This window comes from Drouetiella sp. (assembly GCF_059504425.1).
The window spans coordinates 1-115,343 of the sequence record NZ_JCACIN010000097.1 but is presented as its reverse complement, the minus strand read 5'-3'; the positions used below and the strand labels follow the sequence as shown (position 1 = coordinate 115,343).

Below are 115,343 nucleotides of genomic sequence, written 5' to 3'. Positions count from 1 at the left end.
TTGCAGTTCAAATTTTAAGCGTGGTACACCATCATGGGCGATTCAGGACTTGTGCCAGTAGGAATTGTGGGAGCTTCGGGCTACGGGGGCGTACAGTTGGTTCGTCTGCTGCAAGATCACCCCAATCTAGAGCTGGTGTATTTGGGCGGAGATAGTAGCGCTGGAAAACCGTATTCTGACCTCTACCCTCATCTGAGCCATAAGCCAGGACTGATGATTGAGGCGATCGATCTTGACCAAATTGCCGATCGCTGTCAGGCGGTTTTCCTATCCATGCCCAATGGTTTAGCTTGCGATATGGCTCCTAAGCTGCTGGCAAAGGGCTGCAAGGTATTGGATCTCTCTGCCGACTACCGCTTTACCGATTTGAACATTTACGAAGCCTGGTATGGCAAAGAACGCACCGATCGCGACATTGCTGAGACAGCGGTGTATGGCTTGCCGGAGCTATACCGCGATCGGATTGCCACAGCCCAGCTGATCGGCTGTGCCGGATGCCACTGCACCGCAAGTTTGCTGGCGTTGTCTCCCCTGCTGAAACAGGGCTTGATTATTCCAGAGAGCGCCATTATTGACTCTAAGACAGGCACTTCTGGCGGCGGACGCAAAGCTGCCGTCAATATGCTGCTGGCCGAAGCCGACCAGTCAGTGGGGGCTTACGGCGTGGCTCGTCACCGTCACACACCCGAAATTGAGCAGGTGTGCAGCGAATTGGCGGGACGTGAGGTGCTTGTCCAGTTCACACCCCATCTGATCCCTATGGTGCGCGGCATTCTCTCAACCGTTTACGCCACTCTCCGCGATCCCGGACTGGTGCGAGACGACTTGCTGACGATTTTCCAGGCATTTTATCGGGCTTCGCCTTGGGTGAAAATTTTGCCCAGCGGCGTGTATCCCCAAACCAAGTGGGTGACGGGTACTAACCTCTGTATGATTGGCATTGAGGTTGATCCCCGTACCGATCGCGTCATCGTCATGTCTGTCATTGACAACTTGATGAAGGGTCAGGCGAGTCAGGCAATTCAGTGTCTTAACATTATGATGGGCTGGGACGAAACCCTGGGTCTGCCGCAGCTAAGTTTTTATCCATAGATTCATGTTTGGAAAAGCTAGCTGACCGATCGCAGAGGCAGCTGCGCCACGTTATCCGATCGTCCCATCTGCTGAAGCTGATTCAAAAAAGCATAAACTGCGGGTGGGTGCTGAGCATCCGCCAACACCGCAACGCCAATCACTCGCTCTAGCGGATCGGGCAGAGTGCGGATTTGAATCCGGGGCGAAATCGGTTCGGCAGCTAGCCGCGACATGATGGTAAACCCTAAACCTTGTTCCACCATGCCTAAGATCGTCGAGTCTTCTCGCACTTCATAGGTGGGGCTAAGCGATCGCCGAAGTCGTGCATAGTAGTTATTAATAATCGCGCGGCAACAGTCGTTTTCGGTCGGCAAGATCAGCGGATAGGTTGCCAGATGATCCCAGGTAATTGGGTCATGGGCAATTGTCCAGTCGGGCGGCAGCAGCACTACATATTCGTCGCGGAGCAATTCCCAAGTCTCGAACTCAGGGGCAGTGGGCAGCAGGGTCAGACCCAGATCGATCTGTCCCGATCGCAGAGCAGCTTCAATTTGAACACAATGCTGAAAGTCGCGTAGAATGACCGCGATCGCTGGAAAGGCTTTTTGAAACTGCACCATGACTTTGGGCAGCAGATGGGTGGCAGCGCTGCGAAAGGCGGCAATGCGCACCTGTCCGCCCTGCAAGCTGCGAGTCGCTACCGCCTCTTTGCCCACATTGTCGATCGATCGCAAAATATCCTGGGCGTGAGTCACAATGCGTTCGCCTACAGGAGTTAAGGTTGCGCCATGTCGCCCTCTGGCAAACAGGACAACGCCTAGCTCTGTCTCTAAAGCCGCGATCGCGTGGCTGACCGCAGATTGGGACACATTCAGCAGCAGCGCCGCCTCGCTGAAGTTACCGCACTGCGCAGCAGCCGTCAGGGATCTAAGCTGGTGTAACTTGATGTTTTCGAGATTCATCGCTTCCCTCCGTAATGAGCTGACCCGATCGCCGCATCTCCCTTAGCGTATCCAAAAAGGCGTAGACTGCGGGTGGCTGGGCGGCGTTTGCCAGCGTCGCAACGCCAATAACTCGCTCTAGCGGCACGGGTAAAGGTCGCGTCTGTACGCCCGTCGGCAGCGGCTCTGCGGCAAGACGCGGCAGCATAGATATCCCCAACCCCTGCCGCACCATGCTGACGATCGTTGAGTCTTCTCGCACCTCATAGGCAGGCTTCAGGCTTTGCTCCAGACTGCCAAGATGCTGCTGAATTTGCGATCGGCAGGTGTCATCCTCCGGCGGCAAAATCAGCGGGTAGCGAGATATCTGTCCCCAAGTAGGCGCATCGGGCACTTTGTAGCGGGGCGGAAAAATCACAATATACTGATCCCGCAATAGCTCCCAGGATTCAAACTCTTCGCTGAGGGGGAGTAAGGTAATGCCGATGCCTACTCGCCCCTCGCGCAACTCCTGCTCAACCTGAGCACCGCCCGAAAACTCGTTGATGGTGAGGGCGATCGCCGGATAGCGCTGATGAAACTGGGCAATTACGCCGGGTAAAACATGGGTTGCTACGCTGCGAAAACAGGCTAATCTGACCTCTCCGCCTTCTAATCCCCTGACGATATTGGCTTCTTTGCCCATGCTTTTCAAGAGTTGCAGCATTTCTTGAGCGAGCTTGAGAATGCGCTCTCCTGCCGGGGTCAAGGTTGCGCCATGCCGTCCGCGCGAAAACAACGTGATGCCTAATTCCTCCTCTAGGGTGGCGATCGCATGACTAATTGCCGACTGAGATAAAGCCAAGCTCAGCGCCGCCTCACTAAAGTTGCCATACTCTGCGACCGCCACCAAAGCCCGCAACTGCGATAGTTTGATGCCTTCTAAGTTCATCGGTTTAGGGAGAAATGGGAGCTGAAGCGCAATCCAATTCACTAACATTGCCTTAGTTAATACCCTCATGATTGTGCCGCAGATAGCCGATTCACCCCAGCCTATTTGTATGAATTTTTTTCATAGAAGCGATGAACGTTACCTTTTGAAACTTATGGGTAAAGTTTCTATATTGAATAGGTGAACATTCAGTAAGCAGTTTTAGGTTCTAGTTTAGGTTTCAAAAACCAACCCCAAGCTTGAGTGAAATGATTATTTGAAATAAGAGTTTGTCTAGGCAATCACTTATTTCTAGTCATTAAGGCTCCCCTGATATTTAAGGGTGAAAAATGCTGAAGCATCTTAAATTTTAGGAGAAAAGACCATGAAGACCACATCGTATCTATCTAACAGCCCTTTCCAAACAGCTGGAAACTCTACATCCAATTCGGCTGGCGGCTCAGAGTCCGTAACATCAAAAATTGGAAATCTCATTGGCAACCTCTGGAACGCCATTACAGTTGTCAATGTTGACCCACAAATTCGTCAGGAATACGATCGCCAAGGCAATTTACAATGGCGCGTTTTCGACCCAATCACAGCCAAATCTCGATTCTTTGATTCTGAAGATGATGTGTGTGCTTGGTTGGAACAGCGTTACTATGCATAATTAGCACGATGTCTAGTTAAGGCATCGGAAAATGCAAGTTTAGAAAATCTATAAGCTGTTCTGAAGTTTGTTCAGACACAAAATTTCAATGCTCTTGTAGGGCATTGAAATTTTGCAGATCTATGCTAGTGGCTAACCTGACGGTGCTTATGTTGACGCAGATAGCCGATCAGTTGATCTAGAAGAAAGGGGGCAAAGCCCGATATAAGCTTTTATTGTGTGGTAGGTTTGATTCCTCACACCTTTCCGCTTTTTTGAGGTCAACCTTTGCCTCGCTCAGCTTTTAACCATTTTTGCCAGTCAGGGCGATCGCTCTTGGCGGAAACTTCCAGCCTTAGTCAAAGTCCATGACTGTGAGTAAAACCTGTGACTGAACAAAAATCTTCTACTCAGACTTTGGCGGCTCCGCCAGCGCAAACTTCGGCAATAGTGGCTCTGCTGGCTCTAGCTGTAATCTGGGGCTACAACTGGGTGGTGATGAAGCTGGGAGTTCAGTATGCTGCTCCGTTTGATTTTGCTGCTATGCGGGCTTTTTGGGGGGCGCTCAGCCTATTTCTAGTGATGATTGTGCTGCGCAAGCCCCTCAAGCCACCTGTTTTTGGGGCAACGCTGCTGCTGGGCGTTTTGCAGACGAGCGGCATGATTGGGCTGTCTACTTGGGCATTGGTGAGCGGCGGGGCAGGAAAAACCTCTATCCTCTGCTACACAATGCCCTTTTGGATTTTGCTGTTCGCCTGGGTGCTGCTGCGGGAGCGACTGCACAAAGCCCAATGGCTGCATGTGTCGCTAGCGCTGGTGGGTCTGATGCTGATTCTGCTGCCGCTTAATTTGACGGATGCTTCCTTTAGCAAAGGGCTAGCCGTTCTTGCCGGGATGAGTTGGGGCATGAGCGCGATCGTGGTCAAAAAAATTGCCCAAAATCACTCAGTAGATTTGCTCTCGCTGACGGCATGGCAAATGCTGTTAGGCAGCATTCCTCTAATTCTGGTGTCACTGCTGTTGCCCAGTCCTCCAGTGCAATGGACAGGCACTTTCATTGCGGCGCTACTCTACAACATTATTCCGGGAACGGCGATCGCCTATATGCTCTGGATGTTTGCCCTCAGACGCTTACCCGCTGGCGTTGCGGGATTGGGTACTTTAGCCAACCCGGTGATTGGCGTATTCGCGGCTGGGGTGCAGCTGGGCGAAGTGCCAGACTTGGCAGAGGCGATCGGCATGATCCTAATCGTCATTGCCCTAGGATTTAACGTACTGCATGCCATGAAGCCGCAGAGGGTTTTGCAGAGTTAACTGCGACCCGACTCCTCTCACCCCAGGCAACCCTTCTAGCCCTTGAAAAAAGAGGGTAGGGAAATCAGGCTCGTAGAAGCATGTAGTCCTATGTAATTGAGTTAGGACGGGTTATTTTTTGAGAGCCGCGCTCCGCGCGGCTCTCAAAAAATAACTCATTGGATCTAAGCGCGTAGCGCTATGTCCACGATTGTGTTTCAAAAAAATCAACAACACGTCTAGACCATCACCCCCATCTACTCCCTGAGCATCCTGATTGGTTAAGATCAAACTGCTCTGTTTTTAATGAGCTTTATTCCAAAAACAAGAGACAGAAACAATGCACAGCCAAGCACTGATGTTAATGTTTCGCTCAGTTTAGGTGATATAAACACCATGAATCCTTTATCTTTAATCAAAGCTGAAAAGCTGGAAACACAGAAAGGCATCAGAAAGAGTCTGAAGGTTTGCCAGCGATCGCCTTTTCCCGCACCGCCTGAAGATACGCTCAGTAGCAAACCTATGCCAATAACCACACTAATACCAACTGCATTAATCCACACCTTGGGTGAAGGATCAAAATGAAAATAAACCGTCACAAGGTACCAAATCAGATAGCACCAGAGAATTGCTTTGTCTAATTTGATTTCATAAAGATATTGGATTAACCCTTTCATAGGCTGCTAATAAATAACTAGGACTGGACAGCAGCATGATCTAATGAGATAAGCTGATACCCCGCACTGGCTGGCGACACCACTGAAATAAATACCAAAGGCTCATCCCCTGTGTTAGACACGCCATGCACACATCCGTTATGAGCAATGACGACATCTCCTGCGGCGATCGGTTTTGTAGTGCCCGCCATGTCCAGACAATAGTCTCCTTTGCCAGCCAAAATAGTCCAGGTATCTTGCCCCTGAGGATGAATGTGGGCAGGAATCGTCTGACCAGGCTGGATAGTCCAGGCAACAATAACGGCTTCTTGAGATTCTGTCACAACCGAGCGAATCGGTTCTCCGTCTGTGGGCTGCAAAAAATTAGCGCTATTGAAGATTCGAGTTGTGCTCATCTTTATCTAGCGATCGAGAGCCGCCTTCGAGAATTTCTCAGGGGTCATCTTCTCACTAATGACCCTAAAGATCTGTCTCACCGATGACTTTCCAGGTAGTCCTTAAGGGGTAAGGATTTTTTGTTGTGTGGGCAAAGCCCACACAACAAAAAATCCTTACCTAAATACCACTACCACTTTCCAACCCCCTGATGGTGACTCAATCTTCAGGATTTCTCTCGTAATTCGTCTAGCTTGGCGCGCACGGTTTGAATATCCTGCCACATCAGCCACTTAGGGCTACCCTTCTCGCGAGACTGATTGCGCAACAGGTATGCCGGATGAAACACGGGCATACAGAAGCGTCCTTCCCACTCAATCCATTCGCCCCTAATCTTAGTGATGCCTCGCTTGTCACCCACCAGACCCTTCACGGCAGAAGCCCCTGCCAGCAAGATAATCTTAGGATCGACCATGCGAATTTGCTCCAACAGATAAGGACGACAGGCATCCATTTCGGCAGGGGTCGGCGTGCGGTTTTCGGGCGGTCGGCACTTAACGATATTGGCGATCAGCACATCTGCTTCGGTAAGCTGTACCGACTCCAGAATTTTGTCTAAGAGCTGTCCCGATTTTCCGACGAAGGGCAGACCTTGCAAATCCTCATTTTCTCCAGGCCCCTCGCCCACAATCATGATCGGAGCCTGGACATTGCCTCGATAGACCACAGCATGGGTTCGCGTTGCGCCCAGCTCACAGCGATGACAGCGATCGCAATGCGCCTTAATTTCCTCCATGTTGGAGTAAGTGCCGGGTGGAATCGGGATCTTGACATTTGTAGGAATTAACTCAGGGTCAATGGCTCGATCTGAGGCAGTATCACCTACAGCAATGTCACCCAGGTTAAATAGATCAATTTGGTCGTCGCTAGCCATGGATCTCTTAATCGGTGGAGGAGGTAAGTCTGAAGTCTTGTACTGTGAGTCTTGCACTGGAAGGCTCGCACTATGAGGCTCGCACTATGAGGCTTGTATATTGAGGCTTGTATATTAAAGCATTCAACTCAATTCCATCCAACTGTCTTGAGAGAAAAATTAGGTGACGCTTTAGAAAAAATGTTTGCAAAATCAGCACTCTACTGATTTTGGCAATAAAAAACCGACAGATTTCTGTTAAGAGTCTGCCGGCAAGTCGTGTGTTCCCTGTTGATGACTCGGCTAGAGTTGAGTCTCCTACAGTATGCAGGTCGGGAACTATAGCGATCGCGATCTCAATCATTTAATTTCGTGATAGAGATCACAGTTTGTGGGAATAGAAGATAAATGGGGAACTTTAAGCTAATTTGCTCCCGCAAAATCTCTATACCCAAAGCTTAGGCTTTAGGGTTTAAGCCTCCAGCGCCGCAAATTTCGATCGAATTTCTTCTACCCGCTTGCGATTTACTCCCAAATCTGATTCGCCCAAACGAGATGCCGATCGCACCTGAAGGACACCTGCATCTGAGTCGAGATAAAACTCCACATCATCCACAAAGCCCATTAGCGCGCTGGTGAATTCGACATAGAGATAGTCATTGGTGGCGGCAACAATGTTAGTGCGCTCCATGCCTTCAATCACCGACTTGAGGTTTGATAGTGCCGTTCCAGAAGACTTATAGGCGATCGCCCCAATTTGATGCTCCGAATCAGACTCTGAAGCCTGACTGCTAACACAGTTAGGAGAGCTAGGACAGGGCGCTAGCTTCCCGGCAGTCACGCCCAAATTAGTCGGGCGTTTTCCTGAGAACGAAAAAAGTGATTTACTTCCCATAGCAGTTCCGACGATAGGTGCACTAGAAAAAGATTGAAGGGATGAGTTTAGAACGGGAGGGGCAGCGATCGCTGCTTCCAAGTTGAGCCAGCCTGTCAGGAGAAAAAACAGGGTAAAGAAAAAAGTCAATCCTGACTTGAACATGATCTCATCTCTGCGTTTGCAATACTGCTGGTCATGTCTACTCTATCGATATTTATAGCAACCGCCAAGGCGGTTAGAACGGGGACATTCAGGGTGGGGCGCGAAACGCCTCACCCTAAATGTCCTAGGACAACTGGTGACAGATATACTTAGCGTTGCGCTAATTTTAGGGATGATTTTTTGTGAGAAGGGTGCAGAGCGCCCTTCTCACAAAATTCACCTGCCGATCGAGCAATGCCGTTTATTTTACTTTAGGGCTGCTCTTACGCTTCTGTTGAGTGGAGGGTACTTGATGAACAGGAGGCTCTATCTGGATTTCTTGAAGCTGGCTCTCCTGCATTTCAGCTTCAGAGATTTCAGCTTCAGAGATTTCAGCTTCAGAGATTTCGGCTTCAGAGATTTCGGCTTTGAGTATCTTAACGATGGGCAAATTAGTGAGGGGCAAGTCAGGGATGGGCAAGCCAGTGAGATAGGGCTGAGGCAGCTTAGTCTCATGTAAGATCAGCCGATTGCCAGCCGGATCGTAGGCATACACCTCTCGACCGTGAGAAGAAGTGATGATATCGCCTGGAAGTAAATGATCGCCGGTCAGCCGAGTTTCAACGAAAGCTTGCTCCACGGAAGCGATCGCCTCCTCTAGCTGATCTACCTCAATACAGAGGCTAATGCTGCCCGCCTGCCCCTCAAACTCCGATCGGTGAACTGTGCTGGGTTTAAAGATGCCAAGTCGCAGACCTGGAAGCTGAAACTCTGCATAGACTTCGGGGATATGTCTGACAGGCTCTTGCCCAAAAAGCTGCCGATAAAACCGCATCAGAGTTTTGCCATCTGGATCAGCCAACGCCACAAACACAGTGCTGCACTGCAAAGCCATAATTACTTTATTAATAGCGAGACTTTATTGATAGCGAGCTAGTAGCGAGTGATTTTTATAACTCTCTCTATCAAGTAAGCGTAAGCGATTGGCAACTGATTAACGGCTGTCCTCAACACTTATCTTCTCACTCCTCGCTCCACTCCTCGCTCCCCATTCCCCACTCCCCACTCCCTAGATGTAACCATCACCTGACATTCCCCTACATTTCCTATCGACGCATCAAAAATTTGAACTAGAGTGGAGGATGAAGATTCGATCGCACTTAATAAATTTATTCGGTAAATTTGTTCGGTCTCATTGAATTTTTAGAGACAGAAATATAGCGTTTTCTAGAGTTAGGCAATGAAACTGGCAGCACGTTTGGGACAGGTCACACCGTCGGTTACGTTGGTTATTGATGCAAAAGCTAAAGCCATGAAGGCAGAAGGCATTGATGTCATTAGCTTCAGCGTTGGGGAGCCAGATTTTGAAACCCCAACCCACATTCGTACAGCGGCGGCGGCGGCTCTAGAGGGTGGCAAGACGCGCTATGGCGCAGTGGCGGGTGAACCCAAGCTACGAGAAGCGATCGCCCACAAGCTCCAGCGAGACAACCAGCTCATCTACCAGCCCGAAAACGTGGTGGTCACCAACGGCGGCAAGCAGTCGCTTTACAACGCCATCATGGCGCTGATTGATCCAGGCGATGAGGTGATTATTCCTTCGCCCTACTGGCTCAGCTACCCAGAAATGGTGAAGCTGGCGGGTGGAACGCCTATAGTTGTGCCCACGACGGCTGAGGCAGAGTTCAAGATCACGCCTGAGCAGCTCAAGCAAGCCATCACTCCCAGAACCAAGATTTTTATCTTCAACACACCCTCTAACCCCACAGGCATGGTGTACACACCTGACGAGGTGCGGGCTTTGGCTCAGGTCGTTGTAGATCATGACATCTGGGCGATTTCTGACGAGATCTACGAGAAGATTCTCTACGACGGAGCTACCCACCTCAGCATGGGTGCCGTCAGCCCTGAAGCCTTTGAGCGAACGATCGTCAGCAGCGGCTTTGCCAAAACCTACGCCATGACGGGCTGGCGCATTGGCTTTTTGGCGGCTCCTTTGCCCCTAATCAAAGCCGCGTCTACGATTCAGGGACACAGTACCTCAAACGTCTGCACCTTTGCTCAGTATGGGGCGATCGCCGCCTACGAAAACTCTCAAGACTGCGTTAAGGAAATGCTTGCCGCCTTCACCGAGCGGCGTAAAGTGATTTTGGCAGCGCTCAATAGCATCCCCGGATTGAGCTGCCCGACACCCAACGGTGCGTTCTACGTTCTGATGGACATCCGCAAGACAGGCATGAATTCTGTTGATTTTTGTAGTGCTTTGCTCGAAGAACAGCAGGTTGCCGGGATTCCGGGCCTTGCCTTTGGCACAGAGGGTTTCGTGCGCCTGTCCTACGCTACAAACATTGAAACCATTGAGCGCGGCATGGAGCGGATTGCCGCCTTTGTGAAATCGCACGGCTAACGTCAGGTATTACTCAGGCATTGGGAGTTGCGATCGCGCCACAATTTAGGAGGCAGTATGGCTCTCACCGCTCAAGACCTCAAAATATTCCAGGCTCAACATCCCGATCACCGATTGGAGCTAGTCAACGGAGAGATCATTGTCATGTCGCCCTGTGGCTACGAATCCGATGAAATTGCTCTAGAAATTGGTGCGCAGCTTCGCAACTGGGTACGTCCTCGGCGATGCGGACGAGTCACTGGATCGAGCGCTGGATTCGTCTTGCCTAACTCAGACACTCGCGCCCCTGACGTGTCATTTGTTCGGGCTGAGCGGATGCCCTACACCACTGAAGACTATGCCCAGCTCGTGCCCGATCTCATATTTGAGGTGCGTTCTAAAACCGATCGCCTTGATTCCCTCAGAGCTAAAATCCGGCAGTTTTTGGAACTCGGTACAACTGTAGGTGCGCTCGTAGACTATCAGACTCAGACGATCGAGGTCTGCCGCAGGAATGCCGAACCCATTACCTTGCATAATGGCGATCGCTTCACAGTCCCCGAACTGCTGCCGGGGTGGGAAATGGAAGTCTCTAGTATCTGGGCACCCGAATTTAATTGAACATCGACTGACCATTTGCCGCTAATTTCAGTAAACATAGAGTTTTAGTAGGCGCAATTTTAGCTGGGACTTCAGAGCAAAATCGCCCATCACGTTAGGACAATCTGTTGGAGCAGACGTATTTGTTAGAGACGCATTTATTTGAAGACATTGCGCGGACACAGGGTTTAGATGCCTCAGTGCTATCGCCGCAAACCTGGCCGTTTAGCCTGGATTGGCTGCCCCGATCGACCTACTTAGTTGGGGGCAACGTCCGGGATGCACTGCTGGGCAGACGGGCTGACTATTTAGACCTGGATTTCGTCATGCCCGAAGGGGCAGTGAAGGTCGCTAAAGCGATCGCGACTCACTATCAGGCAGGATTTGTGCTGCTGGATGCTGAGCGCCAGATCGCCCGCGTGGTGTTTGAGAAGGCCACCGTCGATTTTGCTCAGCAGGTGGGCGATAGTCTGGAAGAAGATCTGCATCGGCGCGACTTTACCGTGAATGCGATCGCCTACAGCCCTCACACCCAGGAGGTGCTCGATCCGCTGCAAGGGGCGATCGCGCTGCGGCAGCAGGTGATCCAGATGATTGCGCCCGAAAACCTCAAAGAAGATCCTTTGCGGTTGCTGCGGGCTTACCGACAGGCGGCTCAGCTTGGTTTTACGCTGGAGCCAAACACCCGCAAAACGATTCAACACCTAGCGACCCTGCTGCAAGAAATCGCTGCCGAGCGGGTTCAGGGCGAAATTGGCTATTTGCTCAGCACTGCTAAGGGGACTCCTTTTCTAGCCATGGCATGGCAAGACGGCTTGCTGAAGCACTGGTTTCCCCATGCGACCGCCATTGGCTTGCAGCAGCTAGGGCAAATTGACGAAGCGGCAGTGACGCTCTCCAAAACTTGGGGAGCTACGGGCTTGGAATTGTCGGGTTGGCTGCGAGATCAGCACAAGACTTCCGGCACGGGGCGAAGCTGGTTGAAAATTTCTAAGCTGAGCTGTCTAGTCAGCCCTGAGCCATCTAGGGCAGAGCAGGAGCTGTGGCGTTTAAAGTACAGCCGAGCTGAGATCCAGGCAGTATTGACTGCGATCCATTGGCTCCCCCAAATTTGCGCCGTTGAGGCAGAGCCTTTATCGCTGCGAGATCAGTACAATCTTTTTCGCGGCGTTGGCTCGGCATTCCCCGCTCTGGCAGCTCTGGCAATGGCATGGGGGACTTCTCTGGCGGCGATCGCCCCTCTGATCGAGCGATTCTTGCAGCCTGAAGATCCGGTGGCTCACCCGGCGGCTCCGCTGACGGGCAAAGATCTAATGACCCAGCTCAATCTACCGCCCGGACGACAAATTGGTCAGCTTCTAGAAGCCATTCAGTTGGCGAGAGCCGAGGGTGAGATTGAGACCCGTCAAGAGGCTCTAGAGTTGGCTATGACTTTAGTAAAGCCACGCTTGCCGAGCCAATAAAGCTGCACTCCTCACTACCGATCACTCTACCGCCTGCGCCAAATCACAGGATTAATTCAGGTTAAACATTATGATAAAATAGACGACCTGTGGGAAATTTTTGATGAAGACGTTGGCGACACTAGCTCATGTGCGTGACAACAGATTTTCATTGATCCAGTTTTTCTCTAACTAAATTAACAGACGTAAAGAGGTTCAGAATGGCTAAACGCCGCAACCAAAAGAAAGAAAAAGCGCTCCGTAACCAGGCTTATGCTCGCAAATTCCGCAAGCGCACGAACGTCGGTCGATTTGGCAAGCGGCGCTATGGCAGTGGTGGCAATGCCCAAGAAGACGAGAACAGCGACAACATGAGCCAAGATGGGGCTGAAGCCGCTGAGTAGTCTTGCTAGAGACTCAAAAGTAGAAATCTCGGTGTAGAAATCTGCGTATAGAAATGTAAAAAAGTCGATAGTGGTTTTACTATCGGCTTTTTTAGGTAGGGCTGTCGCCAGTTTGCTGAGGAAAGTTTGGGTGGGGCGAAGCGCCCCACCCAAACTTTCCTCAGCAAACTGCCTTGGCGGTCGCTATGTCTCCTTTTTTACACAAGAGACAAGGAGTTCAGCAGGTCTCCAAAACTCCCTGAGCGATCGCCTCCAAAAATCCCCTTCTCCTGTAGCAAAATTGCGGTCTGCTCTGCTGCCGTCCAGCCCGATTGCAGGGCACTTTCAAGCTGGTTGCCGCCGCACCAGTCGCCGCTACAAACTAAGGGCAGGGGCTGTTTTGTGCTGAGGCAAAAGTCGGCGATCGGCTGCGCCACAAATCCGTAGCGCCAGCGATGCACCTGCAAGTCTTCTGGGTGACTGAGCCAAGGCAGCAAATCTTGCCCCATCAGATCTTGTGCCGTCTTCAAAAGCTGCTGACCCACTGATTTTAGATCGGTTGATTCTAAGTGGCGATCGGCAAACTGGGCGCTGCTCTGAGCCACAATAACGGGCTTGGCGCTTTCAGGATGCTTGCTAGTTTCCAATCCTATCCAAGCTAGATCTGAAGTCTCGGAACCTGCAGCTTTCCAAGAAATATCTGCTAGCTTAACTTGCTGAGGCGCATAGGTAGCGATCGCTGTAATGCAGGGAGCAAACTCGACCGAGCGCACTGCCGCCAATAGATCGGGCATCTGATTGGCAAATGGCTCTAGCAGCGGCACGGCCTGGGGTGCGGGAATAGCCAGCACCAGGCTTTTGGCGATGGTGGTTTCGGTTAGAGCTGTTGCCCAATCCGCTGCTTCCAGGGTCAAAGCCCAAGTTTGTGCGGATGTAGGAGCGATCGCCTGAACCCGCTGACCTCGACAAATCTCTAGTCCGGTTGCCAAAAATTTGGCGATCGCCGTAATGCCGTCAGCCGCCACATAACGAGGATGGCGTTCGGATTCCTGGAGCTTACCGCCGTCTGCTGTATGAATGATGTCTGTCCACAGATGAATTACGCCTTGCTCAAACAGCTTCTGCACGAGAGCCTGAGAAAATATCCCCTGATCTTCTAGACAACGTAGCCCATGATCAGCCCAGGTGTCCTGCAATCGCCGAGTCGCGACTCGCCCCCCTAATCCGCGTGATTTCTCCAAAACAACTACCTGATATCCCCGATGCTGAAGGCGCTGAGCGCAGATCAGACCTGCCATTCCTGCGCCGACTACAGCCACGTCAAACATGGTTCTCCTCTGACTTTATCCACCTAAGATTTCTCACCCAAGATATTGCTTCACTCAGAACACCTTTGCACATTCTCTTGACACATTCAGTAGAATATTAGACATCGGGGCGTGAATATAACGCGGTGGAGGGATGTGCCTTGGAAGAGCTGAGAGTAGCGCTTGAGCTAGCAACAGATGACGAACTGCAAACGCTAACAGACATCTTGTTTCGCCGAAAATTCAATCCCCTGGACTATCTTTACACCCCTGAACCGATCGAAATTCAGAGTCAAGACCGTCAGGTGCAGATCGCCTCTATTGAAGAGCGATTTCGCTTTTTGGGCGCAGATGGCATGACCATTCTATTGGGTAAAACTCATCAAATTAGCTACAGACAAGTGCTAGTTCAGGTGTGTCGCTACCTAAGAATTCCCTACGCCTCCAGCTACTCGGCAGAAGATCTGGAAGCTGAAGTCTTTTTACATCTACTCAACCGAGCATGGCAGCAGTTACCCCTCAAAGAACAGAAAACTCTTGAGAATCAGCTTCAGCAGACCATTTCAGAATCTCATTTAGCGCAGCAAATGCCTGCTGCACCTCATAACGATCCGGTCAGCTTTTTGTTGAAGGGGGGTGGAGCTTTAGCGATGAGTTCGGTGATTCGTCCGCTCATACTACAGCTGGTTGCCCGTCAGTTTGCCCTCCATGCAGCCACCTATCAGGTTGCCAGACAGGCAGTTTTGCAGGGTGGTGCAACGGTTGCTACGCAGATTCAGAGTCAGGCAGCTTTACAGACTGCCAGCCGCGCCATGGCGACTAGCGCGGCACGCTATGGGGCAACTCGCAGCGTACTTGCCGTTTTGGGGCCCGCCATGTGGGTATGGTTTTTCACCGATTTAGGCTGGAGAGCGATCGCCACCAACTATGGGCGAGTTATTCCTGTGGTCTTCACCTTGGCTCAAATTCGCCTGACCCGCTCTGACTTAGAGTATTGTTTTGAGATAGCTTAGGACTGGGTCTAAAGAAACTTTGAGTCTGAGTATTTCTGGGAGAGATCGATGGCTGAAGGGGGGGCAGAGTCAACTTACAACTTGACCTACTACGACTTGCTAAGTTTGCACCCTTCTGCATCGGTGCAGCAAATCAGGCAGACCTACCGAGAGCTGAGTAAGCAGTACCATCCAGATACAACGAGCTTACCTGCCGCGATCGCCACCGCAAAATTTCAGCAGCTCAACGAAGCCTATGCGGCGCTGAGCAATCCTGAACGACGGCTTGCTTACGACTTGAAAATTGGCTACTCGCGCTACTCAGTGATTCAGCCGCCCAGGGATCTCAATCGTCCGTTCTCTGAATCTCTGCTTGAATCGCGCAAATATCGCTCCTCAGCCTACCTCGATCCCACCGATCGCCCGCTTTCTGCCGGGGAAATCTTCGCTCTATTTATTATGGCAGTCACCTTTTTGGGATGCATTGGGCTGGCGATCGGCATAGGCATTGCTAGGGGTGAGATTGCTCTGTAGATTCATGATTCCCTGCATGAGGGTTCAATGAGAGCACTCTCAGAATAGAGCAACCGCCAAGGCGGCTAGGTTTAGGACATTTTAGGGTGGGGCGCAAAGCGCCCCACCCTAAAATGTCCTAGGTAAACTGGCGACCGCCATAGCTGCTCAATTCACTGCCAAGCCTCGCTGAGCCTGACGATCGCGGATTACCTCCAGGCTGCCCAGCGGAATCGCATTAATTAACTGCCGAGTGTAAGCCTGCTGCGGTTCGCGGTAGATGCGCTCAGCCGTGCCAATTTCCTCGACCTTGCCCCGATTCATCACCATGATGCGATCGCTCATAAACTTGACGACACTCAAATCATGGGAAATAAAGATATAGGTCAGCTTAAACTCTTCTTGCAACTCCTTCAGCAGATTTAGCACCTGCGCCTGCACCGAGACATCTAGCGCCGACACCGACTCATCGCAAATAATAAACTTAGGATTCAGCGCCAATGCCCGTGCAATACAAACCCGCTGCCGCTGCCCCCCCGAAAATTCGTGAGGATAGCGATTGGCACAGGTTGCCTCCAGACCAACGCGTTCTAGCAGATAGGCGACCCGCTCTTGACGGTTGCGGCGGCTATTGCCCACGCCATGAATTTTCAGCGGCTCCATGACCGCAGCCCCAATCGACATACGCGGATCGAGCGAACTAAACGGATCTTGAAAGATAATCTGGATCTCGCGCCGAAAGCGATTCATTTGGGCAGTAGGAAGCTGAGCGACATCGACGTTATTAAACAGAATCTTGCCCGCAGAAGGTCTGATCAGCCGGATCAAGGTGCGTGCCAGCGTGGTTTTGCCACAGCCTGATTCTCCTACTAGCCCTAGGGTTTCGCCCGGAAACACCTGAAAGCTGACATCATTGACTGCCATTACATAGCGCTGCGTCTGCCCAAACACGCCGCGTACCGGATAGCGCACTTGCAAATGTTCAACCGACAGCAGTGGCGCCTGTTGCCCCAATTCCGTCAAGCGTTGAGACACCTCTTCTAAGCTAATTTCTGTACTAAAACGCATCACTTGCTCAGAATTCATCTGCCGTTCGCGGATCAATGGCTCGCCCGTTGGCGTATCTACAACCTCCATAAAGTCTGAGACAGTGGGCAGATATTTCATGCGATGTCCAGGCTGAGGGCGACAGGCTAGCAGACCTTTTGTGTAGGGGTGCTGTGGATTTGAGAAGATTTGCCACACCGAGCCATATTCAACAATTTTTCCCTGATACATTACCGCCACCGAGTCGGCAATTTCGGCAATGATGCCTAGGTCATGGGTAATGAACATGATCGACATGCCCCGGCGATCGCGCAGTTCTCGCAGCAGATCCAAGATGGTGGCTTGCACGGTCACGTCTAGCGCCGTCGTTGGCTCGTCGGCAATCAGCAGAGACGGATTGCAGGAGATCGCCATGGCAATCATCACCCGCTGAATCTGACCACCCGAAAGCTCGTGGGGATAGCGCTCTAAAATCGCTTGTTTCCGCTGGTTCACCCACTGCATAATTTGTTTTTCAGAGGGCGGCTCAGGGGTCAAATCAGATTTTGGTCGAGCAGACTCCTTACTCCAGGCTTCAAGGGCATCTTGCTGAAGCACCTGATCGCTAGGCAACAGCTTTACCTCTTGAAGCAGATTAATGGCTCGTCGCCGCGCCTCGGCCGGAGAAATATTGGGCTGGTGCTGCCGTAGAGCTTCGGTGAGCTGAAAGCCGCAGGTGTAAACCGGATTCAGCGAACTCAGTGGCTCTTGAAAAATCATAGAAACCTTGCCGCCCCGATATCGCTGCATTTGCAGCGACGAGAGCGATCGCAAGTCCACCGCTTCATCACCGCCATCCAGTCCGCGAAACCAGATTTCTCCCTCTGTCACCTTGCCGGGGGGATTGGGCACCAAACCCATGACCGCGAGCGAAGTTACCGACTTGCCCGATCCCGATTCGCCCACAATGCCTAACGTCTGTCCGCGCTGCACCTGAAACGAAATGCCATCCACGGCTGTGATGAAGCGATCGCCGCTCTGGAACTGTACCTGGAGGTTGCGAACATCAAGGATAGTGTCAGTCATGGAAAATCAAACAGCGAGTTTGAAACGAGTGTAACCTAGCAGATTAGATGGATTGTAGCAGTTGCCGAATCGAGCTGAGTTGAATTGACCCCTCTAGCCTGAGACTAAAGCATGGGCTGGAACATCCAAGTATCTAAATTTACGAATTTCGGGCGATCGCTTTAGTGCTTTTGCACCACATGGCACATGACAAATCTGCGTAGACCCTAGAAATATGTGCGAAATAAAAGGATGTTGTCACCACTTTCACTTAGATGCAAGCTTAAAATTCGTAAAATTTATACTCAAGAACCTTTGCGTATACTGAGTTAAGTGAAAATATGTAGCTCTTTGGGATAACCCCTCAGCAAAGTTCAATTAAAGTAAGCTTGTATTTTGATATTACTCCATGATATCCTTTTTGTGATATCCATCAGAGATATCAAGCAGGTGCCAGAAGTGCAATTTTAGAGTAGGCTCCTGAGCTTACAGGATTTGGACTTGTAGAGACTGGTCTTAGAGGTTCCACTATTTTTTGGAGTGGACAAATTTTTGCATCTCAGAATCCATGGTTCGGATGATCCATTTGCATTTGTGCAAGGGGTCTCAGTTCACGCTGTTTTAACCAAATTTTTCTACAGGATGGCTCCCAATTATGGAATTACTGCTTCTTGGTTTTGCTGCAATGTTTTGTGCTCCTCTCCTTGAAAAAGAGAAGCCCAAAGATTCACCTCCAAAATCTAACGATCGCGTCATCGTCGTGGTCATTGACTCGGATGGAAAGCCCAAAGCCGACAAATAGGCTCGACTTCAGAGCCATGAAGATTTGTTGACGAACAAGCCTTAGCGGTAGAATTATCATCGACCGCTACCCTCCTGATTTTATGAAAAGACGTGACCTGTTGATGGCTTCCTCTGGCATTGCTGCCGCGACTCTGCTCACCAGAGCAGAGGGTCAAGCGATCGCCGCTATGCCCACAACGCCCGGAGCAATGGTGACGCTGGCGGGTGATCTCAAAGGCTACTATGTTCACCCCAGCGGCACGGTTGCCCACCCAGCTGTAGTAGTAATCATGGAAGCCTTTGGGCTGAATGCCTACGTCAAGAGCGTATGCGATCGCCTCGCGCAAGCCGGATACGCTGCCCTCGCCCCTGACTTCTACTATGGCGATACGTTTGAGTACACGAACGTTTCTGCCGCAGTTGCCAAACTCAAAACCCTGAAGGACGACACCGTTATGACGGAGTTTGGCAAAGGGCTAGAGTTTTTGGCGAGTCGTATGGAAGTCAAGCCCGGTGCGGTCGGCACGATCGGCTTTTGCATGGGCGGGCGCTTTGTCTACTTGGCAAGCGCCACCCACGCCGACAAACTTAAGGCAGGTGTCTCCTTCTATGGCGGCGGCATTGCAGCAAATCCTGATCCGTTAGGACGTAAAGCGCTGCTTGATCTCACGCCTGCGATCCAGTCGCCCATCATGCTGATGTACGGCGCAAACGATCAGTCGATCGCCCCTGACGAACATGAGCGGATAGCGCTGTCGCTGTCTACAAATAAAAAGCGCTACGCCATTAACGTGTTTCCTGATGCAGACCACGGATTTTTTAGCGATCGCCGGGATAACTATAACTCTGCTGCTTCAGATGAAGCCTGGGCAATGACCCTGGCGTTTTTCCAGCGGCATTTGGCTTGAGCAGTGTGGCGGCTGATCGCGGATAATTGACCATCACATCAACCGCCACACTGTGCTACCAATCTACCTGGCGCTAATGGTGGAGGAAGTGCCCTATCTGTTCGATCGCTGATCCAAACCCAACCTCTGCCGTATGGACGCCCTTGCTGACCGCATGAACCGCAGATTTAAGATCTGCACCTGGGTCAATGTAGCCTAGCGTCTCCACTGTGGCACTGGGCAAGATTTCAGATGGTTGACCGGGTTGCGAATTCCAGCCAGTACTGCGAACTTTCAGCAGATCGCGGCAGGAGGCTGCAATTCCCCAAGCGACTGGAACAGCGACTAAAACGATTGGCAAAAGATGCATGGTTCACCCTCTAGCGTAAATTGCCCAAGCGACTTGCTTTCATTCTGGCTGTTCCGTTACTTTGATGCCAAGGGCTACAAGGGTCGGTAAACCCGGTAATTAATGCTAGGAAAAACATTATCGATCGCCTCGACTTTCTCTAGCCATCCCGAATCAATTTTCCCCTGCAAAATATCTTCCCAGAGCTTGTTGAACCGCTGAAGGTGCGATCGCGTCCGGCGCACGGCATAAGGAACCATAGTGCCCGTCCGCATGATAAACGCCCAGTCAGAAGATTGTGCCAGCAGCAGCTCACGGGCGGCTTGGTTGAGCGATCGCCACTCTAGCTCATCCACAGGTTCACGCTTGGCAAGCTCAATCATCCGCTCTGCTGCCTTGTGCAAATGCGGATAGATCCAGGAATTTGTCTCGTTGAGCCAATACTCATGGAAGCCTCGAAAGCCCCAACTCGACTGTGCCGGACGGCAAACCTGCTGCATCGGATGCTTTTGCAGATAATCTGCTAAGTGCGTCATCTCAAAAGTGCCTTGGTCAAACCAGGTTTTGCGGAACAGGTAGTCAATAAACCACGGGCCCTCGTACCACCAGTGACCAAACAGCTCCGCGTCGTAGGGCGAAACAATTAGCGGCGGACGCTGCATAATGTTGTGAAGATGCTCGACCTGCTGCACCCGATTTCGCATAAAGTCTTCAGCGTGCTCGGCAGCCTTCTCTTTTGCCCAGTAGGGATCATAAAGATTCTTTTCGCTTAGGCTCAGCCCTTTACCCGTAATTTTGTGGTATTTGATGCCCGTATTCTTGCGCTGTCCGTTAGGCATTACGTAAGGCTTGATGTACTCATACTCTGCATCCCAGCCCAGATCGCGGTAAAACTCACGGTATTCCGGTGCGCCGGGATATCCCACCTCTGACGACCACACCTGCTGCGAAGACTCCTGATCGCGCCCGAAGACAGCAACGCCGGTTTCGGTGAAGATGGGAGAATAGGTGCCAAATCGGGGACGAGGGCGGGCATATAGTACCCCATGACCATCCGTGAGAAAGTAGCGGATGCCTGCATCGGCGATTAAGCGCTCCACGCCATCATAGTAGGCGCATTCGGGCAGCCACATGCCTACAGGCGGACGACCAAAGTTTTCTTCATAGTGCTCACAGGCAACCTGGATTTGTGCCCAGACCGCCTGTGGGTACATTTTCATCAAGGGAAAGTATCCATGGGTAGCACCGCAGGTAATAATTTCCAGGTTGTTGCTGTCCTGAAATTGCTTGAAGGCTCCCACTAGATCTCGCTGATGGCGCTCCCAAGTTTGCCGAACCTTGCTAGACTCAGCAGCATAAAATTCTGCCAGATACCGGAGGTGCCCATTTTGAGCATTGTGATCAATTTCTCTCTCGGTTAGCTCCTGAAGCTGAGCTAAATAGCAATCGAACCGATCTTGAAGCAAAGGGTCGCGCAGCATGGACACCAGTGGGGGAGTCATGCTCATGGTTATCTTAAAGTCAACCCCGTCTTGCTTGAGTCCTTCAAAGACATGAAGCAAGGGGATATAGGTTTCTATAATTGCCTCGAACAGCCACTCCTCTTCCAGAACGTAATCACTTTCTGGATGTCTGACAAAGGGCAGATGGGCATGAAGAACGAGGGCAAGATAACCAATACTCATAAGAACGTAAGAAATAAGAGACTGAGCGAACGGTCGGACAAATCACTGAACAAACAGGAGAGGGATGTAAAACAAAGTATTAAAGAACTAATGGGCAAACTAGGTGTATCAGGCTGACCAATATCGAGCTAACCTATATCGAGCTAACTTGTATTAAGGTGACCTGCATTAAGGCGACCTACTTGAGCCGAGCTGACCTATATTAAGGACACCTAATATTAGAGGTACCTCTAATCAGACTAATCTGTATCGGGCTGATGATTAGGCTTAGACCAAAAGCTGCCGATGAACTGAACATTTGCGATCGCGATATTCACCCCTCTGATATCTACAAGCTAGATATCAATGATAAATATCAGATGCCTATCAGGGAGCTGACCTAAGCCAGCGCTAAAGGGGAGCAAAACAAGCCAATGCCAAGATTGTAGAGCAAAACAGTTGACGAGCTAAATAGAGTTATGACACAGCCACATATTTTAGAACTTGCCCGACAGGGAGATCCACAGGCGATCGCCGCTCTGATGAATCAATCGCTTCAGCCGCGCGGTATGACTGCCACCGTCGAGCGTCAGGATGACTTGCTGGAGGTTGTTCTGGAGGCAGAAAGGGTTCCTAGCCGCGAAGCGTTGACGGCATTTGTCCAGAAGGGGATTGCCAACCTAGGCGTTGAATCTGTTCGGCTGATTCGCATTGTGGGTCAGCAAACAGGGGCGACGCTGCCAGCATGGATGCAGGAGCTAGATTTGGCGATCGTTCCGACTCTACCCAATTCTGCCCTGCCTGATCCTGCCCTACCCGATTCTGCTCTACCCAATCTCCAGACTGCACCCTCTCTTGAGATGATGGAACCCACAGGGCAGGAGCCGCTAGATTTGGGGGCAGAGTCAGAGTCTTCAGCGCTCTCGTTCAACGAATCTACTGAAGAAAAGACGCTGCCAGAATCCTTACCCGATGCGCTAGATTTTGAAGCATTAAACTTTGAGGATCAGCTCAACTCCCAAGAGTTGCTCAGCGCCGATTCTCAACAACGGCACCTAGAAACTCAGCTTGAGAGCCTATGGGCGGAGCAATCTACCGCATCTTCGCAAGACTACGATCTCTCTCTAGATACTGACGAACCCATATCAGAAGAAGAATTTCAAGACTTATTTGCAGAAGATTTATCAAATTCGCAAAGTTTTTCTAGCGAGTTTTCGGGCAAAGATCTAACAATGGAGTCCGTCGATTCTGTCAATCAGGATCTGTTGGCTGATTCTGCTGACATTGACTCTCCTGACATAGACTCTGCCGACATGAACGACCTGTTTGGTGAACAGGATTTTGCTTTAGAACCCTCCTCTGATTCAACAGACTATTCCTTTGATCTGGGTGCTGATGATCTGGGCGCTGAGCCAGAACCCAGTCCTGTAAACAGCTCAGATCTTTTTCTGAATGATCCGCTAGATGATTCACTCAGTAATTCACTAGATGATTCATATGAGGCGATCGTAGAATTGCCCTCATTGAATCCAGAGCTAGGTGACGAGTCAGATGAGTTGGCTACAGATCTGTTTGCATCTTCGCCTAGCGTTGCGTCTGATATATCAACGCCTGACCTATTGATATCTGACATTTCAATATCTGATATCAATAGCTTTGACGAAAACGAAGTTGACGAAATAACGCTTTCAGAAGACTCATTAGAGGATTTGTTTAGCGAAGATGCAAGCGAAGATTCATCTGATTTTTCTGTAGGTGTGCCAGACGAGTCTGCGATCGATGCGGCAATTGTGGATCTATTCGCTGAGGAAGAGCCAGAGCCTCTATTTGGCGAGTCCCAATTTGGCGAGTCCCAATTTGGCGAGTCCCAATTTGGCGAATCTCAATTAGGCGAGTCCCAATTTGGCGAGTCTCAATTCGGCGAGTCCCAACTCGAAGATATCTTTGCAGAAACCGCTACACCAGAAACTTTCGCGGAAAGTCGTGAGAATGCTCTAGATTTACCTGAACCAGACCTACTTGAACTAGACCTGCTTGAACAAAATCTACCTGAACTAGATTTGCCTGAATCAGATCTACCTGAATTAGATCTACCTGAACAAGGGCTGCTTGAACAAGGGCTGCTTGAACTAGACCTGGAATTAGATTCAGAATTCTCTCCAGAATTGCCTCCAGAGGTGAGCCATCCTGGAGAGGGGGCAGATCGAACCCAGAGTGTTCCTAGCAATCTTTTTGCAGAAGAACTGCAAGGCTTGAACGAGGTGCCGATCGAGTATGTGTTTGGAGAGACAATTGAAGATCCGATCGAAAACCCGATCGCTCAAAATCCATCTGATTCGTCTGCCATAGAAGAGCTGAATGCAGATGCTCTAGATGTAGATGATCTGTTTGCTGAGCCTCTCCCGCAGCGAGACCTGCCCTTGCCTCTACTTGAAGAGCAGCTTGATAGCCTTTGGGCAGAACAGGAGGATTCTTCGTTTGAATTAGAAGAGGAGCCTCTTTTGTCGGACGAGCCTGCCAGCGGCACCTATGAGTTCGGTACGGTTGAACCCGGAACCGATGAACAGGCTGATTTCTTTGGACAGCCAGAAGAATCTTTAATATTTGGAGCGGAAAACGATTTTCTGCTGGAGCCAAGTGAGGATGCTTTAACCGATCGCTCCGACGAACTAGACCTGCTCAGCAACCCAAATGCCGTGCTTCTAGACCTACCTTCAGAGGACTTACCGCCTGAAGATCTATTTCCTGAAAACTTACTTGAGCCGATCGCGCCAGAAGATTTCTCTCTGGACTTATCAGATAACCCATTAGATGAACAGTCTGATTCGCTCTTTCAAGACCTTTCAGAGGATTCATCCGAAGAATTTTTCTTGGATGACACTGATTCTTTAGCAACTCTATCTCTGGATGACTTGGAGGAAGAGGTTAATACTTCTTCCGATCCTGTGGAATCCCTAGAGCAGGATGCCTTGATTGATGATGCGTTAATTGACAGCGCGATCGCCAGCCTACCCGCAGAATTCCTGGACGATTCCTTTAGCGAGCAATTTGAGAACCCACCGGAGACGCCCCTAGAGATTGAACCTTCAGCCGCTTCAGCAGATATTGATTTATCCGACTTCTCTGATTTCTCAGACAACTTGCCCGACGAGCCATTGGCAAGCTTAATCCACGAGACTTCATCTGAGGATTTGGGCATTGAGTTTTTAAGCGAAGATCCCTTAGACAATATCGATCTGGGAACTGATCCAGGACTAAACCCGCTGTCTCAAACGATTGAGTTGACCTCAGAGACATCACCAGATGCCGTTCCAGAAGACGCTGACCTGGATCTGCCCCTAGACTTTCTGGGCGATCGCACCACAAGCTCATCACTTCGTCATTTACCAGACGATGATTTGGACAATGATCTGGCGCTAGATGATAATTTCCTGAATCTGCCAGATGACTTGCTCGATTATTCAAACGACTCTTCCTTAGAAAACTTATTTCCTGAGGCATCTGAGCCGAGCGATCGTCAGGCTTCGTCTATGGAAGACTTGATGCCATCCCAGAGCGATGCGCCTGAAGATCTATTTCCAGAAGAAACGATCGACTTTCTGCAAGAAAGCGCTTTGACCGAAGCCAGTGAATTGCCTGCAGATCAGGCTGAAGAGTCCCTGACAGGTTTGCCTGATTGGGATGAAGAGATTGGCTCTATGCAGGGTTTTGATGATTTGAGCTTGGTAGAAGATGATCTAGCAGGACAGAACCTAGACTATGCCCTAGACAATGATCTAGATGAAGATATCGGCAATCTCTCTCTGGAACTTGATCCAGAAGTCTATAGCGATGAAGATACCAGCATTGCGGCAACGTTTGATCAGCCCTGGTCAGACCCGCTAGATGACGAAGCAGAGATGAGCCGAGAGACTCATAGCTCACCTGTTGCTGAAGTGGATTGGGATGTTTATGAGGATTCTCCTCAACAATCTTCTGAACTCTCTCAGGAACAGCTAGAAGCTCAGCTAGAGGAATTCGATCGCAACTCGGCTTCCTCTAACTACGGCACAAGCGATCGAGAGAGGGGCGACCAAAATGCCGAAAGCTATGCTGAAGGAAATGGTCAGGTAAACCGACCTACTTCTTCCACTCTGATCACACCTGACAGCAGCACCTCTTGGCTACTTACAGCCGCATTGGTGGGCGTAAGTGGTCTAGTTGCTGGGCTATTGGGTTATGTACTGTGGTCAAAATTGGCGGCTCCACCAACACCTCAGCCTTCTGTAGCCCCAGCGCCCGTCCAACCTTCCTCTGTATTGCCCTCTGCGCCCACTGCTGAGCCTTCTGTAGTGCCCTCTCCCCCCCCAGCGGAACCCGTAGTTCCGCCCTCTGAACCTCCAGTACCCTAAGGGATGAAAGACTGGGAGGCAGAAGAACACTGAATTTTTCTGTCTCCCCACTTTGTCATAAGTTGGGTAAGGCGATCGCAATGCTATGCTGCATTCTGGCAACAGGGTTCAGATCAAAACCCCATCTCTATGGCATCCTGTAGCCAATCCAAATAGGTCTGCTCTCGTCGTGTCATTAAGTCCAGCACGAGTCGGTGCAGCCTCTGGTCACGCGATGTTGCCGGATCATTCAAAGATGGAACGTCAACTGCTCCACACTCAGCTAGCCTGCCGCGTCGCGCTTCAAGCTCTTGCTCCAGTAAATGGACGATCGCCTCATTAGGCAACTGCGCGGCAAAATAAAGTTGCGCTAGCAGCGGCTCTCGCAAAATCGGCAAGGGCTGATGCGTTTGGAGCCACTGAATTAATTCTGCTTCACCTGTTTCTGTAATCTGAAAAACCTTGCGATTGGGGCGATCGTGCTGGATCTCAATGGTGCAGATCACCCAACCCTGCGCCTCCAGTTTATCCAACGTGCGATAAATCTGCGCCTGATCGGCCTGCCACAGATGGGAAATACACTGATTAAAGCATTCGGTTTTGAGATCGTAGCCTGTCCGCTGCTGCTGCTGGAGAAGACCAAGAATGATGTACGCGAGGGACATATAGCATGACGTAATTGAGTTAGGACGAGTTATTTTTTGAAAGCCCCGCGGAGCGGGGCTTTCAAAAAATAACTCATGGGATCTAAGCGCGTAGCGCCATAGACGGTTTACCGAACAAAAGGAGAGATAAGCTCTACCTCTGAGATTCATATCCTTCTATGCTACTATAGGATTAATCATATATAGGACAAAGCGACATAAAAAGATTTGTCCAATTTTAAGGAGAAGCATGACTGTGCAAACTCAAACGCTCCGAACCGTTGCCGGGATCATTAACAGTGTTGAGACGATCGAGGGAGCAGGATTTCTGGTGCGTCGTCCCTTCCCCAAAAGCAGCTTTTCAGAGTTTGATCCCTTCCTGCTTCTAGACGAACTCGGTCCTGTCAATTTGAAACCAGATCAAGCCAAAGGTGCGCCAGATCATCCGCATCGGGGCTTTGAAACGGTCAGCTACATCTTGGATGGACGGTTAGAACACAAGGACTCGGAAGGTCATGCTGGATTACTTAATCCCGGTGACGTGCAGTGGATGACCGCAGGGGCGGGAGTCATCCATTCCGAAATGCCGGAGGCAGAATTTATCCGCACGGGTGGAAAACTCCACGGCATTCAGCTCTGGGTTAATCTGCCCCAACAGGACAAAATGATGGCACCCCGCTACCAGGAAATTCCGTCAGCTCAAATTCCGGTAGCTCAAACCGAGAATGGTGCTGTAACCGTGCGGGTGATTGCAGGAGCAGCGCTGGGAGCAACGGCGGTGATTGAAACGCGCACGCCGATCGTCTATCTGCACTTCACGCTCCAGCCCGGTGCCACGATCGTTCAACCTGTGCCCAAAGAATACAATGCCTTCGCCTATGTGCTGGATGGCTCTGGTTTGTTTGGTGCCGAGCAAGAGCCAGGTGAGGATGGGCAGATGGTGATCTTTGCGCAGGATGGTAATGAAGTGACGATCGCCAATTCTGCTGAGGCTCAACACCCTCTCGACCTCTTATTAATCGCAGGTGTACCGCTCAATGAACCTGTAGTACGCTATGGCCCTTTTGTGATGAACACTGAAGCCGAAATTATTCAAGCGATCGACGACTACCGAAATGGAAGGATGGGACATATCCATGCTTAATACACTGCAACATCGGATTAATCAACATCAGCTCTTGAGTCAGCTCCGCCTGAAGCTGCTGCGTCTGCACAAGCTATTGCTAGACACAGAGCGAGTGACCTACGAGCAGGTGCGGGGGCAGGTTTCCAGGGGCGAACTGTTGCAACTCGTGATTAGTCACGATCAGTTTGCTTGGCTACACCCGCTCTCGGCACAGATTTTGCGCATTGATGAGCTGCTCCATGCAGATGAGCCGATTACGCCTGAGACGATCGCTGCTCTTGTTGTAGAGGTTCATACGCTGCTCACCCCAGAAGAGCTAGGAGCAGAGTTTGCGATGAAGTACGATGCCGCATTGCAACGCAATCCCGATGTGGTGCTGGCTCATGCTGATGTGGTGACGCTGCTAGCTGCTAAAGCCCAGCGATAAGGCAATTCTGCTCGTCCAGGTTAATTTAATCGGGACGAGCAGCTTCTGCAATGGACGAGAGCAAACCGCTTGAATCAGCAGAGCAGCGGCATTTGCAGAAGACGCAATCCTGCCAAAAGCATTCAATCTGCAAACTGCCTGACTGGATCGTCAAGGTTCACTACAAGTCTTCTGGATGAGGCGGAGTTGGAAAGGTAGGACCAGGTTCAAGAGTGTTGGAATTTGTATTGGCGGAACCCTGTAGCACTCCCGAATGAAGCGATCGATCGTGAGTAACGTCTTCACCACCTGCAATCTTGTTCAGATCTTGCTCACTCAGCGGTTCTTCATCAAGACCGTTATGGAGTGATTCATTGGGCTTATCTGAAGTAGACATTGGACTCCTCCTGTATAGGTTGAGGGCAATTGCATGGCACTCAAGTTAGGTTAAATCAGATTATTTGGATGCTGCTCTAACTATGATCGAAAAGCGATCGGCAAAACAGGCTTTCAAATAATTCTGCTAGCTACGTGACATTTATTTTTATAATACCAATTTAAGACCCAAACAGGGCGGATGATTTTCGAGAGCCGCGCTCTGCGCGGCTCTCGAAAATCATCCGTCGCCTCATCAAGTTGAATTGGTATAAGAATACTCGCCATCCAGCCATCCCGACCTAGCCATTCCCCAACAGTACTCCCCAACAGTATTCCCCAACAGTATCCACCTCTCAGCTCAACCCCAACTTTGACGGGTAAAATATTTGAACCGCCTGATCCTCATACAAAGTTTTGGCAGCATAAAGTTTTGGCGGCATAAAGTTTTGACGACACAATTCCAGAATAAGTATTTGGCACCTTAAAGCCTATGGTTTACGCGATCGATTTTGGCACAAGCAATACGGTAGTGGTACGGTGGAATCCAGTCATGCAGCAGGCGGAAACCCTAGCGCTGGGAAATCTCTCGATTAAAATGGGGAACAATCCGCCTCTGATTCCGAGCTTGCTGTACGTCGAGGATGCGCTGAAAGGTGAAGTGATTGCGGGTCAGAAGGTACGCGATCGAGGTCTCGATCTGAGTAATACTCCCCGCTTTTTCCGTAACGTCAAGCGCGGCATTGGTGCGGAAATTCAGGGCTTTTTACCAGAACTAGATGGACAGTCCGTAACGTTTGAACAGGCAGGGCAATGGTTCTTGAGAAGCGTGATTCAAGAGCTTCAGGCGCTTGATCCTAACCTCGATTCCCTGGTGTTTACGGTACCTGTAGATAGCTTTGAAGCCTATCGGCTGTGGCTGACGCAACTCTGTAAGTCTTTGCAGATTGAGCAGGTGCGGATGCTAGATGAGCCAACTGCTGCCGCATTGGGCTATGGATTAGAGCATCAGGGGACGCTGCTGGTTGTGGACTTTGGCGGCGGCACGCTGGATTTGTCGCTGGTGAAGCTGGAAAGCTCGGCCCAGGCAAGCCCTAAGCCTGTAGGATTTTTGCTAAAGTGGGGCAAAAAAATCCTGGAGGACTCGACCCAGCGACCGAAATTGGCGCGTGTGCTGGCAAAGGCAGGACAAAACTTGGGCGGAGCCGACATTGATAACTGGCTGGTCGATTATTTTGCCCAAACTCAGGGGCTAAAGGTGTCGCCGCTGACATTGCGCCTTGCCGAACGGCTGAAGGTGCAGCTTTCTCAACAGCCGCAAGCCACAGAGATCTATTTTAACGATGAAACCTTCGAGAGCTATGAGCTGCAATTAGACCGCGATCGCTTCACCGCCATCCTCCAGACTCATCAGTTTTTCGAGCGCCTCGATGAATCCATGACTCAGGTGTTGCAGCAAGCTCAGCGCCAAGGGCTGACAGCTGATGATATTGATGCGGTGCTGCTGGTGGGCGGCACCGCCCAAATTCCGGCAATCAAAACCTGGATTGAGCAATACTTCCCGACTGAAAAGATTCGATCGGATAAACCCTTTGAGGCGATCGCTCAGGGCGCACTGCAAATTAGTCAGGGTATAGAGGTAAAGGATTATCTCTACCACAGCTACGGCATTCGCTTTTGGGATCGGCGCAATAATTGCCATGCTTGGCATCCCATTATCCAACCAGGGCAGCCTTACCCGATGCTCAACCCGGTTGAGCTGAGACTGGGTGCCTCTATAGAAAATCAGCCTAAGATTGAGCTGGTGATGGGTGAACTAGGAACAGAGGGGGATACCACTGAGGTGTACTTTGAGGGCGATCGTTTAGTGACTAGAAAAACAGCAGGTAAAAAACCTGTGGCGAAATCGCTAAACGAACAAAACGAGGGACAAACGATCGCTCGACTTGACCCTCCAGGATTTCCAGGGAGCGATCGGGTAAAGGTCTTGTTTCGAGTTGATGAATCTCGTTTTCTAAGAATTACCGTCGAAGATATTTTAACTGCTCGAACGTTAATCGATAACTTCCCCGTGGTGCAGCTCAGTTAATCATGCGCTAGTCACGCACGACAACCGGAGTTCCCACTGATGCCCAGTTAAATAGCCACCGCGCATGATCAACGGCAACATTGACGCAGCCATGGCTGACCGGAGTGCCAAAGTTCCGATGCCAGTAGGCTCCATGGATCGCATAACCGCCATCATAGTACATCGTATAGGGGACATCAGGCACATCATAGTCATCGCCCTGCATCCGGGTGACGCGCAGCTTATCTTCGATCGCGAAGGTACCCGTTAGCGTCGGGTGTTTGTCGGTACCCGTAGAGACAATAACGGCATAGACGGGCACGTTACCTTCCCAGGCAACTAGGCGTTGAGTTGTCACATTAACTTCAATCCAACGATCGCCCGACTGCCGCAGACTAGCAATTTCCTGGGCTACACCCTGCGCCTGTACCGGAGGCGTAAGGCTGCTCACCCAAATCTCTGGCATTCCCAACGCCAAGCCCAGCACTGCTCCGCCACCCCAAAGGCTCAATTGATATAAGCGCTTACATACCTGACGATTCATGACTTCACCTAAAAACTTTTTGCTTAAAAACTTTTCGTCCGAAAAACAGTCGTGGTATTCCGGTATAGCGCTACGCGCTTAGACCCAATGAGTTATTTTTTGAGCGCGGCGCTCAAAAAATAACTCGTCTTAACTCAATTACGTAATGCCATAATGACTTTTGAGGACTACCCAAACACTGTGACTGTCTTAAGTTATTTGTGCCCAAAGTAGATAAGCCCGTAGCACAACGACAGGAAATTGTTCTACGCTTCACCCCAGATAGCTCTAGATATAGCAGCAACTACAGGCTGAGCGAAATGGGTTTCATACAATCAATTAGAAAGTAGAGTAAATCTTCATGATTAATGGAAATGGTGTATGGATACTCTAATCTGCTGTTCATCTGCCTAACGCTAAATCAAGCCGCTGCTGGGCAGTGTTTAGCGCCGCCTCTGGCGTACTTTTTTGTAAGAGAACCGATTCGATCGCCCGACCCAAGTTCTCAGAAACGCGATTGTAGCCGGGAAAGATGGGGCGCGATCGCCCATACTTTGCCTGTTGCAGAAAGACGTTTAGCACAGGCTGTTTGGCAATGAACTCCTGATAGGCAGGGCTTTGACGAGACTTGAGGTTGACGGGCAGGTAGCCTGTGCCCAGCGCCCACTCCGTCTGAAACGATTCGCTGAGGACATACTCGGCGAAGACTTGCGATGCCTGCTCTTCGGCGATCGTAGTTTTGAAGATAAACAAATTTTCTCCCCCGATGCTGGTCGCAGGTTTCATGCCTATGGGGATAGGCATGACGGCATAATCAATTCCTGTGTCCTGCAACTGTCCGAGCGTCCAAGGGCCTGTAATCTGCATGGCGACTTTGCCCGACAGGAAACCGTCTAGCTCGTAGCCCCGCTCAGGTTGGGAAAGAACAGCCGAACCTTCACTAATCAAATCTTGCCAGAGTTGCAGGGCAGCGATCGCCCCCGAATTGTCAAGCTGGACTTGAGTTGAGGCGTTCTGTAGGTCTTGCGCCACTAATTCGCCACCGCCGCTCCACATGAAGGGCAGCCAGGTGAATACCGTCCATTCCCCTTTGCCTAGGGGCAGCACTATTCCGTGCTGATTTTTTTCAGGAATCGTGAGCTTCTGGGCGACCCGTCGCAGATCATCCCAGGTTTTGGGAATCTCTGTCACTCCAGCGGCTTGAAATAGGCTAGGACGATAAAAAATGCCGACATTATTGACATCAAAGGGGATTGCCCAGGTGTGACCTTCCAGAGCGATCGCTTCCTGCAATGCCGGATCAATTTCAGCCTTCACGGGGCTGCGATCGAGCCAATCTTCCAGCGGCCGGATGGCATCAAGCTCCACAAGCTGTCCGGTGATCATGGGCGCATACCACAGCATATTGGGCGGCGCGTTGCCGACCACAGCCGAGAGAATCTTGGGTATCTGCTGGTCGCCTTGCCCAACGTAAAGCGATTCCACTTGAATTTGCGGATGAGCCTGGTTGAATCGATCCACCAATTTTTGCAGCACATCTCGATTGGGGGGCGGATTCACGCCGTGCCAGAGGGTGAGGTGAACTGTGTTGGGATCAGTAGGGTTGAGAGCTTTGCCCGAATCAGCCTGACAGGCTAAGAGTCCCAGGAGGCAGGCATTCAGAAAAATCACGAAGAAAACTTGCCTAAAGACTCCTAACTTTTTCACCATGTTGCCGTTAATTTAGACTCTGCTTTAACAGCATAATTGCAGCCAGCAGCAAGGAACGAATTCATTAGGCTAGAGCTAAATCCACCATTTTTTCTAGAGTCTGAAGCAGCATTTGCTCATTATAGGGCTTGGAGAAATAGGCATCTGCTCCCAGATTTTCGGCGATTTGACGGTGCTTGCGGCTGCTGCGAGAAGTTAGCATGGCAACCGGAATTTGACTAAAGGCAGGATCAGATTTGAACCGCGCTAAAAAGCCGTAGCCATCCAGTCGAGGCATTTCGATATCGCAAAAGACAGCCTGAATCTTCAGACCCGCCGTGAGCTTATCGATCGCATCCTGACCATCCTTGGCTTGAGCCACCTGATAGCCTGCTTTTTGCAGCGTCAGAGCCAAGAAACGGCGCACGTTAATGGAATCATCGATGATCAGCACCGTGGGTCTCCGTTCTGAGGCAGGTTGTAGCAGATTGCTGGCTTCAGCTTGCGCAGAAGACTCTGGGATCAGGTGCCGCTGATAGCTCGAAATCCAGTGCAACAGCTCTGAGGTACTGACCAACGGCACCACGCGACCATCTCCCAAAATCGTGCAGTTGGCGAAACCGGGCGGTAGAGGCAGTCCGCCTTCCACCTTGCGGATAGCGACCTCCTGCTCTCCCCAACAGCGATCGACCTGTAGCCCAATTTTACGATCGCCTTGTTGAACTACCAGCACGGTCGGGACGCTGATAGTCGTCGGCAACTCCATCTCGTCAAACTGACGAGGACGGTGAAACTTGAGCCATTGAGCAAGGTGAACAAGCTGCACAATCACGCCATTTTTAGAAAAGGCTTCACCGCTGGGCGTGTGCAAAATAGCTTCAGGCTGCAATACCAGCGTTTCTTCAATGACATCAATAGGGAAGGCAAGGGGCATCTGCTTGCATTCAGCCAATAAAACACGAGTGACCGACAGCGCAAAGGGAACCGAGAGCGTGAAAGTAGTGCCCACTCCCGGATGGGTGCTGACCGTGATGCTACCCTGAATTTGTTTCAGGCGATCGCGCACGACATCCATCCCCACGCCGCGTCCTGAAAGAGCGGTCACTTGGCTACTCGTGCTAAATCCGGGTTCAAAGATCAGAGAAACTAGCTCTTCATCGGTGGCGGTTGCCAGCAGGCTTTGGTCAAGACCCATCTGACCCGCACGAGATCGAATCTTATCCACGGCGATACCCTCGCCATCATCGCGAACGGTAATCACCATGCGATTTTTTTGCCGCACAGCGCGAATTTCTATTGTGCCTTTATCTGGCTTATTGCGTTTTTTCCGAATCTCAGGCATTTCGATTCCATGATCAAATGCATTCCGAATCAAGTGCATCAACGGTTCACTGAGAGATTCAAGAATATTGCGATCGACCAAGGTATTTTCGCCATAAGTTTGCAATTCTACGAGCTTGCCATACTGCAATGACATTTCTCGTACCGATCGGGGAAATCGATCGATGACATCTGAGAGGGGTCGCATCCGAATTTGGCTCAATTTTCTTTGCAACTGCTGCGCGGTTTTATTGAGTTCGCGCGCGGCCATATCCGTGTCTTCTAATGTTAAATCCAGGTCATTATTGGCTTCCTGAATCTGGACGATCGTTTCCATCACTTCTTGAGACAAGAGATGGGTCTCATCATATTGATCCATTTCAAGCAGGTCAAAGCCGTTCGACTCGATAAGCTTGACGGGCTGAGAGGGTGCAAAATCAGTATCCCCAGCGGGCAGAAGTGCTGGCTGCTTCTGAGTCGGATCTACCCTAAACTCTCCACCCGACGACCGGACCATTTGGTCATAGGCATCTCGAAGCTGGGTGTTCGATCGTTCTAAAAACTCAATGCGATCGCCTAAGGCGCGGAGCAGACTACGCGATCGGCTGAGATTGAGATTCAATCCGCTGCGGGCAATCAGCAGTTCACCCAATAGATCATTCAAATGATCAAGATGCTTAACGGGAACCCGAACTGAGTTTTCCTGAGTCTCTTTAGCAGGTTCTTTGGCAGATTCTTTAGGAAAACTAGACGTAATACCGATCTCAAATCTTTGAAAATCGGCATCTTGTTCTGACTCTGCTGGCGGCTGTCTTGATGGGTTAGAGCTTGATGGGCTAGAGCTTGACGGGTTAGAGCTTGATGGGTTAGAGCTTGACGGGCTAGGACTAAAGATCAGCTGATCTAGCACTGAGGGAGTCGCTGGGGATGAGGCACTTTCCGACAACTCATCGGCTGAAGCCTCTAATAAAATTTCTGGAATCGAAAATTCTACGATCGAAGGCTGACTCAGCTCAGCCGCAAGAAATTCTTCCACAGCTATCGGTACTGGCTCTGTTGAAAGGCTAGAAACAGAGGATGCATCTGTAAAGCCCTCTAACTCGGTAGGCAGCAAGTCGAGATGCCCTGAAAAAACCAGGGCTTGCGATCGCCGCCATGCCTGAAGCGCTGCTTCTGCCAACACTTCAAGCCGCTCTGGAGGAGAAGCTTCTAAGTGCTGCAAAATGGATTCGCAGAGGGCAGTGAATCTCTGAAGTTGCAGCATTTCACCCAGCGCCGCTAGTTCCTCGGCTAACGTTCCTAACGCAGAATGTAACGGTTCGGTGAGTTGCCCATTTTGACCATCTAGCAAAGTCTCTAGCTGCTGTAAACAGCTCTCCACCTCTGTCTCAAACAGCAGGGGAACAACGTCTTGCCCTTCTTCCATCCCCAGGATCGATCGCGCATCTTCGTCATCGGGATCGCCCAGACGATCGTGAAGCTGATCAAACACCGGAGTCACTTGGGCTGCGATCACCTGCCAATCAACCGATTCATCGGATAGCTCTAGGCGATCGGAGGTCAGCACATGCCCCAAATTGCCCACGGCATTGAGCAGGAGACCCTCTAGTTCTGCGTCGATCTCAACCTCGCGCTGAATTTTTAGAACTTTCAAACCATCTTCTAGCCGATGGGCGAGCTGATTGAGCAGTTGGAATCCCATCATGCCAGCACCGCCTTTAATGGAATGGGCGGCTCGTAATGCAACATTGATACTTTCAATATCCACTCGGCAATCTGCAATACCCAAAAATGTGGTTTCTAGCGTCTCCAGATATTCTTGCGCTTCGTCTAGAAACTGATGTTGAATTTCCCGCTCTCGCTCATCTTTCATGTTAGTTTCCTAATTCCTAACCAAGGTTAAAGGCTCCGACAGATTCTTGTAGCTCCTGAGCGATCGCCGATGTTTGGTGAATAGCAACAGCAACCTCGCGGGACGATTCAGAGGTGCGCTCGGAGGTCTGAGCCACTTCTTTCATGAGGTGTGAAATGACCTCAGAAGTCTCTACTTGGGCGATCGTGGCTTCTGAAATGGACTGCACGAGTTGATCAATGCGATCGGATACTGCAAAGATTTGATTTAAGCTTTGCTTGGCGTTTTCCACCAGGTGCGTTCCTTCCACCACCTGAGTCGTGCTTTGCTCCATTGCATTCACCACCAACCCAGTTTCGCGCTGAATGTTAGCCACAATCTTTTCGATCTCTTGGGTTGCCGTTGCCGATCGCACCGCCAGTTCTCGCACTTCTTCGGTGATGACCGCAAAGCCCTGACCTTCCTCCCCAGCACGAGCGGCTTCAATCCCCGCATTGATCGCCAGCACGTTCGTCTGAACCGCAATTTGGTTAATCATTGAAACCACTCTAGAGATCTGTTGAGACGATTCTCCCAAACGCTTCACTTTCTTCGTGGTTTCGCCTACCGTCTCGCGCAAGCCCAAGATGTTTTGAGCCGTTAGATCCATTGCCGCCTTTCCAGCTTCAGTGGTGGCTGCTGCCTGCCGCGCCACCTCGGTTGCCTGATGGGCGCTTTCAGATACGGCATAAATCGACTGATTCATTTGCTCGATCGAGGTGAGAATCTGAGTCGTTCCAGCCGCCTGCTGCAATGCCTCCTCTGCCAGATGGCTAACAGACTGCTCATTTCGTCCTAAGGCAAGGTTGACCTGCTCGGCAGAGTGTTTGACCTGGGTAACAATTTGCCGCAAGTTTTCAATAATAGCGTTGAAAAAGTCCGCAACTGTACCTATCTCTCCCGCAGTCACTTCTGCCCGCACTGTCAGGTCTCCACGGGTCGCGCCTTCTACGTGATCAAGCAGTTCAACAAGCTGCATTTGCAAATCTTCTCGCTGCTGTCTCTGTTCTTGGGATAAGGTTTCGGCAAATAGGCGCGCCTGCTCCTTTTCAACAAATAATTTGCTCTGCTCTAGCGCAAATCCCAACTGAGTTGCCACCTGACGCAGTAAATTAATTTCACTCTCATGCCAGTGTCGAGGTCTAGAACATTGGTAGACAATCAGCAGACCCAAAAGCTGATCTGCAACAATGATCGGAGAAACTAGACTTGCCCGTGCTTGCAGAGATTCAAGCTGTCTGATGTAGCACTCTGTTAAGCCTGCTTCATAGATGTTGGCGATCGCCTTAATTCGTCCATCTTTATAAGACTGGGCGTACTGCTGAGCAAAACAAGGATCGTCAATGAAAGTGCCCAAAATAGGGAACCATTCCTTTCCAGCCGATTCAGCAACGACCCTACCGCCCCAGTGCTCGTCAAATAAATAAATCACCGCCCGATCGGTTTTCAAGGCTTGCCGAGTTTCTTCCAAAGCGGTGTTAAAAATGGTAGGGCGATCGACAGATTCTCGAATGCGAGACACAATCTTGCTGATTCGACGCTCCTGATCAGCCGTATCTTTGAGCAAAAATTCTGAAGCCGCAACGCTATCTGCCAACTCATTGAATGAGGAGGTCAGCTCTCCGACTTCGTCTTTGGCGAAAATCTCAGCTCTGGCTTGGCGATCGACGGTAAACCGTTGAGTAACCCGCCGCAATGCTTCAATTGGGTTAACAATCGATCGCCCTAGAAGCATTGCCAGCAGGATATCTGCGGTGATGACAACCGAGGCAACGGCTAGCTGAAGCAGCAAACTGTTTTGCAACATTCGATTCAGGTTGGCTTCAGAAGTGCCCCGCACCAAAACGGCGATCGGTTTCTCCTGAAAGTTATTGAGGGTCTTTGTGGCAACCGTGTAAGTTTGCCCTTCAATTTCGGCGCGACTGACCACCTGTCCTTCTGCTAATGTCCTTTGCAACAGCTCAGGTTTAGGCAATTCCATTCCTTTTTTTGCCAAAGCTAGATTCGATGAGTCACCCAAAGCAAGCGCCGTTGACAGCGCAAATTCTCCGTTTGCCTGACGTTGATATACGGCGCTATAGCCATTACCAAAAGCTTGCAGTGCTCCTTCGACGATCGCCAGCTTATCATTCACGATATCCCCTGCCACGAGCGCCCCAATCACCTCACCATTGTCAGGGTCTTTCACAGGTGTAATAACATAGCGAATCAGCGCATTCTTTTCTCTAAATCCATTGGGCAGCGGCGGATTTTCATTCTTGAGTTCTGCCAAGCTAACAATGGCATTCGCCTTGATTTGACGCGGGTTAGCAAGCACCGTGCTTACCAGACCTTCTGGATCGAATTTGTCTCCAGTGCGGTTTCGGTTAGCGTTGACAACAATGCGTGAATTAATATCCACCAAGGTTGCATATTCAATGTTTTGAGCAGTCACCTCGTTGGTCAAAATAGCTTTAAGGCGATCGTAGAGCTGAGGCGAAAGGGTTCGCCCGTTAGCTGACTCTTTGGCAGCTTCGATAACAATAGAATTGTCAGACTGACCTCGAAAACCAAACCCCATTTGGTTAACTTTGATGTTATACCCAATGTCAGTAGCTGCTAATTCGGCTTTTGCCTGGTTCGCCAGCTGAGCGCGTCCCCCCTGAATAATCAGCCAGGAGCCTACACCCACCAGCCCCAAAACTGAAATCAACTCAGAGCAAAACAATGCCAAAAGCTGCTTGCGGCGAATGGGTAGATTGTAGAACCAGCGAAGCCTCGAAGATTCTGACAAGGCTCTTGATCGGGTTTTGGAGCGCGCGTCTGGAGAAACAACAGCAGGATTGTTGCGATACCCTCTTGATGGACTTCGATCGCTATGATTTCGATCGCTGGGGCTGCCAATTTGCTCTGAGGCGAGGTCTGAATCAGCCCTCAGGGTGTCTTCCGATCGTAGAGGCTCAGGTGAAGTGGAAACGGGGCGTGGCTGAGTAGTCATAGGAACGCTGTTTATCTTAAGTGCTAATAATTTTTTGTGCTGATAGCGGCGTCAGGCGTACAAAGCGCAACTTCTGAACGCAACTAACGGGAAGCCAGATCGGCGTAAGGCTAAACAAAAACTGGGTCTCGAAAAACAGGCGAGTGAGCGATCGCCCCTCCATCCAAAACCAGAAGAATCTCCTGCGCTTCCTGCTGTTGCAGCACGTATCCTTTTAGATAGGGAAGCAACGAATGGGCGACCTGTCCTGCAGGTGGCTGAATAGAATTAGCCTCTAAGCGAATGGTTCCCTCCACTTGATGTACGGCTAGTCCCAAAGACACTGAATCAACCTGCATTAGAATCAGCATGTACTGCTCATCGCTGATGTCTAGCACAGCCAGTCCAAAGAGCTGTGCTAGATCGATTACCCACATGACCCGATTCCGACGATTGGTCAGCCCTACCATACAGGGAGATACGTTGGGCATGGGAGTGATCCGTCGGCTAGGTAGAATCAGCGTCTCCTGCACATGCTTCATGGACAAAAGAGCAGAGACTTGACCCACTCTAAACCGGAGATAGGCATCACCCGTCATTTGAGGAACCAGCACCGAAGAATTAGCCATGTTGTTCTACAACGGATTGAACGGTCGAAATAAGCTGTTCTCGCGTAAAGGGTTTTGTGATGTAGGCATTGGCTCCCTGTCGCATTCCCCAGAGGCGATCGATTCCCTGATCCTTAGAGGTGCAAATGATGATGGGCACGCTTGCGGTTATGGGATTTTTTCTCAAACTACGACATAGCTCAAAGCCGCTCATCCCCGGCATCACCACATCAGTCACGATCAGATCCGGCTTACATTCAATTGCCTTACTCAAGCCTGTTTGGGCATTATTTGCGCTAATGACCGAGTAGCCCCCACCGTGAAGATAGTGGCTCATTAGCTCCCGCTCAGAGGGGGTATCTTCTACAACTAAAATTGTGATTGTCAAAGTAGCATTCATCTAAAATATTGAGTTCCTAACGTGGATAAAATGTGGCTAAACAGAAATCGTCATGAGCGCCACAGCTTGCGCTAAGACAGATGCTTAAACACGGTTTTAACAAGATCCGATTGAGAAAAAGGCTTTGTCAAATATCCCGATGCCCCAACTAGCTTGGCTCTGGCGCGATCGATCAGTCCGCTATTGCTGGTCACCATAATAATCGGCGTGGTTTTGAAGCTACGATTTCGACGAAGCAAAGAGCAAAGCTCATAGCCATCCAGCCCCGGCATATTGATATCTAGCAAGATGAGGTGGGGCTTGCAGCGAACAATCTGCATCAGTGCCCGCACTGGGTCATTAATGAGAACGGTCGAAAAACTCTGATCGTCTAAGTAGGCATTGATTGTCTTCAGAATAGTTGGACTGTCGTCAATACAGACGATCGTATGAACCGATTTACTAGAAAGTCCAGAAGGGAGCCTCGTCGCTGAAGCGCCCATGTTTTGCATGGTGCTCGTCCTTACCGCAAGCTGGCGAGCGACATCTGAAATAGTGTAGGATTCAGCGGCGATCGCTGCTGATTGGCTCACAGGTAAGCCGACTTCTGGCAGTTGACGCTGCTGTAGGCGCTTCTGAAACCGCTCCAGCAGTTCTTTCAAATTGATTTGATGCAGCTTCAGAAACTCATTCAAACAATTTTCTTGAAACTCGTAACCCTCAATTTTTTCACAGAGCAGTGACTCAAAAACCTCTCTGACTAAACCTTCAATAAGCCCATGAACCTGTGCAGGCTTGAGATACTGCTGATTTACCAGCCAGCAAATCGCCTGGTAGTCTCGGCTAGGGTGAATAAGATTTGTCGCATCTGATTTTTCTGCATTCGCACCTGATGCATCTATGCGTCTGGGTACCTCACTTCTGGGTGCCTCGCTTCTGGGTGCCTCGAAAGACAAGCGAACCTGCATCCGCACAGCGCTAATAAGCGACGGAATCTGAAGACTCAGGCGGCGAAGGTGGCGATCGAGTTTCCCCAATGGATCAATCGAACTAGATGCGTAGACAAGATCGCCCCGCTCCAGATAAATGAACCAAGATACAGCTTGACTGAAAACGCACAAACATCCACTTGCCTGCCGCTCAATTAGCGGTAAAAGCAAAGATTCCAAGCTCAACGCTCCAGAGGACTTTTCCACGGGAACACTCTGCATTCAAAGTTCCTCACCCTTCATTTACAACACCCTAATTGCCTTAGCCCAAGAAATGGCAATCAACCTCCTAATCCACTGCTCATATCTCCACCTAGGTTTGAGCAATAAACATAGTCAGAGCGTAGCCATTCAGTATTGATACTGAACTGGCTTAAGCTGTCGTCTAAAAAAGTACAGAGACAGTGAGATGAGAAGTAAATGTATAATCACGTAACATTGTTGAGCAGGCCTGTGGTTATACCTATTCTTCATGAAAGCTTTAATTTAAATCTGGCTCACTTTCTAAATTAACAACTAGAGAATTTCGTCTGTTTTGCCCAAATAAAATGAGGTTTGCTATTTTTTGAGCGATCGTTCCTCAAAATAGATGCTTTAACAAGAGAATGTTGGAAAATTTCTTGCTAATAAAGTCAAGAAACGTATTTAACACTCAAGTTTTTAATTTTTCTCCGGTAAATTATTAAAAACTAGAAATTGAATTTTTAATGAAGGCACAGTAAAACATATTTGTTTGATATAAAGACGTGCTTCTGGGCAGTGCTCTACGCAAAATGAACCAAGCTGTTGCATATTGAGCATTGCAGAGTCATGGTGCAACCTCTCAAGGATGTCAGATTCAGCGAAGTGTATTCTATTCCGCTGCCATGAACGCTCATTTCTGGCTTGCTATTTTTGACTCGCTTTCTATAAATTTATGAATGCCCAGGGTTGATATTGGATAGTGTTGGGGAATAGAATAACAGGCAGTTTACGTAAGTAAGACCTACCAAAGTAAGCTTTAGTCAAAATGCTCAGTAGAGATCTTTCCCAACAAAGTGACGACAGCCATAACCTGTTGGCGGTGTAAACGTGGGGAAACGCGGGATTGTCGAGAAATTCATTACGTTAAGAGAGCAAAATGCCTTGATTACTCAAAAATCCGCAGAGCAACTTGCGGATTACATTCAAAAAGAGCAGATAATCTTACTAAAACAGAGTGTCCAGGAGTGGAACATCTGGCGCGATCGCCATCAGACAATTGGGGTGGATCTATTTCAGGTTGACCTCAGCAATGCCGATCTTGCAGGTGCGAACCTCATAGAAGCAGACTTGCGCCAAGCTCAGCTTGCCAATGCATACCTGTCTAATGCTCAACTGGCAAACGCCTATCTTGTGGGAGCATGCTTGATGGCAACTGACTTGAGCGAAGCTGATTTACAAGGCGTAGACCTTAGCCTAGCTCACCTTCAGGGAGCCAACCTTGCCAGGGCTGATTTGCGTTTAGCCAATCTTCGTGGGGCAAGTCTTTGTGGTGCAGATCTACGAGGAGCCGATCTAAGTTTTGCAGATTTGCAGTTCGCAGATTTCAGCCTTGCCGACTTGCGAGGAGCCGATTTGGGTGAAGCTAACCTAAGTGATGCCAACTTTAGCCATGCCCTGGTTGACCGGACTTTGTTTTGCAACAATCAAGGACTCACCCTAACTCAAAAAAATTACCTCAGTTCGCAGGCCGCAATCTTTCAAAACTGAATCGTTCAAGATGATCTGCCTTTCATTAAGGTTCAGGTTGAATCCAGATATAGTCGGCGATCGCTCCCTGCTCTCCTTCTTCCAGGACTTCATCGTCAGGGTTGAGCAGGATCGATCGCTGTTGAAAGCTGCTTCGCATTCGTCGTGCCACGCGACTAGGAATACCGTCACCATAAGCAATATGCCCTTGCCCCACCAGCACAATCACCTGGTAGTCGGGGTGAGTTTTCAGAAAGCTAGCAATGCTGTCTGCCATCGTTTCATCCCATAAAACCTGAGCCTGAAAGAAATAGTCAAAGTTGCCGCTGACGCTCCGCCCTTGGTGAATTGCCTCATAGACTTGCTGAATCCTCTGACGATAGGCTGCATTACTGAGATCAATTTCTGATATTGCCGGAATCCATTGGCGATCGCCCGCCTTCAAAGACTCTAGCCCCTGCCGTGCCACCTGCCGCGTAATCTCAGTCGGCGTATTCAGCGCCAGCATCGGAAGCTGCTGGGCTTGAGCAAACCGCAATACGGGCGCGTAATATTCCCAAGGAAATCCCCAGCGCTGCTGATATTGGCTGCGCTGTTGCAATTCGGTTTCGCTGATAGCCCCGGCAAGATATTGATCTAGCACAACTTGATAGGGAGGCTGAAACATCTCCAGAGCGATCGCGATCGGGGTGTCATGGCGGGCGTGTAGTGACTGAATCAGCTCTAACTGCGCCTGATGGTCGGCAGGGTTGTCGTGGGTTTCGCCCAGATAGACGACGCTAGCTTGCACCAGATCCTCAAGGACGATATCGGCGTTAAGGGCTGTGCCATGGGTCGATCGCCAAGGAGAGGAGGAATCCGCGATCGCTGGAGCTGTCCACAGAAAAGAACCTACAAGCAGGTATGTTAACGCCCAGGCACATAATTTCATGGTTCCATTCTAGCGGTTTTCCCAGCGGTCAATTTCTTGCCGGACACTCATACCGATTTTCAGGGCTTCATTCAAAAGCTGTCCATACTCGTTCGCCTGATGGTTAATCTGCAAGTTTTGCAGGGTTGCCAAGTGAGTCTCAATGTGGGTAAACAGCTCATGCCGACGCGCCACAAACTGGTGGTGTTTTCTGAGAATCCGCTCTGTCATAAGAGCGGAGATTAAGCTTTCACGGGTAGCACTCAAAGCCGTAAAAATTTCATTTCGATCGATCAATTCTAATCGAGGCGTGGTCAGGGTCGATCGCTGTACCGAACTAAGCTGATCAATGATATGTACTGCCTGAATAATCTCATTATGTTTATCAACTTCATCGAGTAAATGAGCTAGCGACTTGAGCGGCTTACCCTGAATTCTCATATAGAGATTCCAGCCAATGAAGAGGGCGATCGCTATTGCAAAGTTCACTCCTAAAAACAGCAAAGTGCGGCTACCATCTTCCGTCAAAAGATTTAGCCCTTGAGCAATTACTAACCCCATCGGCAAGCAGAAAATTAAAATGATTCCGAATGCCAAAATTTCAGTTAGTAGGAGAGATCGCAGACGTTTTGGATCTTTGAGTGCAGAAGGTCGATAGACTCGACCCATAAAGGTGTCGCTAATTTCCAAACCTGTCAGATGTTCGAGTTCGCTGGGCGTAATTCGCAGCGTTTCTAGATCGGGTTGCATGAGCGATCGCCAGTCTGTTTGCTTACTTCATTAAATCCGCTCAATTAAATCCGCTTAATTAAATCCTAGGAGCGTTAGGAGCGATCGCCAAACCTGAGCATAGAAATTGCCCTCGATCGTGCGGAAAAGCTGGAAGGGTTCACCAGGCGCACCAAAGAAGGGGCGGAGCGTCCAGCCAAGCTGACTACCGACCAAAGCATACAGAATTAGCCAGAATTTCAATAGGCGAAGTCGCGTCCTCTGTAGCCCATCTTCTTTAGGAGCAATCGGCTTAAATTCACTAGCACCTGACTCAGATAAGCTGTAATTAGCAGAGGTTGAAATTGGCAACAATTCAGGTGCAAAATCATTAACGGGTGCCAATATCTTAGGAGGAACTGCTTCTGAAGCAATCTCGTTGGAGGCAAGTTTTAGGTCAAAAGTTTTGCTTCGAGAAATCGATCGCATTCCTTCATAAAATAGACGAATGCCAATAAATCCTGTGAGTGCAAAAATGCCCACATTTAGCAGCAGGAAAAAATTATAGTCACGGACTGAAATTAAGAAAAATAGCGTGATTGGCGCAAAGCTAAACAGCAAAACGCTAATTACTGAAACGGTGATCAGACTCAGCGCTGCATATTGACTAAAGCTGAGAGCTGAGCCAAATAGAATATCAAAAAAGAATAGAGCTGGCAAACAAATACTAAGCGTAATTAGGTATAAAGCAGGTAGCTTAACTGCCGATGCAATCACCTGGAGCCAGGTGCTAGATGCGCCAATAATCGCTCCGTAAATGGCAAAAAAAGTAGAGCTAGCAATCAACAGCGACGTAATCTTGCTCTCAACTCTAATCCCACGACGAATTTCATCTAAAAAGGTGGGGCGATCGCGCAACAGCGCAATCAACACTGCAAAATGCTTCATTGTGGCTCCTTCTGGCAGCAGTTACATTTTAGGATTCCCTTAAATTGAGCAGGAGAATCACGATCGGTCATGGGGTTGTGCTTCAAAAAATAACAGCAGGGAAAACATCGCCTGGATATGGGGCAATTGGCTGAGAAAATATCTGCCTCATGCCCTAACGACTACTGAAGTGCGCCCTGCTTGAATGCTACAGGTCAAACTGTGGAAATTTCGGATGGGAAGAGGCAGAAAAGCTATGCTGTCTAGATCAAAATTGCTGCAGTTAACTTACAGTCACAGAAATTTACAGCTTAATTGCTGAGAGTAACTCTCATTAGTGGCAAGTTTTAGTGATACTGTAGAAATTGGAAATTTTATAGATTTTTCCATAGACATAGTGGAGACAGTCAAAAAATGAGCAAGATCTCTAGGCGGGTGTTCCTGGCCGCTGGTTCAGCAATGGCAGCAGTAGCAGCCAGTGGAGTTACCTACAGAGCCACCGCACAAACGGGCGCGATTAATTTGTATTCATCCCGCCACTACGACACCGATCAAGAGCTATACGATAGCTTCATGCGAAAAACTGGCTTGAAAGTCAACTTGATTGAAGCGGAGGCAGATCCTCTGATCGAGCGGTTAAAGAGCGAGGGAGCCAACAGCCCAGCAGATGTATTTTTGACGGCTGATGTGGGTCGGCTTTGGCGCGCAAAACAGGATGGGCTACTGGCTCCGACCAACTCGGCTACTTTGCAATCGGCAATTCCTGCTGCTCTGCGCGATCCTGAAAACTTCTGGTTTGGCTTTTCTAGCCGGATACGGGTAATTATGTACAGCAAAGATCGCGTCAATCCTGCCGATTTATCAACCTATGAAGCTTTGACAGATGCGAAGTGGAGGGGCAAGATCTTGACCCGTTCCTCCACCAATGTCTACAACCAATCCTGGACAGCTTCTGTGATCGCCGTTCATGGTGCCGCCGACACAGAAGCTTGGGCAAAAGGGCTAGTCGCAAATTTTGCTCGTCCCCCTGAAGGAGGCGATACGCCACAAATTAAAGCAGTGGCAGCCGGAGTCGGAGATTTGGCGATCGCCAACACTTATTATCTAGCCAGACTTGCCAAGTCCTCTGACCCAGCCGAAAAAGCCGTAGCCGAAAAAGTAGGCGTGTTTTTCCCCAACCAGCGCGATCGAGGTGCCCATATTAACGTCAGCGGTGGTGGCATCGTCAAAACTTCTAAGAACCCAGCAGCAGCGGCACTGTTCCTAGAGCATTTAGCCAGTCCGGAGGCTCAAGCCATTTTTGCCAGCGGCAACAACGAGTATCCAGTGCTCAAAGGAACGCCGCTCGATCCGATTTTGCAAAGCTATGGCGAGTTTAAGTACGATCCGGTAAACCTGAGCCGCGTGGGTGAACTGGGCGCAGAGGCAACTCGGATTATGGATCGGGCGGGCTGGAAGTAGCGGGAAAAACTTGTAGCGTCTGATCCAGCGCCTGATCCAGCACATGACATCGGACGGTTGCCCCAATGCTGATCCGGTCTGGCGTACGGGCTTGAAGCTGCTGTCCAGAAGCCGTTTGCAGACGGTAGCAGTATTCTCGCCCTAGGAACTGGCGATCGCGTACCACCACTTCTCCCGCCGGATCTGGCTCTAACTTCAGGTCTTCCTGCCGAATCATCAGCTCTCCCGTTTCCGCAGCGGAGCCGCCGTGCTGACCTGCCATAACCTGGCTCACCGCAATCTGGCTTGCCATAAATTGCCCAATCTCGGTCTGCCAAAACTCTCCCTGTTGAAAGGCGGGCAAAAAGTTAGCTTGGGTGACGAACTCGGCAACAAATCGAGAATTGGGCTGGCGGTAGATCGTTTCTGGGGTGCCCCACTGCTCCAGGCAACCCTGATGCATAACGGCAACTTGGTCAGCGATCGCCAATGCCTCCTCCTGGTCATGGGTAACGAAAATCCCAGAGGTGCCCGTGGCTTTAAGGATGTCCCGTACCTCTTGGCGCAGATGCAGCCGCACCTGCACATCTAAATTGCTAAGCGGTTCATCTAGCAACAGCAGCGCGGGTCGGGGGGCAAGGGCGCGCGCCAGCGCCACCCGCTGCTGCTGACCACCCGACAGTTCATGAGGATAGCGATCGCCCATGCCTTTTAACCCCACGAGAGCCAGAGCTTCAGTGACGCGTTTGAGCTGTTCCTGTGGGGCACCGCCTCGCTGTTGCAGACCAAAGGCGATATTATGAGCGACGGTAAGATGAGGAAATAGCGCATAGTCTTGAAACACCATGCCGATATTTCGCTTTTCGGGCGGTGTAGCAAAACCCAACCTGGCTACAGGCTGTCCTAACAGGTGAATCGTTCCAGATTGGGGCTGTTCAAAGCCAGCAATCAGGCGAAGCAGCGTAGTCTTGCCACAGCCCGATGGCCCCAGAAGCGCTAATATATCGCCTTGGTGGAGCGTCAAGGTTATCCCTGCGACCGTGAGAGTAGATGACTGAGGGAATTGATGGGTGACATTTTCGAGCCTTAGAATAGCCGGGTTGTTCATGTTCTTAGAATATGTTCTATACAAAAATGATGTATGTGAAATGACAATAAAAATAGATGAGTAAGAGTCTTGGCTATTTCATTGAAGTATACAAAATAGTGATATTAAAATTACTCTAAAACCCTATGCAGCTTCAGAATAACTCACCTTGGGTACAGCATACCCCTAGAATTTGGATGATGCTGGTAGGAGCGATCGCCCTTCTCCTTTCCCTGCCCTTGATGTTTGTCATCAGCCATCTGTTTGGCAGACCGAGCGAAGTGTGGCAGCATCTCGCCACAACTGTTTTATCTGGCTATGTGCTCAACTCTTTGGGGCTAATGGCTGGGGTGAGTTGTGGCGTGATGGCGATCGGGGTGAGTACCGCAGCGCTAGTGACGCTATGCAGCTTTCCCGGTCGTCGCATCTTAGAATGGTCGCTGCTGCTGCCTTTGGCGGCTCCAGCTTACATCCTTGCCTACGTCTACACCGAAATTTTAGAGTTTTATGGCCCTGTCCAGTCTGGGTTAAGAGCCGTCACGGGCTGGCAAACCGTAACGGACTATTGGTTCCCCAACGTCCGATCCCTAGGTGGGGCGATCGTCATGCTGACGCTGGTTTTGTATCCTTACGTCTATCTTCTGGCGCGTGTGGCATTTTTAGAACAATCTGTTCATATGCTGGAAGCAAGTCGCTCCCTTGGCTGTAGCCCTTGGCGGAGCTTCTTGAAAGTGATCTTGCCTTTGGCGCGTCCAGCGATCGCGGCTGGCACGGCACTAGCGCTGATGGAAACCTTGAGCGACTTTGGTACGGTCGAATTTTTTGGAGTTGGCACCTTTACCACCGGGATTTATCGCACCTGGTTTGCCTTGGGCGATCGCTCGGCAGCCTGCCAGTTAGCGGCTTGTCTGATGGTGTTCATCTTTGGACTGCTGGCGGCTGAGCGATGGTTTCGTCAGCGGGCAAAATATTACCAAACCAGCAGTCGGCAGCCCTTCCCGCGCTACAGGCTGAGGGGAGTCAGGGCGGCGATCGCGCAAATTACCTGTGTTCTACCCATACTTCTAGGATTTGCGCTGCCTATGGCAATGCTGTTGAATTTATCCGTGAATAGCCTACAAAATGGAGAGATTACAGCCTCCTGGGAGTTTGCCAAACATAGCTTGATTCTGGCGGGTCTGACGGCAGGATTGGGGGTCGCGATCGCCCTGCTGATGACCTATGGCTTACGGCTATATCCTAGCCAAGGCATGAGTTTTGCGGTACGTTTCGCGGCGATGGGCTATGCAATTCCGGGGTCAGTGATTGCGGTCGGGGTGCTGGTGCCCATCGGTCAATTTGACAACGCGATCGATCGGTGGATGCAGTCCACCTTTGATATTTCTACCGGGCTGCTGCTCAGCGGGACGATCGCGGCTCTAGTGTTTGCCTATCTGGTGCGGTTTTTGGCAGTCTCCTTTGGCACGGTTGAATCTAGCCTGGGCAGAGTTAAACCTAGTCTGGATGAAGCGGCGCGATCGTTGGGATGTAGCCCTGTGCAGACTTTAGTGAAAGTGCATACGCCCCTGATCTCTGGCGGACTGTTGACCGCAGTGCTGCTAGTTTTTGTGGATGTGATGAAAGAACTTCCGGCAACCCTAATTGTGCGCCCCTTCAACTTTGACACGTTAGCCGTCCGCGTCTATCGACTGGCATCTGACGAGCGCTTGGCAGAGGCGGCGATTCCGGCATTGGCAATCGTTCTGGCAGGTCTGATCCCGATCGCGCTGCTCACCTGGCAGATTCAACAAACTCGCCGTTCTTTTGATTAAATCTATCACTCAATCCATGACTAACCCTGTAACCCAACTTATGACTAGATCCGTAACTTTTTGCTTGCTCTTGATGCTGGCAGCGGGAACCTGGAGCTGCACAAAACCTGCCCCTCAAGCCCAGCTTTTGGAAACTAAAAAATGTCCTGACTGCGATCTAACCGGAAAAGATTTGAGTCGGGCAGATCTGGCCCAGGGCGTTCTCAATCGCGCTGTGCTGAAAGATGCCAATCTGACGGGCGCTAACCTCAGCAGCGCTCTGCTAGACAGCGCCAACCTAAACAACGCCGATCTGACTCAGGCAAACCTGGAGAAGGCGGGACTTGCCTCTGCTCAGTTACAGCGGGCTAACCTGACTCAAGCTAATCTAAAGGGCGCTTTTTTACGAAATGCGGATCTGAGCAACGCTAACTTGAGCGATGCCAATCTCAGCGGTAGCGATTTAAGTGGCGCTAACCTTACCGGAGCCAATATGAAGGGAGCCATTCTCAAAGGCGCAATTTTGCCCGACGGCAAAATCCAGGATTAAGGTAGAAACTGCCAAGGCGGTTAGGACGGGGGCATTTTGGTGGGGCGCGAAGCGCCCCACCAAAATGCCCTAAGCAAACTGGAGATAGTCCTACTACCGGGCTTCTAAAATCCCAGCTTTGTAATGGCGGCAATTCGATCGCGGGTAATTTCAGACGCGGGTAATTTAGACAATCATGCAGGTTAAGTCTTTTGGGCAAGTTTTATTTAATGTTCTGTGCCGCCCCTGGCTTTGGATGGCGCTGGGTCTGCATGGATGGGTGCTATCCTTACCGATTCCTCCTGCGCCCAAACCGTCTCAACCCGTAGAGGTCATAGAAATTCCCTTGACCCAGATTGTTCCGTCTACTGCCCCAGCGGTTGAGCCGCCGCCTACTGTAGCGCGATCGCCCGTGCCGACTCCTGCTTACCAGCCTGTTCAGCCCAGCTTGGCGCAGCCTCCAGTCAATCCTCCAATTCCCCAAGCATTGCCCCCTTCACCGGAGCCAGTAACGCTCGCTTCACCTGAACCTTCACCTATTCCTTCACCTGAGCCTTCGCCTATTCCTTCACTTGAACCTTCACCCTCGCCTCTGCCTCAGCCCTGGAGCAGCTTTCCTCAAGTGGAGGGCGCACAGGCAGGATGCCATGCCTCAGAAAGCTGCTGGCAAACCGCCGATACCCAATGGCGATCGCTTGCCACAAGCCTCCGGCAAACTCTGCAAATGCAGGGCTATTCTCTGGAAGAACTGCCGTTGGATGAAGACACAGGGAGACGCATCTATCGCGTGTCCAAGCCTAACGAAATTCCCTACTACCTCAATCTGGTTTCGACTCGTGAAGGAACCGTCTATTTTTTGACTGAGCAGCCCATGACTGCCGAAGCGCTGAATCAAGTTTCAGGCTCATAGCGCGTTTGCATAATTCCCGAAATCGGTTTATTGCTGTAAAGATCGAGAGGAGAGAAAAATGGGAGGGCAATGTCATGGTGCAAACCGCTAGTGAAAATATTCGTGAAGACATCCGCGATCGCGTCACTCATTTAGTGCAGCAACAGCGATCGTTTTTTAATACCGGAAAAACGAAGGATATTGAGTTTCGGCTAATGCAGCTCAACAAACTAAAGCAGGCGATTAGAGATTGCCAGGATGAGGTCATGGCGGCGGTGAATGCCGACCTCAACAAGCCCGGTGTCGAAGCCTACATGACCGAAATCGGTGTCGTCAAAGAAATTGACTTTGCCATCCAACATCTGCGGTCTTGGGCAAAGCCAAAGTCAGTCGCTCTGCCGCTAGAGCAAATGCCCGCTCAGGCAAAAATTTATCCAGAGCCGCTGGGCGTGGCGCTGATTATTTCGCCTTGGAACTACCCGTTTCAGCTAATGATTGCGCCCTTGGTGGGAGCGATCGCCGCCGGGAACTGCGCGCTGTTGAAACCCTCAGAGCTTTCCCCCGCCACCTCTGGTGTGATTGCAAATCTGATCCAAAAGACTTTTGACCCAGCGTATATTGCGGTCGTGGAGGGCGGCATTGAAGTCAGCCAAGCTGTTCTAGAGGAAAAGTTCGACCACATCTTTTTCACAGGCGGCACAGCGATCGGCAAAATTGTCATGCAGGCTGCGGCTAAACATCTGACTCCGGTGACTTTGGAGCTAGGCGGTAAAAGCCCCTGTATTGTTGATGCGGATATTCACATCGAACATGCCGCCAAACGCATCGTTTGGGGCAAATTTATCAACGCCGGACAAACCTGCGTCGCGCCAGATTACTTGCTGGTCGATCGCCGCATCAAGCCAGCCTTGCTAGAGGCAATCAAAGCCACCCTTCAGGAATTCTACGGCGACAATCCGGCGACAAGTCCCGACTATGCGCGGATTATTAACGCTAAGCAGTTCGATCGCTTGACGGCTCTCCTGAACGACGGCAAGGTGGCAATTGGCGGAGAAACGATCGCGACCGAGAAATACATTGCTCCTACCGTTCTCGACTCGGTGAGTTGGGACGATCGCGTCATGCAAGACGAGATTTTTGGTCCCATTCTGCCTGTTTTGGAGTATGAGACATTGGAGGAGGCGATCGCCCAGATCAACGCTCGCCCCAAGCCTCTGGCGCTCTATGTCTTCTCTAAAAATCCACAAATTCAACGGCAGGTTTTGCAGCAAACTTCATCGGGCGGAGTCTGCATCAACGACACGATCATGCAGATTGCCCCTTCCACATTGCCCTTCGGTGGCGTGGGCGATAGCGGCATGGGTAGCTACCATGGCAAAGCCGGATTTGACACTTTCTCTCATTTCAAAAGCGTTTTGTCTAAACCCTTCTGGCTCGATCTGCCTTGGCGCTATGCTCCTTACAAAGACAAACTGGCGTTTTTAAAGAGGATTGTAGGGTCGTAATCCTTTGGAGAAGGATTGAAAGGGGTGCCATACGCGATTAGCAGGGATAAAACTAAGCACATCTTGAATAGAGGAATTCAGTTTCGCTTTGATGGAGCGACCCAACAAATTCACCTTTCGATCGCGTAGCGTGTTCGTAGGGCATTGGCGATACACACCGGGCATCGATTGCCATACCCCTCTTGCCGAATCCCCAGAGCGATCGCCGATATAGCAACCGACAATCTCGCGGGTTTAACGTCGCTATACCCAACGTTATGAAGACTATATTTACCAAAAAGTGAAAGGATAATTTTCAAGCTAGGCTGCTTGCCTGTTTCTCTGATTAGACTCATTTATCACCATCAACTCAGAAGAGCCATAAAACCTATGCAACGAGGCATTGCCGAACTCAACTTGAACTGAATCTAGACCTGTCAAATTCTCAAATCAAACGCAAAGAGTGCAACCTATAGCAACGTCGATTTTGGGAACATTTAATCCGAAACGAAACAGATTTTATCCAACACTGCAACTATATTCACCACAGTCCCGTCGGCATCAATTAGGCCAAAAACCCACAGAATGGAAATTTTCGACGGTGCATCCATTTATAGAGTAGGGGATCTATCCGTCAGACTGGGGGATTGGCAAGAATGACAGAGGCGGTACGAATCTTGACGGTGCATTTGCTCGATCGCAACGCACCCTACCTATTGTTAATCTGTAGAAAAACAATCAGAAGTCTATCTGTGGGAAAAGATTGCTAAGTATATTAGTGAGGAAGAGCAACGTAACCCTGAACTCTGGAATTACACTATTTTATGCTGAAGAGTTATCCATAAAGATACGAATGCGGCTTTAATTACATCTTCAAACACGTCCTCCTTTACATAAACAATCTGTTATGTCTCAATACTCCATCAATGAATTTCTGAGCACCTCATCTCAGCGAGATCGCGGACAAGGCACTTTTGAATTGGAAAGCCCACATCTGCTTGAAGTGAAACTAAATGGCAGAATCTGGACAAAAGTAGGAGCGATGATTGGATATTTAGGAAATGTAACATTCAAGCGCGAAGGTATCCTCGAACATGGATTGGGGAACTTGATGAAGAAGATGGTTTCCGGCGAAGGAATGTCCCTCATGAAAATGGATGGCATGGGACGAATTTACCTAGCTGATAAAGGTAAACGGATTCACATCCTGAATCTTGATAATGAAACCATTTTTGTCAATGGTAACGACGTGTTGGCAATGGAAGACACGATAAAGTGGGAAATCAAGCTAATGCGACGTATCGCGGGTATGGTAGCGGGCGGACTCTTCAATATTCGCCTATCGGGCAGAGGTATGGTCGCAATTACAACACACCATGAGCCATTAGCGTTAAGAGTTAAACCCGATATGCCAGTATTCTCTGATCCCAATGCAACGGTAGCTTGGTCAGGTTCACTTGAACCAGAAATTGTAACCAACTTTACTCTGGGTACTTTTTTAGGGCGTGGCAGTGGGGAGGCGATTCAATTAAAGTTTCAGGGTGATGGCTGGGTCGTCTTGCAGCCTTACGAGGAAGTTTACTTCCAGGAAGTAAATAGCTAGAGTACTGTGTGAGCAGTCTCCCCATAATCTGGTTGGAGCAGACGCGCAAAGTTTCTTCGTCTATCGTGCAAGTTAGTTGGTCACTGCTCAACCAGCGCGTTCGGCTGCTCCATCGGTAGCGACGGTACAGCGAGGTTATCTAATCTATTGGCATCAATTAATCTACTTTAAGGTTGTTGGTGTGGCATTGCTTTGAGGTGTCAGTAAGGCAATTGCACGAACTCCAATTCCATAAAATCAAGGCATGTTAATGTAAGCCGCTCAATGTCACTACGATCGCTCACAACAGGATTACAGCTTCAAACAATGCCATTACAGCAGGTTTTTTAGTGCGATCGCCCTGACCTATAGTGGTTAATAAAAAAGCGGGTTGTGAGATAGTCCACAACCCGCTCGATAGAAATTTGACGTGATGAAAAAGAAACCTACGGCGCTAAAGCATTGCCCCGCAGCAGGCTGCCGATCGTCTTCGCCGTGATCTTCATCTGCACAAAGGGATTTGCCGGAACAACGGTTTTGTACAAATAGCTGTCAAACGTTAGCTTCTGCACGTCGATGTCGGCACACATTTCCACGAATGCCTCGCGGGTGGCATCCGATCGGTAGAACACCGACTGAAGAATGTCCAGCACTCGGTAGGTAATGCCATACTTCTTGTCCCAACGCTTCAGGTACACCTTCAGGTCGGCTTCAGTGGGAATGGTTTGCCCCTTGTTGGAGAATTCCACGATCGCCTCAGCGCACATCCGCCCCGACTTAGCTGCAAAGTAGATGCCCTCGCCCGAAGACTTGGTGACATAGCCCGCAGCATCGCCCACCAGCGCCACTCTGCCAACCACTCGACGGGGTCTGGGATGCTCAGGAATGGGATGGGCTTCGACCTTGATGATTTTGCCGCCCTCTAGGCGCTTTGCCGCTCTGGCGCGGATGCCAGCCTGCAATTTCTTGATGTCGGCTTTGTGAACCTTCATCGTACCTGTGCCGACCGCAACGTGGTCGTACTTGGGGAATACCCAGGCATAAAAGTCTGTCGAGACATCGTCGCCGACATACATTTCTGCCAAATCCTGGTAGTATTCCATCTTGTCGTCTGGCAGACGAATCCGCTCCTGGAAGGCGATCGCATAGTTGTAGTCTCCTGCGTCGATCGCTTTCGCTACTCGCGAGTTTGCGCCATCTGCACCCACAATCAGATCGACTTGTAGAGACTGCGCCGTGCCCTCTAGCGTCCCGTTGGAGTGATCGGCATAGTGCAGGGTGTAAGCGCCTGTGCTGCCCGTTGGCAAATCAATGCCATGAACGGTGCCGTTGATCAGCTTTGCCCCTAGCTTTTCAGCCCGATTCCGCAAAAAGCTGTCTAGAACCTCGCGGCGGCACATACCAATGTACTCGCCGTCCTTCAAGGTTTCACCAATATTCACCTCAATGTTGGAGGGTGAGATCATCTTCATCTTACGCACTTGGCGATCGATGATCTCAGGGGGCAGCTCAAACTCGCTAACCATGCAGAGAGGAATTGCGCCTCCGCAGGGCTTAGCGTTGTCTAACTTGCGTTCAAATAAATAGGTTTCAATGCCAGCTTTTGCTAAAGTCTCGGCGGCAGAAGAGCCTGCCGGACCCGAACCCACAACCGCAACCCGTAGTGTCAAAGGTTTTCTCCTAAACTTCCCAAGCTCTCGGATCGCATCGTATCACGGAGATTTCGTCAATTTCCATCTAAGCCATGGAAGCTTCTTGAAATGAAACAGACCTTAATAATCTGCCCAGAAACAGAACTCTGGGAAAACTAGGAGGCATGGCTTAGTCGAGAGATGAATTTTTGTGTGAGTGGGGCGCTTCATAACCTGCTCACACAAAAATTCATCTCTAAAAATTAGCATTACCAATCATGGCTACGGAGCAACAATGGACACCGAACAATCTGATGCGCTACTCAGGCAGCTTGGCAGAATCTGAATAAACTGAACTAGCTCATTCAGGCATTCGTAGGGTCTGCCAATGAAGCAGCTATTTTCAATCCAGTAAAGAAGATCTTCATCGGTCTGCATTACTCTGAGAACGCAGCCTTTAGCTTTGGCAAGACGAGCAGCTGTAGCAAGATTTGTAGGCATCACTGGAGCAGAAGTCAGCATATAAGTGGTCTCTCTGATACATCAATATCTTCTGTTCTTCTCAAAAAAGCCTTGATTTCTAAGGTTTTTTTAAGATTGCTTCTAAGTATTTTCAACGAGTTATTTACAAGAGATTTTTAATTATTTCCAACAGCCTACTGAGAACTTTACAGGAATTTTCAGGACTTTCACGGAGGACAGGTTTGATATCTGACTAATTCTAAAGCTTTATTTAATTTAAAGGATTTTTTGCAAATATGTATGCATCTGTGGAAAGAGGCGTGTGAACTCTGTTGGGCATTCACTTACATGAATCAGACCTTGTGCGAGCTATCCGGAAGATGCGTTACAAAGGGTAAAGACTAGGAAAGATGTACTATAGCTCAGAGCCTAGCCGAAATTACGTAGCGCCTCGATAAGACTACGGAGGAAGGATTTTCATTACGATCGCTTCTTACTTTACAATCCGTAATACTTACATTCTAAGTCTCTTTATCCTGATCACCTCACTTTTGCGATCGCGTCTATGCCTCTCAAGCCCTCTCAAATTCACGATTTGCTAACTGCCAAACGCGAAGACTTCGCTGCTTTTAATCAAGAAACCTGGCAGCAGATTCAAAGCTATCGATTGCAGCTCGAAAAAATCTCGGCATCAGGCGAGGCAGAGCTGCACGATCTGCTGAAAGCGCAGAGTTCGGCAGCGGGTGCGAGGCTACTAGAACCTTTAGATGCTGCTCAGCAGGGGGTAGTTCCCTGTAAGCTGGCATGGCAAAGCCGGGAACAAAGCCTAGTGTGGGTGCGCGATCGCCTTACGGGCATCAAAACCTTTGCAGTAGACGGTTCGCAGATCTATCCCGGTAAAGACCTGTCGATTCCGGTGGCGCTGGTACAAATCGGCTGGTTCGAGAATCCCCATCTGCCCACGGGCGGCTACGAAAAGGATGTAGCGCTGGATATTATGACTCCCAGCGATCTGAAGGCGGGCAACAGTGGGCAACCCGTCGATCGCAAGGTAAATATGCGGCGCTTCCAGATGGAAACCGAGCGGCTGATTGACTACATGGCAACCCATGAGCGAGATCAGGATTGCCTAGTGTTTCTGGACGGCTCCCTGGTTGCCACCTTTGCTGAAGCTTTTGAGCTGGAGAGCCGCCAGTTTTATGTCGCCTGTCTGCTGGAGCTGCTACGCGCCAGCCAGCAGTATCGGGTACCATTGGTCGCCTATATCGACACCTCCTATGCCCAAGACCTGAAGGTGATGCTACAAAAGCTGTTTCACTTGCCCAACGCGCCCTCAGTACATGACGCGCAGTTGCTCAACCCTTTGATGGAGTGGGGCGATCGCACGCCGCTGTTTCTCTGTGAACGATCGGGCATCTTGGACGACTACAAAGATCAGCGTCAGCAAATTGCTTTTACTTATTTAAAGACCACGCGAGAAAACTACCCGGCTCGGCTAGAAATGCCGCTGTGGATGTATGAGGAAGGTTTGGTCGATCGCGTCATGGACTGGGTGCGCGGTGAGGTGATTATTGGCAGCGGCTACCCTTACGTGATCGAGACAGCGGATCAAACAGCCGTGTTGCAAGCTGAAGATCGTCAGGCTTTCTTCCGAATTTTGCAGACCTGGGCAGAGCAGGAAGATCTAAATCTCCGCTTTTCTCGCAAGATGGTGAGCAAGGTGAGGCGGAGGTAGACAGAGCAATCGCCAGTGTTGCCCCAGTGTTGCCCCAGTGTTGCCCTTGACTCACGCGATCGAGCCATAAGTGATAGGATGCTTGCGTAATACGATAAGGTGCCCTAACCATGACTTACACTCCAGAAGAGTCTGCTGTTGTTTTGAAGGCAGTAACCTTGAGCGGTATGGCGATCGCCATGTCGGATCTCGGCATTATTTCAACGGCGATCGAAGCGACGGCTTTGGCGAAGGAAGTAGCGGGAGCTGCTAAGAAGTATCCCAATAACTCTATTATTCAAAACGTGTTTTCTGACGAGTCTTTGAAGAAGCTGCACTTGGATACTCCTAAAGACATCACGCCAGAGAATGCGGTTGATCAGGCGATCGTTGCCGTCCATGATGCCGTAGCGGCTCTCACACCCACCGCTACGCCCGAAGAACTGGCGGAGTACAAGCAGTTTATCTATGCTGCTGCCGATCATGTGGCTAATGCGGCGGGTAGCGGCTTGTTTGGCTCAGGTTCGCCCAAGGTGAGCGAGAAGGAAATGGTGGCTTTGGCTAAGCTGAAGGCAGCTTTGGCAATCTAGACTTTCCTAATAACTCTTCCTAAAGCATTGCGTGAAGATCCTAAAGCGTGATCTTCACGCAAAACTTTTTTGTGCGGTTGATATGTTGAGGTAAGGGGCGATCGCCCTAGAGCCGTTGAAGTGCCCCAGATTGCAAGTGAAAGAAGCTGCCAGGTTTCCTTGCCTTCTGTACAGAACTGACTTTTATATTCAGCAATAGCGGATGATTTTTGTTATGCACAAAGGGGGCTTAATTCTATTCGCTGTAAGAGGGGCACTGGTCTGCTAGCGTCTACAGTGTATCTTCTTCGAGTTGTAAATCACGTAGAGAATATCTTTTCTCCACTGATCTATCCCCTCTTTCAATAACTTCTGCAACAACTCGACGATTTACCATAGGTCCAACTACATCGTCAATTTCTTCCTTCGCACCATAGACCTTTTGATTTTTTTGATTTTCGCCATCAATCCTAATTTCAACCCAATCATCATCTAGCTGTAAACCACGTAAAGTTCCTCGAAGTTGTGTGACTTTATACTCTGGCAATTCAGGGAGTTCAGGTTCTGACTTCTTCAAAACATTTTTAATGGCTTCACGAGTATTAGGTACAAGAATGACGGGACGGAATTCTGCATCACTGATTGATTTGATCTCAATTTCATTAAAAGACTTGCCTGTTAATGGCGGTGCGAGTTCACGAGTCAATTTTAGAAATGCCCCTCGATACTCTTCATTAGGGACGACCTCTGTGAGTTCTCCTTCTGGATCTTGCGAAGTTGCTCGAATAACTTCAAGAAATTTTTGAGTGATTTGCTCTACACGTAACTTGGCATCAGAATCCGACATGCCAGGAAAACTTAGTTTTAATTGCTCAAAGTTTTTTGGTTTACGAACTCGTACCTCAAACTGATAGCTTCCTGGAGCAGCCTGAAATACCCAAGGGTCACATTGATCTTTAACATCTTGAGTTGGAGGACGACCTGTACGAAATGGGATATCTAAAAGCAGCTCTGTCGTTCTATAGAGCATATTTCTAATTTGGTCTACCTTTCGCAAAACAAGATCTAAGGGGGCTGCGCCATACAAGACCTCTCCACCTCGTACAGACACTAGCACTTTACCTTCAATGAATTGAATGCCAGATTTTGCACGAGATTCTTCATATCGTATTGTTTGCAACAGATCTTCCAATTCCTCTACTGCAAAAGGTGGTAATAGTTCAGTCGCTAACCACTTGTGGGCTACCCTTTTTGCCTGTAAAAATTCCTGAGCCTTAAAATAAAGAGAGGCGGCACTGACAGCCGTTATACCGATTGTTCGTGTTTTACTAGAGTCAAGATTATTTAGTGCATTGACTTCCGCCTCCGCAGAAAGGCGATAGAGTCCAGCAGCACGATTAAGATCTTGCTGTCTATGTAACTCTTCTGCTTGGCTTGCATACTCTTCACTGCGAGTATGATGCACTAACCAACTCATGATGCTACATCAACTGTTTGAAGTAATATCAACTGTACTCGAAATCCGATCACGGCTGCTAGAGCAGGTAGATTGCTATTGCCTTGTCTCGCTTGTTCAAGCTTTATACGGAGTCGTCTAGTCACTTCCGATTTACCAGAATCTGTTCCTGAAACCTCCAGCCTCCACCAATGCTCCAAGTCCTCTAACTCTTCACCTACTGGAGCGATGTAATAATCAGCACCAGTTTTTGTTTCTGCACGATGCACTGCTACCATTCCTCTTAAGAGTTCTGTAGCTGCAATTGCAAAGGCATAAGCCCCATCTCTTGTTGCGTCATCTGCATTTGCCCAAGCTGCTTGAACCCTACTGTCTGCAACATCCCACTCCACCTTTGCAATAGATGAAATCGTATCATCTTGTAAAGTAAACTCTTTGGGAGAGCTGTGATGTCGGTCAAGACACACTCTTGCAGCTTCAAGATAACTACCTGCCACAGATGGTGTAAGGGCTTGATGACGGTCAGCCATATTTTGTAGAGGCAGAAGAAGTGGATTGTTATCAGTCAAGACGATCTCCCCAACAAGGTAAGCCTGAATCTATCTGACCAATCTAGCCGTTTCGTATGAAGGGTGTCCAGGATAAATTCTGACTTAAAGAAAACTCTAAAGTCATTATTAGCAATCATTTTATAGATTTTGTCTTGAGGACGAAAGCTATTCCCTAATTGCTATCCTCAGTGACATATGAATTAGCCCAACTATGTACCAAAGTGAAAGCTTCTACGTAACACCCCAATTCGGGTAGATCAAGCAGAAATGTTTTCTAGTATGCCGATCGCCAATTGCCCATCTGTCCCTTCAGTCTGGAGCAGCAGCATCCGGGACAGGAGCCAGTAGTTGCAATAGCTCTGCTTCAGAAAGTTGTGAGATGCCCAAAGCCTCAGCCTTGGCAAGCTTAGAACCTGCATCTTCGCCGACTACAAGATAGTTTGTTTTGGCGCTAATCGAATTGGTGATTTTGCCACCCGCCTCTTGAATCAAGGCTTTGGCTTCATCTCTTGTCAAAGTGGGCAGGGTTCCGGTCACGACGAAGGTTTTACCCGCGATCGCTCCATTCACCACCTTCACAGTTCTTGCCTCACCCGCTAGCTGCACCCCCGCCGATCGCAATCGCTCGATCAACGCCTGGTTTGCCGGGACTCGAAACCAATCATGCACCGATTGAGCAATTTCTTGACCAATGCCGAAAACGGTGGCGATCGCGCCAGTTTCAGCATTACCGAGCGCTTCTACGGTCGGGAAAGAGTCTGTCAAGGTCTGGGCATTAACGCTGCCCACATGGCGAATGCCTAGCCCATACAGCACCCGCGACCAAGGTTTAGCTCTAGATTGGGCGATCGCCTCCACCAAATTCTGCGCCGATTTTTTGCCCATCCGATCTACCGTCAAGAGCTGATCTTCCGTCAGGTCATAGAGATCGGCAACGGTGTGGAGCAAGCCGCGATCGACAAATTGCTGTACCCATTTTTCACCCAAGCCGTTGATATCCAGAGCATCGCGGCTTGCCCAGTGGCTCAGCGCCCCCCGCAAAATTGCCGGACAGGAAATATTAATGCAGCGCGTCACGGATTCTCCTTCAGGACGAGATAGCGGCTGGCTGCACTCTGGGCAATCGATCGGCATCCGATAGGGCACGGTATTGGGGGGGCGAAGGTCACTCAGCACCCGCACCACTTCAGGAATGATTTCTCCGGCTTTACGGACAATGACCGTGTCGTGAATCCGAATATCTAGCTCGGCAATGCGATCGGCGTTGTGGAGGGTCGCCCGCGAAACGGTTGTTCCGGCAAGCTGCACAGGTCGCATTTCGGCAAGGGGAGTGACGGCTCCGGTGCGCCCCACATTGACGCTGATGTTTTCCACCACGGTAGGAGCCTCTTCTGCCGGATATTTGAGAGCGATCGCCCAGCGGGGAGCCTTTTGGGTAAAGCCCAGCTTTTCTTGAAGCGCAAAATCGTTAAGTTTCACCACCACCCCGTCGGTCATGTAGGGCAGCTTCAGACGCTCAGTTGACCAGCGATCGTAATACTCGCCCACTTCCTCCAGTGAGGCACAGAGCTTGCGATTAGGATTAACCCGAAAGCCCATGTCCTGAAGCCGTTCTAGCGACTGCCACTGGCTTGCTCCCTCTCCCTTGTCTGCTTCCTGACTTCCTGACTCCTGGCTTCCTGGCTCCTGGCTCCCTAGAATTTGCAGCGTATAGGCAAAAAAATCCAGCCGTCGCTTGGCAACAATTTTGGCATCAAGCTGGCGCAGCGTCCCGGCAGCGGCGTTCCGGGGATTGGCGAACAGTGCCTCTCCAGCCTGCTGGCGATCGCGGTTAATCTGTTCAAACACCTCTAAGCTCAGGAAAGCCTCGCCTCGCACCTCGACGATCGGCGGTGGATTCTCTAGGTTTAATCGCAGGGGAATCGATCGAATCGTGCGGATATTTTGGGTCACGTCTTCGCCTGTCGTGCCATCTCCACGAGTTGCGCCGCGCACCAGCAGACCGTTCTCGTAGGTCAGCGCCAGGGCATTGCCGTCAATCTTCAGCTCGCACACATACTCAAAATCCTCGACCTGCGGAGCAACACGCTGCCATCGCCCCTGCCAGTTGGCGAGTTCTGCCCGGTTAAAAGCGTTTTCCAGGCTATAGAGCGGGATATTGTGCTTGATAGAGGCAAAGCGCGTGGTAGGTCTTTCACCGATTCGCTGCGTGGGGCTGTCGGTGCTGACAAACTGCGGGTGCTGAGCCTCCAGGTCTAGAAGCTCACGGTAAAGCTGATCGTAGACGGCATCCGCCATGTCGGGTGCATCTAGGACATAGTAGGCATAGCTAGCTTTTTGCAGCAGCGATCGCAGTTCTTCAATGCGCAGCTTAGCGGTGAATTCGTCCATGGCGCGAGGGATGATGAGAGTGATTCTGTGTTTACGATTAGATTATGCCGTTTATCTACGCTCGTACCGTTCGGTTTCAGGATACGGATGCTGCCGGAGTGGTGTATTTCGCTAACGTGCTGTCCATGTGTCATGAGGCGTATGAGGCTTCGCTAGCAGCTTCGGGAGTTGATCTAAAGCAATTTTTTGGCAGGGGGGCGATCGCCATCCCGATCGTCCATGCCAGCGTAGACTTTCGGCAGCCGATGTTTTGTGGCGAGCAGCATCTGATTCACCTGACCCCGACTCAGCTCAGCCCCAGCAAATTTTCAATTCAGTACGGCATCTTTGCCAAAGATCTGTCAACCCAACAGGCTTGTCAAGCGGCAACTATTCACATTGCTATTCAGGCTCATAAAAGAACCCGTGCCTCTCTGCCTGCCGAAATTGTCAAATGGCTGCAAGACTGGGGCGTATCTGCCATGACGGCTGAATAACGGCTGAATGATTTACCCTATCAAACTTTACCCTATCAAACCCTGACATTTCAGGGCGCTGAATGCGTTCACCGCTGAAGCAATTTTTCTATATTGGGTATAGTGTTCCTAAATCATCGATATATAAAGAACGTTAAAAAAATTCAAACACCCCCTTAACGCACCAGTTCATTGCCACCCTAGTCCATTGCTATTCAGAGGAGTATTGAGATGAGTCCAGAAACCTTAGTTGCCCTACCTGTCGCGCCCTTGAGCTATGACACTGCTGATTTTGACCAGTATGTCATGTCTACCTATGGTCGCTATGCGATTACGCTAGAGCACGGCGCAGGCTGTCGCGTGTGGGATACAGAAGGACGTGCCTACCTAGACTTTGTGGCAGGTATTGCCACCTGTACGCTAGGTCATGCCCATCCAGTCATGGTGGAAGCCGTTACCCAGCAAATTCAAAAGCTGCACCATGTCTCCAATCTGTACTACACCCAGGAGCAGGGCGACCTAGCAAAATGGCTGATTCAGCACTCCTGTGCCGATCGCGCCTTCTTTTGCAATTCGGGCGCAGAAGCCAACGAGGGAGCCATTAAGCTAGCCCGCAAGTATGCCCATACCGTGCGTGGCATTGAGCATCCCATCATCATCACGGCTCAGGCTAGCTTCCATGGGCGCACCTTGGCAACCATCACCGCCACCGGACAGCCCAAGTATCAGAAGAACTTTGACCCGCTGATGCCTGGTTTCCACTATGTCCCCTACAACGACATTACGGCGCTAGAAGAGGCGATCGCCATCCTGGACGGCAATGAGAACCAAGTTGCGGCAATCATGATGGAGGCGCTGCAAGGCGAAGGTGGCGTGCGTCCCGGCGACAGAGCTTACTTCAAACGCATCCGCGAGATCTGCGACGAGAAGGGCATTCTGTTGATTTTGGACGAGGTTCAGGTGGGCATGGGTCGCACAGGACAATACTGGGGCTACGAAAATTTGGGTATTGAGCCAGACATTTTCACCTCTGCTAAGGGTCTGGGTGGCGGCATTCCCATTGGCGCGATGCTGTGCAAGTCTTTCTGCGACATTTTCCAGCCGGGAGATCATGCCAGCACTTTTGGCGGCAATCCTTTTGCGACGGGCGTAGCGCTAGCAGTTTGTCAAACCCTAGAGCGAGAAAATATTTTAGAGAACGTGCGGGCACGGGGCAAACAGCTGCAGGAGGGTCTGAAGGCGATCGCCCATCTGTTTCCGGGTGCGATTGCCGAAGTGCGCGGCTGGGGATTAATCAACGGTCTGGTGCTAGAGCCTGAGACAGCGCTGACTTCTAGCGATATTGTCAAAGCAGCCATGGCACAGGGCGTACTGCTGGTTCCGGCTGGCCCTAAGGTGGTGCGCTTTGTGCCGCCTCTAACTGTTAGTGCGGCTGAGGTGGATGAAGTGCTACGGGCGATCGAGACAGCAATGAAGGCGATCGCGTAAATCCCTTGCGATTCCGATTGCCGATACGGGCTGAAGCCTTGCTACGCTTCAGCCCGTATTTAATTTAAAGTCTAAACGGGGCTGATATTTTTTGAGGGCTGCGCTTCGCGCAGCCCTCAAAAAATATCAGCCCCATATGGGTACGGCTAGTTCCCTTGATCCTGCATGGCTTGCAAGTAGGGACGGAGCAGAGCAAGAAACTTGCGATCGTCGAAGCTACGGGGATCAATGCGGCTTCCTGATCGATCGACAATTTTGTGGGTAACGATGCGATCGGCAGGAACGTCAGTTTGGGCAACTAGCCAAGCCAAAGACTGATATTGAGCCTCTGTGTAGCCGCTGTGGGTCAAGGCGTTGTTGTGACCATCTTCAGGGCTTTCTAGAGAAATATGATAAGCAAAGTTATTTACCGAAGATGGATAGAGGCGATGAGTCTTAACGGCTTCGATGCCGTTAGAGCCACGGTAGGCTGAATTACCTGCCCCAAAAGCTCTCTTCGTAGGAGGAACAATGTAGATCACTGCGCCATTCTGCCGAATTAAGCTGTGATAGCTGACCTGATCATCTTCATCCGGGTGAGGCGTTTGAAAAGTGTTAATGGCGCTACTAGCAGTCCCGACTGTTTCGTGCAGCACGACGATTGGAGCATTGTTAGCAGGCTTGCCGTAGATATCCTTGACGTAGCGATCGCCAAAGTTCGTTGGGTCGGCGGACGCAAATTCTTGGCGAGGCGTACGGCTTAAGATAATATCGGGTCTGACAGAGGTTGAAGTCATTAAGCCAGAAGCCGTAGGAAATGGAATGACACTCCAAACATCCTTAACAGCCTCATCTTGAGGTGAAGTATCGGGAGCAGAAATATTGGGAATTAAATCTTGTAGCGGAGCAGCTTGAGGGGTTTGAGGCGAACCCAGTTCACTAGCGACTTGTGGAACAGTCAGCTTGCCTTGAACTGATGACGGCTTACCCAGGATATTAACTTTGGCGATCGCCTTAATGCCGCTTAGCCCCAGCACAAACAGCAATGCGCTCAATCCAATGGCTACTAGCCTTAGCGCTACCGACTGAATATTGACTCTCATACCCGCTCACCATTTCTCCTTGATACTGACTCGACTCGACAGACTTTTTCTTGACAGACCTTTTATAGATTAGAGTTTTAGGATGAGCAGGGCATAGCTCTCACCCAACCCAATTTGTAAAAGGTCTTACTGGTTTAGGCTAAGTTGGATTGTTTACAGAACAGACGTTACAACATAGCATTGCAGAATTGCCTCCCCAAAAGCGAAGCCACCCACACATTTTTGGGTCATTCTGCCGCAATTATCGTCAAGAAATCGTCAAGTAAGTATAAATGCTTTCATGAATCAGTTCGGCAATTGGTTAAGATTCTAGATTGTGATAGCTCAGTAGATTTACAGCACCCCCTGACATGGCAGAAACCCTCCTTTTTAACGCCCTGCGTGAAGCGATCGACGAAGAAATGGCGCGCGATTCCACTGTTCTAGTGCTTGGTGAAGACGTAGGGCACTATGGAGGTTCCTACAAAGTTACGAAAGGACTTTGCGAGAAATATGGAGATTGGCGCGTACTAGATACGCCGATCGCCGAGAATAGCTTTACGGGTATGGCAGTTGGAGCCGCAATGACAGGGCTACGTCCCATCATCGAAGGCATGAACATGGGCTTCCTGCTGTTGGCGTTTAATCAAATCGCCAACAACGCCGGAATGCTCCGCTACACATCAGGAGGCAATTACAGCATTCCTATGGTAATTCGTGGCCCAGGTGGGGTTGGTCGCCAGCTAGGAGCAGAACACTCGCAGCGTTTAGAGGCATACTTTCAAGGCGTTCCGGGTTTAAAGCTCGTAGCTTGTTCTACACCTTACAACGCTAAAGGACTGCTAAAATCTGCCATTCGAGATAACAATCCGGTGCTGTTTTTTGAGCATGTGCTGCTCTACAACCTCAAGGAAGACTTGCCGGAAGAAGAGTACATCCTGCCGCTCGACAAAGCCGAAGTGGTGCGTGAGGGCAAAGATGTGACGATTCTCACCTACTCGCGGATGCGTCACCACTGCACGACTGCGCTAAAAACTCTGGAGAAAGAGGGCTATGACCCAGAGATTATTGACCTAATCTCGCTGAAGCCCTTGGATTTTGAGACGATCGGCGCATCTATCCGCAAAACCCACCGCGTCATTATCGTGGAAGAATGTATGCGAACAGGCGGCATTGGGGCAGAGCTGACGGCTTCCATTAACGATCGCCTCTTTGACGAACTGGATGCTCCTGTCCTGCGGCTGGCATCCCAAGATATTCCTACCCCCTACAACGGCGTACTGGAGAATCTGACGATCGTGCAGCCTCAGCAAATTGTGGAAGCCGTACAAAAAATGGTGGCGCTCCGCGTTTAATCTGCATCGTATTTGATTGGCATAAAGTGTGGCGAAGGTCGCCCCATCGCTGCACTTTATCTCCTTAACTAGACAGGTTTATCCTGACCCATCGCCTTGACTCTGATCGATCTTTACCCAAATCACCAGTGCCTTGCTGGCCACAGGTTGTCCCTGCGCGATCGCGGGCTGAAACTTCCAATTCCAATTTTTGACTAAACAAGTCGCTAGCTGATTGTTTAGAGAATTCTGACTCGGTTGCCACAGTGCCGTGTCAATCACCTGTCCCATTTCATCGGTTGCAACCTGTACCCCAACTCCCTCCCCCAGCGTAATCCCTCCCGGCACAGCAAACTGAGCGGCTTCAGATTCCGGTACGCAGATAGTGTCTTTGGGGTTGGGAGAGAACGTGTAGGTGCTGACTAGAGGCTGAGCGATCGTGTCAGGGGGCGGAGTCTCTAGCTGCTCCGGCGGCACGGCAACCACCTGCAAGCTTGCCATTAAAGTCAAAGGAACAGGCTGATTTTCAGCTGAATACTGCGCAGAGGTATCCGGCACGGCAGCAGTAATTTGCTCTGTCGTTACCGAAGGCGGCGCTGAAGAGGCGATTGGATCAGATTGCCCAAGATCAGATTGCCCAGGATTAGCTTGCCCAAGATCAGATTGTCCAGGAGCAGATTGCTGGGGAGGTGCATCTGGTATAGAAGGCTGAGGATCTGGGGCTGATGCTAATGGTTCCGCTGTCGGCTCTGCTGTCAGTGGCGTAGGCGATTCTGGTGCCTTTGGTTCTGATGCTTCTGCCGAAGGAGAGAGCGTCGGAGTAATCACAGGTGTAATGGGAGACTCAGCAGGAGGCGCAAGACCAATATCTCCAGAGTTAATGGCATTTCCAGAATCACTCTGAGCTTCTGGTGCAGATCGCGGAACTGCCGGAGGTTGAGCAGGAATCGGAGAAGCGATCGTCGGCTCGACGCTTGCCCCCTTAGAGCTTGCAGCATTCTTCGTCCCTGGAAGCTCCACAAAATCGATGGGACTTACCTCTAAAGATTTCTCGCGAACAGCGGCGCGGCTGGCGATCGGCAGCAAAACTGCTACTGCTAGAAGATGAATCACAATTGACCCACCCGTCAGAGCCAGCCATAGCTGCAACTCAGTTGCGCGTTGCCGCACAGCCTGCTGAGCTGCCTCTGGTTTATCAATCAGATGTGCCATGTTGATGGAAATTCTTGCATTGCTTAAATCTGCATTACTTGTATGGCTGTCGTATGGCTGTCGCCAGTTTGCTGAGGACATTTAGGGTGGGGCGCTGCGCGCCCCACCCTAAATGTCTCCGTCCTAACCGCCTTGGCGGTTGCTACAGAAACGCCTCATGTCGTTAAATTGCTTGAAGAAATTGCTTAAAGCAGTTCCTGAATGATCATAGCGATCGATCGCCTTGAATTGCGAAGTTTTGATGAAGTTAGAGCAGAAGGTCAGTATTCTCCGCAGCTATACCTTCCAAAGATACCAATCCCGATTCCGGAAACTGGAGCATAACGTTCTCCTCCGCATTCATGCCCGATCGCCGTACCCAAGCAATGCGCCAGCCAGGGCATCAAGGTATGGAGAACCCCTGAAGCGGCTCAGCAATCTATTCAACTTCTCGTCAACTTCTCGTCAACTTCTGCTCATTCCCATTAATTCGTTCGTTAAGCTTCTTAACACAACGCAATAATTGATTAGAATAAGGCAAATATGCCCTCTACCTGACTCTGCCCATGCAGTCCGACCTGCCTGAATCCAAGCAGCCTTATATGCCATTCCTACTGATTGCCCCCTTCTTCCTCTGGGGTACCGCAATGGTAGCAATGAAAGGTACAGCGCCCCACACGACCCCCCTGTTCATGGCGGGTATACGCCTGTTTCCAGCCGGACTCATGGTTTTGGCAGCCGCTCTAATCTTGGGCAAGCCCCAGCCCCAAGGATGGAAAGCATGGCTATGGATTGCGTTATTTGGGCTAGTAGACGGCACTCTATTTCAGGGCTTTTTGGCAGAAGGACTTGCCAGAACCGGAGCCGGATTGGGGTCAGTCATGATCGATTCTCAACCCCTCGCCGTGGCGCTGATGGCAAGATTTTTGTTTGGTGAACAAATTGGGTTGTGGGGCTGGCTAGGACTTGGCTTTGGCGTAATTGGCATCAGCTTACTAGGATTACCCCAAGACTGGATTTTGGGAATCCTGCATGGCGAAGTCCCCATCGCTGAGGGCGTTAACGTCTTGGAACAGCTCTTCCAAAGCGGCGAATGGCTGATGTTGATGGCAGCTCTTTCGATGGCGATCGGCACTGTCATGGTGCGGTATGTCTGTCAGCACGCCGATCCGATCGCGGCAACAGGTTGGCACATGGTCATCGGCGGCATTCCGCTATTCGCAGGTTCGGCAGTGTGGGAATCGCAGCAGTGGGTAAACCTTACGGGTTTAGATAGCTTGGCGTTGGCATACTCTACGATTTTTGGCAGCGCGATCGCCTATGCTCTCTTCTTTTTCTTCGCGACCACAGGCAATTTAACCAGCTTTAGCTCTCTCACTTTTCTGACTCCAGTCTTTGCCCTCCTGTTTGGCAATCTCTATCTCAGCGAGGTGCTGAATCCATTGCAGTGGGTGGGGGTGAGCCTGACGCTAGTCAGCATCTACTTGATTAACCAGCGCGATCGCTTGCTGGAGAGATTCAGGCAGCCCCTCGATCTGTCTGCTCAACCCACTGCTCAACCCACCGTTCAACCTGCAATGGTAGAAGCTGAATCTGAAGTATCTAGCTAGATAGCCGCTAGCATAGAACGGAGCGGGTTTTCCCTCCTCACTTCTGTCGTTTGGCAATTGCCCCATGTTTCACTGTCTCCGGCTCTTACTTGCCGCCTATGTCACCTGTTTGAGTATCGCTAGCGTGCCGAGTCAGCCTTTGAGCCATGCCGCGATCGCAGAAACTCAGACGGGAACTCGAACAGAGCGTCCGGTTGAGCCTGTAGGATCTTCCGATTGGATAGGGTGGCTGTGGGCGTTAGTTCCTTTGACCGTGGCGGGCAGCGTTATTTTTGCTGTGAAAAGTCAGGGTTCTAAAAAGACGGAAGTTGACCGTACCCTCCCCGATCCCAAACATGACACTTCAGACTTGGTGCTGCTCAATGAGAGTGCGCTGCCGGATAAAACCCGCGAGGCATCATCCGCCGCTATGAGCGAAACAACTCGGCTGGCTAAAGCTGATATTGTCGAGACGCTTATTACAGATCTCCATAGCCAGGATGCAGACAAACGCCGCCAGGGCATTTGGGAGCTGGGGCAACGCGGTGATTCTCGCGCTATTCAGCCGCTGGTCGATCTGCTGATGGATTCTGACTCCAGGCAGCGGAGCCTGATTCTGGCAGCGGTTTCAGAAATTGCGGTGCGATCGCTCAAGCCCATGAACCGGGCGCTCATGTTTTCCCTTCAAGACGAAAGCCCTGACGTGCGCAAGAATGCCATTCGGGATGTCACCCGAATTTATGATGCCATGGCTCAAATGAGCCAGCTTTTGCACTATGCTGCCAGCGACACCGATATTGAAGTACAGGACACGGCGCACTGGGCGCTAAGCCAGATGAACCGGATGCGATCGCTGCCTGAATCTGAAGCGCTGTCTAGTTCGTCAGAAGGCAAATTTAAGGAGCAGCTTTCTAGCGAAAAAATGCTTGAAGACCAAAAGCCCAGAGAATGAAACTCGCAGCTTTATAGCTGTCGCCAGCTTGCCTAGAACATTTTTGGTGGGGCGCTGCGCGCCCCACCAAAAATGTCCTCGTCCTAACCGCCTGGTTGACTATAAATCTGGATGCTCACGTCTGAACCGCTTCTAGCGCGTCGTAGTATTCCCCTACCCAAGGAATTTGGGCTAGGTCTGCAAAGGTCGTCTGACGCTGCTGCTGATCGAGTTCGGCAATTCGCTGTTTTTCGGCATAGATTTGCTGCTGATAATATTGCGCCAAGTCTGGCGATAGAGCACTGTCCATTTTTTCCCAAAGGTTGAGGAAATGACGGCAGCGTTTCTCGCACATGACGCGCTCCATACAGGCTGTTGCCGCTCGGATCACGAGAGGCGATCGCAGCAAATCTCGCTTGGTCTTCTCATCAAGCTGAAACAGGGGATACAGCGCTGGCAGTTTTTCTGGAAAGTCGGTACAGCGATCTTGCAGGTCGGAAATCAAATCAAAAGGGGTAGAGCGAGCTAAGTCTTTTTCAGCCAAGTCTTTTTCTGAGCTTTCCTCTAAACCCTTTTCAATATGCATGATCTGCTGCCACAGAAAGCGGTGGTGCCCCATGCTGAAATCGAGATCGCGTTCATCTAATGCCTCTTTGATGAACGTACGGTACTCATGCAGATGCAGGTAGACCCGCAAAATCTGCGCTTCCGACTCTTCTAGGAGGGTACGATCGCCCGGTCTGACCCATTTTTGCGATCGCCCATGCCAGCGCTGCCCCCGTACCTGAGTCCGCAGATCGCCTTCGAGTTGCAGCGTTAGATGGGCGTTGTTTTGGCTTAGCAGCTCGGCGCAACGATGGATATAGTGAGTTCTCAGCGTGGCGTTGGGCAGGTTGCCCAAGAGCTTGACAATTTCCTGAGTGCTTTGCTGAAATTGGTCAGCCTGACTCAGATCCTTGTCCTTGAGCAACTGCTGAATCTGCCAGTCAAGCCAGAGCGGCGCCTCCTTGAGCAACGTCAGATAATCGTCGGGCTTATGTGTTTTCAGGAACTCATCAGGGTCTTTGCCCGAAGGAATGTTGAGTACCCGGAGCTGCACTTCGCCCTGGTAGGCCAAGTCAGCCACTTCGCCGATCGCCCGTTCTGCGGCTTTGTTTCCGGCGGCATCGGCATCGAAGTTGAGCACAATCTGCTTCGATTCGCTGTAACGCAAGAGCTGCCGCACCTGATGCAAACTCAGCGCGGTTCCTAGAGAAGCCACCACATTTGTGATTCCGGCGGCGTGCAGCGCGATGACATCAAAGTAGCCCTCAACGACGATCGCTTTGTCAGTTTTGGCGATCGCTCCCCGTGCCTTGTCCAGCGCATACAGGGTTTTACCCTTGTCAAACAGCTCAGTTTCGGGCGAGTTGAGATATTTGGGCTGTTCGTCGCCTAGAGATCTGCCGCCAAAGCCAATCACTCGTCCCTGCAAGTCATGAATCGGAATCATTAGCCGATCTCGGAAGCGATCGTAATAGCCCTTGCTCTCTGGACGGGTGACAATTAGTCCCGCTTTTTCCACCAGCTCGACCGGGTAGCGCTTTTGCTCAATTAAATAGCCATAGAGAGTCTGCCAGCCTGCCGGGGCATAGCCGAGCTGGAACTGTTGGATGGTTTCTGTGCTGAGCTGGCGAGTCGCTTTTAGGTAAGCCAGGGCGGCTTCTCCGGGAGGCTGTTGCAGCGCATGTTCATAAAACTTTGCCGTGAGCGCCAGCACCTCATAGAGCTGTTCTCGCAGCGAGATCTGTCGCTGTAGCTCCTGTTTCTGGGCGGGTTCTAGGGTCTTAATTGGCACCTGGTAGCGCCGCGCCAGATCTAGCACCACGTCGGAGAACGATCGCTTCCCTACCTCCATCATGAATTTGATAGCGTTACCCCCCGCGCCACAGCCAAAGCAGTAGTAGAACTGCTTGCCGGGGCTAACGCTGAAGCTAGGAGACTTGTCGTCATGGAAGGGACACAGCCCGGTAAAGTCCTTGCCGCGTTTGCGCAGCACCACATGTTCCGAAATCACATCTACGATGTCGGCGCGTTGCTTGATCTCTTCGATTGTGTCCGGGTGCAAACGGGGAATTTCCATCACTCAAGCCTCCTTCGGGCAGTGATTCGAGGCGAAAGGACTACAATATATCACTACCTGTAGCGGTTGGTTACAACATCCTACGCTAATTGAGAATACAGGCTTATTCTTTAACGCGTTCTTTAACGCGATGTGCAACTTGGTCTGAAAGTTTCGTAGGATGGGCATCTTAACGATCCTAATCTGGGCAGGCAAAATGCCTGCCCCACGGAGATCAAGCGCTTTAGAAAAAGAGTCGCACATCGCGTTCTTTAGGTAAGGGTTGAAGTATTTTGAATAGAGCGAACGGATGTTCTGTCAATTTAGCACGAGAGCAAGATTCAAAAGTCCTATTCTGGGTCAATATAGCTGTCGCCAGTTCGCTGAGGACATTTTTGGTGGGGCGCGAAGCGCCCCACCAAAAATGTCCCCATCCTAACCTCCTTGGCGGTTGCTATAAATCTTTGTGCTGTAAAAGCGTTTGATGTCTATGATTAGCCTTTGGAGCCGAGCGGGTTAGCCAACAGCTCATCCATCAAGCAGTCAAGGAGTAGAGATGGGACGAATTTTTATTGCGGCGGGAGGCAGCGAGGGAGATAGTAGTGGGGCGATCGCCAACCTCACTGCAACGCGCCAAATTATTTTGCTACGCGACTTGATGACGCAGATTTTGCGATCCCGCAGCTATGACTCTCTCGCGGTTCCTGAGGATCTGAACATCCATCAGGCGATCGATTGGATTAATCGGCGATCGCAGCCGGGAGATGTGGCGATCGAGCTGCAATCTGCTTCAGATCAGGGTTCAGATGGGGTTAGAATCTCTACGGCAAAATCTACGGCAAAATCTGCGGCAGCATTCTACATCGCTCAAAACGAGCAGCGTCGCCTTCAGGCCGAACAGTTGTTGCAGGCTTATCTGCGTCGAGTCCCTCAAATCGCCAGTCACGGCACAAAGCCGGATACTTACACCGACTTTGGCAGCCTTGCCTTCTGCCGCGAAGTCGCAATTCCCTCGTTGGCTCTGCGAGTAGGACAACTCACTAACCTCGAAAACCAGTGGGTGATTCCGGCTCAGCCCCAAGATGTGGCCTTGGGCATTGCTGAAGGGCTAGCAAGCTGGAGCCGCGCTCTGTCTGAGCAGAAGATTGAGACCTATCAGCCCATCAGCATTTTGCTGAATGGCGGGCTTTATGACGACGAAGGCATCCTGGCAAATGGCAACGCCTATGTGCCGTTTGATCTAGTTGACCAGATGGGAATTGACTTGTCTCAGGAGTCTACAGTCCAGTCGCCAGTTCAGCGATCGGCTCAGCGGCTGGGCTATCGCAACTTGGTCTACCTGCGTGCCATTGACCTGCGAGAGTTCAACATTGCTGTGCAGTGGGAGCAGGATACGCGTACCCTAAAGCTGCGATCGGCGCTCATGATTCCGGCGAGCCAACTCGATCGCATTATGGGACGAGGCTATGCGTCTGAAGTGCAGATGATGATGTTTCTGAAAGCGCACAACCCAGAAGGTCTGGCGCAGTTTGCCGATCTGCCTAAGCTCTACCGAGAAGAAGGTCAAATTGAATGGGTTAACCCCGATATTGCCTTCGCCCAGATGTGCGTAGAAACCCAGTTCCTTCAGTTCGGTGGACTGATTCGACCTGAGCAGAACAACTTTGCTGGATTAGGCGGCATAGGGACGGGAGCATCAGGACAGAGTTTTCTTGACCCGCGAATTGGCGTCAGGGCGCATATTCAGCACCTCAAAGCCTATGCCAGCACCGAGCCGCTGATTCAGGCATCCGTTGATCCGCGTTTTCACTTGGTGCGCAGAGGAATTTCCCCAACGATCGCCCAGCTTGCCCCCCGATGGTCAGTTACACCAGGGTACGCGACAAAAGTTAGGGCGATCATTCGGCAGCTTTACGAATCTGTAGGTTTGCTATAGCTTGGGCTTGCCATACTCCAAATGCCAGAGTCTGCTGAACCCGCAGCTTTAGGTAAACAGGTTTCAGGCTTGCTGCCTTAAAGCCTACAAACCTGGCAAAGCCTGAAACCCAGCATTCTGCAAATCCTACATTCCTGGAAGATTTAACCCTTCAGTCAGAGCTTCCATTTTGGTGCGCATGGTAGCAGTAGATTTAACATAGGCATCTTTCATCGCTGCGGCTACCAAGTCTGAGAGCACTTCGGCTCCTTCTGCCAATACGTCAGGAGAAATCTCGACGCGACGAGGTTCCTGGTTGCCGCTCAGCACAACTTTCACCAGACCGCCACCCGATTCGCCCTCAATCTCCATCTGCTCCAGCTCTTCTTGAAGCTGCTTAGCTCCTTCTTGAACTTGCTGAGCTTTCTTAAAGGCTTCGGTCAGCTCCTTCATTTTGCCAAGACCGAAACCAAAGCCTTGTCCTTGTTTAGCCATAATTCCCTGCTATCTATTGAGTTGAAACTAGCTTAACAATCTTAGCCCATAGCTTCTAATGAGGTTCAAGTAAAGCAAGGTTCAAGTAAGGCAAGGTTCGAGGCATGAGGTTCAAGCCAGGTGAAACTCACCAATCATTTTCACCTCAGGCTCCAAGCACAGCGACCAGTTCTGCTCCACCGTTTGCTGAATGTGATGGATCAGCTGAAAAATATCATTTGCTGTGGCGCCGCCGCAGTTAAGAATAAAGTTGGCGTGGCGCTGGGCAATTTGAGCGCCGCCAATGCTGTGTCCCTTCAGCCCCGTTTGTTCGATCAGCCAGCCCGCTTTGTGAGAACCTGGGTTGCGGAAAACGCTGCCGCAGCTGGGCAAATGGTAGGGCTGAGTGATGCGACGGCGATCGAGATGCTGAGTGGTATCTGCTATTAGCTGCTCTGGATCGCCACCGGGCTGAAGTTGCAGCGTGGCTTGCGTCACGAGACGAATAGCCTCTGCTGCCGCTAGGCTAGTGTGGGCTTGCAGCTTAGAACTGCGGTAGGTGTAATTCAGCTGATCCGGGTGCCAGACTTCTAGAGTGCCGTCAATGGCTAGAGTATGGGTATCTACCAAAATATCGGCGGTGCAGAGACCATGTGCCCCGGCATTCATCACCACCGCGCCGCCCAACGTGCCCGGAATGCCAACTGCCCATTCCAGACCGCTCAAGCCATGCTCTGCGGCTTGCCATGCCAAGCGAGCGATCGGTTCTCCAGCAGCTGCCGTCATTCGCCCTGTTTCAGCGTCAAAGTGGGAATAGCGCAGATAGCGGGTGCAGACCACCAAACCGGGGATGCCGCGATCGCTAATCAACAAATTGCTGCCTGCCCCCAGTAATGTAATAGGCAACCCACGGGTTTGTGCCCACTCGAAGCTAGCTTGCAGATCTTCAATGCGGCGAGGTGCAACATACATTTCGGCTGGTCCGCCCACCTTAAAAGAAGTCAGGCTGGTCAAAGGAACCTGGGGTTTGATCATGCAATCTGTTCCGGGAAGCCGGATAGGCTGAGGCTCCTGACCCACGAGCGGTTGCCCCACGAGCGGTTGCCCCACAGTCTGTTGCCCCACAGCCTGTTGTCCTAAAGAAACAAATCGAGTGTGTCCGCTCTCTGCCAGTGCAGGTTTGGAGTTAGAGCGTCCTGAGCCAGGTGCATGAACGGGCGGAAAGTCTTTTGAGAGCGTCATGATTTTGAAGGATTGAATGCAGATGTAGCGAGGAGTGAGGGTGCTGTGTTTTCCAGTTAGGGTGTGATCCGGCTAGGGCGGCTGAAGCCTCACCCGATGCTAGACCGGACTTAGGGCTGACGATACAGAGTCTTCAGCTTGGCAAAACGCCATCAGCTCAGGGATGATGCGATTTAAGTTGCCTGCTCCCAAAAAGAGAACCAGATCGCCCGGCAGCAAGGCTGCTTGCAGATAGGTTGCGACTTCTGACAGCGTGGGTTGGTAGATGACCTGGGGGTGGTGAGCGGCGATCGCCTCTGACAGGCTCTGCCCTGTCACTTGCCCTGTGTTTGGCTCGCCCGCGCTGTAAATCTCTGTCGTAATGACCAAATCTGCATCTCCAAAGGATTCCGCAAATTCGCTTAAAAATGTCTGTGTCCGGCTATATCGATGCGGCTGAAAGACGGCAACGACCCGCCGCCGCTGGGTAGAGGTCTGGGCACGGAGACGCGCCGCATTCAGCGTCACCTGAATTTCGCTAGGATGATGAGCGTAGTCGTCGATAAATAGGATTTGATTGTATTCACCTCGGCATTCAAACCGTCGTCGTGCGCCCTCAAAAGTCGTCAGGATCGGGGCAATTTCAGCAAACCCCAGACCGAGCTGCCGTCCAACCGCGATCGCCGCCAGGGCATTGCTGAGGTTGTGGTTGCCCAGCAGTCCTAGCTGTAGGGTTCCCAGCAGAGCGCCGCGCTCCCAGACTTGAGCGATCGTGCCGTCTGATTTGTAAACAATGTTATCAACGGTGTAGTCAGCTTTGGCGTTTGGCTGGATGCTGTAGGTAATGTGGGGCTGCAAGCACGACTTGAGAGTGGGGCTATCGATGCAGCCAATCAGCGTTTCGCACTGCTGCGCAAAGGTTTGAAAGGTGGCGATCACTTCCTCTAGGGTGGCATAGTGATCGGGATGATCTAGCTCAATGTTGGTGACAACGCCAATTTTTGCTGCCAGCTTTACCAGAGAGCCATCTGACTCATCTGCTTCCGCGACTAGATAGGGGCTTTGTCCAATCCGGGCATTGCCTTCCCAAGCATTCACTTCGCCCCCAACAATAATGGTTGGGTCGAGTCCAGCTTTCATCAACAGGTAGCCCACCATGCTGCTGGTCGTGGTCTTGCCATGGGTGCCCGCGATCGCAATCCCCTCATACTCCTGCATCAGCGCCGCCAATAAATCCGATCGGTGAAATATGGGGCAGCCTAGACTCAGCGCCGCTCGATATTCAGCATTCTCAGCGCTAATTGCAGTTGAGCAGATTACCTGAGGAGCCGCTGCGCGTGCTTGGGTGACAGACTCATGACCTGCCTCATAACCTACGGGTTGCAAAGCCTCTAAATTGGCAGCATCCTGACTCCAAAAAATATGCGCCCCCTGCTTCTCTAGCCGCTGCGTAATATGGCTATGGCTCAAATCTGAGCCAGAAACGGGTAATTTACGCTGGGTCAAGACATACGCGAGAGCCGACATACCGATTCCACCGATGCCGATGAAATGAAATGGTCTCCCGCCGAAATCAACAGAATTCAGCATTAAAGCTCCTTACACACACCACACACCACACCAAACATCACGCGATATCATAGCAAGAATTGCTTTTTGCGCGATACGCTTTTTCCTCTAAATTTCTCTAGATGAGCAGAATTATCGCTTGACTCAGAAAATCTGACGCAACCAATATCTGGAATCTAAAAGAGATCTTTAAGCATCCTTGAGAATAAAAAGTAGCCTTGAGAACAAAAACAAATTGAGTTACACCTAAGTAACTTCACAGGCTACCTAAAATATTCCTGAAAGAGACAAATAAATTTTTACGACAGACCCATAATAAATTCATAAGCTAACAACTCTATAAGCTGACAGCTCCATCAGCCAGTATTTTTGGATGCCCTATCATTTGTATTCTGTATCAATATTGTTAAATCTGTATAGCATGGTAACTTTCTAAAGCTAGTACTCTTTTCGGAAGGTTCCTTCTTTTTGAAAGTCACCTACCGTAGACGATTTGCTGGAACTGTAGAATTTTTCGTTGAAAATTTGATAATTTGAAGCAGCCTTGGGATTATGCCAGCAAAAGCGGTTTTAGGCGGCACATTTAACCCCATTCATCTGGGACACTTGTTGATGGCAGAAACGGCTCTAAATCAGTTAGCACTTGAGCAAGTGATCTGGGTGCCGACCTATCGTCCGCTCTACAAGTCTTCCGCTGAACTGGTGGGCTTCAAACATCGATTAGAAATGTTGAAATTGGCGATCGCCTTCCACCCTAGCTTTGTCGTTTCCGCCATAGAGCAAAACTTTTTCACGGTAGAGCAAATCCAACCGCACTCCAGCTACGCCGTGGATACATTTCTCGCCTTGAAAGATATCCATGCTGCCAGCCAGTGGTATTGGATTGTTGGGCTAGATACTTTTTTGACGCTGCCCTACTGGTATCGTCGGCAAGAGCTTTTGCCCCACTGCATTTGGCTCGTTGCGCCTCGTCTAGAGGCTTCTGTAGAAAAAGACCTAATCAAAACGCAGGCACTCTGTGAGCAAGTTGCCCAGAAAATGGCGGCGGAAGCGATCGCGCTAAACTGGCAAATCCTCGATATGCCTCAGATCAGCCTCTCATCCCAACTGATTCGGCAATACTGCCGCGATCGGCGATCGATCCGCTATCTCGTGCTAGATGCTGTCAGAGACTATATCCTCCAGCACAATCTTTATAAAACTTAGAGTTTCTAAATTTAAGGCGCTCTTTACCCCTCTACCGGAGCGCTTCTCGACTCACAGAGGATGCTGATCTAGCCGCAGAAGCCAAAGTTAAAAATAATAAGCAAAAATACTTATTGACTGAAATCCCCGCCCCTTCAAAACTGTAGCTTCTCAATCCCCCCGCTGAGCATAAAACTGCGATCCCCAACTCTTGAGAGGCAAACTCCTAAACGTGTATGATTTGAGGCATTACTTAACGATCTTTTCATTTTTAGCAAGAGGGCAAGAAGCGGTGACTAGAGTAGCGATCAATGGTTTTGGACGGATCGGGCGCAATTTCCTGCGGTGCTGGCTGGGACGGCAGAACAGCCAAATTGAAGTGGTGGCAATCAACGATACTTCTGATCCAAGAACCAATGCTCATCTTTTAAGATACGACTCCATGCTGGGCAAGCTTGATGCTGACATCAGCGCCGATGACAACACCATCACTGCTAATGGACATACCATCAAATGTACGTCCGATCGCAATCCTCTAAACTTGCCCTGGGGCGCTTGGGATGTAGACCTGATTATTGAATCTACGGGCGTATTCATCAGCAAAGAGGGAGCGTCTAAGCATTTGGAAGCAGGCGCAAAGAAAGTGCTGATCACGGCTCCCGGCAAAGGGGAAGACGGCACCTTTGTCATGGGAGTCAACCACCACGACTACGACCACCACAAGCACAACATTATTAGCAACGCCAGCTGTACGACCAACTGTCTAGCTCCGGTTGCCAAAGTCCTGCACGAAAGCTTTGGCATCATCAAAGGGACGATGACCACGACCCACAGCTACACGGGCGATCAGCGCCTACTGGATGCTAGCCACAGGGACGTACGTCGCGCCCGTGCAGCCGCCCTCAACATTGTGCCAACCACCACAGGAGCGGCAAAAGCAGTGGCTCTGGTGCTGCCAGAACTCAAAGGTAAGCTCAACGGTATTGCGCTACGGGTGCCCACACCTAACGTGTCGATCGTTGATCTTGTGGTTCAGGTTGAAAGACCGACGATCGTTGAACAGGTGAATGAAGCGCTGAAAACTGCTTCTGAAGGTTCTCTGAAGGGCATCCTGGGCTACAGTGAACTGGAGCTTGTCTCCTGCGACTATAGGGGGACGGACGAGTCATCGATCATTGACTCTTTCCTAACGATGGTGATGGGTGGCGATATGGTGAAGGTGATTGCCTGGTATGACAACGAGTGGGGCTATAGCCAGCGAGTTGTTGACCTAGCTGAGCTAGTGGCTCAACGCTGGGTTTAGTCACTGAAGCGAATTGGTAGCGGTATCTTATTTGAGGATTTTTAGTTGCGTGGGCTTTACCCACGCAACTAAAAATCCTCAACCATTAGGAAACACTAGGCATTAGACCTGGGGTGCTCTCATTCGGGAGAGCACCCCAGGTCTAATTAGGCAAAGAGAGCAGCCTAAGCGGAAGTAGACTCTTCTCCCAGTTGAGGAGCTTCAAACTTGTAGCCCACCCCACGCACGGTCTGAATCAGTGCAGGTTGTGACGTGTCAATCTCAATTTTCTTCCGAATTTGCCCAATGTGAACATCTACGACCCGCTGATCGCCCACATATTCGTAATCCCAGACTTTTTGGATTAGCTCAGCCCGTCGCCACACCCGCCCCGGATGGCTAGCCAAGAAGTGGAGCAAATCAAACTCCAGAGCCGTGAGTGGCACAATTTCAGCGTTTAGCGTCACTTCGCGTCGCACTGGGTCTATCATCAGCCCGTTGAAAGTGAGGCACTGCTGCTCTGCGGTGGTGACAGGGCGCTGACGCTTCAAGATTGCCCCCACCCGAACCTCTAGTTCTCCCAAGCTGAAAGGCTTGGTTAAATAATCATCTGCACCCAGAGCGAAACCGCGAATTTTGTCGGCTTCATCGCTGCGGCTAGTCAGCATCAGCACGAAGACTCCCGTCCGGCTCTGCATCTCCTGGCAAAGGCTGTAGCCTGTCGCATCGGGCAAATTGACATCTAAAATCACTAGATCTGGATTGAACTGCTCAAACATTGCCAGAGCGCTTTTGCCATCTTCGGCAGATTCTAGCTGATAGCTCTGCTTAGAAAGAAAGCGGTGAATGAGAGTTCGGATCGCAGGATCATCATCGACTACAAGAATTTTGGCTGGAGCCATGGCCATAACCTTAGCGCTATCAAGTGAAAGTGAGCAGTAAGAAAATCTTAAGGGGTAAATCTTTAAAAGTAGATGAAAAAATGGATGCGATCGCCCCACTTCCCCGTAAACAGGGTCACAATCAATATATACTCTGCGTACTGTGGAATGACAAAACTACTAATTCAAATTATTGCTAACTCAAATTATCGGCTGAAAGTAGGGAAATTCGTAAGATGACGGGCTTAGGGCTACGAGTTCAGCGTTATGGTCATTAGGATTAGAGTCTGCATCCCCGCAGTCACTCTCAGAATGGTCGCTCTCAGGTCAATCGGCAAAGACCGATCGCGGTCAGCCTAGCATAGAAATATGGGGTTGAGAGGGGGACAGTGCAAAACCTAAGTTTTACGCTGATTCTATTTGCGAAACGCGAGTAGATGGTTACACTATTGGCTAGCAGCGCTAGCAAACCCTGTAGGGTGACAGCCAACGTCTCGAATCTGTTTTCGAGTAGTCTCCCTGAGTGTCATTACGCCAATCATAATCGAATTATGTTGAGGGAGTCTTCCAGAGGTTGTACATGAGCGATAAAAGTTCTTACGAGCGGCTGGGTTTAACTGAAGATGCGTCGTTTGATGAGATTCAGGAGGCAAAAAGCCGTCTGATAGAGGAAGTTGGGAACGATCGCAAGCAAATAGAAGCGATCGAATCGGCATACGACGCTATTTTGATGGATCGGCTCCGGCTTCGCCAAGAAGGCAAAATTAAAGTGCCCGATCGCATTCGCTTTCCTGAGCGTCTGGTGGAGCCATCTCCTGAACATACTCCAGCGCCAGTCAAGCAAGCTCCGGATTGGCTACAGCGATTTATAGATACACCCAGCAGTAGAGATATTTTGCTGCCTGCTGGTTTGTTTGGAGCCGCCAGCGTCCTGAGTCTGTTCGCACCTTCACTGGGGCTGGCACTGGGCGTAGGGTTTAGCTTCTATTTCCTCAATCGCAAAGAGCGAAAGTTCGGGCGGGCGCTTTTGCTGACTCTTGGAGGTCTAGTGCTAGGAATTTTGATCGGAATCCAGCTAGGTCGCTTGGCAAGCGGATTGTTCGCGGCTCAGCCCTCAATGGCTCCTTTCTCCGTAGAGAGTTTTGCGGCAATCGTCACCTTTGTGGTTTTGTGGCTAATCAGCAGCTTTTTACGCTAAACCGATCGCGCTAATCTGGCGAACCTTCCGGCTGCCACCGATCCATTTGCTTGCCTCGGTAGAGCGCCACCAATGCCCCGATCGCATACTTCACCACCGTATCGCCCACCAGAATAGAGGCAATCACCGCAGGGGGAAATCCTTCAACGCCCCAGAAGGCAATTAGGGTGAAGAGCAGCGTGTCTAGCGGTACTGAAACGGCATTGCTGCCTGCCACCCGTACGAGCCAGGATCGCCTGATTAAGCGCTGGTAGACTTCTGTGTCTGCTGTTTCCGCCAATACGATCGCCAAAAACGAGGCGACAATGATGCGCATGGGCACACCCAGCACCAGGCTCATGAGCACATTGGCACCTGCCGCAACGGCAATGGCTCGGTATACATAGCGTCTGCCATACTGATGCAGGCGATCGCGCTGAGTAAACGTCACGCCAAAAATGAAGGTGCCGACTGCCGCCTGACCGTAAAACGGAAATGGGATAAACCAGGTGGCAGTATAGTTGGCTCCCAGCACCGCCAGGATATAAATCAGGCTATTGATCAGCATGGGTGATTGCCTAGAGAGATTTTAGACCCTCTAGTTTAGCCTCTAGACAACTCTCTCAGAGCAAGAATGCGCTTAATTAGAATCGTCTGGGTCGTCCGATCGTAGTTTTGGCGTTGTCTGCTTGGGAAGTTTTGTCAGCAGCCCTGCCTTGATGGCAAAGTTTACTTGTGTAGACTGAGAGCTAGAGGGTGTAGAGGTCGCTTCGCCCGGTAAAACCGTGGGCTGATGGCATAGCACTGTCAGCACACAGGAGCAGAGTGCTAAAACCATAAAGTCCAGGTTGCCGCCAGACTGAAGCCAGTGAATCAGGTAGGGCATCTCGGAGGTCTTGGGGGACAGCCTGTAGGATGAAGGCTCCGTATCGTTAGAGGGTGGGTTCAGAACCAGAGCGGCGGGTGCAAAAGATAGGGGCGACATGACGGGCAAATCATCCATGAAGGGTTGGAGCGCCTGTCGATCGCCATAGTGCGGCTGTCTTTTCCTGTCGTTGTTCACGGTTCTACGCCTCGATTTCTAGCCATTATGAGAGTGGGGGATTCAGAGCGGGAATGAATAGAGGGAAACGATCGCGCCCTCATCAAAGACGGATGAACCTCTCCCTTGATACAGATTGCCCGCTTCTGCGATCGAAGTTGCAGTTTAGCATTAGTCCATTCCCGGCATCAAAATCTCCCTATTCAATAAACGCTATTGTCAGCAAAATTGTTGCCCTAAAGTTGGGCAGATAACCGAACTTGCCCGCCTAACATACTAGGCTCACTTGCGAACCCTGCTCTGTCTTGTAAACCTCAATCCGAGTCTGGAAGGCTTCTTTAAGATGAGGCATATGGGTGACGGTCAGGATACAGGCAAAATCAGCAGCGATCGCATTAATGGCGGTAATGAGGCGATCGCATCCTGCCTCGTCTTGGGTGCCAAAACCTTCATCAATCACCAAAAGCTGAAGGGCAGTACCCGATCGCTGAGCCAAAAGCCGCGCCAGCGCCAGCCGAATGGCAAAGTTGATGCGGAACGCTTCGCCGCCTGAGTAGGTTTCATAGGGTCGCGTCCCCTGAACATCGCTAATCAAGATATCGAGCGTGTCAATCAGCTTTGTAGCATCGCGCTGCGACCCTTTACGGGCGCGTTGGGTGACAAACTGCACATGGAGCTGGTTGGCGCTAAGCCGTCCCAAAATCTGGTTGGTTTCGGCTTCTAGCTGGGGCAGGACATTTTCAATCATCAGCGCTTGCAGCCCGTTTTTGCCAAAAGCCTGGGCAAGTTCCTGGTGAATTCGCATCTGATGCCGAGCGGTTTGAAGCTGAACGCTCAGGGCAGAATGCTGCATCTTTAGGGCTTCGAGCTGCTGCCGCTGCTGCTGAATACGACCCAGATGAGAGAGGCGATCGTCTAAATGCTGCCGCTGTTGCTGAATCTGCTGTTCCAAGACCGCAATAGCCGAGTTGGCATCAGGGGCTTGCTGAATCTCTTGCTCTAGAGCCTGAACATGGCTAGATAAGCTCTGAAGCGCCTGTTTACGGCTACTCCAGAGGGCGTTCAATTCCTGCACCTGCTGCTGGAGTTGAGGATAGTGCTGTTGAGCCTGGACTAGCTCCCGGTAGCGGAGCTGCCAGGGTTGGGCTTGCCGCAACGACTGCCGTAACGCCGTATGCTGCTCTAAGTCGTAGCCGATCGCCGCCATTTGCTGCTCCAGATGCTCAATTTGCCGTTGCAGAGGCGATCGCGCCAGCTCAGCCAACTGCTGCTCTAGCTGGGTCAAGGTCGCTTCCAGGACAGGCTGACGCTCGGCAATTTGCGCCTGTCGCTTTTGGGCCTGCTTCGCTTCGGCTTGCTTAATTTCTGCCCAACGCCAGCGATCGACCTGTCCACGGGCAAGGGCATGATTTTTGTCGTCATAGCTGAGCTGCCCCAGGCTTTGCTCCAGTAAGCGCAGCTCCTGAAACTCGGTAGCGTAGTCTTGCTGCTGAAGCGATCGCTCAATTTCGGCTTGTTCGGCGGCAATCTGCTGTAGGCGAACTTGATTTTCATTAGCGCCCTGCAACTGCTCTTGCAGCTTTCCCCGCCGCTCGATTAAAGCCTCGCGCTGGGATAGCTCTTTGTCCAATTCTCGGTATTCCTGTCGGAGGATTTTGATTTCGCGATCGGAGGTTGTCAACTGTTCACGGAGTACCCAGATTTGGTTCAAGGTGTCCTCATGCTCGGCCCGATGTTTTTGCAGCACCAATTGCCAATGAGGTTCATCCAGGGGGCGATCGCACAGAGGGCAGGGGGGGTAGAGAGAGGGTGCGAGAGTTGCCAATTCCCCCGTTATGGAAGTTTCGGAGGCTCTCTCATGGCGATGGTCTGCGTAATGCTCTAATGCGCCAACGGGCTGCTGTTCTCGACCTACCTCTTTTTGCAGCATCAGCAGTTTATGGTCTAGCTCAGATAGGTCGCGTTCGCATTCGCGCTGCTGTTCCTGAAGCCGTTCTAAAAAAGTGCGACGCTCGATGCCCTTGTCTCGCACTTTTTCCTGATAGGCGCGCCGCTGCTCTAGATGCTCAATTTGTTCAGCAAGCGTGAGGACGGCTTGATGCAACTGGGGCTGTCGCTGTTGCTGGGCTTCAAGCGATCGCCGTAGAGACTCAAGCTCTTCCAACCGGGCAGCTAGACGCGTCTGGGCGCGATCGATCCGGGTCTGAAGCTGCTGGCGGCGTTGCAGCAGAGGAGTCGCCTTCATTTGCAGATGGTCGAGTTCAGTCAGCCGAATTCTGGCTTGCCGCAACTGCTCCAGACCTGCCGCTATTTCACTAGATTGGGTCAGGGTTTGCTGAATTTCCTGCTGCTGCTGGTGCAGTGCCTCAAGCTGAGCTTGAACCTGCTGAAGCTGCTGAGTCAGATGGCTTTCTTGTTCTGCTTTTTGCTGCTGAAGCTGCTGGCGCTGATTGTGCAGCGTTTGATGGGTTTGAAATTTTGCCGACTGAAGTTCTTCTTCCTGCTGAAGGCGCTGTAGACGGGCATAATGAGCAACGATCGCCTCTTGCTCTCTTAGAACGGCCTGCAAATCTTGCTGCTGCTGCTGAGCCTTGGCGAGATCTTGCTGCAAGCGCCGACAGTCCTGGGTCAGCTGCTGCTGCTGCTGCTGCTGAAAACCAAGCTGCTGAAGCCAGGTTTGCCGCTGCTGGTGTAAGGCTTGTAGCTGCTGATGCTGATGGCGATCGCGCTGCTGCTGCTGCTGCATTTGGGCGATCGTGGCGGTGAGCTGAGTCTCTTCGTCTTCCAGCTGAGCCACCTGCTCTAGCTGAGTCGTGATTCCGGCGACGTTACGCTCTAGCAGCGTCAGCTCGGCTTTGAACTGGCGGGCTTTTTCCTTTGCCTGTTCGGCAAGTTCGTCGTAGCGATCGAGCTTCAGCAGATCGGCAAGGATTTGTTTGCGATCGGTCGGGCGCTTGAGCATAAACTCGTCGGCTCTACCCTGGCGCAGATATGCCGAGTTAATGAAGGTGTCGTAATCGAGCTTGAGATGCTGCAAGATGATCTGCTGCGTGGCGCGAACGCCCTTCTCGGTCAGCGATCGAAATCCGTCAGGAGTTTGAATCTGAAATTCCAGCGTGCTGGACTGCCCTCGGTAGCGGCTACGAATAATCCGATAGGTTTGCTGGCGACATTGAAAGATAAAGTCGATTAGAGCTTCTGTGCTACCCAAGTGAATTACATCATCTTCAGTGAGGGCACGGCTTTCGCCCCATACTGCCCAGGCAATCGCCTCCAGCAAAGAAGATTTCCCTGCGCCGTTAGCACCACAAATACAGGCGACATGTAGACCTCGAAAGTCTAGCGTTGCCTCCCGATAGCTTAAAAAGTTTTTCAGGGTGAGTTGCAGCGGTATCACAGGCGTGCAGCAATGGATCGAGCTGAATGGATCTAATCTATCAGTACATTAGCTCTTTAATACACCTGAACGGTAGTATTTGGGAACTATTTTGTGAGTTTTTTTGAAAATCATTTGAAAATAAGTGGAAAATTGGCGATCGCAATCCTGATCCTTGTCTCGTTCTACAGCAACCGCCGAGGCGGCGAGGACGGGTCATCTTGGGTGAAGCACGAAGCGCCCCACCCAAGATAACCTAAGCAAACTGGCGACAGCTATGCTGCGAGTTTCGCTAAGTTCTACGCAGATTTGTATGAGATATGTATGAGATTTGTACCAGCAAATCAGGTATGGCCCTACGTACTTGAGTTAGGACGAGTTATTTTTTGAGAGCCGCGCTCCGCGCGGCTCTCAAAAAATAACTCATTGGATCTAAGCGCGTAGCGCCATAAACAAAGTTCGTTTCGGTTTTGGCAACCAACTCATCAAAGCGAATGGCAGCGCAGATACTGAGAGCAGGTTAGAGGAATGTTGAACAATGCAGACTATTTTCGTAACTGGTTTTTATCTGGCTCTCATGGGCAGTCCGCTGTGGGCGATCGCTGCCCAGCCTAGCCCCACAGCCCAAGTTGCCCCGGTAGAAACGACTGCTCAGGTCGCTCCTGTAGAAACAGACGTGGAAAGTTCAGATTATGCCGATGCGGTGATTACATTAGAGAGAACAGCCTGCTTTGGAACTTGTCCTGTCTATCAACTTACTGTCTATGGCGATGGCAGAGTAGTCTATGAAGGCACAGCCTTTGTCGCCGTGATAGGCAAGCGCACCGCTCAGATTAGCCCTGAACAGGTGCAGCAGCTTGTGACCGCTTTCGAGACTGCAAATTTCTTCTCGTTAGAAAATCAGTATGTTGCTGAAGCGACCGATCTGCCTGGAGCCTGGACTTCCATCAGCTCAAATGGACAGAGCAAGCGAGTATGGCGCTATGGCTCCAGCGATCGCCCAGAATTGAATAACGCGCCACGATCGCTTACTGAACTAGAAAATCAGATCGACCAGATCGTCAACTCTCAGCAATGGGTCGGAAGCTAGAAATTTTGGATTTTAGATTCAACCCCAGATCAATCCGCTCACCTAGCTCTAAACCCTTCTCACCCAGCCATTGACTGTAAACCGACTGGCGGCAAACTTGCGCGATGGGCATTGAACAGGCAGCACCTCGTGCATGTATCGACTCAAGAAAAATACGATGCTGTTGTTGCGAGGCTCGATCGTTCTGTAAGTTTCTGCCCGGACAAAAAAGTTGTTTTCAATGCGGCTGTCATAAATCCGTAGTTCGCCACCCGAAAACCGCTTTGGCTCTCGGTTGAAGTAATACACGTAGGTCAGCTCTCGCGAGGCGGTATCCGGGCTGCCGCTGTCATTATGCACTCGGTAGTAATGTCCATCATTGTGAGCCGTTAACTGCGACTCAATTGAGCTAGTGGGCAAATCTGCCAGTCCAAATTGTGCCAGCACTTCGGGGAGGAAAGCCCGGATGCGGCTGCTAATTAGCTCCGAAAATTCTGAAAACTCATACAGCACAACCGACTGACGATGAGATAGGTCGCCTGTGGAAGTGCTGGTGCTCACAAACAACGACTCCCGTTTTTGCACATAGCTGAGCAACTGCCGATGCTCGCTAGGGGACAAAACATGATCGAACTGAAAGGCTTTAGAGGGAATAATATTCTGCTCTGCGGCAGCTTCACGGCTTGGCTGCGCCTGGATTGGCTGCTGCGCCTGGATCGGCTGCTGCACCTGAATCGGCTGCTGCACAATCATGGGCGGATTGGTGATTAGCCCTACTAATCGATCGCACGGAAACACCAGCATCGCCTGACCCTGCTGAATGGGCACTTGAAACAGCCGCTTTACCCGCTTGCCTTCCCAATCCATCACGACTTCAAAGAGTTGCCGGAGCAACAAATCTTGGGTGGGCACAGACAGCGTATACTCCTGCCCACCCGAAAGCAGCAAGGTGACTTCGACTTGATCTGGAATCTGTTGGGGAAGCTGAAGCGATCGAGAAAGGGACTGCATCGGTTTAGAGGATCAGGTGAGGAATTTTAGAAACGAGATTTCAAGAACGAGATTTTGAGAACCATACCTTGCAAGCTTCACCTCACAAAGTCAGAATTGCAGATTTCAGAAAACGATATCAAGAAATTGCTGAAAAATGCCAAAAATGCTCAGAAATGATGATCCTAGATGCCCCACTATCAAATCCTGCTATCAGACCTTGTTACCCAGCCCTACGACCCGTAGAGGTCATGCCGCTAGTGCAGAAAATGCCTCACTCCCGTGAACACCATGACTAGACCCAGCTCATCCGCTGCCTGAATCGAGTCCTGATCGCGCAAACTGCCTCCAGGCTGAACGATCGATTCAATGCCTGCCGCTGCCGCCGTGCGCACCGAATCATCGAAGGGGAAAAATCCGTCGCTGGCCAAAGTCGCGCCTTTCGCCCGCTCGCCCGCCTGCTCTAGCGCAATTTTTGCTGAACCCACTCGGTTCATTTGTCCGGCACCCACGCCCAAGGTCGCCCGATCGCGCGTCACCACGATCGCATTTGATTTCACGTGTCTACAGACTTTCCAGGCAAACAGAAGTTCCGCCAGCTGTGCCTCGGTCGGCTGTTTTGCGGTCACTACGCGCCATGTAGCTGCATCAGCACTCTGCTCGTCCGCCGTCTGCATCAGAAACCCTCCGGCGATCGGCTTAATGTCCGTCTGTGCCGAGGCGCTCACCAGATCAGGCATTACCAGCACCCGGACTTTTGACTTAGCGCTAAGAATTTTTGCGGCTTCGGGGTCGCAGCCTGGAGCCACAACGCATTCCAAGAAAGTTTGAGTCAACGCCGTTGCCGTGGGCGAATCGATCGCCTGGTTCAGCGCTACAATGCCGCCAAAGGCAGACATGGCATCCGCATTCAGGGCTTTTTCGTAGGCTTGCAGCAGCGTATCTCCCAAGGCAGTGCCACAAGGATTCGTGTGCTTAATAATCGTTGCCGCCGCTTGAGTTGTGGGGAACTCGGCAATAATCCGTCGGGCAGCTTCCAAGTCCACGAGATTGTTATAGCTGAGTTCTTTGCCTTGCAGCTTCTCTGCTGCTGCCCACCCGGAAGGCGTGCCCCCTGTCTGGTACCATGCCGCAGACTGGTGAGGGTTTTCGCCATAGCGCAATGCCTGGATTTGGGTTCCCGTCAGCGTCCAGGTCTGATCTGGCGATTTCAAAGCGTCCTGTGATTCTAAATAAGCCGCAATCGCCCGATCGTAAGCAGCCGTGTGCTGAAAAGCCTGTAGCGCAGAGGCTTGCCGAAACGCTAGAGAAGGCTTGAGGGAAGATTCGCTTCGCAGTTCATTCAAGTAGCCCTCATACTGAGTGGGGCTACATAACACAGTTAAGTGAGCAAAATTCTTTGCCGCAGCGCGCAGCATGGCTGGCCCACCCACATCAATTTGCTCGATCGCTTCTGCCAACGTCACATTAGGCTGGGCAATGGTCTGCTCAAACGGGTACAGATTGACAACGACTAAATCCATGGGACGAATATTGTTAGCTGCCAAATCAGCTAAATCTTCGAGCAGGTCTTGCCGCGCCAAAATTCCTCCATGAATGCGAGGATGCAGAGTTTTAACCCGTCCTCCCAAGATTTCAGGCGAACCTGTATAGTCTGAAACTTTGATGACCGGAATTCCAGCAGCCTGTAGCGTCTTGGCTGTCCCTCCACTGCTAATCAGCTCAAACCCAAATTCTGTCACCAGGCTATGGGCCAGCTCCACAATTCCAGTTTTGTTGGATGCACTCAATAAGGCTAACCGCGTCATGACTTTACGACCTAAGTGTTGGTATGCAGACTTAGCCTCCCATTAGAGTTGATTTCATGGCAAAAAAATCAGCTCGTGAGGCGATGAAGGAGAAAAGTGAAGTAAGCTAGCTGACACTCATCTTCAAATTATTTCAGTTTATCTACGGTTGCAAATTTAATTTTTACTGGAAGAAAAATCTTATCTTTGGCTAAAGACTACATCTCACCATTTAAAACGTGGTTTAGCAAGCGATAAATGGCTGAGCGATCGCCCTTCATCCCATTACATAATTCTCGCTAATTTGTTTTGTTTTTCAGGTTAGGAAACCTTATGAAAAAGGCTCTAAAGCTTTTCATAGCGCGATCGTCGTGAGCCATGCCTCAGCAATCTCCAGAAAATACTCCAAGGTATAAGCAATTCAGGTTTAATTTCCCTATTCTCATTACGAATCCCATTCAACCTGGCTATAGATCTAAGGTTAAAGGTCTGTACTTTTCCCGTAGTATCAGAGAAGAGTTAGCCTATTCTGCAAAATTTCTCGATTTGGGAATTGCTGAGGGTGCTATGGGCGAACTCATACTGCCGTATCTAACATCGAGAGGATTATTACATGCCAACTTTCAAGGTCACGTTGATCAACGAAGCTGAAGGACTCAACACCACGATCGACGTTCCAGATGATGAATACATTCTGGATGCCGCAGAAGAGCAAGGTCTTGACCTGCCGTACTCCTGCCGCGCGGGTGCTTGTTCGACTTGTGCTGGCAAAATCACGTCTGGCACGGTTGATCAAGGCGATCAGTCCTTCTTAGACGACGACCAGATCGAAGCTGGCTTCGTCCTCACCTGCGTTGCTTATCCCACTTCTGATGTCACCATCAGTACGCACCAGGAAGAAGAGCTGTACTAAGGCTCTTCTCAGTATCGAGTTGCCCGTTTAGCAAAGCAACCAGTAACAGAGCAACCAGGCTATTGATTTTCAGGGAGGTAGAGCGTGAAAGGCGAAAAGCCTCATGCTTTACCTCGCCTTTTTATCAACCCGCTTTTCCAGAACCTATTTTCTCCAGAACGACCGAGTGCCCATCTCGGTTTTGGCAGACCACGCCAAATACAGAATGAGCAGACCCGCCGACGCTACAAATAGAGGTAAATCTTCCATCCGTCTGGGTTCTCCTCTCACCGACTTCTCTTTTCTCTCAAGATATAACTCTCTCAAGACGAACGCAGAGGGAGCCTAGCCCGGATTCACCCGCATCAAGACCTGTCCGTACTCGACAGGATCGCCGTTTTTCGCCAAAATTTCTACAATCTCGCCTGCCACTTCAGATTCCAGCTCATTCATCAGCTTCATGGCTTCAATGATGCAGACCGTTTGCCCTGGACGAATGCGATCGCCCATATCCACAAAAGGCGGCTCGTCAGGGGCAGGCGATCGATAAAACGTGCCGACCATCGGTGCCGTCACCGTCAAGAGCTTCTCGTTGGCGCGAGGAGAGGCAGAGGGAGGCGGACTCGCCACGATGTTAGGTAGAGAAGCAGGGGAAGGCGGCGGAACGGCTCCAGATGACCCATTGGCAGGAGGCACATAGGTCTCCAAAGGGGCGCCTTTGCGCACCATGAGTTCAAATTCGCCACTCTTGAGGGTGAATTCCGCAATATCTGTCTGATTAATGACGGTCAGCAGTTCACGGAGTTCGTTAAAGTCTAATTCCACAGTCTTTTAATTCCACCTTACTTCTAGTTCCACCTGCCAGTTCTACAGCAATGACGAGCCACGAGACACGCTATCCTGCCGATTTCCTGCCGATTATGTCTCTCGACCTTGGTAAGTATCGGTGCGCGTATCAATTTTGATTCGTTCGCCCGTCGTAATAAAGAGAGGCACCATCACCTGAGCACCCGTTTCAACGATCGCTGGCTTCGTGCCACCTGTTGCCGTGTCGCCCTTCACGCCGGGGTCAGTTTGGGTAATTTCTAGAACGACCGAGTTTGGCAGCTCCACCTCCATCACCGTCGCACCCCATCGCACCACGTTGACTTCCATCCCCTCTTTCAGGTATTTGACGCGATCGCCAATCTGCGCAGCGCTCAGACGACCTTCTTCATAGGTTTCCATGTCCATGAAGACATAGTCGTCCCCTTCTTTATAGGTATGCTGCATCGTGCTTTTCTCTAACACCGCCTGCGGCAAACTTTCCCCGGCACGAAACGTCCGCTCAACGACGCTGCCAGTCTGGGCATTTTTTAACTTAGTGCGAACAAAGGCTGAGCCTTTCCCTGGCTTAACGTGTAGGAATTCCACTACTCGCCACACCGACCCATCCAACTCAATGCTGACACCGGGGCGAAAGTCGTTACTGGAAATCATGAGTCCTGCTGTATTTGAAAAACAATCTGTGTTTGAGAAGTAATGCGCCTAGAGAACAATGCACCTAGAGAACAATGCGCCCAGAGAGCAATGTGCCTAGAGAACAATCGGCAACTCATTTTACCGCTCAGCGGGATTGATGTCACAGGGGGGGCAGTAATTCTTAGAGAACAAGTTTAGAGGATTGAGGTTAAAGATTTATAGCTGTCGCCAGTTTGCTTAGGACATTTTGGGTGGGGCGCGAAGCGCCCCACCCAAAATGTTCCTGTCCTGACCGCCTTGGCGGTTGCTATACCCACAGCAATTTTCAATTGCATAAACCACAGTTATTTTTGTAGAAGCCCCGCTCCGCGGGGCTTCTACAAAAATAACCCATACTTCACCAAGCACAAAACGCAGTAGGACGGGTGAAGAGCCGATCGAATACCTATCTGTGGGAAAATACCAAGGGAAGATGATGAGAGACAGGAATCCTATTCATGCAGCGAGTGAGCTTTCAAGAGACTTGTCAGACTATTCTTCGGTCTGTGGCAAGGGTGAGTGTTGTGACAGTTGTGGCGATCGCTCTAGCTATCGGATTTAACTTGACAACTGGGTTTATGGCGACCGGATTGAATAGGGGCACGGCGATCGCTCTGCCCCCCGGCAACGCTGTTACAGATGGCAAAGCTCTCCTTCGCAATGCTCTGCCTATTGAAAACAAGCCTGTCCGTGAGTTGCAGCGCACGTTTGAAACAATGTCAGATGCCCTGAGAGCTAGGCGTATCAGCGGCTTAACGCGCAACCTGGCAACGGCAAACAGAGTGCTGACCGTCAAAAAAGCGGCGCTGCTAGCTGGGGTTCCTGCCGATCGCCAGCCCCAGGCAGAAGCGCTGATTGCCGAAATGAAGGCTGATGTCGAGAATATGCGGGCTGATGTGGAGGCGCAGGACAAAGCAGCAATCCAGGTGAAGCGATCGCACATTTTAGACAAGGTGGGGCTACTAGAAGACTTGATGGTCGATCGCTTTCCCTACGAAGTTCCCGCAGAATACAGCAATCTGCCCCAGCTCAAAGGACGCGCCACGATTGAGATGGAGACGACTCAGGGCAAGGTGACGCTAGTGGTAGACGGCTATAACGCACCCGTCACCGCAGGTAACTTTGTCGATTTGGTGCAGCGGGGCTTCTATGACGGTCTTTCGTTTACTCGCGCCGAAGACTTTTATGTGCTGCAAATCGGCGATCCGCCGGGTAAAGAAGATGGCTTCATTGACCCGGATACAGGCAAATATCGTGCTGTGCCTCTGGAAGTCATGGTGAAAGGTGACTCTCAGCCCACCTACGGCATCACGCTAGAAGATGCTGGACGCTACCTCGATCAGCCGGTGCTGCCCTTCTCTGCCTATGGCACTCTCAGCATGGCACGCCCAGAAACAGAGCCAAATGGTGGCTCTTCTCAGTTCTTTTTCTTCCTATTTGAGCCAGAATTGACCCCGGCAGGTCTGAATTTACTGGACGGTCGATATTCTGTATTTGGGTATGTGACCGAGAATAAAGAGGTATTGAGAGAAATTAAGCAAGGAGATAAGGTGATCTCTGCCAAGGTCATCAAAGGGCTAGAAAATCTGGTGGAGCCTCAGCAGTCCATTTAATCTGAAAGCTTCCTCACTCTCAAGATTCACCACAAAAATCATTCCCCCTTGGGAACTACCCTATTGTCTAAATTCTTAAGCAAGCGGCGCGCTACGCCGCTTTTTGTTTTTAAAGGTGCTTTTAATTTCCGGCGGTCTTTACGGTAATTTCGGTTAGGTAAAAAGGGCAAGTGAGGTTAGAATCTCACGTAAACTTCAAGATTTAAAGTTGCCGTCGCTACCTATTCTTGGGCACACTAAAAAGACAGCATCAAAAGACACAATGCCTTTCTCCTCATATAAGCTTGTTAGATGCACTAGATTTGATACAACGATTTTTTAAATTGTAATTTTTTGAATTGTATAAGAGGAACTGGAAAAACGTGGTTAGCGATCGGCGCATTTTTATCGGAGATGTCCATGGTCATTACGATGGCTTGCTGCAACTGCTGGAGACGATCGCACCCGGTAAAGCCGACCAAGTTTACTTCGTGGGAGACTTGATCGATCGGGGGCCCAAAAGCGCCGATGTGATTCAGTTTGTCCGGGAGCAGGGCTATTTTTGCGTCCTGGGCAACCATGAGCAGCTTTTACTGGAGGCGTTTCCAGAGAGCGATCGCGTCTCTCAGTACGCGCTGCAAGCCTGGCTGCAAAGTGGCGGACAAAACACGGTAGCCAGCTACACCGATCCTGAGCTGCTTTTAGAAAACATTACCTGGCTACGCACTCTGCCAACTCACCTTGACTTAGGCGATGTTTGGCTGGTTCATGCAGGGCTGCATCCGCGCTTGCCAATTCACGCCCAAACTGCGCAGGAGTATTGCTGGATTCGAGAAGAATTCCATGGCAGCCTCAAGCCTTATTTTGCAGACAAGGTGATTATCACCGGGCATACCATCACCTTTACCCTTCCAGGCGTGGCTCCCGGCGAACTAGCTCGTGGGCGGGGCTGGTTAGATATTGATACGGGCGCATATCACCCTAAGAGCGGCTGGCTAACGGCGTTAGACTATACCCATCAACAGGTCTATCAGTTCAACGTGTTTAACAAGCGATCGCGCACTCTGCCCTTTGCGGAAGCCGTGGTTAATGTAGAACCCGCGCAGATTACGCGTCGTCGCCAGTTGCTTCATCTGTAAGGAGTTCTCAAAAGGAAGGATTTTTGTTACGGGTGCTTTGTCCTGATAACAAAAAATAACTCGTCCTAACTCAATTACGTAATGCTATAAAGCTGCATCACGTCCGAAATTGCCATCCTGGACTGTGCTCCCAGGGTCATAGCCGATCGATGCCCTTGGTTGAGATGCTCGGCAGCAGCGCAGGCAATCATGGCGGCATTGTCGGTGCAAAACTGGAGGGGTGGAAACAGCACCCGCAAATTGTGGGAGATTGCCGCCGTTTGCAGATGCTGCCGCAAGGCGCTGTTAGCAGCCACTCCACCTCCTACCACGATCGTCGTGAGTCCGTAATCCAGGGCGCAAGCGATCGCCCGTTTGGTCAACGCCTTCGCCACCGTTTCCTGGAAGCTGGCAGCAATATCGACCGTTGGCAGTTGAGGATCAAGTTGCTGTAGCTTTTGCGTAAGCCTCAGCACAGCCGTCTTCAAGCCGCTAAAGCTGGAGTCATAGCGGTGATAGCCGCCCTCTGGCAAAGACACCTGCCCTTCAGGCAGCGGAAAGGCACGAGGATTGCCCATCTGAGCCAGGCGATCGATCACAGGCCCACCGGGATAGCCTAAATTCAGCAATCGGGCGACTTTATCAAAGGCTTCTCCGGCTGCATCATCGCGCGTTTGCCCCAAAATCTCATAGGTGCCGCAGTCTTTGACAAAAATTAGGCTTGTATGACCACCAGACACCAGCAAGCAGAGAAACGGCGGATGCAGATCGGGTTCGCTGAGGTAAGCAGCATAAATATGACCCTCCAAATGATGCACTCCCAAAAACGGCTTTTGGTGGAGCATCGCCAGGGTTTTTCCTGCCGTTAGCCCGACCAGTAATGCTCCTACTAGCCCCGGCGCACAGGTGGCGGCAATGCCGTCTATGTTTGTCCAGTCTAGGTCTGCCCCGTGAATATGAGCCTGCTCAAAAGCTTGAGCGATCGCCCCATTCACCGTTTCCACATGCTGCCGCGAAGCCACCTCTGGCACCACGCCGCCGTACTGCTGATGGATGGCAATTTGGGACGAGACGATGTTAGCCAAGACCTGGCGATCGTGGACGATCGCCACTGATGTTTCGTCGCAGCTTGTTTCAATGGCAAGAACGGTAGACATAGGGAGATGAAGCTCAAATTCGATAGAAGGAGAGAAGTCTAAATTTTCGTTACGAAATGATTGAATTGTAGTTTTTTGTGAAGTGCAAAGCTTGTCTGCAAATTAAGTAAATAGGCTGAATCTTTACTATAGACATTTAAGCTGTTGATAGTGGGGCGATCGGGCTTTGGGCGGCGATTGCAACCGCTAGTTTCTAATTCTTATCTCTCTATCAAATATTCACCGTTCAACTGATCCAAAAACTCAGTAAACTTCTTTTAAAGCTTAACTTTACTGCGTCAACCTTGAGGAGTATGATTGCTCTGATAGTTCAACACCCCTTGTACAAATAACTTAACCTTTTGTACAAAAACTTTGTAATTTATAAATGAAGGGAAACAACTCCATGCGAAGATTGTTTGCTCTAGCTCTTGTTCTTTTCCTGTGCTTTGGTTTTGCACCTTCTGCCTCGGCAGATGTAGCGGGTCTGACTCCTTGCGGTCAGTCTAAAGCGTTCTTGGCGCGTGCTGCCAATGCCACAACAGATCAAGCTAAGGCGCGGTTTGATGCCTATGCCAACTCTAATGTTCTTTGCGGCACCGATGGTTTACCCCATCTGATTGTCGATGGTCGCCTCGATCACCTGGGTGAATTCATCATCCCCAGCATTTTGTTCCTCTATATCGCTGGCTGGATTGGTTGGGTCGGCCGCGCTTATGTCATTGCCGTTCGCAAAGACAGTAACCCAGAACTCAAGGAAATCATTATTGACGTTCCTTTGGCCATTCGGTTTATGCTTACGGGTTTTGCTTGGCCCTTAGCAGCTGTCAAGGAACTGACAACAGGTGAATTGACTGCGAAGGATAACGAAATCACCGTTTCACCCCGCTAGTTTTGACTTGTACGCTTCAGAAGCGGCACTATTCATTCTTGGAGCATACCTATGGGATATCTTCTGAAATACCTTTCTACTGCACCTGTTTTGGCAACGGCTTGGATGATTGTAACGGCTGGAATTTTGATTGAATTCAATCGATTCTTTCCCGATCTATTGTTCCATCCCTAAGCTCAGGATTCTTTGAATTCTTAATAGAAATAGGCTCCTATCTCAACAAGAGTAGGAGCCTATTTTGTAACTCAATAGGTTTTATTTTCGTGCCAGATTTTATAGCCGCCCCCAGCTTGTTTAGAACAATTAGGGTGGAGCGCTTCGCGCTCCACCCTAATTGTTCCCGTCATAACCGCCAAGGCGGTTGCTATGTCAGAGAGCAATAGCTGATTTTAGGGATTGCCCCCTATTCTTTCAGCCAAGGATTGATACTGATTCTCTGAAGAATCTTGAAAGACAGCTGCCGAAAAGCTCGATACCGGGCGATCGAGAGTCTGACTACACACCAAAATTGAAGTGGGTAGCGCACTCATCGCTCTTTGGAGTACCGGGCTTGGCTTAGCAGGTACGATGACAGCTAATGTTGATACCGTCAGGATTGCGGTGAATAGTGCCCCAAAATCGCAATGAACATACTTTGACAAAGGAATCTCCTTACCGCTTAACTCAGATAAATAGGGAACTACTGGCAAAATAGCTGCACTGCCTGAGAGTTGTTGCCCCTGAATTAACTGGAGTTGTATGGCGCTACGCGCTTAGATCTAAATGAGCTATTTTCTGAAAGCCGCGCTACGGGGGGCTTTTAGAAAATAACTTGTCCTAAGCTAATTATGTAGTGCCATACTGCTCTGAAGTTGCGTCTTGAATTAGACCCGATACGATCGCACGATTTGAAGCAGCGTTCTTTTCTTTGAAGAAGCGATCGCTGCCTAATCCTCATAATCGATATGCTGCCACACTCCATTCGGGTGGGTACAGTGTTTCTACGGGATCTTCATCGACACAATACTTTCTCTGACTCTTTCTGAAGAAAACATCAATTGCCGTCTGTTCTGACCTAAACAGTCAATCTGCTTAAATACCTACTTTTGTTTGAACGGCAAATCTGCATTCATTGCCTCTATTTCGTTCTGCTCCATTTCATTAACTTCCTCAATGTAGTTGCCCAAAATCTGCGTTAGGCGAGGATTATAGAAACGGTGTAGTGAATAGTTGGGCGCAGCCGGAAAACCCCGCCGCTTTTTGTGTTTACCTCCCGCACCCGGATCAAAGTTTTGAATATTGTGAGCGATCGCCCATTCGATCGGCGTGTAGTAGCAGGTATCAAAGTGCAGATTTTCAAAATCTTGAAATGAACCCCAATAGCGCCCATAAAGCTGGTCGCCCTTCGTCAAGCAGAAGGACATCCCTACTGGCGTTGGCGCATCGTGATACACCCCAAAGAGAACAATGCGATCGATGTAATGGGGATAAAGCTGCGCGAAAAATTCGCGGGTGAGGTACTTGCTGCCCCACCAGCCAAACTTGTCGCAGGTATCGCTGTAGAAGTCATACACGGTGGACAGCAGCTCAGGCGTAATTTGTTCGCCCGTCAACGGCTCTACGCGCAGTCCGGCTTCGGCGACTGCCTTGCGCTCTCGCTTGATATTGCGGCGTTGATTAGCGTTGAAGGCTCCTAGATAATCATCAAAAGTCTGGAAGTCCTGATTGTTCCAGACATAGCTGTGATGCAGCCAGCGTAAAAAGCCGTGGCGCTCCATTGTCAGCCGCCACTGGGGATCGGCATAGAGAAAGTTGCAGCCCGAAATCTTGTTACGAACGCAGAATTGATCAATTTCAGCCACCATCAGCGCCGTGATTTGCTCTTCATCTTCACCGGGCGCAATCAAAAACCGATAGCCTTCTGCCGGAGTAAAAGGCGACATGCCTAGCAGCTTGGGATAGTAACGAATGCCCAAACGCTGCGATAGCTCTGCCCACTGATGATCAAACACAAACTCGCCGTAGCTATGTCCCTTCAGGTAAAGCGGCGCGGCAGCAATTAGGGTGTTACTGCGCCACAGGGTCAGATGGTAGGGCATCCATCCGGTTTTAGCTCCGACGCTGCCTGAAGCTTCCATCGTATGAAGCCAAGTCCATTCTAGAAAAGGGGTTTTCAGGGGCAGTGCCAGAGCATCCCACTCTGCTTGGGGCACGTCAGCAATTTTGTCAATCCAGGCGACGGTGTAGCTGGGTTTGAGTTGTTCGACCATTGGAAGAATTGCGAGAGTGTTGAGGGTAAATCGCGGGTAAGCTGCCGGGGGTAAGCTGCTGGAGCGATCGCCCTTCTTTAAGTTAGTTTAATTTTTCTTCGTTTGTAGGGGGCGGGGCAGATTGCAGATAGTAGTGCAAAAAGACCTCTGAACCCATCACTTGAGTAGACAGCAATTCTAGCCGTGGAGCAAGGTGCGCCGGAAAGCCGTAGCCATCAACAGGTGTAGGAGATTGTGCACCGCCCAAAATTAGCGGACAGACCGTTAGCCAAATCTCGTCAATTACACCTGCCTCTAGGAGCGAAGCAACGAGCTGTCCGCCCCCTGTTACGACAATTTTTTCAAGCCCCAAAGCCGCAAGCTGCTGAAATATTTGATGCCAATTCGTGGGAGGAGCGGGGGAGCACGCCACTAGCACCCGCTCAAATTCGGGGCGATCGCTCCAACCCATTGCGCCTTCTGGGGTAGTCATCAACCATCGAGGCACCGCCTGCTGAAAAAATCGACACTCCGGATCGAGCCTGCCAGAGCTAGAACAGACAATATGAATAGGCTGAGGGAATTTGTCCTGCTGCTGGCGCTGCTGTAATAAGTCAGGTTGGGTTATTCTCAAGGTGGTGCCATAGGTACGCAGCGTTTCTGCGCCAAATAGCACGCCGTCCGCTTGAGCCATCTGCGTTTCTAGATGCAGTCTATCTGCCGTTGAGCCAAATCGAGCGGGCGATCGCTCCCTATCTGCAATCTTGCCATCCGCACTCATTGCCAGTACCACCGTTCCATGCGCCCTAGCTTGCTCTGTCATCTGCTCCGTCTCAAGGTTTAGAGTCTCTTCACAGGAAGCCCGGAGTTTATAAAGACATGCCGGGTCTATCCAGAGTAATCTGAATAGTATCTTTAGATGGGGTCTATTTTTGTGCAGGGTTTGCTGCCCCAAGTCGAGAAACCGTTATGGCAACGCTAGGTCAATCTTCCTTTCGCCGCATTTTGCTTCTGCGAATTTTGTTGCTCAGCATTCCTATTCTGTTTTTAGGAATGGCTGTCACGTTTCGTCGGGCAAGAGCTAGTTTGCTGGATACGGCTCGGCAAAATTTGGAGCAGAGCGCCGTTCGCAAAGCAGACACGATTCATACCGCTCTACGAGATTTGCAAACGGGCTTGGCGATCGCCAGCGAAACCTCGGCTCTACAATATGGCTCTCCAGCCGCGTCAAAAGTATTTCTCAACCAGCTTCAAAAGCAGCTGCCTACGGATGTTCAGTGTCTTCAGCTCCGCAATCTGCAAGCCAACCGGATTGTTGCGACAACCTGCGGCGATCGGATTTTAGACTCTGTTTCCACTAGCGCCTGGGCAAAGCAAAGAAATCTAGGGGATGCCAACCGTTTACAGATTCATACGCTGACTCTAAATCGTTTGAATTCACCGCCCCAAATCAATTTTCAGAGCCAGCTCAATCTGCTGATGAGCACGCCTGTCTACAACACAACAGGACAGCTTGTCTATAGCTTGACGGCTCAAACGGTTTTGAAGCAGCCCGAAAGTATTGCGCTGCTTCAGGGGTACACGGTCGTGATTGCGGCTGACGGCACGTTGTTGGCTCACCCTTTGGTCAACCGGGTTGGACTCAACACCTCCAGGGAGCTTGATCAAGATCGGTTTCAGGATATTCTGACTAACGTGCAGCGGGGAGATACAGGCTCTCGTCATTTATTTGGTCTGACGCTGGATCAAACCGAATGGGTAGCAGGCTTTAGTCCGCTAACGATTCCCATTTCGGCAACTGAAAGTCAAACCTGGACAGTTTTGGCAGTCACAAGGCTAGACAGCGCCCTGCAAGGGCTGGAGAACATTACTCAAACTTTGTTAATTTTGACTGCCGGGTTGCTGGCGGCACATCTGCTGGCAATGCTTTACATGGCAAGAGATTTAGCATTGCCGATCGAACAATTGGGCAAATATGCGCAGCGGATTCATAAGCGTGACGCTCTAGAGCGTGACTCCCTAGAGCGTGCCCCTCGAAATTTCCGCATTCGAGAGCTAAACCATCTGGCAGAGGTGCTAGACAACATGGTGGGGCGGCGAGAAGAACACACTAAAGAACTGGAGTCAGCATTGCAGGATGCAGAGGCAGCCAACCAGTTAAAGAGCGAGTTTTTGGCGAATACCTCCCATGAGCTGCGTACACCGCTGAACGCCATTATTGGCTGCATTCGCCTAGTTAAAGACGATTGCTGCGACAGCAAAGAAGAAGAAAATGAGTTTCTAGGTCAAGCCGATAAAGCGGCGATTCATCTGCTCAAGATCATTAATGACTTGCTGGATATTCAGCGAATTGAAGAAGAAAAGCTGCCGTTGACGATCGAAACGGTTGATCTGCGCAACATCCTCAAAGAAACCATTGACATAGAATCTGCGCCGATTCAGCAGAAGGGCTTGCAGCTCTCTGTCACCCCTCTGCCAGAACCGCTAATGATCCGTGCCGATGCCGCTCGGCTGAAGCAGGTGTTGCTCAACGTGGTCTATAACGCCATTAAATTCACCGATCAGGGCGGCATTACAATCGAAGTCCAGCTAGAACAGATTGCCGCTGAGGCAACCTATGCTAGCAGCAACGGTCATCATCTCAACGGAGCGAAAGATGACGATGACGAGGCTGTGGGCACAAAGTTTTGGGTGATCATAGCCATTAGCGATACTGGCATTGGTATTGATCCGGTTCAGCAGCACAAGCTATTCCGCCCGTTTGTCATGGTGGATGGGACGACGACGCGCAAATTTGAGGGCACCGGACTGGGGCTTGCTATCTCGCGCAACTTAGTAGAGATGATGGGTGGACATATTACGCTCCATAGTGAAGGTCTGGGGCATGGCACTACGGTCAAAATTGCGATTCCGGTACTTGAAGACAGCTTCAATGACATTACCCAAAATCCGGTTAGGGAAGCAGCAATTAATGCCAAGTCCAGTTGATCTACCTTGCGTTACTTACAGCGCTTTGAGCTTGGTTAAGGACAAGTTATGGCTGTCGCCAGTCTGTTTAGGACGTTTAGGGTGGGGCGCTTCGCGCCCCACCCTAAACGTCCCCGCCCTAACCGCCTTGGCGGTTGCCCTATTGAAAATTGAGGTAAGGTCAACTGAGACTGCCTAGTTGAAGGTCAAGGCTTAAAGCTTAAGGCTTAAGCTTTAAGGAGACAGGCTGACCATCTTGATTAAGAGATTGACTCAAAGCCGACAAAATTTGCACTAATTCTGCGCCCAGCCAGCCAGAGGAAATGTCAGAGGGCTGATTTTCTCGAACGCAGGTTAGAAAATGATCGCAGACCTGATGGAGCGGTTCGGTATCCTCCAAACTAAAGACATGCCGATGTTGATCGATCGCCTGATGCCCTTGGGACAATCCCCCTTCCAACAGCGTGAGGGGCGTATCAGGTGCCAGCTCATCAAAGACCAGCGTGCCGTGGCTGCCCGCGAGACAGAGCCGCCGCTGTTTATCAGGATTTGACCAGCAGAGGTGAATCGAAGCCTGAAATCCACTAGGGTAGAGCAGCTTGACCCACACTAGATCAGATAATCCATTGGGGAATCGTGAGTTGTTTGACACTGTTTGCAGCCAAGTTTTACCCTGTGCCTGAACTTGGATGGGCACTTCATCTAGCCAATAATTGAAAATAGCGATATCGTGAATTGCCAGATCCCAGAGGGCATCGACATCGCTGCGGACAGGCCCTAGGTGCGTACGGGTGGCATAGCCGTAGCGAGGGCTGCCCAACCGAGGAAGCACCGCCTTGCCCTGCTGGACTGCCGGATGAAAGAGATAAGTATGGTCAACGACAAGCTGTCTCTGCTGCTGTGCGGCGAGATGACACAGCTCTAGCGCCTCGACAACCTCTAGGGTGAGGGGTTTTTCGGCTAGCACATGTAGCCCCTGTTGCAGAGCGGCACGAATCAAGGGGTAATGAGTGGCGGCAGGAGTAGCGATCGCCACCGCCTCCAGCCCCGGCAGGTTCATCGTCTCAGACCAGTCTTGGATCAACTTAACCCGATCAAGCTGAAATTCGGCTGCAACTGCCGTCAGCCGCTCAGCGCAAGGATCGACCACTGCGACTACGTTCGATCGAGGATGATGCGCAAAATTTCGCAGCAGATGTGTACCCCAACGCCCAGCGCCCAAAATAGCAATATTGACAGGATGAAACTTTGAATCTTGGATATTTTGGATTAGAGGAATTTGAGCGATCGCTCCGAAAGGCGATGCTAAATCCAGTGACAGAGGTGAAGGTGGAGTGAAAACCATGGGTTGCCCTTGGTGGCTGATTCTCTTCATAGAGTGCCCAGGAATTTCAGGTCTACGTTTCCGAAGAATTGCTGAAATTTGAAGGGCGATTGCCTATTTCACCCAGCTCTTGAAGCGCTAGAAATGCCACCTGTGCGGCAGCTTGCTCGGCAGCTTTTTTAGATTGTCCTTTGCCCTGTCCCCAGAGCTTGTCTTGAAACCACACCTCGGCAACAAAACGCTCTTTGTCGCCGTAAGTTTGCCCTACTTCGGTGACGCGATATTCTGGCAGAGCATGACCGTAGTTTTGCGTCCAGATTTGCAGCGCGCCCTTGTAGTTTTGCAGAGTCGGGTCGCGACGGATGGCATCAGAAAACTGCTGAAAGTGCGGATCGAGCCAGGGACGAATCAGGCTGAGGCTGGCTGTGCTGAGGTAGAGAGCCGCTAGAATTGCCTCAAAGGCAGCGGCTAGGCGAGACTCTTGCCCCACCTTGTCGGCAAGGGTGCTGTTTGCCATCAGCAAATAGCGATCGCATCCATACTGGTCGGCAATTTGAGCCAGGAGGCGATCGCTGACCAAAATGCTGCGGATGGCGGCAAGTTCGCCCTCGGCGGCAGCAGGATAGGTTTCAAACAAAAAGGCGGCAGCAGCAAGCTTTACTACGGCATCGCCCACAAACTCTAGCCGCTCATAGTTCGCCTCAGCCGAAGCCGTAGGATGGGTCAGCGCCAAGTTCAGCAAGTCCCATTTGATTACAGACACAGCCTGCTCCGATAGCCCTAGCTTTTGCATGAGCTGGCGTAACTGCTTTTGACGACGCGGATCAGAAAAATTCACTGAGCTAACAAAACTAAACGAAGGGGATTTACAGAAAGGTTAGGACTTACGCATCTGCACTCAAAATCTCCTAATTCTGGAGGACTTTGAACTCTAGCTCCCCCAGAATTGGGGGTTGGGGGAAGATTTCACCTCAATCTACGTAAGTCCTGAAAGGTTTTATGGCTGTCGCCAGTTTGCTTAGGACATTTATGGTGGGGCGCTTCGCGCCCCACCATAAATGTCCCCATCCTAACCGCCTTGGCGGTTGCCATAGAATCTAAAATCGCCATAGGGGCGGGAAGAGGCGGACATAAGCCGGGTTCTGTTGTTTGGATGGCAGAACCACCCAAACGGCAGTTATCTATCTGGGATGTTTGTCACCAAACACCTCTAGCGGATTTCGCAGAAGCAGGATTTCTCCTCCCCTACTCGGAGCCGGAAAAAGACCAACCGATCGCTCCTTCGACCTTGCTTCCAACCGGGGTTTACCGAGCCAGCGCCTCTCGACGCTGCTGGTGCGCTCTTACCGCACCCTTGCACCCTTACCTGTTAGCCTCACTAGCCCATAGGCTAGTGAGACTCCATCGGCGGTATGTTTCTGTGGCACTATCCTCACGATCGCTCGCACTGGGCGTTACCCAGCAAGTTTAGTCTTTCGGAAGCCCGGACTTTCCTCAAACTGCTTTGAGTCTCCTTTCATCAGGATTCTTTGACAATTCGCAACCGCCTGCGCCTCCTCTTCCCTTTGTCCTAGTTTAGTAGGTTGCGGAATAAACGCGTGGGTGATGTTCTAGACATCTTGTTGATTTTTTAAAAGGGGCACTCCGCGCCTCTTTCAAAAAATCAATAACACATTTGAAACACTATCAATGCGTGACAGAGTAAACCCTGCTCTATTTTTTGGGGTTCCAAGGAATATGATCCCACCAGGGCATATTGATCACCTTAAATTTGCACCAGAGCGGATACTGATGTTCCTTGCCGCCGCCCTCATCTAGCAGATTCATTTTCAGCATGAGACGCAAAGAAAAGTCGAGATGCGCTTTGCGATCCTTAAAGTTGCTGTTGAGGTCTTTGATTTCTTTAGAGGCTTTTTTATCTTTAGCTTTTTTCTCAAGTTCGTCTAAATCGACTAAAGGCGCGCTCGGCTCCAGCACATTTTTATCAGGATTTGGTTTCATGATGTCTTCGGCAGTGAGCTGAGCGCTAAGGCTAGTGCCGGGAGTGACAGGGCTAGAAAATTGAGAGCCGATCGGACGGTTAGTGCTGGTGATTTGCTTGTCGCCATTGAGACGGATGACGCGACGGGAGGGGGTGCCGAAGTCGGTCAGGGTGCTTTTGTCCCAGTCGGCGTAGATTTGGACATTCTTAGACTTATTCTTGATAGTTGCCCCTAGCATTTTGGGCTGATCGCCGTGCTTGTAGCGATCCTCAAATTTGAAGCTCACCTCAACAATGTCTTTGAGCTGGACTTCTCCAAGCGTCATTGCTTCTAGCTGGGTTTCTAAATCTTTTTTGTCAAAATCAATCCGAGTTTGAGCCTCTAGATCATCGATCGCCCGACTCACGACGTAAGCCACGCAGATGAGGAAAATTACCAGAATAATTAGGTCAGTGTCGCTCATGGCTCTTGTTTGCTTATTCCTCGTTCACTCACTCAAGAAGTGTGGCTTCTAGAATTCTAGAACTTGGTTTCAAAAGCGCGCTAACGAAACGGATATAAAGTAGAAATATAAAGTGAGTAGAAATACAAAGCGCGAAGACTTGTGAGTCTCTTTCCAGGATGAAGTCAGCAATCTAGACCAAGTGGAACTCTCTTAGCGCAGGTAAAAAATTTGCATTTTCGTGGCTAGAGCGGCTGAGCTTAATTAGAACAAAGCGCTGAAGTGAGGTTAACCCCGCCCATTGTCCAGTCGTGAGAGCAACGCCCAAGCTATTCCCCTGCTCCTGAACGCTTTCGGGAATGGTGGATAGATCCGCCCAGTCTGGATGACTCTCGATCGGTAGATCAGCCGGAGTCTCGTCTAAGTGAGCCTGAACAAATTGGTGGAGGAGCGATCGATAAGCCTGAGTTTCTGCTTCGGTCGCGCAATGAGTGTCTAGCAGAACTCGCCGCTCGTCTGCCGTGAGGTGATTCCAATGGTGCAGCTTCAGCTTGACTCCGCAGCGATCCAGCTTGTAGCGCACCGTCATGGGAATGCAGCGTAGCGTTGTGGCGAAATCTGTCTCGAATTGGAAAAATTGGCTCATGGCTGCGTCAGATCGGGGGCTATATGTATTTTTGAGTCTTCTATCCTATACCCGACTTATGGCTCACGCCATCGCTAAAAGAATAGAAGATTGAACGATTTTATCGATGATGCTCCCTGTATAGCTGACTTTCCAGCCGACTTGAGGCAACAACTTTTCCTTGCTTGATCACGGTTCGTCCCACAGGTGAAGCGATCGCCTCACTCACCGAACGAGCGTCCAAAATCACTAGATCAGCCGTTTTTCCCACCTCCACGCCATAGGTTTCAATGCCGATCGCCCTTGCCGCCTGAGTCGTCGCCATGCGGAGACAGAGCTGATGACTGGCAATCGTGCCCATTTGCAAAACCTGAGCGAGCAGCATACAGATTTTTAGCACATCGCCATCGCCAAAGGGCGTAAATAGATTCATAACATTGTTGGTTGCCAGCCCCACATTGACTCCCAGTTCGGCAAGCTGATGCACAGGGGCAACGCCGCGCCGCACGTTATGAGTGTCTTGGCGGGACATCATGTAGAGATCGGAGGCGGGTAGCGCTAAGACAGATATTCCAGCAGCCCGAAGGGCGGGGGCGATCGCCGCTAGTTCTCCCGGCTCTAGCGCCGCCAGCTTAGTCATATGCCCCAGACAGACGCGCCCTTGCCAGCCGCGTTTCACGGTTTCCTGAATCACAAACGGCACGAGCAGCGGCTCTGAATCGTCCAAAAAATCCAGATGAAAATCAACGTCACAGTCGAAGTCTTGGGCAATGTCAAAAATGATTTGCACATTGCGCTCTGGATCAGCATCCACGTAGGGGGCAGAACCAATCACATCTCCACCCATTGCCATTGCCTGTCGCAGCAGCTTTTCGGTGGCGGGGGTCATTCCTTCCTGCGCAAAGACCGCCAACTGGAGCGTCATGCCCCAGGCATACTCTGTGCGGAGCGGCAGCAGCGCCTCCATGCCCGTTAGCCCCACGATCGGATCGACCTCAACATGGCTACGCATGGCGGTTATGCCAAAGGCGATCGCTCTCTCAATCATCTGTCTAGCGCGAGATTGAATGTCCTCAACCGTAAAGGATTGCTTCAGCCGCAGGGTTTCCCGCATGGCTTCGGCAAAGTTGCCTTCCTGAGCGGGATAGCGATCGAGTAGCAGAGCTTTGTCGAGATGAAAGTGGGCATCGACCAGACCAGAAATTACCAGGCGACCACCAGCATCTATGATCTCAACAGCCGGAGCTTCAGGAGCAATCGCGGGTGAGATATCAATAATTTGGGCTTGGGCGATGCCAATGTTCCAAAGTCCAGAGCGATCGGGGATCTGAGCATTAACGATCGTGAGATCTGTAGTATTGAAAGTCATTTAGCAACTGGCATATAGCATTACGGAATTGAGTTAGGATAATTTATTTTTTGAGAGCCGCGCTGAGCGCGGCTCTCAAAAATAACTCATTGGCTCTGAGCGCGCAGCGCTATATCTAGGAGTACAGGAGAGAGCTGAAGTCACTATGACTTGAAATCACCGAGATTATTATGAGCAAATTCTCAGTCAGCACTATCGAACTCTGCTTCTAGATTTTTACGAGCGCAATGAGTTCTACCGACACCTAAGCTATTGAGACTTTCTTGGATAAGGCTCAAGATATGAAAAGACAGTTAAAGCTAATCAATTTGCCTTAAAGCGATCGATAGGGCACGCTCTGATAAACGATCTAGCGAAAGCTCATTGTCGTCTGTGATGAGATTTTCCTTGTGCATCAACTCCAACACGGTTTGATACAGAATTTTCTCAACTTGCTGAGCGCGATCGCTTAACCAGTCGTGGGTTTCAGCGTCTTCGGGAAACTGCTCAATGCAACTCTTTGTATAGGATCGGAAATTGTGTACCTGCCGCAGAAGACTGGCTAAGTAACCAGGACATTCACACGCAATGATGTCAACAGATTCACAAATAGCTAGCAGCAGCTCCTCAGAGACATCTGAAGGAAGTTTGATGGTTCTCTCGGAGGGGTTGGAAGTATTCAAGGGTTTAAGAAATATAGCTACGACTCAATTGTTGAGACTGCATTACGCATTGCTGAGCCTCTAAAATCCAAAATAATTGACAGAACAAAGTTTTGGAATCTCTCTCTCGGATTATTCATCCAATGAAAGATTCACGTTATTGATGCCTTGATTGATTCATTATGGATGTGCGCTTACGAGATACGTGCTGCTAAACCGCGATCGCTTCGGGTGCTGCCAATGCCAAAATGTGATAGCAAGAAGGCGTTTCCTCGCCTAACACCTCTTGAATACGGCTGCGAATGCAAACATGCAGATCCTGAATGGAGTCAGTGAAGCTGTGACGAACATGCAGCACTGCGGTTTGCTTCTGAAATTCGTGACCATAGTACGCCACAAAGTAGGTGTAGCGATCGGGGTCGGGGGCATCTAAAACAAAATCTCTCATGGGTACCAGATTCTCCTGTCACTGGAAGTCGATGGATTAGTCAGAAAGGGGCAGAGAAAGTTGTTTGCCTAGGCAGCTAGGCGGGTTGTTGAGATCGCCTAAGTCTACCTTTAGACTATGTTCTTCTAGATTATGTTAATGCGCAGATTAGCTCTACAGTATTTATGCTTTACTCACCTCAGCGCTTCGGTGTAGGGACTGGAGAAATCACTGACTTAAACCATTTAATTCAGCCCGACTCGTCCAGCACCTTTCAACTTTTTGAGTCCTACTCCTCTAACAGTCTATAGCGAAACCAATAGGCTGTCGCTCTGTATCTTTCCCGAATTTTAGAGGGTCATGGCTCTCAACTTGTTCCGAACGGCGATCGCACTAGCCAGACGAAAGCGGAATGGTACACTGGGATGCACCAAATCAAAAATGCGGCGTGCGGTAGCAATGATCTTCCCTGATTTAGCGCAGTTTAAAGAATTAGCTCAGCAAGGCAATTTCGTTCCGGTTTTTCAAGAGTGGGTTGCCGATCTAGATACCCCCGTTTCTGCCTGGTATAAGGTTTGCGCCGGACAGCCCTATAGCTTTTTGCTGGAATCGATTGAGGGCGGCGAAATTATTGGACGCTATAGCTTCTTGGGCTGCGATCCGCTATGGATTTTGGAGGCAAGGGGCGATCGCACCACTCAGACGCATCGAGATGGCTCAACGCAGATCTTTGAGGGCGATCCGTTTGAGGCGTTGGCGACCTGCCTTGCCCCCTATCGTCCGGTCAAGCTGCCCCATCTGCCGCCTGGAATTGGTGGGCTATTTGGCTTTTGGGGCTATGAGCTAATTCACTGGATTGAGCCGCGTGTGCCGATCTATCCGCTGAGCGAGGGCGATTTGCCAGACGGGCTGTGGATGCAGATCGACCAGCTTTTGATTTTTGACCAAGTGCAGCGCAAGATCTGGGCGATCGCCTATGCAGATTTGCGCGATCCTGCTATCGATCTCCAACAAGCCTATGAATCTGCTTGCGATCGCGTGACTCAACTTGTAGACAAGCTGCAACTGCCGCTTTCAGGTCGGGACACGCTGCTGCAATGGACGCCGCCGAATAAATCGAAGTCTAACCCTGACGAAGGTTTGGCGGCTCGGTATGTCAGCAACACCACAAAGGAGCAATATTGCGCCAACGTTGAAAAAGCCAAGGCGCATATTCGAGCAGGAGATATTTTCCAGGTGGTGATCTCCCAGCGCCTCTCGACCGAGCTGAAAGGCGATCCGTTTTCGCTGTATCGATCGCTGCGGCTGATCAATCCCTCGCCCTACATGGCGTATTTTCACTTTCAAGACTGGCAGATCATAGGCTCTAGTCCAGAGGTAATGGTCAAAGCCGACCTGTCGCCCGAAGCAGAGGGGCTGAAGATTGCGACCCTACGCCCGATCGCTGGAACCCGCCCTAGAGGCAAAACGCCTCAGCAAGATGCTGAATTTGCCACAGACTTGCTGCAAGATCCCAAAGAGGTTGCCGAGCATGTGATGCTGGTGGACTTAGGACGCAATGATCTGGGGCGAGTTTGCGCCAACGGGACGGTCGTGGTCGATCAGCTGATGGTGATTGAGCGCTATTCTCACGTCATGCACATTGTCAGTAATGTAGTGGGGCAGCTAAGTGCTGACAAAACGGCATGGGAGCTGCTCAAAGCCTGTTTTCCAGCAGGAACGGTCAGTGGTGCCCCAAAAATTCGCGCTATGGAAATCATCCATAATTTGGAATCTTGTCGGCGCGGTGTATACTCCGGCTCATACGGCTACTATGACTTTGAGGGACAATTGAACACAGCGATCGCCATTCGCACCCTAGTGGTTCAGAGCCATCCAGACGGTAAGCGCTTTGTTAGCGTTCAGGCTGGGGCAGGGCTAGTAGCAGATTCCGACCCCGAACGAGAATATGAAGAAACGCTGAACAAGGCGCGAGGGATGTTGGAAGCCATTCGCTGTTTGGAAGAGTAGAGGAGCAATTTGTAACATCTCCGAAAACCTTAACTCAGATGCTACTCTTTGCTAACCTCCCCACAACCTTTTAATTACCTCGCCTTTAGCTGAGAAATCTATGCTAGTCCTCAATGTTAGCTAGGTTACATAGGTATGCTGAACTCCCCAGTTTTAGAAGCAAAGCAACAGCCCGATCTGCGCCAACTGCTCGAAGAGCTATACCAGGGGAGGAGTTTGCAGCCTTACCGAAGTGGTCAAACCATTCGGATGCTCCCAGACGAAATTTTTGTGGTCTGTCGGGGCGTGGTTCAGCTCGGAACCCTCTACGATACGGGTGATGAAGCGCTGCTAGGGCTTGCCTGTCCTTCCATGCCTTTTGGATTACCGCTAGCGCTGATTCGACCTTATCAAGCTATGGCGCTAACCGATGTAGATCTAATGCGGGTCAAAATGGCTGAGATTCAGCAATCGCAGATGCTAATGCAAGGGCTGTTTCGGCACTTGACTCGTCGCTTGCAGCAGACAGAGGCAATATTGGCGATGGTGGGCTACCGTCGGGTTGAGGAGCGGCTGCGTCATCTACTGCTGCTGCTGGTGCAGGAAATTGGGCAACCCGTACCTCAAGGAATGCGCCTTAGCGTCCGGCTGACCCACCAACAGTTGGCCAACGCGATCGGTACAACCCGTGTAACCGTGACCCGTCTGCTGAGTCAGCTTCAGGGAGAAGAATGGCTGATTGTGAGCAGCGATCGCCACATTATTTTGCCCAGCAACTCACTGCTGCTAAACCGCACGGTGTTTGCTTAAAATTATGGATCATGTAAAATCCAATTTTCTTTAAAGGCACTCCACGCTTCTTTTAACAGACTTAGACTCAGCAAGACGCACAATCCTAAGCTGAGATTTGCTCAGTTTGTGCGAGGAACTTCGGCAGAGGAAGGTGCTATGGAAGGAGCTGTGGGCTGAGCCTCTTGAGTTTGCGGCGCTTGAGGATTTTCCATCACTACTGCCTCGTAGGGCACAACCCCAGACGCTTCGCTATTGAGACAGCGAGCCGCTTCACCTGAAAGATCAAGCGATCGGTCTTCCAGGTAAGGGCCGCGATCGTTAATGCGTACTACAACCGAATCCTGTGTTTCTTGATTAGTAACTTTGAGATAGGTGTCGAAGGGTAAGGTTGGGTGAGCAGCCGTTAGCTTCACAGGATCAAACGTTTCGCCTGTCGCAGTCAGGCTTCCGGCAAAAGATGGGTCATACCAAGAGGCGTTGCCCTTGAGCTGCTTTTGGGTAAGGCTAAGCGTATGCATCTGACTTTGTGCCTCTGCAATTGGCACGGGCAGAACCTCTAAAGCCGATCGCAAGTTGTTGACCCAGGAGATTGCCAAGAGTTCAGGGTTCCGATCGAATTGAGAAATTAGCTCTGGGTCAATTTGAAACAGAATGATTTCTCCTGCCTTGCCTATCGGGGTCAGGCGATCGATCGTAGCTTGCAGTGTTTCTGGGCTAAAGTCAGGATTGTTCAGGGCTTGCTCCAAACTCTGGGCGAGGGCATCTGCCTGAGCCTGAGTCGGCAAATTGGCAATGGTTTGCCCTTTTACCTGCACTTGAAACACTCGATTGAAAGCGGGTTTAGGAAGCATTTCGTCAGCGGCTAGACAGTCTCGCTGTTCATGCTCAGGCTGTTCTGTGGAAGTGCCTCCACCCTTGACGCTGCTCAACTCCTTCGTGTCATTTGCTTCTGGAGGCGGAGTGAGCGATCGCGGGTTTGGATTCTCGACAACGGCTACAAGGGGCGCATCAAAATTGAGGGACTCGCTAATGCCAGAAGACCAGCTAGAGATGGCTTTGACAAATTGTAAGGACGGGCTAGGAACTGAAGTTAAAGGGCTTTGAGTTGTCTGAGCTTGAACTTCAAGTTCTGAGTTTGAAGAGGGTGGCGCAGTCAGATGGCTTGCCGAATTGCTAACCGAATCACTGACCCAGAAATCTGCCCGATCGCCTAAAACTGGCTGTAACACTTCTAAGTCCTGCGGCAATCCAGAGTTAAGTACGGTGCTAGAAGAGCTGGAAAATGCAACTAGGGCGTAAAGAGAGCTGCTGTAGTCAGACGGGATAGATACGAGGCTGATCATAAGCAAAACTTGTGTGAAATAACCCTGATAGAACAGTTAGGTGTCAAATCATACCCTTTAGCTAGACCATTCACATCCTTCTATAGTCGATAGTAAGAGAGGCCTTTAACAGTGCTGAGTTATGGCAGAAAACTTCATTAAGAGTTGACATAGATTGGATATGAGAATGCTTTGTTCAATGCTTCTTCCAAATCCACAGCTTTCAACCATATAAACATATACAGCGCGATCGTAGTTCATTCCGGTAATCAACCTAAAATTTATGACCCTCAAAGCTTTCACCATGCATCATCTATGACTTACTCTGACCCAATTTCGCAGTGGGATAGCCTGCTGACTAATCTAGGCGTATGGCAAGGTTCTTTTAGCCGTTTTTCGCCTAAAGGTCTTTTGCAGGACGAGACTTCCAGCCAGGTGACGTTAGAAGGCTTGAGCAACAATCGAACCATTCGACAGACGATCCAACAGGTTTCTAGTCAGACAGGCGAAATTCTCTCGAATAAAGTTTTGGAGTACAGTACGCTAGGTCGCAGTATTTTGCTGTTTGAAACGGGAGAATTTTCTCAAGGCTCCCTTCAGTTTTCGCCGTTCTCCGAGTTTGGAGCTGAGCTGGGCTTTATGCAGGGCGATCGCCGCTTACGCTTGGTGCAGCTGTTTGATAAAGGAAGTCAGCTCTCTAGTCTGACGCTGGTTCGAGAGCATCGCCAAGACTCTCTCAGAGCAGAACGCCCGCCGCTGACACTAGACCAGCTTGTGGGCACCTGGTACGGAGAGGCGGTAACGATTTACCCAGATTGGCGATCGCCCGATCGATATGCCACGACTCTATCCATTCAGAAAGAGGGCGATCGGTTAGTGCAGCAACTCACGGCTCCTGAAGTAAGTCTCACTTCTACTGCTGCTATTGAAGGCTGCATTCTTCGGTTTGAGCAGGGTCAGTACCCTATTCAGGTGGTGCTGTTGCCCGATGGCGCGTCCTCCAATACGCCAATCCAGATTCCCAAGGGTCAGCCGTTCTTTTTAGAAGCAGGATGGCTAATAGCGGCAGGTTTACGGCAACGGATGATTCGTCGATATGATGCTCAGGGCGCGTGGGTTAGCCTGACACTTGTGACTGAAAGAAGGAGCCAGTAATCAAAATTGAGCAAAACTCTCCTGATCCAGTAAAAACCCTTAGGTATAAGGGAGTGGTAGATGCACCCTGATAAATCCCTGGCTTCTGGTCGGGGATTTTTATTTTCTCTGTGCAGTCAAACAGAATTCTTGCTTTACAACTCTATTTTTTCCTGATTTCATCCCTGCCTATAGGTATAAAGGAATGGTAGATGCACCCTGATAAATCCCTGGCTTCTGGTCGGGGATTTTTTGTTGTGTGGTAAATTTTATACCTATTTTCGTGCCAGCATTGCTCAGATATGGCGCTACGCGCTGAGAGCCAATGAGTTATTTTTTTGAGTTGTTTTTTGAGAACCGCGCGGCGCGCGGTTCAAAAAAAACAACTGCCGCCTCATCACTTTAGATTGGTATCAGACGAGAGCTTGAAGC

Annotated in this window: 100 protein-coding genes, 1 other RNA gene and 1 pseudogene; 44 read left to right on the top strand and 58 right to left on the bottom strand. The window is 50.5% G+C overall.

Features of this window, described 5'->3' with window-relative positions:
- Positions 1–33: 33 nt before the first annotated feature.
- A complete protein-coding gene (gene argC / locus AC5JMP_RS23080; RefSeq protein ID WP_495853850.1) occupies positions 34–1,092 on the top strand; it encodes an N-acetyl-gamma-glutamyl-phosphate reductase in 1,059 nt (352 codons plus the stop codon).
- A 17-nt stretch (positions 1,093–1,109) separates the two neighbouring features.
- On the opposite strand, the gene AC5JMP_RS23075 is transcribed toward argC, so the two are convergent.
- Positions 1,110–2,036, bottom strand: coding sequence for a LysR family transcriptional regulator (locus AC5JMP_RS23075; protein ID WP_495853849.1), 927 nt, complete (start codon positions 2,034–2,036; stop codon positions 1,110–1,112).
- Complete coding sequence (locus tag AC5JMP_RS23070) at positions 2,002–2,946, bottom strand: LysR family transcriptional regulator (RefSeq protein WP_495853848.1); 945 nt, start codon at positions 2,944–2,946, stop codon at positions 2,002–2,004. The genes AC5JMP_RS23075 and AC5JMP_RS23070 overlap by 35 nt, the downstream gene beginning before the upstream one ends.
- Positions 2,947–3,310: 364 nt before the next feature.
- On the opposite strand from AC5JMP_RS23070, the gene AC5JMP_RS23065 reads away from it, so the two are divergent.
- Positions 3,311–3,595, top strand: a complete 285-nt coding sequence (locus AC5JMP_RS23065; protein WP_495853847.1) for a hypothetical protein — start codon at positions 3,311–3,313, stop codon at positions 3,593–3,595.
- Positions 3,596–3,961: 366 nt separating this feature from the next.
- Positions 3,962–4,888 carry a DMT family transporter gene (locus AC5JMP_RS23060; protein WP_495853846.1) on the top strand — a complete coding sequence of 309 codons (927 nt, stop codon included), beginning with the start codon at positions 3,962–3,964 and terminating at the stop codon, positions 4,886–4,888.
- Between the two features lie 266 nt (positions 4,889–5,154).
- On the opposite strand, the gene AC5JMP_RS23055 is transcribed toward AC5JMP_RS23060, so the two are convergent.
- The 5 genes from AC5JMP_RS23055 to AC5JMP_RS23035 all read right to left on the bottom strand — a co-directional run bounded on the left by AC5JMP_RS23055 (position 5,155) and on the right by AC5JMP_RS23035 (position 8,745).
- Positions 5,155–5,544, bottom strand: a complete 390-nt coding sequence (locus AC5JMP_RS23055) for a hypothetical protein (RefSeq protein ID WP_495853845.1) — start codon at positions 5,542–5,544, stop codon at positions 5,155–5,157.
- Between the two features lie 17 nt (positions 5,545–5,561).
- Entirely contained in the window at positions 5,562–5,939 is a 378-nt protein-coding gene (locus AC5JMP_RS23050) for a cupin domain-containing protein (RefSeq protein WP_495853844.1), read from the bottom strand.
- Between the two features lie 206 nt (positions 5,940–6,145).
- Positions 6,146–6,853 carry a uracil-DNA glycosylase gene (locus AC5JMP_RS23045; protein ID WP_495853843.1) on the bottom strand — a complete coding sequence of 236 codons (708 nt, stop codon included), beginning with the start codon at positions 6,851–6,853 and terminating at the stop codon, positions 6,146–6,148.
- 451 nt (positions 6,854–7,304) lie between these two features.
- Positions 7,305–7,871 carry a DUF1499 domain-containing protein gene (locus AC5JMP_RS23040; RefSeq protein WP_495853842.1) on the bottom strand — a complete coding sequence of 189 codons (567 nt, stop codon included), beginning with the start codon at positions 7,869–7,871 and terminating at the stop codon, positions 7,305–7,307.
- 241 nt (positions 7,872–8,112) lie between these two features.
- On the bottom strand, positions 8,113–8,745 hold the full coding sequence (locus AC5JMP_RS23035) for a VOC family protein (RefSeq protein ID WP_495853841.1): 633 nt from the start codon (positions 8,743–8,745) through the stop codon (positions 8,113–8,115).
- Positions 8,746–9,090: 345 nt separating this feature from the next.
- Here AC5JMP_RS23035 and AC5JMP_RS23030 point away from each other — a divergent pair, with 345 nt between their 5' ends.
- The 4 genes from AC5JMP_RS23030 to AC5JMP_RS23015 all read left to right on the top strand — a co-directional run bounded on the left by AC5JMP_RS23030 (position 9,091) and on the right by AC5JMP_RS23015 (position 12,682).
- Positions 9,091–10,257: a pyridoxal phosphate-dependent aminotransferase gene (locus AC5JMP_RS23030; protein ID WP_495853840.1), complete on the top strand. Its 1,167-nt coding sequence runs from the start codon at positions 9,091–9,093 to the stop codon at positions 10,255–10,257.
- 57 nt (positions 10,258–10,314) lie between these two features.
- The gene (locus AC5JMP_RS23025) at positions 10,315–10,857 is read left to right on the top strand and encodes a Uma2 family endonuclease (RefSeq protein ID WP_495853839.1); all 543 of its coding nucleotides are present in this window, start codon (positions 10,315–10,317) and stop codon (positions 10,855–10,857) included.
- 107 nt (positions 10,858–10,964) lie between these two features.
- Positions 10,965–12,299, top strand: a complete 1,335-nt coding sequence (locus tag AC5JMP_RS23020) for a tRNA nucleotidyltransferase/poly(A) polymerase-related protein (RefSeq protein ID WP_495853838.1) — start codon at positions 10,965–10,967, stop codon at positions 12,297–12,299.
- 200 nt (positions 12,300–12,499) lie between these two features.
- Positions 12,500–12,682: a hypothetical protein gene (locus AC5JMP_RS23015; RefSeq protein WP_495853837.1), complete on the top strand. Its 183-nt coding sequence runs from the start codon at positions 12,500–12,502 to the stop codon at positions 12,680–12,682.
- Positions 12,683–12,879: 197 nt separating this feature from the next.
- Here AC5JMP_RS23015 and AC5JMP_RS23010 read toward each other — a convergent pair whose 3' ends face one another.
- Positions 12,880–13,989 (bottom strand): NAD(P)/FAD-dependent oxidoreductase, encoded by a 1,110-nt coding sequence (locus AC5JMP_RS23010; protein ID WP_495853836.1) that lies wholly within the window; start codon positions 13,987–13,989, stop codon positions 12,880–12,882.
- A 140-nt stretch (positions 13,990–14,129) separates the two neighbouring features.
- Between AC5JMP_RS23010 and AC5JMP_RS23005 the strand changes: the two genes are divergently transcribed.
- Together AC5JMP_RS23005 and AC5JMP_RS23000 are read left to right on the top strand one after the other, a co-directional pair.
- A complete protein-coding gene (locus tag AC5JMP_RS23005; protein WP_495853835.1) occupies positions 14,130–14,981 on the top strand; it encodes a YaaW family protein in 852 nt (283 codons plus the stop codon).
- 48 nt (positions 14,982–15,029) lie between these two features.
- Positions 15,030–15,494: a J domain-containing protein gene (locus AC5JMP_RS23000; RefSeq protein WP_495853834.1), complete on the top strand. Its 465-nt coding sequence runs from the start codon at positions 15,030–15,032 to the stop codon at positions 15,492–15,494.
- Positions 15,495–15,641: 147 nt separating this feature from the next.
- Here the strand turns inward: AC5JMP_RS23000 and AC5JMP_RS22995 are convergent, their stop codons facing one another.
- Positions 15,642–17,585, bottom strand: coding sequence for an ABC transporter ATP-binding protein (locus AC5JMP_RS22995; RefSeq protein WP_495853833.1), 1,944 nt, complete (start codon positions 17,583–17,585; stop codon positions 15,642–15,644).
- 634 nt (positions 17,586–18,219) lie between these two features.
- On the opposite strand from AC5JMP_RS22995, the gene AC5JMP_RS22990 reads away from it, so the two are divergent.
- Both AC5JMP_RS22990 and AC5JMP_RS22985 read left to right on the top strand, forming a co-directional pair.
- Complete coding sequence (locus tag AC5JMP_RS22990) at positions 18,220–18,366, top strand: hypothetical protein (protein ID WP_495853832.1); 147 nt, start codon at positions 18,220–18,222, stop codon at positions 18,364–18,366.
- 82 nt (positions 18,367–18,448) lie between these two features.
- On the top strand, positions 18,449–19,255 hold the full coding sequence (locus AC5JMP_RS22985; protein ID WP_495853831.1) for a dienelactone hydrolase family protein: 807 nt from the start codon (positions 18,449–18,451) through the stop codon (positions 19,253–19,255).
- A gap of 73 nt (positions 19,256–19,328) precedes the next feature.
- On the opposite strand, the gene AC5JMP_RS22980 is transcribed toward AC5JMP_RS22985, so the two are convergent.
- Both AC5JMP_RS22980 and AC5JMP_RS22975 read right to left on the bottom strand, forming a co-directional pair.
- Entirely contained in the window at positions 19,329–19,604 is a 276-nt protein-coding gene (locus AC5JMP_RS22980) for a hypothetical protein (protein WP_495853830.1), read from the bottom strand.
- Between the two features lie 74 nt (positions 19,605–19,678).
- Positions 19,679–21,268 carry a glycoside hydrolase family 57 protein gene (locus tag AC5JMP_RS22975; protein WP_495853829.1) on the bottom strand — a complete coding sequence of 530 codons (1,590 nt, stop codon included), beginning with the start codon at positions 21,266–21,268 and terminating at the stop codon, positions 19,679–19,681.
- Positions 21,269–21,726: 458 nt separating this feature from the next.
- Between AC5JMP_RS22975 and AC5JMP_RS22970 the strand changes: the two genes are divergently transcribed.
- Positions 21,727–25,638 carry a hypothetical protein gene (locus AC5JMP_RS22970; RefSeq protein WP_495853828.1) on the top strand — a complete coding sequence of 1,304 codons (3,912 nt, stop codon included), beginning with the start codon at positions 21,727–21,729 and terminating at the stop codon, positions 25,636–25,638.
- Between the two features lie 113 nt (positions 25,639–25,751).
- Here AC5JMP_RS22970 and AC5JMP_RS22965 read toward each other — a convergent pair whose 3' ends face one another.
- Entirely contained in the window at positions 25,752–26,282 is a 531-nt protein-coding gene (locus AC5JMP_RS22965; RefSeq protein WP_495853827.1) for a PadR family transcriptional regulator, read from the bottom strand.
- A gap of 229 nt (positions 26,283–26,511) precedes the next feature.
- Here AC5JMP_RS22965 and AC5JMP_RS22960 point away from each other — a divergent pair, with 229 nt between their 5' ends.
- Complete coding sequence (locus tag AC5JMP_RS22960) at positions 26,512–27,405, top strand: pirin family protein (RefSeq protein ID WP_495853826.1); 894 nt, start codon at positions 26,512–26,514, stop codon at positions 27,403–27,405.
- Positions 27,398–27,814, top strand: coding sequence for a hypothetical protein (locus AC5JMP_RS22955; protein ID WP_495853825.1), 417 nt, complete (start codon positions 27,398–27,400; stop codon positions 27,812–27,814). Before AC5JMP_RS22960 ends, AC5JMP_RS22955 begins: the two co-directional genes overlap by 8 nt.
- A gap of 160 nt (positions 27,815–27,974) precedes the next feature.
- Here AC5JMP_RS22955 and AC5JMP_RS22950 read toward each other — a convergent pair whose 3' ends face one another.
- Positions 27,975–28,190 carry a hypothetical protein gene (locus AC5JMP_RS22950; protein ID WP_495853824.1) on the bottom strand — a complete coding sequence of 72 codons (216 nt, stop codon included), beginning with the start codon at positions 28,188–28,190 and terminating at the stop codon, positions 27,975–27,977.
- Between the two features lie 471 nt (positions 28,191–28,661).
- Between AC5JMP_RS22950 and AC5JMP_RS22945 the strand changes: the two genes are divergently transcribed.
- Entirely contained in the window at positions 28,662–30,257 is a 1,596-nt protein-coding gene (locus tag AC5JMP_RS22945; RefSeq protein ID WP_495853823.1) for an Hsp70 family protein, read from the top strand.
- A 7-nt stretch (positions 30,258–30,264) separates the two neighbouring features.
- Here the strand turns inward: AC5JMP_RS22945 and AC5JMP_RS22940 are convergent, their stop codons facing one another.
- The 7 genes from AC5JMP_RS22940 to AC5JMP_RS22910 form a co-directional block, all read right to left on the bottom strand.
- Positions 30,265–30,780, bottom strand: a complete 516-nt coding sequence (locus AC5JMP_RS22940) for a L,D-transpeptidase (RefSeq protein ID WP_495853822.1) — start codon at positions 30,778–30,780, stop codon at positions 30,265–30,267.
- Between the two features lie 381 nt (positions 30,781–31,161).
- The gene (locus tag AC5JMP_RS22935; RefSeq protein ID WP_495853821.1) at positions 31,162–32,469 is read right to left on the bottom strand and encodes an ABC transporter substrate-binding protein; all 1,308 of its coding nucleotides are present in this window, start codon (positions 32,467–32,469) and stop codon (positions 31,162–31,164) included.
- Between the two features lie 64 nt (positions 32,470–32,533).
- The gene (locus AC5JMP_RS22930; protein ID WP_495853820.1) at positions 32,534–35,641 is read right to left on the bottom strand and encodes a hybrid sensor histidine kinase/response regulator; all 3,108 of its coding nucleotides are present in this window, start codon (positions 35,639–35,641) and stop codon (positions 32,534–32,536) included.
- 16 nt (positions 35,642–35,657) lie between these two features.
- Positions 35,658–38,636 (bottom strand): methyl-accepting chemotaxis protein, encoded by a 2,979-nt coding sequence (locus tag AC5JMP_RS22925; RefSeq protein ID WP_495853819.1) that lies wholly within the window; start codon positions 38,634–38,636, stop codon positions 35,658–35,660.
- A gap of 110 nt (positions 38,637–38,746) precedes the next feature.
- Complete coding sequence (locus AC5JMP_RS22920; RefSeq protein ID WP_495853818.1) at positions 38,747–39,244, bottom strand: chemotaxis protein CheW; 498 nt, start codon at positions 39,242–39,244, stop codon at positions 38,747–38,749.
- The gene (locus AC5JMP_RS22915; RefSeq protein ID WP_495853817.1) at positions 39,237–39,623 is read right to left on the bottom strand and encodes a response regulator transcription factor; all 387 of its coding nucleotides are present in this window, start codon (positions 39,621–39,623) and stop codon (positions 39,237–39,239) included. The genes AC5JMP_RS22920 and AC5JMP_RS22915 overlap by 8 nt, the downstream gene beginning before the upstream one ends.
- A gap of 71 nt (positions 39,624–39,694) precedes the next feature.
- A complete protein-coding gene (locus AC5JMP_RS22910; protein WP_495853816.1) occupies positions 39,695–40,813 on the bottom strand; it encodes a response regulator in 1,119 nt (372 codons plus the stop codon).
- 903 nt (positions 40,814–41,716) lie between these two features.
- On the opposite strand from AC5JMP_RS22910, the gene AC5JMP_RS22905 reads away from it, so the two are divergent.
- Positions 41,717–42,322: a pentapeptide repeat-containing protein gene (locus tag AC5JMP_RS22905; protein ID WP_495853815.1), complete on the top strand. Its 606-nt coding sequence runs from the start codon at positions 41,717–41,719 to the stop codon at positions 42,320–42,322.
- Between the two features lie 25 nt (positions 42,323–42,347).
- On the opposite strand, the gene AC5JMP_RS22900 is transcribed toward AC5JMP_RS22905, so the two are convergent.
- The 3 genes from AC5JMP_RS22900 to AC5JMP_RS22890 are packed head-to-tail and all read right to left on the bottom strand — an operon-like array spanning position 42,348 to position 44,867.
- Positions 42,348–43,232: a ChaN family lipoprotein gene (locus AC5JMP_RS22900; protein WP_495853814.1), complete on the bottom strand. Its 885-nt coding sequence runs from the start codon at positions 43,230–43,232 to the stop codon at positions 42,348–42,350.
- 9 nt (positions 43,233–43,241) lie between these two features.
- On the bottom strand, positions 43,242–43,961 hold the full coding sequence (locus AC5JMP_RS22895; RefSeq protein ID WP_495853813.1) for a hypothetical protein: 720 nt from the start codon (positions 43,959–43,961) through the stop codon (positions 43,242–43,244).
- Positions 43,962–44,015: 54 nt separating this feature from the next.
- Positions 44,016–44,867: an actin-binding WH2 domain-containing protein gene (locus tag AC5JMP_RS22890; RefSeq protein ID WP_495853812.1), complete on the bottom strand. Its 852-nt coding sequence runs from the start codon at positions 44,865–44,867 to the stop codon at positions 44,016–44,018.
- Positions 44,868–45,260: 393 nt separating this feature from the next.
- Between AC5JMP_RS22890 and AC5JMP_RS22885 the strand changes: the two genes are divergently transcribed.
- Positions 45,261–46,307 (top strand): Fe(3+) ABC transporter substrate-binding protein, encoded by a 1,047-nt coding sequence (locus AC5JMP_RS22885; RefSeq protein ID WP_495853811.1) that lies wholly within the window; start codon positions 45,261–45,263, stop codon positions 46,305–46,307.
- On the opposite strand, the gene AC5JMP_RS22880 is transcribed toward AC5JMP_RS22885, so the two are convergent.
- Positions 46,282–47,394 (bottom strand): ABC transporter ATP-binding protein, encoded by a 1,113-nt coding sequence (locus AC5JMP_RS22880; RefSeq protein ID WP_495853810.1) that lies wholly within the window; start codon positions 47,392–47,394, stop codon positions 46,282–46,284. The genes AC5JMP_RS22885 and AC5JMP_RS22880 overlap by 26 nt on opposite strands.
- A 125-nt stretch (positions 47,395–47,519) precedes the next feature.
- On the opposite strand from AC5JMP_RS22880, the gene AC5JMP_RS22875 reads away from it, so the two are divergent.
- The 4 genes from AC5JMP_RS22875 to AC5JMP_RS22860 all read left to right on the top strand — a co-directional run bounded on the left by AC5JMP_RS22875 (position 47,520) and on the right by AC5JMP_RS22860 (position 52,086).
- Positions 47,520–49,184, top strand: a complete 1,665-nt coding sequence (locus tag AC5JMP_RS22875; RefSeq protein WP_495853809.1) for an ABC transporter permease — start codon at positions 47,520–47,522, stop codon at positions 49,182–49,184.
- A gap of 40 nt (positions 49,185–49,224) precedes the next feature.
- Positions 49,225–49,713: a pentapeptide repeat-containing protein gene (locus tag AC5JMP_RS22870; protein ID WP_495853808.1), complete on the top strand. Its 489-nt coding sequence runs from the start codon at positions 49,225–49,227 to the stop codon at positions 49,711–49,713.
- A 175-nt stretch (positions 49,714–49,888) separates the two neighbouring features.
- Positions 49,889–50,602: a hypothetical protein gene (locus tag AC5JMP_RS22865; RefSeq protein WP_495853807.1), complete on the top strand. Its 714-nt coding sequence runs from the start codon at positions 49,889–49,891 to the stop codon at positions 50,600–50,602.
- Between the two features lie 74 nt (positions 50,603–50,676).
- The gene (locus tag AC5JMP_RS22860) at positions 50,677–52,086 is read left to right on the top strand and encodes an aldehyde dehydrogenase (RefSeq protein WP_495853806.1); all 1,410 of its coding nucleotides are present in this window, start codon (positions 50,677–50,679) and stop codon (positions 52,084–52,086) included.
- A 141-nt stretch (positions 52,087–52,227) separates the two neighbouring features.
- Here AC5JMP_RS22860 and AC5JMP_RS22855 read toward each other — a convergent pair.
- Positions 52,228–52,320 (bottom strand): annotated as a pseudogene (locus AC5JMP_RS22855) (IS1 family transposase); the annotation flags it as partial.
- A gap of 652 nt (positions 52,321–52,972) precedes the next feature.
- Here AC5JMP_RS22855 and AC5JMP_RS22850 point away from each other — a divergent pair.
- Positions 52,973–53,668, top strand: coding sequence for an AIM24 family protein (locus AC5JMP_RS22850; RefSeq protein ID WP_495853805.1), 696 nt, complete (start codon positions 52,973–52,975; stop codon positions 53,666–53,668).
- 425 nt (positions 53,669–54,093) lie between these two features.
- On the opposite strand, the gene chlP is transcribed toward AC5JMP_RS22850, so the two are convergent.
- Together chlP and AC5JMP_RS22840 are read right to left on the bottom strand one after the other, a co-directional pair.
- Positions 54,094–55,317, bottom strand: coding sequence for a geranylgeranyl reductase (gene chlP / locus AC5JMP_RS22845; protein ID WP_495853804.1), 1,224 nt, complete (start codon positions 55,315–55,317; stop codon positions 54,094–54,096).
- Positions 55,318–55,560: 243 nt separating this feature from the next.
- Entirely contained in the window at positions 55,561–55,800 is a 240-nt protein-coding gene (locus AC5JMP_RS22840) for a hypothetical protein (RefSeq protein WP_495853803.1), read from the bottom strand.
- 505 nt (positions 55,801–56,305) lie between these two features.
- Here AC5JMP_RS22840 and AC5JMP_RS22835 point away from each other — a divergent pair.
- Together AC5JMP_RS22835 and AC5JMP_RS22830 are read left to right on the top strand one after the other, a co-directional pair.
- Positions 56,306–57,475 (top strand): DNA double-strand break repair nuclease NurA, encoded by a 1,170-nt coding sequence (locus AC5JMP_RS22835; protein WP_495853802.1) that lies wholly within the window; start codon positions 56,306–56,308, stop codon positions 57,473–57,475.
- Between the two features lie 110 nt (positions 57,476–57,585).
- Positions 57,586–58,044, top strand: coding sequence for a hypothetical protein (locus AC5JMP_RS22830; protein ID WP_495853801.1), 459 nt, complete (start codon positions 57,586–57,588; stop codon positions 58,042–58,044).
- 271 nt (positions 58,045–58,315) lie between these two features.
- Here the strand turns inward: AC5JMP_RS22830 and AC5JMP_RS22825 are convergent, their stop codons facing one another.
- The 3 genes from AC5JMP_RS22825 to ligA all read right to left on the bottom strand — a co-directional run bounded on the left by AC5JMP_RS22825 (position 58,316) and on the right by ligA (position 62,421).
- Entirely contained in the window at positions 58,316–59,500 is a 1,185-nt protein-coding gene (locus AC5JMP_RS22825; protein ID WP_495853800.1) for a hypothetical protein, read from the bottom strand.
- Positions 59,497–60,048 carry a hypothetical protein gene (locus tag AC5JMP_RS22820; protein ID WP_495853799.1) on the bottom strand — a complete coding sequence of 184 codons (552 nt, stop codon included), beginning with the start codon at positions 60,046–60,048 and terminating at the stop codon, positions 59,497–59,499. The genes AC5JMP_RS22825 and AC5JMP_RS22820 overlap by 4 nt, the downstream gene beginning before the upstream one ends.
- Positions 60,049–60,339: 291 nt before the next feature.
- On the bottom strand, positions 60,340–62,421 hold the full coding sequence (ligA, locus tag AC5JMP_RS22815) for an NAD-dependent DNA ligase LigA (RefSeq protein WP_495853798.1): 2,082 nt from the start codon (positions 62,419–62,421) through the stop codon (positions 60,340–60,342).
- 44 nt (positions 62,422–62,465) lie between these two features.
- Here ligA and AC5JMP_RS22810 point away from each other — a divergent pair, with 44 nt between their 5' ends.
- On the top strand, positions 62,466–62,897 hold the full coding sequence (locus AC5JMP_RS22810) for an acyl-CoA thioesterase (protein ID WP_495853797.1): 432 nt from the start codon (positions 62,466–62,468) through the stop codon (positions 62,895–62,897).
- Positions 62,898–63,107: 210 nt separating this feature from the next.
- Complete coding sequence (locus AC5JMP_RS22805; RefSeq protein ID WP_495853796.1) at positions 63,108–64,364, top strand: aspartate aminotransferase family protein; 1,257 nt, start codon at positions 63,108–63,110, stop codon at positions 64,362–64,364.
- 146 nt (positions 64,365–64,510) lie between these two features.
- Here AC5JMP_RS22805 and AC5JMP_RS22800 read toward each other — a convergent pair whose 3' ends face one another.
- A complete protein-coding gene (locus tag AC5JMP_RS22800; protein ID WP_495853795.1) occupies positions 64,511–65,446 on the bottom strand; it encodes an N-acetylmuramoyl-L-alanine amidase in 936 nt (311 codons plus the stop codon).
- Between the two features lie 350 nt (positions 65,447–65,796).
- On the opposite strand from AC5JMP_RS22800, the gene AC5JMP_RS22795 reads away from it, so the two are divergent.
- Complete coding sequence (locus tag AC5JMP_RS22795) at positions 65,797–66,780, top strand: alpha-ketoacid dehydrogenase subunit beta (RefSeq protein WP_495853794.1); 984 nt, start codon at positions 65,797–65,799, stop codon at positions 66,778–66,780.
- Between the two features lie 78 nt (positions 66,781–66,858).
- Here the strand turns inward: AC5JMP_RS22795 and AC5JMP_RS22790 are convergent, their stop codons facing one another.
- The gene (locus AC5JMP_RS22790; protein WP_495853793.1) at positions 66,859–67,971 is read right to left on the bottom strand and encodes a hypothetical protein; all 1,113 of its coding nucleotides are present in this window, start codon (positions 67,969–67,971) and stop codon (positions 66,859–66,861) included.
- Positions 67,972–68,516: 545 nt separating this feature from the next.
- On the opposite strand from AC5JMP_RS22790, the gene AC5JMP_RS22785 reads away from it, so the two are divergent.
- Together AC5JMP_RS22785 and AC5JMP_RS22780 are read left to right on the top strand one after the other, a co-directional pair.
- Positions 68,517–69,560 (top strand): DMT family transporter, encoded by a 1,044-nt coding sequence (locus AC5JMP_RS22785; RefSeq protein WP_495853792.1) that lies wholly within the window; start codon positions 68,517–68,519, stop codon positions 69,558–69,560.
- A gap of 64 nt (positions 69,561–69,624) precedes the next feature.
- A complete protein-coding gene (locus AC5JMP_RS22780) occupies positions 69,625–70,491 on the top strand; it encodes a HEAT repeat domain-containing protein (RefSeq protein WP_495853791.1) in 867 nt (288 codons plus the stop codon).
- Positions 70,492–70,606: 115 nt separating this feature from the next.
- On the opposite strand, the gene dnaG is transcribed toward AC5JMP_RS22780, so the two are convergent.
- Positions 70,607–72,592, bottom strand: coding sequence for a DNA primase (gene dnaG / locus AC5JMP_RS22775; RefSeq protein ID WP_495853790.1), 1,986 nt, complete (start codon positions 72,590–72,592; stop codon positions 70,607–70,609).
- A gap of 535 nt (positions 72,593–73,127) precedes the next feature.
- Between dnaG and tftA the strand changes: the two genes are divergently transcribed.
- Positions 73,128–74,507 (top strand): hormogonium tapered terminus morphoprotein TftA, encoded by a 1,380-nt coding sequence (gene tftA, locus AC5JMP_RS22770; protein WP_495853789.1) that lies wholly within the window; start codon positions 73,128–73,130, stop codon positions 74,505–74,507.
- A 126-nt stretch (positions 74,508–74,633) separates the two neighbouring features.
- Here the strand turns inward: tftA and AC5JMP_RS22765 are convergent, their stop codons facing one another.
- The 3 genes from AC5JMP_RS22765 to murC form a co-directional block, all read right to left on the bottom strand.
- Positions 74,634–74,981 (bottom strand): YbaB/EbfC family nucleoid-associated protein, encoded by a 348-nt coding sequence (locus AC5JMP_RS22765; protein WP_495853788.1) that lies wholly within the window; start codon positions 74,979–74,981, stop codon positions 74,634–74,636.
- 111 nt (positions 74,982–75,092) lie between these two features.
- On the bottom strand, positions 75,093–76,202 hold the full coding sequence (gene murB, locus AC5JMP_RS22760; RefSeq protein ID WP_495853787.1) for a UDP-N-acetylmuramate dehydrogenase: 1,110 nt from the start codon (positions 76,200–76,202) through the stop codon (positions 75,093–75,095).
- Between the two features lie 99 nt (positions 76,203–76,301).
- The gene (gene murC / locus AC5JMP_RS22755; protein WP_495853786.1) at positions 76,302–77,771 is read right to left on the bottom strand and encodes a UDP-N-acetylmuramate--L-alanine ligase; all 1,470 of its coding nucleotides are present in this window, start codon (positions 77,769–77,771) and stop codon (positions 76,302–76,304) included.
- A gap of 531 nt (positions 77,772–78,302) precedes the next feature.
- Here murC and nadD point away from each other — a divergent pair.
- Both nadD and AC5JMP_RS22745 read left to right on the top strand, forming a co-directional pair.
- A complete protein-coding gene (nadD, locus tag AC5JMP_RS22750; protein WP_495853785.1) occupies positions 78,303–78,956 on the top strand; it encodes a nicotinate (nicotinamide) nucleotide adenylyltransferase in 654 nt (217 codons plus the stop codon).
- A gap of 271 nt (positions 78,957–79,227) precedes the next feature.
- Entirely contained in the window at positions 79,228–80,238 is a 1,011-nt protein-coding gene (locus AC5JMP_RS22745; protein ID WP_495853784.1) for a type I glyceraldehyde-3-phosphate dehydrogenase, read from the top strand.
- Positions 80,239–80,402: 164 nt separating this feature from the next.
- Here AC5JMP_RS22745 and AC5JMP_RS22740 read toward each other — a convergent pair whose 3' ends face one another.
- A complete protein-coding gene (locus AC5JMP_RS22740; protein WP_495853783.1) occupies positions 80,403–81,119 on the bottom strand; it encodes a response regulator transcription factor in 717 nt (238 codons plus the stop codon).
- Positions 81,120–81,678: 559 nt separating this feature from the next.
- On the opposite strand from AC5JMP_RS22740, the gene AC5JMP_RS22735 reads away from it, so the two are divergent.
- Positions 81,679–82,296 (top strand): CPP1-like family protein, encoded by a 618-nt coding sequence (locus AC5JMP_RS22735; RefSeq protein WP_495853782.1) that lies wholly within the window; start codon positions 81,679–81,681, stop codon positions 82,294–82,296.
- Positions 82,297–82,306: 10 nt separating this feature from the next.
- Here the strand turns inward: AC5JMP_RS22735 and AC5JMP_RS22730 are convergent, their stop codons facing one another.
- The 3 genes from AC5JMP_RS22730 to sbcC all read right to left on the bottom strand — a co-directional run bounded on the left by AC5JMP_RS22730 (position 82,307) and on the right by sbcC (position 86,714).
- On the bottom strand, positions 82,307–82,843 hold the full coding sequence (locus AC5JMP_RS22730) for a VUT family protein (protein ID WP_495853781.1): 537 nt from the start codon (positions 82,841–82,843) through the stop codon (positions 82,307–82,309).
- Between the two features lie 72 nt (positions 82,844–82,915).
- A complete protein-coding gene (locus AC5JMP_RS22725) occupies positions 82,916–83,338 on the bottom strand; it encodes a hypothetical protein (protein WP_495853780.1) in 423 nt (140 codons plus the stop codon).
- 247 nt (positions 83,339–83,585) lie between these two features.
- Positions 83,586–86,714 carry an exonuclease subunit SbcC gene (sbcC, locus tag AC5JMP_RS22720; protein ID WP_495853779.1) on the bottom strand — a complete coding sequence of 1,043 codons (3,129 nt, stop codon included), beginning with the start codon at positions 86,712–86,714 and terminating at the stop codon, positions 83,586–83,588.
- 517 nt (positions 86,715–87,231) lie between these two features.
- Between sbcC and AC5JMP_RS22715 the strand changes: the two genes are divergently transcribed.
- Positions 87,232–87,783 (top strand): DUF6438 domain-containing protein, encoded by a 552-nt coding sequence (locus AC5JMP_RS22715; protein WP_495853778.1) that lies wholly within the window; start codon positions 87,232–87,234, stop codon positions 87,781–87,783.
- Between the two features lie 48 nt (positions 87,784–87,831).
- On the opposite strand, the gene AC5JMP_RS22710 is transcribed toward AC5JMP_RS22715, so the two are convergent.
- Together AC5JMP_RS22710 and purH are read right to left on the bottom strand one after the other, a co-directional pair.
- Positions 87,832–88,773: a 2OG-Fe(II) oxygenase gene (locus AC5JMP_RS22710; RefSeq protein ID WP_495853777.1), complete on the bottom strand. Its 942-nt coding sequence runs from the start codon at positions 88,771–88,773 to the stop codon at positions 87,832–87,834.
- A gap of 236 nt (positions 88,774–89,009) precedes the next feature.
- A complete protein-coding gene (gene purH / locus AC5JMP_RS22705) occupies positions 89,010–90,560 on the bottom strand; it encodes a bifunctional phosphoribosylaminoimidazolecarboxamide formyltransferase/IMP cyclohydrolase (RefSeq protein WP_495853776.1) in 1,551 nt (516 codons plus the stop codon).
- A 592-nt stretch (positions 90,561–91,152) separates the two neighbouring features.
- On the opposite strand from purH, the gene AC5JMP_RS22700 reads away from it, so the two are divergent.
- On the top strand, positions 91,153–91,452 hold the full coding sequence (locus AC5JMP_RS22700) for a ferredoxin (RefSeq protein ID WP_495853775.1): 300 nt from the start codon (positions 91,153–91,155) through the stop codon (positions 91,450–91,452).
- Positions 91,453–91,776: 324 nt separating this feature from the next.
- Here the strand turns inward: AC5JMP_RS22700 and accB are convergent, their stop codons facing one another.
- Positions 91,777–92,256 carry an acetyl-CoA carboxylase biotin carboxyl carrier protein gene (gene accB / locus AC5JMP_RS22695; protein WP_495853774.1) on the bottom strand — a complete coding sequence of 160 codons (480 nt, stop codon included), beginning with the start codon at positions 92,254–92,256 and terminating at the stop codon, positions 91,777–91,779.
- A 93-nt stretch (positions 92,257–92,349) separates the two neighbouring features.
- Positions 92,350–92,910, bottom strand: a complete 561-nt coding sequence (gene efp / locus AC5JMP_RS22690; protein WP_495853773.1) for an elongation factor P — start codon at positions 92,908–92,910, stop codon at positions 92,350–92,352.
- A gap of 479 nt (positions 92,911–93,389) precedes the next feature.
- Between efp and AC5JMP_RS22685 the strand changes: the two genes are divergently transcribed.
- Entirely contained in the window at positions 93,390–94,544 is a 1,155-nt protein-coding gene (locus AC5JMP_RS22685) for a peptidylprolyl isomerase (protein WP_495853772.1), read from the top strand.
- A gap of 362 nt (positions 94,545–94,906) precedes the next feature.
- Complete coding sequence (locus AC5JMP_RS22680; protein WP_495853771.1) at positions 94,907–95,662, top strand: metallophosphoesterase; 756 nt, start codon at positions 94,907–94,909, stop codon at positions 95,660–95,662.
- A 74-nt stretch (positions 95,663–95,736) separates the two neighbouring features.
- On the opposite strand, the gene tsaD is transcribed toward AC5JMP_RS22680, so the two are convergent.
- Positions 95,737–96,798: a tRNA (adenosine(37)-N6)-threonylcarbamoyltransferase complex transferase subunit TsaD gene (gene tsaD / locus AC5JMP_RS22675; protein WP_495853770.1), complete on the bottom strand. Its 1,062-nt coding sequence runs from the start codon at positions 96,796–96,798 to the stop codon at positions 95,737–95,739.
- A 385-nt stretch (positions 96,799–97,183) separates the two neighbouring features.
- Between tsaD and AC5JMP_RS22670 the strand changes: the two genes are divergently transcribed.
- Together AC5JMP_RS22670 and psaJ are read left to right on the top strand one after the other, a co-directional pair.
- Positions 97,184–97,669 carry a Photosystem I reaction center subunit III gene (locus AC5JMP_RS22670; protein ID WP_495853769.1) on the top strand — a complete coding sequence of 162 codons (486 nt, stop codon included), beginning with the start codon at positions 97,184–97,186 and terminating at the stop codon, positions 97,667–97,669.
- Positions 97,670–97,720: 51 nt separating this feature from the next.
- The gene (psaJ, locus tag AC5JMP_RS22665) at positions 97,721–97,843 is read left to right on the top strand and encodes a photosystem I reaction center subunit IX (RefSeq protein WP_495853768.1); all 123 of its coding nucleotides are present in this window, start codon (positions 97,721–97,723) and stop codon (positions 97,841–97,843) included.
- Between the two features lie 215 nt (positions 97,844–98,058).
- On the opposite strand, the gene AC5JMP_RS22660 is transcribed toward psaJ, so the two are convergent.
- The 3 genes from AC5JMP_RS22660 to AC5JMP_RS22650 all read right to left on the bottom strand — a co-directional run bounded on the left by AC5JMP_RS22660 (position 98,059) and on the right by AC5JMP_RS22650 (position 100,720).
- Entirely contained in the window at positions 98,059–98,310 is a 252-nt protein-coding gene (locus tag AC5JMP_RS22660) for a hypothetical protein (RefSeq protein ID WP_495853767.1), read from the bottom strand.
- A 438-nt stretch (positions 98,311–98,748) separates the two neighbouring features.
- Complete coding sequence (locus tag AC5JMP_RS22655) at positions 98,749–99,918, bottom strand: GNAT family N-acetyltransferase (protein ID WP_495853766.1); 1,170 nt, start codon at positions 99,916–99,918, stop codon at positions 98,749–98,751.
- A gap of 82 nt (positions 99,919–100,000) precedes the next feature.
- Positions 100,001–100,720 carry a RibD family protein gene (locus tag AC5JMP_RS22650; protein WP_495853765.1) on the bottom strand — a complete coding sequence of 240 codons (720 nt, stop codon included), beginning with the start codon at positions 100,718–100,720 and terminating at the stop codon, positions 100,001–100,003.
- 146 nt (positions 100,721–100,866) lie between these two features.
- Here AC5JMP_RS22650 and AC5JMP_RS22645 point away from each other — a divergent pair, with 146 nt between their 5' ends.
- Entirely contained in the window at positions 100,867–102,885 is a 2,019-nt protein-coding gene (locus AC5JMP_RS22645) for a sensor histidine kinase (RefSeq protein WP_495853764.1), read from the top strand.
- Complete coding sequence (locus tag AC5JMP_RS22640; protein ID WP_495853763.1) at positions 102,869–103,063, top strand: hypothetical protein; 195 nt, start codon at positions 102,869–102,871, stop codon at positions 103,061–103,063. Before AC5JMP_RS22645 ends, AC5JMP_RS22640 begins: the two co-directional genes overlap by 17 nt.
- Positions 103,064–103,084: 21 nt before the next feature.
- Here AC5JMP_RS22640 and AC5JMP_RS22635 read toward each other — a convergent pair whose 3' ends face one another.
- From AC5JMP_RS22635 to AC5JMP_RS22595, 9 genes are all read right to left on the bottom strand, one after another.
- A complete protein-coding gene (locus tag AC5JMP_RS22635; RefSeq protein WP_495853762.1) occupies positions 103,085–104,209 on the bottom strand; it encodes a Gfo/Idh/MocA family protein in 1,125 nt (374 codons plus the stop codon).
- Positions 104,210–104,261: 52 nt separating this feature from the next.
- The gene (gene rnc / locus AC5JMP_RS22630; RefSeq protein ID WP_495853761.1) at positions 104,262–105,026 is read right to left on the bottom strand and encodes a ribonuclease III; all 765 of its coding nucleotides are present in this window, start codon (positions 105,024–105,026) and stop codon (positions 104,262–104,264) included.
- A 128-nt stretch (positions 105,027–105,154) separates the two neighbouring features.
- Positions 105,155–105,298 carry a hypothetical protein gene (locus AC5JMP_RS22625; RefSeq protein WP_495853760.1) on the bottom strand — a complete coding sequence of 48 codons (144 nt, stop codon included), beginning with the start codon at positions 105,296–105,298 and terminating at the stop codon, positions 105,155–105,157.
- Between the two features lie 6 nt (positions 105,299–105,304).
- Positions 105,305–105,748: RNase P RNA component class A (rnpB, locus tag AC5JMP_RS22620), an RNA gene on the bottom strand.
- A gap of 153 nt (positions 105,749–105,901) precedes the next feature.
- Complete coding sequence (locus AC5JMP_RS22615) at positions 105,902–106,633, bottom strand: hypothetical protein (RefSeq protein ID WP_495853759.1); 732 nt, start codon at positions 106,631–106,633, stop codon at positions 105,902–105,904.
- Positions 106,634–106,805: 172 nt separating this feature from the next.
- Positions 106,806–107,258 carry a nitrate reductase associated protein gene (locus tag AC5JMP_RS22610; protein WP_495853758.1) on the bottom strand — a complete coding sequence of 151 codons (453 nt, stop codon included), beginning with the start codon at positions 107,256–107,258 and terminating at the stop codon, positions 106,806–106,808.
- A 100-nt stretch (positions 107,259–107,358) separates the two neighbouring features.
- Complete coding sequence (locus tag AC5JMP_RS22605) at positions 107,359–108,606, bottom strand: amidohydrolase family protein (RefSeq protein WP_495853757.1); 1,248 nt, start codon at positions 108,604–108,606, stop codon at positions 107,359–107,361.
- Positions 108,607–108,905: 299 nt separating this feature from the next.
- Positions 108,906–109,268 (bottom strand): hypothetical protein, encoded by a 363-nt coding sequence (locus AC5JMP_RS22600; RefSeq protein ID WP_495853756.1) that lies wholly within the window; start codon positions 109,266–109,268, stop codon positions 108,906–108,908.
- Between the two features lie 190 nt (positions 109,269–109,458).
- Positions 109,459–109,695: a hypothetical protein gene (locus AC5JMP_RS22595; RefSeq protein WP_495853755.1), complete on the bottom strand. Its 237-nt coding sequence runs from the start codon at positions 109,693–109,695 to the stop codon at positions 109,459–109,461.
- Between the two features lie 438 nt (positions 109,696–110,133).
- On the opposite strand from AC5JMP_RS22595, the gene AC5JMP_RS22590 reads away from it, so the two are divergent.
- Entirely contained in the window at positions 110,134–111,684 is a 1,551-nt protein-coding gene (locus tag AC5JMP_RS22590; protein WP_495853883.1) for an anthranilate synthase component I family protein, read from the top strand.
- 135 nt (positions 111,685–111,819) lie between these two features.
- Positions 111,820–112,473: a Crp/Fnr family transcriptional regulator gene (locus AC5JMP_RS22585; protein ID WP_495853754.1), complete on the top strand. Its 654-nt coding sequence runs from the start codon at positions 111,820–111,822 to the stop codon at positions 112,471–112,473.
- Positions 112,474–112,574: 101 nt separating this feature from the next.
- On the opposite strand, the gene AC5JMP_RS22580 is transcribed toward AC5JMP_RS22585, so the two are convergent.
- Entirely contained in the window at positions 112,575–113,798 is a 1,224-nt protein-coding gene (locus AC5JMP_RS22580) for a septal ring lytic transglycosylase RlpA family protein (protein WP_495853753.1), read from the bottom strand.
- A 294-nt stretch (positions 113,799–114,092) separates the two neighbouring features.
- On the opposite strand from AC5JMP_RS22580, the gene AC5JMP_RS22575 reads away from it, so the two are divergent.
- Complete coding sequence (locus AC5JMP_RS22575; RefSeq protein ID WP_495853752.1) at positions 114,093–114,932, top strand: DUF3598 family protein; 840 nt, start codon at positions 114,093–114,095, stop codon at positions 114,930–114,932.
- Positions 114,933–115,343 lie beyond the last annotated feature (411 nt).

Coding starts and splice junctions, on each gene's coding strand:
- argC (WP_495853850.1), top strand. CDS start 34: ATGGGCGATTCAGGACTTGTGCCAGTAGGAATTGTGGGAGCTTCGGGC.
- AC5JMP_RS23075 (WP_495853849.1), bottom strand. CDS start 2,036: ATGAATCTCGAAAACATCAAGTTACACCAGCTTAGATCCCTGACGGCT.
- AC5JMP_RS23070 (WP_495853848.1), bottom strand. CDS start 2,946: ATGAACTTAGAAGGCATCAAACTATCGCAGTTGCGGGCTTTGGTGGCG.
- AC5JMP_RS23065 (WP_495853847.1), top strand. CDS start 3,311: ATGAAGACCACATCGTATCTATCTAACAGCCCTTTCCAAACAGCTGGA.
- AC5JMP_RS23055 (WP_495853845.1), bottom strand. CDS start 5,544: ATGAAAGGGTTAATCCAATATCTTTATGAAATCAAATTAGACAAAGCA.
- AC5JMP_RS23050 (WP_495853844.1), bottom strand. CDS start 5,939: ATGAGCACAACTCGAATCTTCAATAGCGCTAATTTTTTGCAGCCCACA.
- AC5JMP_RS23045 (WP_495853843.1), bottom strand. CDS start 6,853: ATGGCTAGCGACGACCAAATTGATCTATTTAACCTGGGTGACATTGCT.
- AC5JMP_RS23040 (WP_495853842.1), bottom strand. CDS start 7,871: ATGTTCAAGTCAGGATTGACTTTTTTCTTTACCCTGTTTTTTCTCCTG.
- AC5JMP_RS23035 (WP_495853841.1), bottom strand. CDS start 8,745: ATGGCTTTGCAGTGCAGCACTGTGTTTGTGGCGTTGGCTGATCCAGAT.
- AC5JMP_RS23030 (WP_495853840.1), top strand. CDS start 9,091: ATGAAACTGGCAGCACGTTTGGGACAGGTCACACCGTCGGTTACGTTG.
- AC5JMP_RS23025 (WP_495853839.1), top strand. CDS start 10,315: ATGGCTCTCACCGCTCAAGACCTCAAAATATTCCAGGCTCAACATCCC.
- AC5JMP_RS23015 (WP_495853837.1), top strand. CDS start 12,500: ATGGCTAAACGCCGCAACCAAAAGAAAGAAAAAGCGCTCCGTAACCAG.
- AC5JMP_RS23010 (WP_495853836.1), bottom strand. CDS start 13,989: ATGTTTGACGTGGCTGTAGTCGGCGCAGGAATGGCAGGTCTGATCTGC.
- AC5JMP_RS23000 (WP_495853834.1), top strand. CDS start 15,030: ATGGCTGAAGGGGGGGCAGAGTCAACTTACAACTTGACCTACTACGAC.
- AC5JMP_RS22995 (WP_495853833.1), bottom strand. CDS start 17,585: ATGACTGACACTATCCTTGATGTTCGCAACCTCCAGGTACAGTTCCAG.
- AC5JMP_RS22990 (WP_495853832.1), top strand. CDS start 18,220: ATGGAATTACTGCTTCTTGGTTTTGCTGCAATGTTTTGTGCTCCTCTC.
- AC5JMP_RS22985 (WP_495853831.1), top strand. CDS start 18,449: ATGAAAAGACGTGACCTGTTGATGGCTTCCTCTGGCATTGCTGCCGCG.
- AC5JMP_RS22980 (WP_495853830.1), bottom strand. CDS start 19,604: ATGCATCTTTTGCCAATCGTTTTAGTCGCTGTTCCAGTCGCTTGGGGA.
- AC5JMP_RS22975 (WP_495853829.1), bottom strand. CDS start 21,268: ATGAGTATTGGTTATCTTGCCCTCGTTCTTCATGCCCATCTGCCCTTT.
- AC5JMP_RS22970 (WP_495853828.1), top strand. CDS start 21,727: ATGACACAGCCACATATTTTAGAACTTGCCCGACAGGGAGATCCACAG.
- AC5JMP_RS22965 (WP_495853827.1), bottom strand. CDS start 26,282: ATGTCCCTCGCGTACATCATTCTTGGTCTTCTCCAGCAGCAGCAGCGG.
- AC5JMP_RS22960 (WP_495853826.1), top strand. CDS start 26,512: ATGACTGTGCAAACTCAAACGCTCCGAACCGTTGCCGGGATCATTAAC.
- AC5JMP_RS22955 (WP_495853825.1), top strand. CDS start 27,398: ATGCTTAATACACTGCAACATCGGATTAATCAACATCAGCTCTTGAGT.
- AC5JMP_RS22950 (WP_495853824.1), bottom strand. CDS start 28,190: ATGTCTACTTCAGATAAGCCCAATGAATCACTCCATAACGGTCTTGAT.
- AC5JMP_RS22945 (WP_495853823.1), top strand. CDS start 28,662: ATGGTTTACGCGATCGATTTTGGCACAAGCAATACGGTAGTGGTACGG.
- AC5JMP_RS22940 (WP_495853822.1), bottom strand. CDS start 30,780: ATGAATCGTCAGGTATGTAAGCGCTTATATCAATTGAGCCTTTGGGGT.
- AC5JMP_RS22935 (WP_495853821.1), bottom strand. CDS start 32,469: ATGGTGAAAAAGTTAGGAGTCTTTAGGCAAGTTTTCTTCGTGATTTTT.
- AC5JMP_RS22930 (WP_495853820.1), bottom strand. CDS start 35,641: ATGAAAGATGAGCGAGAGCGGGAAATTCAACATCAGTTTCTAGACGAA.
- AC5JMP_RS22925 (WP_495853819.1), bottom strand. CDS start 38,636: ATGACTACTCAGCCACGCCCCGTTTCCACTTCACCTGAGCCTCTACGA.
- AC5JMP_RS22920 (WP_495853818.1), bottom strand. CDS start 39,244: ATGGCTAATTCTTCGGTGCTGGTTCCTCAAATGACGGGTGATGCCTAT.
- AC5JMP_RS22915 (WP_495853817.1), bottom strand. CDS start 39,623: ATGAATGCTACTTTGACAATCACAATTTTAGTTGTAGAAGATACCCCC.
- AC5JMP_RS22910 (WP_495853816.1), bottom strand. CDS start 40,813: ATGCAGAGTGTTCCCGTGGAAAAGTCCTCTGGAGCGTTGAGCTTGGAA.
- AC5JMP_RS22900 (WP_495853814.1), bottom strand. CDS start 43,232: ATGAAATTATGTGCCTGGGCGTTAACATACCTGCTTGTAGGTTCTTTT.
- AC5JMP_RS22895 (WP_495853813.1), bottom strand. CDS start 43,961: ATGCAACCCGATCTAGAAACGCTGCGAATTACGCCCAGCGAACTCGAA.
- AC5JMP_RS22890 (WP_495853812.1), bottom strand. CDS start 44,867: ATGAAGCATTTTGCAGTGTTGATTGCGCTGTTGCGCGATCGCCCCACC.
- AC5JMP_RS22885 (WP_495853811.1), top strand. CDS start 45,261: ATGAGCAAGATCTCTAGGCGGGTGTTCCTGGCCGCTGGTTCAGCAATG.
- AC5JMP_RS22880 (WP_495853810.1), bottom strand. CDS start 47,394: ATGAACAACCCGGCTATTCTAAGGCTCGAAAATGTCACCCATCAATTC.
- AC5JMP_RS22875 (WP_495853809.1), top strand. CDS start 47,520: ATGCAGCTTCAGAATAACTCACCTTGGGTACAGCATACCCCTAGAATT.
- AC5JMP_RS22870 (WP_495853808.1), top strand. CDS start 49,225: ATGACTAGATCCGTAACTTTTTGCTTGCTCTTGATGCTGGCAGCGGGA.
- AC5JMP_RS22865 (WP_495853807.1), top strand. CDS start 49,889: ATGCAGGTTAAGTCTTTTGGGCAAGTTTTATTTAATGTTCTGTGCCGC.
- AC5JMP_RS22860 (WP_495853806.1), top strand. CDS start 50,677: ATGGTGCAAACCGCTAGTGAAAATATTCGTGAAGACATCCGCGATCGC.
- AC5JMP_RS22850 (WP_495853805.1), top strand. CDS start 52,973: ATGTCTCAATACTCCATCAATGAATTTCTGAGCACCTCATCTCAGCGA.
- AC5JMP_RS22840 (WP_495853803.1), bottom strand. CDS start 55,800: ATGCTGACTTCTGCTCCAGTGATGCCTACAAATCTTGCTACAGCTGCT.
- AC5JMP_RS22835 (WP_495853802.1), top strand. CDS start 56,306: ATGCCTCTCAAGCCCTCTCAAATTCACGATTTGCTAACTGCCAAACGC.
- AC5JMP_RS22830 (WP_495853801.1), top strand. CDS start 57,586: ATGACTTACACTCCAGAAGAGTCTGCTGTTGTTTTGAAGGCAGTAACC.
- AC5JMP_RS22825 (WP_495853800.1), bottom strand. CDS start 59,500: ATGAGTTGGTTAGTGCATCATACTCGCAGTGAAGAGTATGCAAGCCAA.
- ligA (WP_495853798.1), bottom strand. CDS start 62,421: ATGGACGAATTCACCGCTAAGCTGCGCATTGAAGAACTGCGATCGCTG.
- AC5JMP_RS22810 (WP_495853797.1), top strand. CDS start 62,466: ATGCCGTTTATCTACGCTCGTACCGTTCGGTTTCAGGATACGGATGCT.
- AC5JMP_RS22805 (WP_495853796.1), top strand. CDS start 63,108: ATGAGTCCAGAAACCTTAGTTGCCCTACCTGTCGCGCCCTTGAGCTAT.
- AC5JMP_RS22800 (WP_495853795.1), bottom strand. CDS start 65,446: ATGAGAGTCAATATTCAGTCGGTAGCGCTAAGGCTAGTAGCCATTGGA.
- AC5JMP_RS22795 (WP_495853794.1), top strand. CDS start 65,797: ATGGCAGAAACCCTCCTTTTTAACGCCCTGCGTGAAGCGATCGACGAA.
- AC5JMP_RS22790 (WP_495853793.1), bottom strand. CDS start 67,971: ATGGCACATCTGATTGATAAACCAGAGGCAGCTCAGCAGGCTGTGCGG.
- AC5JMP_RS22785 (WP_495853792.1), top strand. CDS start 68,517: ATGCAGTCCGACCTGCCTGAATCCAAGCAGCCTTATATGCCATTCCTA.
- AC5JMP_RS22780 (WP_495853791.1), top strand. CDS start 69,625: ATGTTTCACTGTCTCCGGCTCTTACTTGCCGCCTATGTCACCTGTTTG.
- dnaG (WP_495853790.1), bottom strand. CDS start 72,592: ATGGAAATTCCCCGTTTGCACCCGGACACAATCGAAGAGATCAAGCAA.
- tftA (WP_495853789.1), top strand. CDS start 73,128: ATGGGACGAATTTTTATTGCGGCGGGAGGCAGCGAGGGAGATAGTAGT.
- AC5JMP_RS22765 (WP_495853788.1), bottom strand. CDS start 74,981: ATGGCTAAACAAGGACAAGGCTTTGGTTTCGGTCTTGGCAAAATGAAG.
- murB (WP_495853787.1), bottom strand. CDS start 76,202: ATGACGCTCTCAAAAGACTTTCCGCCCGTTCATGCACCTGGCTCAGGA.
- murC (WP_495853786.1), bottom strand. CDS start 77,771: ATGCTGAATTCTGTTGATTTCGGCGGGAGACCATTTCATTTCATCGGC.
- nadD (WP_495853785.1), top strand. CDS start 78,303: ATGCCAGCAAAAGCGGTTTTAGGCGGCACATTTAACCCCATTCATCTG.
- AC5JMP_RS22740 (WP_495853783.1), bottom strand. CDS start 81,119: ATGGCTCCAGCCAAAATTCTTGTAGTCGATGATGATCCTGCGATCCGA.
- AC5JMP_RS22735 (WP_495853782.1), top strand. CDS start 81,679: ATGAGCGATAAAAGTTCTTACGAGCGGCTGGGTTTAACTGAAGATGCG.
- AC5JMP_RS22730 (WP_495853781.1), bottom strand. CDS start 82,843: ATGCTGATCAATAGCCTGATTTATATCCTGGCGGTGCTGGGAGCCAAC.
- AC5JMP_RS22715 (WP_495853778.1), top strand. CDS start 87,232: ATGCAGACTATTTTCGTAACTGGTTTTTATCTGGCTCTCATGGGCAGT.
- AC5JMP_RS22710 (WP_495853777.1), bottom strand. CDS start 88,773: ATGCAGTCCCTTTCTCGATCGCTTCAGCTTCCCCAACAGATTCCAGAT.
- purH (WP_495853776.1), bottom strand. CDS start 90,560: ATGACGCGGTTAGCCTTATTGAGTGCATCCAACAAAACTGGAATTGTG.
- AC5JMP_RS22700 (WP_495853775.1), top strand. CDS start 91,153: ATGCCAACTTTCAAGGTCACGTTGATCAACGAAGCTGAAGGACTCAAC.
- efp (WP_495853773.1), bottom strand. CDS start 92,910: ATGATTTCCAGTAACGACTTTCGCCCCGGTGTCAGCATTGAGTTGGAT.
- AC5JMP_RS22685 (WP_495853772.1), top strand. CDS start 93,390: ATGCAGCGAGTGAGCTTTCAAGAGACTTGTCAGACTATTCTTCGGTCT.
- tsaD (WP_495853770.1), bottom strand. CDS start 96,798: ATGTCTACCGTTCTTGCCATTGAAACAAGCTGCGACGAAACATCAGTG.
- AC5JMP_RS22670 (WP_495853769.1), top strand. CDS start 97,184: ATGCGAAGATTGTTTGCTCTAGCTCTTGTTCTTTTCCTGTGCTTTGGT.
- psaJ (WP_495853768.1), top strand. CDS start 97,721: ATGGGATATCTTCTGAAATACCTTTCTACTGCACCTGTTTTGGCAACG.
- AC5JMP_RS22655 (WP_495853766.1), bottom strand. CDS start 99,918: ATGGTCGAACAACTCAAACCCAGCTACACCGTCGCCTGGATTGACAAA.
- AC5JMP_RS22650 (WP_495853765.1), bottom strand. CDS start 100,720: ATGACAGAGCAAGCTAGGGCGCATGGAACGGTGGTACTGGCAATGAGT.
- AC5JMP_RS22645 (WP_495853764.1), top strand. CDS start 100,867: ATGGCAACGCTAGGTCAATCTTCCTTTCGCCGCATTTTGCTTCTGCGA.
- AC5JMP_RS22640 (WP_495853763.1), top strand. CDS start 102,869: ATGCCAAGTCCAGTTGATCTACCTTGCGTTACTTACAGCGCTTTGAGC.
- AC5JMP_RS22635 (WP_495853762.1), bottom strand. CDS start 104,209: ATGGTTTTCACTCCACCTTCACCTCTGTCACTGGATTTAGCATCGCCT.
- AC5JMP_RS22625 (WP_495853760.1), bottom strand. CDS start 105,298: ATGGCGATTTTAGATTCTATGGCAACCGCCAAGGCGGTTAGGATGGGG.
- AC5JMP_RS22615 (WP_495853759.1), bottom strand. CDS start 106,633: ATGAGCGACACTGACCTAATTATTCTGGTAATTTTCCTCATCTGCGTG.
- AC5JMP_RS22610 (WP_495853758.1), bottom strand. CDS start 107,258: ATGAGCCAATTTTTCCAATTCGAGACAGATTTCGCCACAACGCTACGC.
- AC5JMP_RS22605 (WP_495853757.1), bottom strand. CDS start 108,606: ATGACTTTCAATACTACAGATCTCACGATCGTTAATGCTCAGATCCCC.
- AC5JMP_RS22595 (WP_495853755.1), bottom strand. CDS start 109,695: ATGAGAGATTTTGTTTTAGATGCCCCCGACCCCGATCGCTACACCTAC.
- AC5JMP_RS22590 (WP_495853883.1), top strand. CDS start 110,134: ATGATCTTCCCTGATTTAGCGCAGTTTAAAGAATTAGCTCAGCAAGGC.
- AC5JMP_RS22585 (WP_495853754.1), top strand. CDS start 111,820: ATGCTGAACTCCCCAGTTTTAGAAGCAAAGCAACAGCCCGATCTGCGC.
- AC5JMP_RS22580 (WP_495853753.1), bottom strand. CDS start 113,798: ATGATCAGCCTCGTATCTATCCCGTCTGACTACAGCAGCTCTCTTTAC.
- AC5JMP_RS22575 (WP_495853752.1), top strand. CDS start 114,093: ATGACTTACTCTGACCCAATTTCGCAGTGGGATAGCCTGCTGACTAAT.